An 81,697-nucleotide genomic window follows, 5' to 3' on the forward strand; every position below is an offset into this window, starting at 1 on the left:
AACTGGCCGTCATTGCCGACGGCAAGGATGAAGTGCCCGTCCCTGACCGGCAGCACCTCGTAGGGCGCGATGTTGGGATGGGCGTTGCCCATTCGCGTCGGCGCCTTTCCCGACACCAGATAGTTGAGGTTCTGGTTGGCGAGCACCGCCATCTGCGCATCGAACAGCGCCATGTCGACATGCTGGCCCTCGCCGGTCTTTTCGGCATGGCGAAGGGCGGCCTGGATGGCGACGACCGAATAGAGGCCGGTGAAGATGTCGGTGACGGCGACGCCGACCTTCTGCGGCTCGCCGTCCGCCGGACCAGTGATCGACATCAGGCCGGACATGCCCTGGACGATGAAATCGTAGCCGGCGCGCGGCGCATAAGGACCGTCCTGCCCAAAGCCGGTGATCGAGCAATAGACGAGGCGCGGGTTGATCGCCTTCAGGCTTTCATAGTCTAGGCCGTATTTCTTGAGGCCGCCGAGCTTGAAATTCTCGATGAGGACATCGGCGCTGGCCGCCAGTTTCCGCACGGTTTGCGCACCTTCCGGCGTCGAAAAGTCGATGGCGATGGAACGCTTGCCGCGATTGCAGGCATGGTAGTAGGCGGCCGACAGGTTTTCGCCGTCATGGCCGGTTACGAAGGGCGGTCCCCATTTGCGGGTATCGTCGCCCTCGGGGCTTTCCACCTTGATCACGTCGGCGCCGAGATCGGCCAGCAACTGGCCCGCCCACGGCCCGGCGAGGATGCGGGCGAGTTCGATGACGCGAACGCCTTTCAGCGGAGCATTGGCCATGGGACACCGGGGCAACGGGTGGAAGCAAGCACCATGGCTCTAGCAACCCGGCGTGCCGATGTCACTGTCCTTGCGCTGGGCCAGTGGAGCGGCGGCAGGCCAGGTGGGTCTTGCGGCGGTGTTACCCCCCACCCCTAGCCCCTCCCCACAAGGGGGAGGGGTTAACCACGTCGTATCTGGAAGCATCGGCGGCTTTGCCAGGGCGCTGCCAATTCCCCCTCCCCTTGTGGGGAGGGGCTAGGGTGGGGGTAGGTCGGGCAACTTCGTTGTGGTCTAACGGGTCACCGCTTCGGCCCAGTCCGCGAAATCATCCATGATGATGTTTCGATTCACCTCGTTCAGGCTTTCGTGGCGGGTTTCGGCGTAAATCCTTGAAACCAGATTCGAAAAGCCCAGCCGGCGCATCCGCCGCGCCAGGTCCGCGACGGCCTTGCCGTTGTCGGTGGCGGGGTCCTTTTCGCCGCCGACCAGATGGATCGGCAGGTCGCGACGGATGCCGGAAAAATTGCGGTCGTCGGCGCCGGCGAAAATGAAGCCGAACACGTCGCGCCACAGGGACACCGAGGCGTCAAAGCCGCAAAGCGGGTCGGCGATGTATTTTTCGACCTCCGCCGCGTCTCGCGACAGCCAGTCGAACGGCGACTTGTGGTTGGGGATCGCCTTGCCCCATGTCTGGAACGTCAGCTTCGGCAGCAGGCGGGAGGGCGCGTCCGAGCCAAGGCGAAAACGCTCCCATGCCAGCAGCGCCCGTGCCGCGCGACCCGCCAGACCGGCCGAAAAGTTGGTGTTCCAGATGGCGGCGGCGTGGACGCGCGAGGAATGCTCCAGCAGGAAATCGAGCGCGATCAGCCCGCCCATCGAATGGCCGAACAGGATCACCGGCAGGCGCGGGTGCTCGCGCGCGATCAGGTCGTGTATGGCAGCGACATCGGCGAGAACCTTTTTCCCGCCGTCATACTCGGCGAACCGCCCTCTCGGCGCATCGGGCGCCGTCGTGAAGCCGTGGCCGCGATGGTCGTGCGCATAGACGTGGAATCCTCGCTCGGACAGGAAGTCGGCGAAGCGCGCGTAGCGTAGCGCGTGCTCCGCAAGGCCATGGTTGACCTGCACCACGGCCCGCCCGCCCGCCTTCGCCGGCTTGACGTAGAGGTTGAGCAGCGCGCCGGTCGGCGAGCCGAGCTTCATCTGGCGTTCGAACGGCATGCGATGTTTCCGGCTGCGCGCGCTGTCGCGCCTCTATGTGAAGCGCGAGCCTTCCCGGGAATCAAGGGGTGCGACTTCTTCGTCCTGGGTGGTGCCGACGACCCGGTCGCGTCCGCCGGCCTTGGCGAGGTAGAGGCGCTGGTCGGCCAGCGCGAACAGCGCATCGAGGTCGGGCGTTTCGTCCGACGAGGTGGCAACGCCGGCGCTGATGGTGATCTCGAAGGTCTCGCTGCGCAGTGACGCCTTGATGGCGGCGCGGATGTTTTCGCCGAGGAGGCGTGCGACGGCGTGCGGGTGCGGGCACAGGATGGCGAATTCCTCGCCGCCGATGCGATAGACCACGCCCTCGCGCCCGGTCGCCTGCTGGAGCAGGGCGGCGACCGACTTCAACACGCGGTCGCCCTCGGCATGGCCGAACCGGTCGTTGACCGATTTGAAGTGGTCGACGTCGAGGAGCAGCAGGCTCAGCGACTTTCCGTCATGCAGCGTGGTCTTGAGCTGCTGCTGGCCGTCCGTTTCGAACCGGCCGCGATGCAGCAGGCCGGTGAGACCGTCGCGGCCGATGTGCTCGGCCAGGGCTTCGTAGCGCTCCCGGTAGGTCAGGATCTGGAAGACGTCGGCCAGCCCGCGCGGCATGCCCGCCTCGTTGCGCTCGAACCAGCGCAGATAGGCGCAGAGCATCGCGCTGTAGGTCAGCGCCGCCCCCATTTTGGCGAGCCATCCGCCGAGAAACACTTCGCGGGGCGCGTCGGAGACGAAATGCAGTGCGGCGAAGAAGCCTGCCTGGTCGAAGGTCAGCACGCAGCACAGCGCCGTCAGGATGCGCAGGAACGGCTTGCCGCGCAGATAGCGGCCCAGCCGTTCGTAGAACAGGATCATCAGGATGGCGTCGAGGAACAGCAGCGAGGTCCCCCACACCATGAGCCAGCCCATCTGGTCGATGAAAGCGATGTCGGGCCTCTGGCCGTTGGGCAGCGGCGCGATTTCGTGCTGCGTGAGCACGAAGACGAGGCCGATCATCAGCGCGTTGCCGAGCAGCAGGCCGTAGATCGGCTGGCGTACCTTCGCGGCGTCTTCCTTGATGTAGAGCAGGAGCAGCATGGCGAGCTTGCCGGAAAACAGCACCGACGAGCCGGGCGAGACGATCCCGAACGGAAGCGTGACATAGAACACGCTGGCCAGATACGTCTCAAGGAAATGCATGGCGCCGAGCGCGCAGATGAACACGCCGAGCCCGATGCGATCCCGCAGGTGGAAGAAGACGGCCATGACGCCGAAATACAGACATGCTTCGGCAAGAAGCAGCAGGACGTTATGCAAGCCGGGCTCCAGGGGTGGCGGTGCCGCCCACACAGGGGTTTCGTGCCTCGGCAGTTCTGCCAAAGAAACGTTAATCGGCCCTTATCGGGTGGGAGGCATGGGCAGTGCCGGTGGTCGAAAGCGATTGCCGTTTGCGGTCCTATCGCCTACATAGCGGCCAACCTCCATCCAATTCGACTTCGGTCAGTTCATCCTAAGGAGCGCGCGCGTGGCACGCCAGTTCATCTATCACATGGCCGGCCTGAACAAGGCCTATGGCACCAAGAAGGTGCTCGAAAACATCCACCTTTCCTTCTACCCGGATGCCAAGATCGGCATTCTGGGCCCCAACGGCGCCGGCAAGTCGACGATCCTCAAGATCATGGCCGGCCTCGACAAGGAATATACCGGCGAAGCCTGGCTCGCCGAGGGCGCGACCGTCGGCTACCTGGCGCAGGAGCCGCAGCTCGATCCGGACAAGACCGTGTTCGAGAACGTCATGGACGGCGTCAAGAAGAAGACGGCCATCATCGAGCGCTACAACGAGCTGATGATGAACTATTCCGACGAGACGGCGGAAGAGTCGGCGCGGCTGCAAGACGAGATGGACCGCCTGAACCTGTGGGACCTCGAACAGCAGGTCGAGATGGCGATGGACGCGCTGGCGTGCCCGCCCAAGGATTCCGGCGTGACCAACCTGTCGGGCGGCGAGCGGCGCCGCGTGGCGCTGTGCCGGCTGCTCCTGGAAGAACCAGACCTGCTGCTGCTCGACGAGCCGACCAACCACCTCGACGCCGAGACGACCTCGTGGCTGGAAAAGCACCTGCGCGCCTACAAGGGCTCGGTGCTGCTCATCACCCACGACCGCTACTTCCTCGACAATGTCACCGGCTGGATTCTCGAGCTCGACCGCGGCCGCGGCATTCCCTACGAGGGCAACTACACCGCCTATCTGGAAGCCAAGGCCAAGCGCCTCAAGCAGGAAGGCCGCGAGGACGACGCGCGCCAGCGGGCGATTTCGCGCGAGCGCGAGTGGATCGCCTCCAGCCCCAAGGCCCGCCAGACCAAGTCCAAGGCGCGCATCAAGGCGTTCGAGGAACTGCTGGAGACGGCCAACAGCCGCCGCCCGTCCGATACGCAGATCGTCATCCCGCATGGCGAGCGGCTCGGCAATGTGGTCATCGAGGTCGAAGGCCTGTCGAAGGGCTTTGGCGACGAACTGCTGATCGAAAACCTTTCCTTCAAGCTGCCGCCCGGCGGCATCGTCGGCATCATCGGCCCCAACGGCGCCGGCAAGACGACGCTGTTCAAGATGATCACCGGGCAGGAGAAGCCGGACGCCGGCACCATCCGCATCGGCGAGACGGTCAAGCTCGGCTATGTCGACCAGAGCCGCGACGCGCTCGACCCCAACAAGACCGTGTGGGAGGAAATCTCCGGCGGTGCGGAAGTCGTGAAGCTCGGCAAGTTCGACGCCAATACGCGCGCCTACTGCTCGTCGTTCAACTTCCGCGGCGGCGACCAGCAGCAGAAGGTGGGCAACCTGTCCGGCGGCCAGCGCAACCGCGTGCACCTGGCCAAGATGCTGAGGACCGGCGGCAACGTGCTCCTGCTCGATGAGCCGACCAACGACCTCGACACCGAAACGCTGGCGGCGCTTGAAGACGCGCTGGAAAGCTACGCCGGCTGCGCCGTCATCATCTCCCACGACCGCATGTTCCTCGACCGGTTGGCAACGCACATCCTTGCCTTCGAGGGCGACAGCCATGTCGAATGGTTCGAGGGCAACTTCGAGGACTACGAAAAGGACAAGGTCCGCCGCCTCGGCCCCGACGCGCTCACCCCGCACCGCATGACCTACAAGCGCCTGACGCGGTAAGGGAGAGAACAAGAAAATGGCCGACTGGTCCGCTGCCCAATATCTCAAATTCGAAGAGGAGCGGACGCGGCCGGCTCGAGACTTGCTGGCGCAGGTGCCGGTGGCCGATCCGAGGCGGGTGGTCGATATCGGCTGCGGGCCGGGCAATTCGACCGAACTGCTGGCCGAGCGCTGGCCGGCGGCCGCCGTCAGCGGCTTCGACAGTTCGCCCGACATGATCTCCAAGGCGAAGGCGCGCCTGCCCGGCGTTTCCTTCGCTCTTGGCGATGCCACGACCTGGGCGCCGGCGGAGCCGGTGGACGTCATTTTCGCCAACGCCGTGTTCCAGTGGCTGCCCGACCACCCGCAGGTGCTGCGGCGGCTGATCGGCTGCCTCGCGCCGGGCGGGGCTCTCGCCGTGCAGATGCCCGACAATCTCGGCGAGCCGTCGCATCGGCTGATGAGCAAAGCGGCGGACGAGATGCCGTTTGCGGCGAAGCTGGCCGGGGCAGGGCGCGAGCCGCTGCCGCCGGTCGCCGCCTATTACGAGCTGCTGGCTCCGCATTGCGCGCGCCTCGACATCTGGCACACTTTCTACCATCACCCGCTGACCAATGCCGCGGCCATCGTCGAATGGCTGAAGTCGACCGGACTCAAGCGGTTTCTCGACCGGCTCGACGAGGCGGAGCAGGGGCCGTTCCTTGAGCGCTATCTGGAAAAGATCGCCGAGGCTTATCCGGTAACCGCGACGGCCAAGGTGCTGCTGCGCTTTCCGCGGCTGTTCATCGTCGCGCAGGCAAAACGGTGAACCAGGCGCTGCGCGCAGCGGCGTAAATGCTTTCGGGCAGGAAACGGTCGCGCTCGGCGTAAACTTGGCGTAAGGCGAGAGGGCGCATCGTTTGCGTGGAGCGGCAGGGGCTTCTCATTGAAAGTGCGGCGTACAGCGGAGCCAAACCATGCATCGCGTCATCATCAGCAGCCTCGGCGTAGAAATCCCTGAAGCGTCGATCTCCAACGACGAGTTGGTGGAATGCTTCAACGCCTGGGTCGATACGGAAAACCCGCGCCGCATCGCTGCCGGGCAGGAGCCGCTGCCGAGGTCGGACAGCGCCTTCATCGAGCATGCGTCGGGCATCCGCACCCGGCATGTGGTGGAACGCAACGGCATCCTCGATCCGGCGCGCATGGCGCCGCGCATCCCGGCACGCCCCGACGAGGCGCTGTCGATTCAGGCCGAATTCGGCATCGCCTCGGCCCGCAAGGCGCTGGCGCAGGCCGGCATCGAAGCCGCCGATGTCGACCTGGTGATCTGCTCGTCCTCGCATCTGCAGCGGCCGTATCCGGCGATCGCCATCGAGATGCAGCAGGCGCTGGGAACGCGCGGCGCCGCCTTTGATATGGGGCTCGGCTGTTCGTCGGCCGTGGCGGCCCTGCATGTGGCGGTAGGGTTGGTGCGTGCAGGCACGCATAGGCGCGTGCTGGTGACGACACCGGAGATCATCACCGGGCATCTCAATTTCCGCGACCGCCAGACGCATTTCATCTTCGGCGACGCTTCCGTGTCGATCGTGGTCGAGGGCATGGCCAAAGGTTCCGTGCGCCCGGGGCGGCTCGAGGTGCTGGACACGCGGCTGTGGACGCAGTTGTCCAACAATATCCGCACCAATCTCGGCTATTTGACGCGCACGGCGCAGGACGACCCCTATCAGATCAGCCTCGAAGGCAACATGATCCACCAGGTCGGCAACAAGGTGTTCAAGGAAGTCACCGTCGCCGGCCACAAGTTCATCGTCGAGTTCCTGGCCGAGCATGGGCTGACGCCGCAGGGCATAAGGCGCTTCTGGCTGCACCAGGCCAATGCGCGCATGAACGCGATGATCCTGCGCCTCGCCTTCGGCCACGACGTCGACCACGACCGCGCGCCGATGGTGCTCGACCGGCTGGGCAATACGGCGGGCGCCGGGTCGATCGTGGCACTGTCGGAAAACCATGCCGACATGAAGGCCGGCGACTACGGACTGTTGTGCGCCTTCGGGGCCGGCTATTCGATCGGCGGCGCGCTGCTCAAGGTTCTTTAGGACTTAAGTTTCTTCGTCGTCTTCATCCAGCAGGCGGGTGGCGCGCCAGCGGGTGAGCACGGCGTTGATGGCGCCGATCACGAAGAAGCGGGCCGAATCGCGGTCGTAGCCCTCGCCGAGCAGCTTTTCGTAGTCGGTGTGGGCGTGGCGCACATGGGCGATGGTGGCAAGCCACACCGCGATGGTCGGCGGCAGCGTCTTCATGTGGACGGCGCCGGCATCCGTCCGGATTTTCTCGATGTCGGCATAGGGCGCCATCGGCAGCAGCGCCGTCAGCGCCTTGGCGATGGCGCGCTGTCGGCCGGTCCGTGCGCTCACCGGCTGGCCCAGTCGGCGATCGTCGCGTCGGGAACGGCGTCCACCGAGGCGAAATAGGGCTTGATGTCAAGGATCGGCGTGCCGTCGACCAGGTCGATGGCTTCGAGGTCGAGGCGGCCGCTGCCGGTGTCGAGCGACAGCAGCCTGACGACATGCAGGCCGATCGGGTTGGGCCGCACCGGCGAGCGCAAGGCGAAAGTGCCTGAGGGTTCAACGGCATGGCGCGGCTTTTGCACAATCAGATTCCGCTCCGAACCGTCGAGCCACGACAGCAGGATGACGTGGCTGGCGCGTTCCAGCCCGGCAAGACCGCGGCGATAGGGTTCATCGACGATGAGCGTGGCGGCCTGGCCGGTTTCGCGGGCGGCGCGCATGTTCTTGGGGCAGATCTCGCGCGTGAGCCAGGGCGAGCGGACGCGGCCGATGAACACGACATGGCCGTCTGCCGGCAATGTCGCCGGATCGATTTCAAGGGCCTGCTCGCCCTCGCGTATCTCGCCCATCTTCCTGCCCTTGAAACGGCCGCGCCATTTTCCTGTTTGAAAGCGACCTCGGGCTTGCCTTATCTCAAAATATGACATAAACATATCTTTATATCTAATTGAGAAAAGCGATGCACGTTCCGCTCGACACCATGGTAGATACCTTGAAGGCGGCAGCCGAATCCAGCCGGCTTCGCATTCTCCTGCTTCTCGCGCGCGGCGACCTGACCGTTTCGGACCTGACCGAGATTCTGGGGCAGTCGCAGCCCCGCGTCTCGCGTCATCTGAAGCTGTTGCTGGAAGCGGGATTGATCGGCCGCTACCAGGAGGGCTCGTGGGCGTTCTTCCGGCTTTCCGATGCCGATACCGCGCGTGATTTCGTGCTCGGGCTGGTTTCGGGTATCCGTGCCGCCGACCCGCAGGTGGAGCGTGATTTCGAGCGGCTCGCGGCGGTCAAGAGCCGGCGGCAGGAGAGTGCCGCCGCGTATTTTTCGCGCAATGCCGCAAGCTGGGACCAGATCCGGCTGCTGCATGCGCCGGACGGGGCGGTGGAAGCCGCGCTGCTCGATGTCGTCGGCAAGCGGCCGTTCCAGGCCATGCTCGACCTCGGCACCGGCACCGGGCGGCTCCTGGAAATCTTTGCGCCGCTCTACCGGCGCGGCGTCGGCATCGATCTGTCGCGCGAGATGCTGAGCGTGGCGCGCGCCAATCTCGACAAGGCCGGCATCGCCAATGCGCAGGTGCGCCAGGGCGACATCTTTTCGCCGCCGGTCGAGCGCGACGCCTACGATCTCGTCACCATCCACCAGGTGCTGCACTATCTCGACGATCCCGGCCGCGCCGTGCGCGAGGCGGCGAGGCTGCTGCGGCCGGCCGGCCGGCTGGTCATCGTCGATTTCGCGCCGCATGCGCTGGAATTCCTGCGCGAGGAGTACGCGCATCTTCGCCTCGGCTTTTCCGACCGGCAGATTGCCGAGTGGTTCTCGCAAGCGGGCCTCGACTTGGAGGTGAGCCGGCAGTTCGAGCCGCGCGGCGATGCCGAAGCCGGCCTGACGGTAAAACTGTGGCTCGGCCGCGACCGGCGCCTGCTGGTGGCCGATCCCGTCGATGAAACGCAATCGGCGCTTTCGCGCCCAGTAGGGGAAGTCGCCTGATGAACCAGTTCCGTTTTTCCCGCCGCCCCGATATCGGCGACCGGATCAGGGTTTCGTTCGAGTTCTTTCCGCCCAAGACCGACGAGATGGCGGCAAGGCTGTGGGACACGGTCACGCGGCTGGAGCCGCTGAAGCCGCACTTCGTCTCCGTCACCTACGGCGCCGGCGGCTCGACGCGCGAGCGCACCGCACGCACCGTCCAGCGCATTCTGGGCGAGACCGGCATTCCGGCGGCGGCGCATCTCACCTGCGTCGGGGCGACGCGCGAGGAAATCGACGCGGTGATCCGCGAATATCAGGCGATCGGCATCCGCCGGTTCGTAGCCCTTCGCGGCGACCCCGCTTCCGGCGTCGGCGAGGCCTATCACCCGCATCCGGGCGGCTACGAGAACGGCGCCGACCTGGTCGGCGGCTTGAAGGCCATCGGCGATTTCGACATCTCGGTCGCCGCCTATCCGGAAAAGCACCCGCAAAGCCCGGACTTCGCCACCGACATCGAGATGCTGAAGCGCAAGGTGGACAACGGGGCGACACGCGCCGTCACCCAGTTCTTCTTCGATAACGATGTCTATGAGCGCTATGTCGAGCGGGTGCGCCGCGCCGGCATCTATATCCCGATCGTGCCCGGCATCCAGCCGGTGCACAGTTTCCGGCAGGTCGCCAACTTTTCGGCGCGCGCCGGCGCGCATGTGCCGGCGTGGCTGGCCGAGCGCTTCGAGGGGCTGGAAAACGACCCGCAGACGCATGCGCTGGTCGCCAGCGCGGTCGCGGCAGAGCAGGTGCTGGACCTGATCGAGCGCGGGGTCGGCGATTTCCACTTCTACACGATGAACCGCGCCGATCTCGTCGTCGCCATCTGCCACATGATCGGTATCCGCTCGCAGCCCGCCCTCGAGGGATCGGCCGCCGCCTGAACGGTGCGGCTAAAAAGAAAAGGCCGGAAAACCGGCCTTTTCAATTCGTTGGACTTCCCAGTGCGGGCCCAGCCCGCTGCTGCCGCTTAAGGGAAGACGCCCATGATGAGGGCGCCTACAACCGCGAACGCAGCACAAATCATCAATGCGTTGATTGGCCTTGTCAGTCCCATGTATAGCCTCCTCTAAAGAGCTACGGCCAGAGTCTAGGAGCATTTCGGTCACAGGCAAGGGGAAAATGTGCTGCAATGCGACAGCATTGTGGAATTTCCGACCTCCCCTGGGTCGCTATGCCTTGAAATTATTCATCAAATGCCGGCTTAACGGCTGTGAACAAATTGTGGCCAGATCCGCGCGCCGCGACAGCCCGATCCAATCCCGACATACCCTACCTCATGCGGATGAAACGAATCCGCTGCACGGTTACGTCATTTGAAACGGGGGGTCCCCCTTTCGCGGGATTTGTTCTGAAGCGCTTCGCGATCTTTCAGATTCGCTTTCCGCGCTTCAGTTCTTTGATTTCATGCATGTCTTTGTCCCAAAACCGGTTCCCACTTTTGGGAGACATGCAGTAGGCTCGCTCCACCGATCCTTCCCGAGTCGGAGCGTGGGGTTCATTCATGCAGCGATTTGAGAATGCCCGAGAGGCGGCGCTGGCGTTGCGGCCGGACGATCCGGTCTATTGCTTCCGCCCGCAGGTGCTGAAGGCCGACGCGCGCCAGTTCATGGACATGTTTCCCGGCAAGACCGCCTATGCGGTCAAGACCAATGGCGAGCCGCTGGTGCTCAAGACCCTGGTCGAGGCTGGCGTGAAAGCCTTCGACGTGGCCTCGCCGGGCGAATTTTCCGCCGTGCGCTCGGTCTCGGCGGATGCCGAAATGCTCTACATGCACCCGGTCAAGGCGCAGGCGGACATCAGGCTTGCGCTGGAAAAATACGGCATCCGCGTGATTGCCGTTGACCACGAGGACGAGATCACCAAGCTGACGCGCATCGTGCGCGCGCTCGACATCGATCCCGGTTCGCTCACCGTGTTCGTGCGCATCCAGACCAAGGGCCACGCCGCCTATGAGTTGTCGAAGAAGTTCGGCGCCGGGCCGGCCTATGCGGTGGAACTCGGCGAACGGCTTCGCCGCAGCGGCTACAAGGTCGGACTGTGCTTCCATGTCGGCAGCCAGATCGAGGACCCCGACACTTATGAGCGGGCGCTGGCCTCGGCCGACTGGGTGCGCAACCGGCTGAGCTTCGACATTGCCGCGCTCGATGTCGGCGGCGGGTTCCCTGCCGAATACGGCCACGATCCCAACCGCAAGCAGGTGGAAATGCCGTCTCTCGGCCAGATCATGTCGCGGCTTTCCGGTGACCTCAAGGAATACCAGTTCGACCAGATACCGCTGGTGGCGGAGCCCGGCCGGGTGATCGTGGCGCGCTGCCTGTCGCTGATCGTACGCGTGCTTCTGCGCAAGGGCAGGCGGCTCTACATCAACGACGGCATCTGGGCCTCGCTGTCTGATTCATGGACGGGCAAGATCACGCTGCCGGCGCGCTTCATCCCCGATCCCGCCATCCGCTCGCGCAACGGGGCGGAAAAGAGCATCGTGCCGTTCAAGGTGTGCGGGGCGACCTGCGATTCCGTCGATATCCTATCGCGGCCGTTCTGGCTGCCGGAGACGGTCGATACCGGCGACTGGATCGAGATCGGCCATATCGGCGCCTATTCGCTGTCGCTCAGGACCCGCTTCAACGGCTTTTATCCCGACACCTTCGTGGAGGTCACGACACCGTTCGACGAAGGCGACACGCCGCAAGGCTTCGCCAGCCTGGAGACGATGGCGGACTAGGCTGCGGAAATCCTCCTGCTTACAGCCTTTCCAGCAACTCGGGCGTTGGCCAGCCGTCCACCGCCAGGCCCAGCCTCGTCTGTTCCTGGCGGACCGCTTCGCGCGTGTTGGTGCCCAGAATGCCGTCGACGGTGCCGACGTCGTAGCCTTTCGCCTCGAGCTTTGCCTGCAAGTCCTTCATCTGGTCCTGGTCGAGGCCGCTTTCGGGATACCGCGGATCGTAGGCGGGCGCGCCGGCGAGGCGGGCCGCGAGATTGGCGGCGGTCAGCGCATAGGTGATCGACTGGTTCCACTCGATGTAGATGTCGAAATTGTCATAGGTCAGGAAAGCCGGTCCCTTGCGGCCCATCGGCAGCATCAGGCCGGCGCCGAGGCTGTTGTCGGCCAGCGGCGAGCCGTCGCGATTGGTGACGCCCCAGTCGGCCCACTGCGACAGCGGCAGCTTGTTCATGCGCCCGGTCTGGTCCCAGGGCAGGCTTTCGGGCACGCGGACCTCCTCGATCCAGGGCTGGTCGCGCTTCCAGCCTTTCACCTGCAACTTCTTCGCCGTGGTCATGATCGCGTCGGGCGCGCTGCCGCGCAGGTCGATGCGGCCGTCGCCGTCGCCGTCGACGCCTTCGTTGAGGTAGTCGCTGGGCAGGATCTGCGTCTGGCCGATCTCGCCGGCCCAGGCGCCGGTGACATCGGCCGGCACCACGCCCTTGTCGATCAGCTTGAGCAGCGGGATCAACTGCTGGCGGAACAGGTCCGGGCGGCGGCAGTCATGGGCGAGCGTGACCAGCGCGTCCAGCGTGTGGAAATCGCCCTGGACGGCGCCGAAATCGGTCTCCAGCGCCCAGAAGGCGGCGATGACCGGCGCCTGCACGCCGAATTCCCGGTCGGCGCGGGCAAAGACGTCGGCGTATTTCTTGAGATTGGCCGCCCCTTGCTTCAGCCGATAGTCGGAGATCATGCGCCCGGAAAACTGGATGAAGGTCTGGGCGAACACGCCCTGCCGGCGGTCGCGCGCCAGCACTTTTTCATCGATGGTGGCGGCGGCGAGCGCCTTGTGCCCGGCCTCGCCGATGCCGGCTGCCGTAGCTTCGGCCGAAACGCCTTCCTTCCATGCCTGGAAATCGCCGCCGCATGACTGGGCCAGCGCGGGCATGGCTGTCACAGCCAGAAAAAACCCCGCCAGCAATGTGGAGCGCAGCCGCATCGTCATTTCTCCGGAAGTCCGCATGCTCGCACGCAAGCCGCGTTCCGAAAAGCAGGCTATGCGTTGCGTGTCAACGGGTGTTCTGCCGCAACCACTTGCGCCAGGCGGCGTCGCTGCCGTTGAAGACGTTGATGTCGGCGTCGCCCGTCACGCCCGGAACGATGCCCGTGCCGGTGTACTGCCAGAAGGTGAAGGGATGGCTGCCGTATTTCTGGTGCGGGTGGCCGGCAACCGAGCGCAGCCAGTAAGGATAGCCGCGATAGGTCGCGAGGTTGTTGTCGTCGAAGAAATCGATCGAAGTGTAGATGATCGGCTTCTTGCCGTAATGCCGCTCGACGATGTCGAGGAAGATCGTCATTTCGCTGCGCACCGTTTCCGGCGGCGGGCGCAGCTTGCAGGTCGGCGAGGCCGGGTTCCATTCCATGTCGAGCACCGGCGGCATCGCCGACGGGTCGTTCGGCACGTTCTGGATGAACCACCGGGCCTGCTCGGCCGCCGGCCGGCAGAAATAGTAGAAATGATAGGCCGCGCGCGGGATTCCGGCGGCTTTCGTGTGCCGCCAGTGCTCGGAAAAATAATCATCGACGCGGTCGCCGCCCTCCGTCGCCTTGATGAAGGCGAAGGAGATGCCGCTGGCTTTCGCGGCCGGCCAGTCGATCGTGCGCTGGTATTTCGACACGTCGGTGCCGTGGACCGAATAATTCCAGGGGGCGCCGGACTCCCATTCGTGAGGCTTGGAATCGGCAAAGCGCGGCGCGCGTCCGGTGGCGGTCGGCTTGCCCGGCGAAAGGGGGGCGAGATCGTCTACCGTCGAGCAGGCTCCGAGGAGCGCCAGCATGATGAGGGCCGCGACACGGCGCATTCTTGTTCCCCGACCGGTTCGGCCCACCTTCTGCTCGCTCGCCGGCACGGGTGGTCGCCGCGCATGTTGCGCATGATTGCGTGCCTGCCGTCATCGCGCAACATGGTTGATTTTCGGTTGACGAGGCTGTGTTGCCAGCCGGGCGCAGCAGACAGGTATTACAGGGCGAAACGCAATGTGACGAAACGGAACCGTTGCGGCCGCATTTTCCCTTCGATCGTCCGCTACCGAACGGACGTTGTTGAAGGAGAGAGAGATGAAAAAACTTATCCTTGCTTCGGTTTCCGCGCTGGCCTTGCTCGGCGTTGCTGCCTGTAGCGACAGCGGAACCGATAACACCACCACCGAGAGCACGACGCCGCCGGCTGCCGAGCAGCCTGCAACGCCGCCCGCCACGGACAACTCGACGACGCAGAGCATCAAGCCTGCTCCGTCCGAGGGGACCGGCGGTGCCACGCAGCCGGAGCCGGCGCCGGCGCAGCCCGCTCAGTAAGCGAGTGCGTAGACATGAGTAGGAAAAGGCCGGCCTCCGCCGGCCTTTTTCTTGAGGGAGCCGGTGTTGCGCCTGCCCCTGTTCACCGCCAATTGAGCGGCTTGTCGCCTTGATCCCGTCCTGCCGTTCGATCTAAGAAGCACCATGTCGATTTGGGACCGCCTTGGCGACTTCATAGCGCGCATATCGTCGTCGGCTTCGTCAGGGGTGGTCGCTCTTGTCGAGGCCGTCCGCACGGTGTTTTCCGGTGATGCGGATCTGCGCCGCCGCGTCGCCTTTTCGGTGGCGATGATCGCGCTTTCGGCCAAGATGGCCAAGGCCGATGGCGTCGTCACGCAGGACGAGGTGCGCGCCTTCCAGCAGATATTCGAGGTGCCGCCGGAAGAAACCCGCCACGTGGCGCGGCTTTTCGACCTCGCCAAGCAGGATGTCGCCGGCTTCGAGGCCTATGCCCGGCAAATGGCCAATCTGTGCGGCAGCGGCTATTCCAACTGCATGATGCTGGAAGATATCCTCGACGGCCTGTTCCACATCGCCAAGGCCGACGGCATGATCCATGAGCGCGAGGCCGACTTCCTGCACCGCATTGCCGCGATATTCAGCATCGACGAGGAGCATTACCAGAGCATCCTTGCCCGCCATGTCGATCTCGGGACCGCCGATCCCTATGCGGTGCTCGGCGTCGAGCGTGGACGGCCGTTCGAGGAAGTGCGCAGGCGTTATCGCAAGCTGATGCAGGACAACCATCCCGACCGGCTGATCGCGCGCGGCCTGCCGCAGGAATTCATCAAGATCGCCACCAGCCGCGTCGCCGCCATCAACGCCGCCTATGAAACCATCGAGCGGGGAATGAGGCGGGCATGAGCGGCTTTTCGCCCGACCATCCGGGGGCCGATGTGCGGGTCTCGCCCAATTTCGGGCCGAGGCGGGACGGGCTGAAGCCCGACATGATCGTCCTGCATTACACCGGGATGGAAACGGGCAAGGCTGCCGAGAACTGGCTGTGCGACCCGGCGAGCGAGGTGTCCTCGCATTACCTCGTCCATGAGGACGGCTCGATCGTGCAGATGGTGCGCGAAAGCGACCGTGCCTGGCATGCGGGGAAAAGTTCATGGCGGGGGCTTGCCGACATAAACTCCTGCTCGATCGGCATCGAGATCGTCAATCCGGGGCATGGGCTCGGCTACCCAAGCTTTCCGAAGCGGCAGATCGAGGCCGTCATCGCCTTGTGCGCGGGCATCGCCTCCCGCCACGCGGTCGTGCCGGAACGGGTGCTCGCTCATTCGGATGTTGCGCCCGGCCGCAAGATCGACCCCGGCGAGAAGTTTCCATGGCGGCAGCTTGCCGAACAGGGGATAGGCCATTTCGTGGCGGCCTCGCCGCTGCGGGACGGGCCGGAACTCAGGCCCGACGATGCCGGGGCCTGCGTCGAGGAGATGCAATCGATGCTGGCGCTCTACGGCTACGGCGTCGAAATCACCGGCACTTTCGACCGGCAGACGCAGATCGTCGTCGAGGCTTTCCAACGGCACTTCCGGCCGCGCCGCATCGACGGCATCGGCGACCGCTCGACGCTGCGCACGCTGGAGCGCCTGCTGGATTCGGCGAGCGCCAGTCTCGGCTGAACGAGCATGCGAAACCGCTAAATTACATAGCTGTCATTTAAAGTGACTTGCCCTGCCTTCATTGGCGCCAAATGGGCAGGCAAAGGCGTGCCATTAACCGGTGCCGGCCGTTCTGGCTTTTTCTTCGGCATCTCGTGAGCACCGCCGCGTGGAGCCTTCCACGGGGCCAAGAACCATAGGACTCCATGCACAAGTTGAGCTTTTTGGCGGCAGCGCTGGCTGCCGGAGTGATGAACTTTGTCGTAAGCACGGCTCATAGCGAACCGATGACATTCCGCAGGGACGAGGGACGGACGGTCAAGGTGGAACGGACGGTGAAGCCGGCGGTAACCCGGGCGTCGGCGACAAAGGGCAAGTCCGCCGGAAAATCCACCGCCGGCAAGTCCGCCGGGAAGGCCACTGCCAGCAAGGCTGCCGGGAAGACCGCCGCCAGGACGAAAGAATCCGCCAGCAGGCGCAAGGCCGGCCGGACCAAAGTCATTATCGACACCACCACGACGGCTTCGATCCCGCGTGCCGCCAGCGCTGCGCCGGCGTCCGGGGCTGCACCCTATTCGGCAATCATCGCCCGCTATGCCGCAAGCTACGGCGTGCCGGTGTCGCTGGCGCATGCCGTCGTCAAGGTCGAGAGCAACTACCGGCCGAACACGACCGGTAGCGCCGGGGAAGTCGGCCTGATGCAGATCAAGCCCGCGACGGCGCGCATGCTCGGCTATAGCGGATCGGTGAAAGGGCTCTACGACCCCGAGACGAACATCAAATACGGCATGAAATATCTCGCCATGGCGCACGAACTCGGCGGCGGCACGACCTGCGGCACGATCCTGAAATACAATGCCGGCCACGGCGCCAAGCGCATGAATCCCGTTTCGTCCGCCTATTGCAGCAAGGTGAAGGTGCAGATGGCTGCGGCGGCAACGCCGGCCTGATCGGTCGGCTGCTCCGGCGCTTTTCGGTTGCGTTTTGGCCAATAAATCCCTTTATACGCGCCTGTCAGCCGGCCGGGCGGCCGCACCCGCATTCGCCGAAAGGCCGCGGGTGAGGAAAGTCCGGGCTCCACGAAAACACGGTGCCGGTTAATGGCCGGCGGGGGCGACCCCAGGGAAAGTGCCACAGAAAGCAAACCGCCCCGGTTGCCCGGCTCCGCAAGGGGCCGGCGGCGGGGTAAGGGTGAAAGGGTGGGGTAAGAGCCCACCGCGCGCCTGGCAACAGGAGCGGCATGGTAAACCCCACCGGGAGTAAGACCGAATAGGGGCGGCGCGGGGGAAACCCCGGGGGCTGTTTTCGGCCCGCCGTCCGGGTAGGTTGCGTGAGGCGCGCGGCAACGCGCGCCCAAGATGAATGGCCGCCACGTTCCTGTCCGCAAGGACAGGGGCCATACAGAACCCGGCTTACAGGCCGGCTGACACTTTTGCTTTCCCGTTACAGGCGTGATTTCAAGGGCTTGGCGAGGGCTCCTGCCGGGATGAATCATGGAGTTCAGAAAATGATTCATCGCGGTCTGGGCGCTTGCCCATGGTGCGATTAAATCCTACCTTTCTGGGCAAGGATCGAAGGAGCAGTGCCATGGGGCATGTCGACAAGCGCAGCATTACCCTTTCCCCCGAACTCGCGGCGGCCGTGGACGACGTGGTGGCCGCCGGCGAATATGCCTCGGCCAGCGAGGTCGTTCGCGACGCCTTGCGGCAGTGGAAGGAACGGCGTGACCTGTTCGGCTATACGCTCGAGGAACTGCGGGCGCTGGTACAGGAAGGCATCGATAGCGGGCCGGGGAAATTCGCTTCGATGGATGAAATCAAGGCCGAAGCGCGGAGGCGACGGAAAGCCGGTGATGCGGCATGACTTCCTTGCCGGTAAGGCGGAATTCCCGCGCGGAAGAAGACCTGATTGGAATCTGGCTTTATGTCGCGCATGAGAACGAAGCCGCAGCCGATCGCCTGCTTGATCGCCTTGAAGCGCGTTGGCGACAACTGGCGATGTTTCCCTTGTCCGGCGCGGCGGTCGAGGGCGTTGGAAGCGGCGTTCGCCATGTTGTGGTCGGGGACTATGTGACCTTCTATCGGGTGGATGCCGACGCTGTGGAAATCCTGCGCGTGCTGCATGGCCGGCGCAATATCGAGCGGGACGAGATCGGGGGCTGACCGGATCAGCCGCCGAGCCGATCCAGCGAGGCCTTGATCGCCTCCCATAGCGGTTCGGTCGGCTCGCAGCCGACCGAAAGCCGTACGAAGCCCGGCGGCACGGCATCGCCACGCCGCGTACGGCGCTCGGCCGAGGTGTGGACGCCGCCGAAGGAGGTTGCCGCCTGCATCAGCGCGCAGCCGTTGATGAAATCCTCGGCCTTGTCCTCGGTGTCCAGAACCAGGCTGATGAGGAAGCCGAAACGCTCCATCTGCGCGCTGGCGAGATTGTGCGACGGGTCGTTTTCGAGGCCCGGATAGCGCACGCTGCGCACGGCCGGATGGTGTTGCAACCGGCGCGCGACCACGCCGGCGCTGGTGCACATGCGCTCGAAGCGGACTTCCAGCGTCTCCAACCCGCGATGCACCAGCCATGCGTCGAACGGGCTCGGAATGCAGCCGGACGTCTTGCGCCAGTCCTGCACGGCCGTGATGATGTCCGGGTCGCGGCTGGCGACATGGCCGAACAGCACGTCGGAATGGCCGTTGGGCGCCTTGGTGTCGGCCGCCACGACGATGTCGGCGCCGAGGTCGAGCGGGCGCTGGCCGAACGGCGTCATCGTCGTGTTGTCGACGATGAGCAGCGCACCGGCCGCATGGGCGACCTTCGCCACCGCCGCGATGTCGCAGATGTCGAGCCCGGGGTTCGACGGCGTTTCGACGAAGGCGAGACGATAGCGCTCGAAACCGCCGTCGAGATAGGAGGCGGTCGGCCGCACGTCGTATTCGACGCCGAAGCCCTGCAGGTAGCGCTCGACCACGCCGCGCGAGGTCGGATAGCCGTCCGAGGGCAGGAGCACGCGGTCGCCGGCCTTGAGCAGGCCGAAGAACACCGACGAGATCGCCGCCATGCCGGAAGGAAACGCAACGCAGGGGGCGTTTTCCATATGCGCAAGCATCTCTTCCACCGCCGCCCATGTCGGGTTGGAAAAGCGGCCATACTGGTTGAAGCCGGTCGCGTCGCCGGGCGCGTGATAGATCGCGGCCATGGTCAGCGGCAGCGGGATCGGATCGCCCTTGGCGAAAGTGCTGTCGCGCAGGTGGGAAAGTTCGGCGGCGCGCCGTGCGGTATCGGACATGGAATGACGGACCTGTGGTCTGGGAGGGCTGTTTCGACGCTATGCCTGACGGCCATCCACGGCAAGCATTGTCGAAGGCCGCGGCATTTCTAAACGGTTCGTTAGGCTTAATAGAGGATAAAGGCGAGGATGCCGTCAAAGCCGTTGCTGGTGGGGCGGCAGCCTGATTCGTGAAGCCTGGTCCCGTTGACGCCCATAGTACCCCATGTTATCCCGGTTCGATATTCAAGCCTTCGTTTCGAGTCACGGTGAAGCGTGCGCCGCTCCGGCAGCCATTGCGGCTGCGGGGCTGTCGATTCCCGTCGATGGAACGGGAGCGGGTGCGAACGTAAGGCCGCGTTGCGACGACGCCGGCGGACCAGGAACGGGGAGGGTTGCGGCCGCGGCCGCCGGACATCATGGAGCGCTTTCTGTCGAATGCCGTGAACCGGATCGACGCCAAGGGGCGGGTTTCCGTGCCGGCGCATTTCCGCTCGGTCGTCCAGAAGCGCGGCTATTCGCAGCTTTACGCCCTGCGTTGCCTGGATGTCTCGGCCATGGATGTCGGCGGGCTCGACCTGCTCGACCGCTACGAGCAGCGGATCGCGCAGGAGGACCCGTTCCTGCAGACGGCGGACGACATGTCGTTCTTCTGCCATGGCGACGGCAGCTTCCTGAAGCTCGACCAGGACGGTCGCATAACGGTGACGGATTTCATGCGCGAACATACCGGCATTACGCAGGAAGTGGCTTTTGTCGGGCGGGGCGCCTTTTTCCAGATTTGGGAGCCGGGCCGGCTTGCCGCCTACGGGGCGCAGGCGCGCGCGCGGCTGTTGCAGCTTCGGCAGGGGACGAGGGAGCTGCCGGAATGATGGCGGATCACGGCGATGATTTTCTCGCCGCCAGCGGACAGGCCCGCCACATTCCGGTCCTTCTCGGCGAAGTTCTCGATGCGCTGGCCCTGAAACAGGGCGACCGCATCGTCGACGGCACGTTCGGCGCCGGCGGCTACAGCCGCGCCATTCTCGAAGCCGGGGCCGAGGTCATCGCTATCGACCGCGACCCCGATGCCATCGCGGCCGGCCGGGCGCTGGAAGCGGAATCGAACGGCCGGCTCCGGCTCGTGCAGGCTCCGTTCTCGACGCTGGACCAGCATGGCGAGGAGGTGGACGGCGTCGTGCTCGACATCGGCGTTTCCTCGATGCAACTCGATGAAGCCGGGCGCGGCTTTTCCTTTCGCGCCGACGGGCCGCTCGACATGCGCATGGCGCAGGCGGGCCTCAGCGCCGCCAACGTCGTCAACGGCTTCAAGGCGGGCGACCTTGCTCGCATCTTCGGTTTCCTCGGTGAGGAGCGTCACGCCGGCCGCATCGCCCGCATGATCGAGGCGCGGCGCCAGAAGCGCTCGTTCGAGCGCACGCTCGACCTTGCCGACGCCATCGAGACCCACATCGGCCGCAAGCCGGGCGACAAGATCCACCCGGCGACGCGGGTGTTCCAGGCGCTGCGCATCTATGTCAACGACGAGCTCGGCGAGCTGGCCAGGGCGCTGTTCGCCGCCGAGCGGGCGCTGAAGCCCGGCGGGCGGCTTGTCGTGGTGACGTTCCATTCGCTGGAAGACCGCATCGTCAAGCGCTTCATCGCCGACCGCGCGGACGCGGCCTCCGGCTCGCGTTACCTGCCGCAGGTGCAGGCGCGACCGGCCACGTTCCTCAAGGGCGGCAGCGCTGTCCCGGGCGCGGACGAGACCGCCCGCAATCCGCGCGCCCGTTCGGCGCGCCTGCGTGCGGCCACCCGCACCGAGGCGCCGGCGCGCGGCGATGATTTTTCCATCTTCGGCCTTCCGAAGCTTCCCGGCATCGATGCGCCGGGCGAGAGGTGAGCGTCCATGTTCCGAACCAGTGACATCGTGCTGATTGCCGTGATGGTCGCCGCCGCCGCCATGACCTACACGATCAAGCGCAATGCCGAAGTACAGGTGGCGGCGGTGCACAAGCTCAAGGCGCAGATTCGCACGGAAGAGGACACGATCAACCTGCTGAAAGCCGACTGGAGCCTGCTGACCCAGCCGGGACGCCTGCAGAAGCTGACCGAACTCTACCAGCCGCAACTGGAACTCGCGCCGGTCGGCGGCCGCCAGATCGTCGGCATGGATGCGCTGCCTCCGCGCGTGCTTTCCATCGAGAACCTGACGGCTGAAAAATTCGATCTGGAACCAGACGACGGGATTCTCGGCCAGGATCCGATTGCGACCGGAGGCATCCAATGATCGGCAAGCTGCTGCGGCGCGCATCGAAGGAACAGGACCCCGGGTCCATCATCGTCGACGGCGCACGCAAGGCGACCGGCGGCAAGGCGCGCAACCGCGTGTTGATGACCATGGCGGTGTTCTTCAGCATCTATGCCACGATCGCCGGCAGGCTGGTCTATCTCGGCTCGATCGACAACGACGCTTCCGGCGCGCCGCCCAGCCGCGTCACCACCTCGCGCCCCGACATCGTCGATCGCAACGGCGAACTGCTCGCCACCGACATCAAGACCGCCTCGCTCTATGCCGAGCCGCGCCATATCGTCGATGCCGACGAGGCGATCGAGAAGCTCGCCACCGTGCTTCCCGAGATCGACTACGAGCAGACCTATAACAAGCTCAAGAGCGGCGCCGGCTTCGTCTGGCTGCAGCGCCAGCTTACGCCCAAGCAGCAGAACGACATCATGCAGCTCGGCGTTCCCGGCCTCGGTTTCCGCACCGAGAAGCGCCGCTTCTATCCGAGCGGCAGCACCTCGGCCTACATCGTCGGCCTGACCAACATCGACAACCAGGGCATCTCCGGCATGGAGAAATACATCGACGGGCAGGGCCTCAGCGACCTGCAACTGTCGGGCCTTGCCGATCCCAAGGATTTGGCGCCAGTGAAGCTGTCGATCGACCTTCGGGTCCAGCACATCGTGCATGACGAGATCGCGGTGGGCATGGAAAAATACCATGCCATCGCCGCCGGCGCGGTGGTGCTCAACGTCAAGACCGGCGAAGTGCTGGCGATGGCCTCGGTGCCGGATTTCGACCCGAACAACCCCTATAACGCGCAGGACAAGGACCGGCTGAACCGCATGTCGGCCGGCCTCTACGAGATGGGCTCGACCTTCAAGAGCTTCACCACGGCGATGGCGCTCGATTCCGGCAAGGTGTCGCTGAGCACGAAGTTCGACGCCACGCGGCCGATCCGCATCGGCCGCCAGACTATCCACGATTTCCACGGCAAGGGGCGCTGGCTGACGGTGCCGGAGGTGTTCATCTACTCCTCCAACATCGGTTCGGCCAAGGAAGCCGAGGCGGTCGGCATCGAGGGACATCGCGAGTTCCTGCACCGGCTCGGCATCCTGGAGAAGATGCAGACCGAGTTGCCGGAAGTGGCGCGGCCGACCGAGCCGAAAGTGTGGAAGCAGGTGCACTCCATCACCATCGCCTTCGGCCACGGCGTCTCGACCACGCCGCTGCAAACGGCGGTCGGGTGCGCAGCGCTGGTGAACGGCGGCTACCTGATCGAGCCGACCTTCCTGGCGCGCACGCAGGAAGAGGCCAACGCGGTGGCCAAGAAGGTGGTCAGCGAAAAGACCAGCGACGCCATGCGCTACGTCTATGCGCTCAACGCGGAAAAGGGCTCGGGGCGCAATGCGCGCGTTCCCGGCTACCGCGTCGGCGGCAAGACCGGCACGGCGGAAAAGGTCGTCAACGGCCGCTACTCGAAGGATAAGAATTTCAACGCCTTCGTCGCGGCCTTCCCGATGGACGATCCGCAGTACATCGTGCTGACGATCGCCGACGAGCCGAAGGCCGAGAAGCCGGGCATGGGCGCGACCGCTGCCTCCAACGCCGGCATCATTGCCCGCAACATCATCGCCCGTTCCGCGGCTCTTCTTGGCGTCAAGCCGGATTTCAGCCATGAAAACGGTGCAACGCTGGTTTCCATGGAGTGATTCTCATGGCGTGCCGGCAACGGCGCGCCGTAGGTGCAAGACCGGGGGAAACCCGGATTTGGTGGGACGAACGGATTTCCATGAAGCTTGAAGACCTCGCCGGCATCCTGCCAGTCGCAGACGCAGCGCTCTCCGACCTGGCGGTAACCGGCCTCTCGTCCGATTCCCGGCAGGTGCAGCCGGGCAACCTGTTTTTCGCCCTTGCCGGCAGCAAGGCGGATGGCGGTGCCTATGCCGCCGATGCCGTCCGGCGCGGCGCGGTCGCCGTCGTTTCCGGCAGCGGGCGGGATTTTTCCGGCCTGGCGGTTCCGGTGCTGGCGGTCGAGGACCCGCGCCTGGCGCTGGCGCTTGCCGCCGCGCGCTTCTTCGGCGCACAGCCCGAGACGACGGTGGCGGTGACCGGCACCAGCGGCAAGACCTCGGTCGCCGCCTTCACCCGCCAGATCTGGCAGCAGGCCGGCTTTGCCGCGGCTTCCATCGGCACCACCGGCGTGGTGGCGCCGGGGCGCAACGAATACGGTTCGCTGACGACGCCTGATCCGGTCGCGTTGCACAGACTGCTTGCCGAACTCGCCGGGTCAGGGGTCACCCATGCCTCGATGGAAGCTTCCAGCCACGGCCTCGACCAGCGCCGGTTGGACGGCGTGCGGCTGAAGGCGGGCGCCTTCACCAATCTCGGCCGCGACCACATGGACTATCACCCGACCGTCGAGGATTATCACCGCGCCAAGCTGCGCCTGTTCGACAGCCTGCTGCCCAAGGGTGCGCCGGCCGTGATCTTCGCGGACGATCCGTGGTCGGAGCCGACTGTCCGCGCCGCGCGCGCGGCCGGCCTCGACGTGCTCACCGTCGGCCGTCACGGCTCGTTCCTCAGCCTCAAGCGCGTCGAGCACGAGCGCCACCGCCAGCGTGCCGAGATCGGGGCCGGCGGCACGCTTTACGAGATCGACCTGCCGCTGGCCGGCGATTTCCAGATTTCGAACGCGCTGGTCGCGGCCGGCCTCGCCATCGCCACCGGCACGCCGGTGGCGAAGGCGCTGGTCGCGCTGGAGCATCTGCAGGGGGCGCCGGGCAGGCTCGACCTCGTCGGCACCACGGCTGCGGGCGCGCCGGTCTATGTCGACTACGCGCACAAGCCGGACGCCCTGGAAAACGTGCTGACGGCGGTCAGGCCCTTCACCACCGGCCGGGTGGTCATCGTGTTCGGCTGCGGCGGCGACCGCGATCGCGGCAAGCGCCCGATCATGGGCGAGATCGCCACGCGGCTCGCCGATGTCGCCATCGTCACCGACGACAATCCGCGTTCCGAGGAGCCGGCATCGATCCGCGCCGCTATCATGGCGGCCGCGCCGGGAGCGATCGAGATCGGCGACCGGCGTGAGGCGATCCATGCGGCGGTGGCGATGCTCGGCGGCGGCGACACGCTGATCGTGGCCGGCAAGGGGCATGAGGAAGGCCAGACCATCGGCGCCGAGACGCTGCATTTCTCCGACCACGAGGAAGTGCGCGCGGCGCTGAAGGAGCGCGCCGCATGAGTTTGCTGTGGACCTCCGATGCGCTGGTGGCGGCCATGGACGGCCGCCCGCTCGGCACGATGCCGGAAGGCGTCACCGGCATTTCGATCGATACGCGCAGCCTGCAGCCGGGCGAGGCCTTCTTCGCCATCAAGGGCGAGGCGATGGACGGGCACGACTTCGCCACGGCGGCGGTGAAAGCCGGGGCCGGGGTGCTGGTGGTGGCCGAAGGCAAGCTGCCGGCGCTGGGGCGGCTGGTCGCGCCGATGGTCGTGGTGCCCGACGTGCTGGAAGCGCTGGAAAAGCTCGGCCGCGCCGCGCGAGCCCGCTCGAATGCCAGGATCGTCGCCATCACCGGGTCGGCCGGAAAGACCAGCACCAAGGAGGCCATGCGCCAAGGACTTTCGTCCGTCGGCAAGGTGCATGCCTCTGACAAGTCGTTCAACAACCATTGGGGCGTGCCGCTGACGCTGGCGCGCATGCCGCAGGATTGCGACTACGCCATCTTCGAGATCGGCATGAACCATCCGGGCGAAATCCGGCCGCTGGTCAAGATGGTGCGGCCGCATATCGCGCTGGTCACGCTGATCGCGGCGGCCCATCTCGGCTTCTTCCGCAACCTCGACGAAATCGCCGCCGCCAAGGCCGAGATATTCGAGGGGCTGGAGCCGGGCGGCGCTGCGCTTCTCAACCGCGACGATCCGCGCTCGAAGCTGCTGGCCAAGGTGGCCGGCGAACTCGGCGTCGAGAACATCTTCGGCTTCGGCGAAAACCAGCGCTCGACCTATCGGCTGCTCGACTGCGCGCTGCATGCCGACCATTCCGTGCTGACCGCGAGGATCGCCGGCAAGGACATCGTCGCCCGCATCGGCGCGCCGGGGCGGCACATGGTGCAGAACGCGCTTGCGGTGCTGGGCGCGGCGCATCTGGCCGGCGCCGACGTGGCGCAGGTGGCGCTGGCGCTCGGCAACATCGAGGCGGAGCCGGGGCGTGGGCGGCGGCACACGCTGTCGCACCCGGAGGGGCCGTTCACGCTCATCGACGAAAGCTACAACGCCAATCCGGCCTCGATGCAGGCGGCGCTGGCGCTGCTCAACGCGACGCCGGTTTCCGGCCATGGCCGCCGCATCGCCGTGCTCGGCGACATGCTGGAACTGGGCGCGCATTCGGCGAAGCTGCACGCCGGCCTTGCCCAGCTGATCGTCGGCAGCGGCACGCAGACGGTGCTGCTCGGCGGGCCCGAAATGCAGGCCCTGGCCGACGCCTTGCCAGGTGACATCGCTACCGCCTACCGCGAGAGCGCCGAGGAACTGAAGCCTGTTCTGCTCGGCCTGGTGGGGCCGGGCGACGTGGTCATGGTCAAGTCGTCCAAGGGGATCGGCTTTTCGAAGCTCGTCGAGGCATTGCTCAAGAAATTTCCGGCGCGAGCCGATACGGCATAAGACCTGCCGGGGGACACGAACACATGTTTACGTTTCTTGTTGATTTTGCAGACCATTTTTCGGCCTTCAACGTCTTTCGCTACATCACCTTCCGCACCGGCGGAGCGCTGATCACCTCGGCGCTGATCGTCTTCATCTTCGGCCCGGGCATCATCCATTCGCTCCGGCTGAGGCAGGGCAAGGGCCAGCCGATCCGCGCCGACGGGCCGCAGACCCACTTCAAGAAGGCGGGCACGCCGACGATGGGCGGGCTGATGATCCTGACCGGCATCATCGTCTCGGCGCTGCTGTGGGCCAATTTGCGCAGCGTCTATGTCTGGGTGGTACTGTTCGTCACGCTCGGCTTCGGCGCCATCGGCTTCTACGACGACTATCTCAAGGTGACGAAGCAGTCGCATCTGGGCTTTTCCGGCAAGGCGCGGCTGACGTTCGAGTTCCTGATCGCCGGCATCGCCGCTTGGGTCATCATGCATGCCGGGCTGGAACCGTTCTCCTCGTCGCTGGCTTTTCCCTTCGCCAAGGAATTCCTGATCAATCTCGGCTGGTTCTTCATCCCGTTCGCGGCCTTCGTCACGGTGGGTGCGGGCAACGCCGTCAACCTCACCGACGGGCTCGACGGGCTGGCGATCGTGCCGATCATGATCGCGGCGGCCTCGTTCGGGGTGATCGCGTATCTTTCGGGTAACGCCGTCTTTGCCGAATACCTGCAGATCCACTTCGTGCCCGGCACCGGCGAACTGGCGGTCGTGCTCGGTGCGGTGATCGGGGCCGGCCTCGGCTTCCTGTGGTTCAACGCGCCGCCGGCGGCCATCTTCATGGGCGATACCGGCTCGCTGGCGCTGGGCGGCCTCATCGGCACGGTGGCGGTCGCCACCAAGCACGAGATCGTGCTGGTCATCGTCGGCGGCCTGTTCGTGGTGGAAATCCTCTCCGTCATCATCCAGGTCGGCTATTTCAAGATGACCGGCAAGCGCGTGTTCCTGATGGCGCCCATCCACCACCATTTCGAAAAGCTCGGCTGGACCGAAAGCCAGGTCGTCATCCGTTTCTGGATCGTCGCGGTGATGCTGGCGCTGATCGGCCTTTCCACGCTGAAGCTGCGGTAAGGACGCACCCGATGATCCCCGCCACGACATTTTCCGGCAAGCATGTGGCCCTGTTCGGGCTGGGCGGTTCCGGCATCGCCACGGCCCGCGCGCTGGTCGACGGCGGGGCCGAGGTGCTGGCCTTCGACGACAATCCGCAAAGCGTGGCCAAGGCCGGAGCCGACGGCATTCCGACTGCCGACCTGCGGGACATCGACTGGTCGCGGGTTTCCTCCCTCGTCCTTTCCCCCGGCGTGCCGCTGACGCATCCTAAGCCGCACTGGTCGGTGGAACTGGCGCGGGGTGCGGGCGTCGAGGTCATCGGCGACGTCGAACTGTTCTGCCGCGAGCGCATCGCCCACGCGCCGCAGGCGCCGCTGATCGCCATCACCGGCACCAACGGCAAGTCGACGACGACGGCGCTGACGGCGCATATCCTGAAGTCGGCCGGCCGCGACGCGCAGATGGGCGGCAATATCGGCCGCGCCGTGATGACGCTCGACCCGCTGCAGGCCGACCGGCCCTATGTGGTGGAGTGCTCCTCCTATCAGATCGACCTCGCGCCCTCGATCAACCCGACCGCCGGCGTGTTGCTCAACCTCACGCCCGACCATCTCGACCGCCACGGCACCATGCAGCACTACGCCTCCATCAAGGAGAGGCTGGTGGCGGGGGCCGAGACCGCGATCATCGGCATCGACGACAGCTGGTGCGCGCAGATCGCCGACCGGCTGGAGCGGGTCGGCAAGGACGTCGTCCGCATTTCCAAGCGGCTGCCGCTGACCGACGGCTATTTCGCCGACGGCACCGACCTGATGGAGGCGGTGGACGGCCGCTACAGCCGCATCGCCTTCCTCGAGGGCATCGGCTCGCTGCGCGGCCAGCACAATGCGCAGAACGCGCTGGCCGCCGTGGCCGCCTGCCTGAAGGCCGGGCTGGAACTCGGGGAGATCCAGTCCGGGCTGGAGAGCTTTCCGGGGCTGGAGCACCGCATGGAGCAGGTGGGCCGCAAGGGCCATGTCCTGTTCGTCAACGATTCCAAGGCGACCAACGCCGATGCGGCGGCACCGGCGCTGTCGAGCTTCCCGCGCATCTACTGGATCGCCGGCGGGTTGCCCAAGGAGGGCGGCATCGAGCCGCTGCGCGGCTTGTTCTCGCGGGTGGCGCGTGCCTACCTGATCGGCGAGGCGGCACCGGCGTTTTCGGCCACGCTCGGCGAAAGCGTGCCCTACGAGATCTCGGGCACCTTGCAGGCGGCCGTCGAGCATGCGGCCCGCGACGCGGAAGCCGACGACAGCGGCGAGGCGGTGGTGCTGTTGTCGCCGGCCTGCGCCAGTTTCGACCAGTTCCAGAACTTCGAGAAGCGCGGCGAATTCTTCAGGCAAGCTGCGCGTGCTATCGAAGGGGTGCTCCCAATCGGAGAGAAGCGATAATGGCACAGGCAAGCCGTCTCGACACAAGCCCGGTCGCCACATGGTGGTGGACCGTCGACCGTTGGTTCCTCGCCGCGTTCCTGTCGCTGATGGGGCTCGGCATCGTGCTTTCCTTCGCCGCCAGCCCGGCGGTGGCGCTGCGCATCGGTCTCGACCCGTTCCATTTCGCCACGCGACAGATCGTCTTCACGATCCCGGCGCTGGTGGTGATGCTGGCGGTGTCCTTCCTGGAATCGCGCTATATCCGCCGGCTTGCTCTGGTGCTGCTCGGCATCATGCTGGTGCTGATGGTCGCCGTTCTCTACGTCGGCGTCGAGGTGAAGGGCGCGCGGCGCTGGGTTTCGCTCGCCGGCCTGTCGATCCAGCCGTCGGAATTCCTCAAGCCGGCCTTCGTCATCGTCTGCGCGTGGCTGTTTGCCGAGCATCGGCGCCAGCCCGACATTCCCGGCAACCTGTTCGCCATGATCCTGCTGGTGGTGGTCATTTCGCTCTTGGTAGCGCAGCCCGACTTCGGCCAGACGATGCTGGTGCTGGGAACGTGGGGCGTCATGTTCTTCATGGCCGGCCTGTCGTGGGTATGGATCATCCTGCTCGGCGCCGCCGGTATTGCCGGCGTGTTTGCCGCCTATACGGTGTTCCCGCACGTTGCCGGCCGCATCGACCGCTTCATGACGGGCGAGGGCGATACCTACCAGGTCGACATGGGGCGCGAGGCCATCGTCAATGGCGGCTGGTTCGGCGTCGGGCCGGGCGAGGGCACGTTCAAGCGCGTCATTCCCGACAGCCATGCCGACTTCGTGTTCTCGGTCGCGGGCGAGGAGTTCGGCATCGTGCTGTGCTTCCTCATCATGTCGATCTTCGCTTTCATCGTGCTGCGCGGGCTGTCCACGGCCCTCAAGGAGCAGGACGATTTCAGCCGTTATGCGGTGGGCGGCCTCGTCACCGTCTTCGGCTTGCAGTCGGCGATCAACATGTGCGTGAACCTGCAGCTGATGCCGGCCAAGGGCATGACGCTGCCCTTCATCTCCTATGGCGGCTCCTCGCAGATCGCCATTGCCGTTTCCATGGGCATGGTGCTGGCGCTGACGCGCAGGAAGCCGCAGAAGCGGCGGCGGATCGGCTATTCCTCCGCTTCGATGATGCCGGCGGAATAGGGACTTGATGGCCAAGGGCACGATCCTGCTGGCGGCGGGCGGAACGGGCGGACACCTGTTTCCGGCCGAGGCGCTGGCGCACGAACTGACCGCGCGCGGCTGGAGCGTGCACCTGGCGACCGACGACCGGGCCGGGCGCTTTGCCGGGCAGTTTCCGGCGGTCGCCGTCCATCCGATCCGTTCCGCCACCTTCGGCTCGAAGAACCCACTGGCGCTGGCCAGGGCGTTCTGGAAGATATGGTCGGGCGTTCGACAGGCGTCGGCGCTGATCGGCAAGTTGAGGCCTGCCGTGGTGGTCGGTTTCGGCGGCTATCCGACGCTGCCGCCGCTTTATGCCGCCACGCGGCGCGGCGTGCCGACGATGGTGCACGAGCAGAACGCGGTGATGGGGCGCGCCAACCGGGCGCTGGCGCGGCGGGTCAGCGCCATCGCCGGTGGCTTCTTGCCGCAGGATCAGAGCGTCGCGGGGCAGAAGACCGTCACCACCGGAAATCCGGTGCGGCCGGCGGTATTGGATGCCTCGAAGGTTCCCTACGAAGCCTCGGCCGAAGGCGACCCGTTCCGGCTGCTGGTGTTCGGCGGCAGCCAGGGCGCACAGTTCTTTTCGGATGCCGTGCCTGCGGCGGTAGCGCTTTTGCCGGACGCCCTGCGCAAGCGGCTCGTCGTCACCCAGCAGGCGCGGGCCGAGGATGCGGCGAAGGTCGAGGCCGCCTATGCCGGCCTCGGCATGACGGCCGAGGTGTCGCCCTTCTTCACCGACATGGCGGCGCGCATCGCTGCGGCGCATCTGGTGGTTTCGCGCTCCGGCGCCTCGACCGTCTCCGAAATCGCCGTCATCGGCCGGCCGGGCTTGCTGGTGCCTTATCCTTATGCTCTCGATCACGACCAGGCGGCCAACGCAGCCGCGCTCGCGGCGGCGGGCGGTGCCGAGGTGCACCCGCAATCGAGCCTGTCGGCCGAACGGTTGGCGCAACTCATCCGCGGTTCGATGGACGACCCGCACAAGCTTGCCGCGATGGCCGCGGCGGCGAAATCGGCCGGCAAGCCCGACGCGACGCGGTTGCTCGCCGACCTGACAGAGGCTATTGCCTCGGGCAGAACCGTCGCCGAATTCAGGAAAGAGGTACACGCATGAAAATGCCGCAAACGATCGGCCTGGTGCATTTCATCGGCATCGGCGGCATCGGCATGAGCGGCATCGCCGAAGTGCTGCACAATCTCGGCTACAAGGTGCAGGGCTCGGACCAGTCCGACGGCGCCAATGTGCAGCGGCTGCGCGAGAAGGGCATCGAGTGCTTCGTCGGCCATGCCGCCGAGAACCTCGGCGATGCGGAAGTCGTGGTGGTGTCCACCGCGATCAGGAAATCCAACCCGGAACTGGTGGCAGCGCGGGAAAAGCTGCTGCCGATCGTGCGCCGCGCGGAAATGCTGGCCGAACTGATGCGCTTTCGCCAGGCGGTCGCCATCGGCGGCACGCATGGCAAGACCACGACCACGTCGATGGTGGCGACGCTGCTCGATGCCGGCGGGCTCGATCCGACCGTCATCAACGGCGGCATCATCAATGCCTATGGCACCAATGCGCGCATGGGCGACGGCGAGTGGATGGTCGTCGAGGCCGACGAGAGCGACGGCACCTTCCTGAAGCTGCCGGCCGACATCGCCGTCATCACCAATATCGACCCGGAACATCTCGACCATTATGGCTCTTTCGATGCGGTGCGCGATGCGTTCCGCCAGTTCGTGGAGAACGTGCCGTTCTACGGCTTCGGCGTCATGTGCACGGACCATCCGGAGGTCCAGGCGCTGGTCGGCCGCATCGACGACCGCCGCGTCATCACCTATGGCGCCAACGCGCAGGCCGACGTGCGCTTCGTCAACCACCGCATGAACGGCGCGTCGTCCGAGTTCGATGTGGTGATCCGCGACCGCAAGGGCGGCCAGACCGAGATCGCCGGGCTTCGCCTGCCGATGCCGGGACGCCATAACGTGTCCAACGCCACGGCGGCGATCGCGGTGGCGCATGAGCTTGGGCTGTCGCCCGAGGCGATCCGCAAGGGGTTGTCGTCCTTCGGCGGCGTCAAGCGGCGCTTCACCCACACCGGTTCGTGGAATGGCGTCGAGGTGTTCGACGACTACGGCCATCACCCGGTCGAGATCAAGGCCGTGCTGAAGGCGGCGCGCGATGCCACCAAGGGGCGCATCATCGCGGTTGCGCAGCCGCATCGCTTCACCCGCCTGCACGATCTGTTCGACGAATTCGCCACCTGCTTCAACGAAGCCGACACGGTGATGGTGGCGCCCGTCTACCCGGCCGGCGAAGACCCGATCGAAGGCGTGTCCTCCGATGCGCTGGTGGCACGCATGCGCGCCGGCGGCCATCGGGACGCCCGCTACATCGAAGGTCCGGCAGCGATTGCGCCTGCCGTGAGAGATCTCGCCAAGCCGGGCGACTTCGTCGTTTTCCTCGGCGCCGGCAACATCACCCAATGGGCCTACGCCCTGCCGAAGGAACTGGCGGCGCCGGGAGGAGCGACTTGAGCAGTGTCGCACCCGTTATTACCCCCACCCCTAGCCCCTCCCCACAAGGGGGAGGGGAACTTGGCGGGCACCTTTGCGAATACCCCTCCCCCTTGTGGGAAGAGGTGAAGGGTGGGGGTATGGCCTCGCGCGGAGCCTTGTCATGACGACGCGCGGTGAAAAGCTTCTTGCCTCGCTGGGCGACAGGCTCTCGGGCCTGCGCGGGCGCATCACGGTCGATGCCGAGATGGACAAGATCACCTGGTTCCGCGCCGGTGGCCTGGCCGACGCGCTGTTCCAGCCGGCCGACGAGGACGACCTTGCCGCCTTCCTGAAGGCGGTTCCGCATGAGCTGCCGCTGACCGTCGTCGGCATCGGCTCCAACCTTTTGGTGCGCGACGGCGGTATCGAGGGTTTCGTGGTGCGGCTTTCGGCCAAGGGCTTTGGCGACGCCGCGGTGGTTGCGCCAAACAGGATCCGGGCCGGGGCGGCGCTGCCCGACAAGCGGCTCGCGGCGGTCGCCTATGAAGCCGGTATCGGCGGCTTCCATTTCTACCACGGCATTCCGGGCGCCATCGGCGGCGCGCTGCGCATGAATGCCGGCGCCAACGGCGTCGAAACGCGCGAGCGCGTGGTCGAGGTGCATGCGCTCGACCGCCAGGGCAAGCGCCATGTGCTGAGCAACGCCGACATGGGCTATGCCTACCGCCACTCGGCGGCGCCGGACAACTTCATTTTCACCTCGGCGGTGTTCGAGGGATTCGCGGAAGACAAGGAAGCGATCAAGGCGGCGATGGATGCGGTCCAGCATCACCGCGAGACCGTGCAGCCGATCCGCGAAAAGACCGGCGGCTCCACCTTCAAGAACCCGGAAGGCACGTCGGCCTGGAAAGTGATCGATGAGGCCGGCTGCCGCGGCCTGATGGTGGGCGCGGCACAAATGTCGCCGATGCATTGCAACTTCATGATCAACACCGGCGCGGCCACCGGATACGAACTCGAATATCTGGGCGAGACGGTGCGGGCCCGGGTGCTGGAGAATTCCGGTATCCGCCTGCACTGGGAGATCAGGCGCATCGGGACTTTCCGGCCCGGCCATGCCGTGCAGGAATTTCTCGGCCAGCTACTTTAGCCACAGCGACCGGCAATCGGCCGGAACGAGCGAGCCGGTCACTTTTTTCGACGAAAAGTCGCTAAAGTGAATCATCTGGAATCATAGGCACTTGTCACGGAATCAACTCTCTGATTCTCTGGCCTAAAGCGTTTCCTGATTTGAGTCGCAACGGGCCGCAAAGCGCGTTTTCCGTCTGGGGGGTAACCTGCCGGGAGACTCGGACTCACTTCTCGGAAATGGAGCGATGGCCCGCCGCAAGAGGGGATGACGGGAGATGAAAGACAAGCACGTTGCCGTCCTCATGGGTGGTTTTTCTTCCGAAAGGCCCGTGTCGCTCTCTTCGGGAAATGCTTGCGCTGCTGCCCTGGAGGAAGTCGGCTACAAGGTGACCCGGGTCGATGTCGGCCGCCACGTCGGTTCCGTGCTTCTCGCGCTCAAGCCTGATGTTTGCTTCAACGCCTTGCATGGCCCCTTCGGCGAGGATGGGACCATCCAGGGCATCCTCGAATACCTGGCCATTCCCTATACGCACTCGGGTGTGCTGGCTTCGGCGCTGGCCATGAACAAGGAGCAGGCCAAGAAGGTGGCCAAGGATGCCGGCATTCCGGTTGCGGAATCCAAGATCATCGACCGCTTCGCCGTCGGCGCCAAGCATCCGATGAAGCCGCCCTATGTCGTCAAGCCGGTGAACGAGGGGTCGAGCTTCGGCGTGGTGATCGTGCAGGAAGGGCAGACGCATCCGCCGCAGATCGTTTCCTCGCCCGAGTGGAAATATGGCGAGCGGGTCATGGTGGAGCGCTACGTGCACGGGCGCGAGCTGACCTGCGCGGTGATGGGCGATGTGGCGCTTGGCGTCACCGAGATCATTCCGACCGGCCATTCCTTCTACGATTACGATTCAAAATACGTCGCGGGCGGATCAAAGCACGAATGTCCGGCAAAAATTTCACCGAATATTTACCAAAAAATACAAACACTGGCGCTCAAGGCTCACCAAGCGATCGGCTGTCGGGGCGTCTCCCGGTCTGACTTCCGCTACGATGACCGCCATTCCGAAAATGGCGAGCTCATCTGGCTCGAAATCAATACCCAGCCCGGCATGACGCCGACTTCGCTGGTGCCCGAGATTGCTGCCGAGGCAGGACATTCGTTCGGTGATTTGTTGAGTTGGATGGTGGAGGACGCGTCTTGTCTGCGGTGAGATGGGGTCGACATGGCGGGAGGGGTGCGAGGGTGGCCAACCCGTATCCGTCGTTCGGCCATTTCGTCCTGCCGCGCTGGCTGCGCCGGCCGGCGCGCATGGTCGCGCATTTCGGCCGTGGCGACTTCGTGCCGCCGCGCTTCGCCGCGACCCTCGTCAGTGCCGCCCTGCTGGGCTCGAGCGGCGCCTATGGCGCCTATCTCGGCGGGCACATGGACAGCATCGTCCAGGGCTTTACCGCGCGCACCGGTTTCGCCGTCGACCAGATCAAGGTTGTCGGCAATCGCGAGACTTCCGAAATCGATATTCTCGGCAGCCTCGAGCTCGACGGCTGGACTTCTTTGATCGGCTTCGATGTCGACGCCGCTCGTGACCGGGTTGCTTCGCTTCCCTGGGTCGAGAGCGCCACGGTGCGCAAGATCTACCCGCATACGCTGGAAGTGCGCGTCGAGGAGCGCCAGGCCTTCGCCTTGTGGCAGAGCGGCGACAAGCTTTCCGTCATCGAGCGCTCCGGGCGTGTGATCGCTCCGTATTCGGGCGGCAAGCAGGCGCTGTTGCCGCTGTTCGTCAGTGCCGATGTTCCGCTCGGTGCGCCCGACCTTTTGGCCAAGATGGACAAGTTCCCTGACCTCGCTTCGCGGGTGAAGGGCTATGTCAGCATCGGCGGCCGGCGCTGGGACGTGAAGATGCTCAACGGCGTGACCGTCAAGCTGCCGGAAGCGGGTGTGGACAAGGCCATCGCCTCGCTCGCCGGTTTCGAGGACAAGGACGGGATCCTGGAGCGGGATATCCTTTCCATCGACATGCGTTTTCCCGACCGGCTCGTCGTCCAGTTGTCGCCGGAGGCGAACAGCGCGCGCCAGGCGGCGCTGCTCGATGCCTCGAAAGCTGCCCAGCGCAAGAAAGAGACGAAGATATGAGCTGGCTCGGCGTCCAGGATTCCGCGCATCGCTCCGGCATCGTCACGGTGCTGGATGTCGGCTCGAGCAAGGTCTGCTGCGTGGTGGCGAAGTTGAAGCCGTGTGAGGACGGCAAGCTGCTGCGCGGCCGTTCGCACCGCATTCATGTAATCGGCATCGGCCATCAGAAATCCGAAGGCGTGAAGTCGGGCGTGGTGATCGACCTCGACCGCGCCGAGCATGCCATTCGCCTTGCCGTCGACGCGGCCGAGCGCATGGCCGGACTGACAGTGGATTCGCTGATCGTCAACATGACCGCCGGGCGGCTGAAGAGCGAAAGCTTTGCCGCAACGATCAATCTCGGCGGCCACGAGGCTGGCGAGGGCGACGTCAGGCGCGTGCTCGCCGCCGGTGCCAAGCAGGCGCTGAAGGCCGAGCGCGAGGTCGTTCATTCTCTGCCCGTCGGCTTTTCGCTGGACGGCGAGCGGGGCGTGCGCGACCCGCGCGGCATGGTCGGCGACGCGCTGGGCGTCGACATGCATGTGGTGACCGGCGATTCGGCGCCGATGCGCAACCTCGAACTCGCCATCAACCGCTCGCACCTGTCGGTCGAGCGCATGGTGGCGACGCCCTATGCCAGTGGCCTGGCGGCGCTGGTCGACGACGAACTGGAAATGGGGGCCGCCTGCATCGACATGGGCGGCGGCACCACCACGATTTCGGTATTCAACGAAGGCAAGTTCATCCATGCCGATGCGATCGCGATCGGCGGCAACCATGTCACGCTCGACCTTGCCAAGGGGCTGTCGACCTCGATCTCGGCGGCCGAACGCCTCAAGGTCATGCACGGGTCGGCCCTGCCGGGCAGCGCCGACGACCGCGACCTCGTCTCCATCCAGCCGATCGGCGACGAAAGCGACGTCGCCCAGCAGGTACCGCGTGCGATGATGACGCGCATCATCCGCGCCCGCGTCGAAGAGACGCTGGAGTTGCTGCGCGAGCGAATCAACAAGTCGGGCTATGGCGGCCTGGTCGGAAAGAGGGTGGTCCTGACGGGTGGCGCCAGCCAGCTTGCGGGCCTTCCGGAAGCCGCGCGCCGGATACTCGGGCGCAATGTGCGCATCGGCCGTCCGCTCGGTGTCGCGGGCCTGCCCGAAGCTGCCAAGGGGCCGGCCTTCTCGGTGCCGGTCGGGCTTCTGATCTATCCGCAGGTGGCGGCCTTCGAAAGCCGCCCGGCGCAGGGAATGGCCCGTTTCGCGATGACGGGCACGGGTGGGCGACTGCACCGTATGAGTGAGTGGTTGAGAGACAGTTTTTAGTTTTCAGGGGACAGCCCCATAGGCGGCCGCGACGGCGAAGCGGCGGGAAAGGCAAAGGACGAGGACAAATGGCAATCAATCTGCAAAAGCCGGACATCACCGAGCTGAAGCCCCGCATCACCGTGTTCGGTGTCGGCGGCGGCGGCGGCAACGCTGTCAACAACATGATCACCGCCGGCTTGCGCGGGGTCGAGTTCGTCGTGGCCAACACGGACGCGCAGGCGCTCACCATGTCGAAGGCCGAGCGGCTGATCCAGCTCGGCGCGCATGTGACGGAAGGGCTCGGCGCCGGCTCGCAGCCGGAAGTAGGCCGTGCGGCGGCTGAGGAATGCCTCGACGAGATCGTCGACCACCTGTCCAACACCCATATGTGCTTCGTCACCGCCGGCATGGGCGGCGGCACCGGCACCGGTGCTGCCCCGGTGGTCGCCCGCGCCGCGCGCGAAAAGGGCATCCTCACCGTCGGCGTGGTCACCAAGCCGTTCCACTTCGAAGGCCAGCGCCGCATGAAGACGGCGGACCTCGGCATCGAGGAACTGCAGAAGTGCGTCGATACCCTCATCGTCATCCCGAACCAGAACCTGTTCCGGCTGGCCAACGACAAGACCACCTTCGCCGACGCCTTCGCGATGGCCGACCAGGTGCTCTATTCGGGCGTCGCCTGCATCACCGACCTGATGGTCAAGGAAGGCCTCATCAACCTCGATTTCGCCGACGTGCGCTCGGTCATGCGCGAGATGGGCAAGGCGATGATGGGTACCGGCGAGGCTTCCGGCGAGGGCAGGGCGATGGCCGCGGCCGAAGCCGCGATCGCCAACCCGCTGCTCGACGAAACCTCGATGAAGGGCGCCAAGGGCCTGCTGATCTCCATCACCGGCGGTCGCGACCTCACCCTGTTCGAGGTTGACGAGGCCGCGACCCGCATCCGCGAGGAGGTCGACCAGGACGCCAACATCATCCTCGGCGCCACCTTCGACGAGGAACTGGAAGGCGTCATCCGGGTTTCGGTCGTCGCCACCGGCATCGACAAGTCGGCCGAGCAGATCGCGGCCGCCCCCATCGCCATCCGCGCGCCGCAGCCGCAGGCCAAGCCGGCGCAACAGCAGCCGCAGCAGCGTCCGGCGGTGGCCGCCGAGGCCCGCCCGGCAGCACCCGTGCACCAGCCGATCCACGAGCAGCGCGCGCACGATCCGGTCGCCGAGGCGATCCGCCTTGCGGAAGCCAACGCCGCCGAAATGGCGCAGGCTCGTCCCGCGCCGGTCGCCCATCACGAGGAGGACGACTTCCGCCCCGTGAACAAGCTGTTCCAGGCACCGCCGGCCCAGCCGCAGCCCTTCGCCGCCGCGCAGCAGGTGGTGCAGCAGCACGCCGCGCCGCGTGAAATGCCGCAGCAGCAGCCGGTAGCGGCCGCCCCGCGCATGCCCCGCGTCGAGGATTTCCCGCCGCAGGTGAAGGCCGAGGTGGAGGCCAAGGCGCATCCGGTCGACCACGAGGATCGCGGCCCGATGGGCCTGCTCAAGCGCCTGACCAACGGGCTTACCCGCCGCGAGGAGGAGCCCGCCCGCCTGGAGCCGGCGCATCCGCGCGAGCCGCGCCTGCGCCAGGTCGCGCCGGAAGCCCGCCGCCTTGCCGCGCACGACGCCCAGCTCTACGCGCCGCGCCGTGGCCAACTGGACGACCACGGTCGACTTGCCGCGCAGCCGCGCCCGAGCCAGGAAGAGGATCAGCTGGAGATTCCGGCGTTCCTTCGCCGGCAAGCTAACTGAGCTGTTAACAACCTGTAATATTCCTTAACGGGCAGGCGGGAAACCGCCTGCCCGTTAACCGTTTTATCCCTGTTAAAACAAAGGGTTGGATATTTCGTCGACACCGATCTTCCGTAACATCAGGAAAGAAAGCGTGATTTGGAGACTCGCCCCGGCGTTATTATCTTCGCTGCCGTCAATGCCGGCTGTCGGGCTTCGCGGGGGAAGGGCTCAGTTGCTGGAAATAAGGCCATGGCGGCGGGTCCGGAGAAACGGGCCGTGGACCGTGGCATGTGGGGTTTTATCTTGCTCGATCATCAGACGACACTGAAATCGCGTGTGACGCTGACTGGCGTCGGCGTGCATAGCGGCAGAGAGGTCACGGCGCATTTCCTTCCCGCCGACGCCGATACCGGTATCGTCTTTCATGTACCGGACCGGAACGGGACGGTGCGCGAACTGCCGGCGCTGGTGTCCGAGGTGGGCGCCACCGACTTGTGCACCATGCTCGGCGATCCCGCGGGCCAGCATATCGCGACGGTCGAGCACCTGATGGCCTCGCTTTTCGGGCTCGGCATCGACAATCTGGTCGTCGAGATCGACGGCAACGAAGTGCCGATCCTCGACGGCAGCGCGGAAATGTTCGTGGAAGCCTTCGACCGGGTCGGCCTGGAAACGCTTGCGGTCAAGCGCCGCTACATCCGCGTGCTGAAGACGGTGCGGATCGAGAACGGCGCGTCGTGGGCGGAGTTCAGGCCCTATCTCGGCACGCGCTTCGAGGTCGAGATCGATTTCGAAAGCCCGGCCATCGGACGCCAGGCCTTTTCCTCCGACATGACCGCCGAGGTTTTCCGCCGCGATATTTCGCGGTCGCGCACGTTCGGCTTCATGAAGGACGTGGAGCGGCTGTGGGCGGCCGGCTACGCGCTCGGCTCCTCGCTGGAGAATTCGCTGGTGATCGGCCACGACAACCGCATCATCAATATCGGCGGCCTGCGCTATCCGAACGAGTTCGCGCGCCACAAGACGCTGGACGCCATGGGCGACTTGGCGCTGGCCGGGGCGCGCTTCATCGGCTGTTTCCGCTCCTATCGCGGCGGGCACCGCCTGAACGCGGCGGCGTTGCGCCGCCTGTTGTCGGATCGCTCGGCCTTCGAGGTCGTGGAGACGACACGGCGGGGTGGTGGCCGTCCGCTTGAGATCAGCGCGGTCGGCACGCCGGTTTACGCCCCCTGGGTGATCTAAGCCTGTTTCTGCGGTTCGTCGCCGGCGCCAGGACCTGTCGCCGGCTTCGGGCGGTTGTGGCAATAATGCATCACTGAACGCCGAAATGGCTGCGCTGGGGCGGCATTCGCCCGGTGTCACAAAAATGCGCGATTGCCCCCCGATAGCGTTGCCGCGTGGGGCGGTTATGGGCTATGGCTGCGTGCCGACGACGAAAATGGCGCCGAGAGGGCAAAACCGGATCATGTTTTTTTCACGAACGGGTCGATTGAAACTATCGGCCAAGCCGGCATTTGTGGCGCTGTCCGTCCTTGCCGCCCCTCTTGTCCTGTCGGCCTGCATGTCTTCCGAAAAGGACATCGACCTGTCGACCTATGTCGACAAGACCGAACCGGCCGACGTGCTCTACAACCAGGGCCTCGCCAACCTGAACGCCGGGCGCCTGCAGGAGGCGAGCCGCAAGTTCGAGGCGGTGGACAAGCAGCACCCCTATTCGGAATTCGCCCGCAAATCGATGGTGATGGGCGCCTTCGCCAATTACCGCCAGGGCAACTACGAGGAAGCGATCGGCTCGGCCAAGCGCTACCTGACGCTCTATCCCACGACCGATGACGCGGCCTATGCGCAGTATATCATCGGCCTCAGCTATTACCGCCAGATTCGCGACGTCACGCAGGACCAGAAGGAAGCGCGCCAGACCTTGCAGACCATGCAGGAACTGGTGACGCGCTGGCCCGATTCGGAATATGTCGAGGATGCCAAGGCCAAGATGCGCTTTGCCACCGACCAGTTGGCCGGCAAGGAAATGCAGATCGGCCGCTACTATCTTGAGCGGCGCGAATATATCGCCGCCATCAAGCGTTTCCGCAACGTCGTGGAGAACTACTCCAACACCCGGCACGTCGAGGAAGCCTTGTCGAGGCTGGTCGAAGCCTATTACGCGCTGGGCCTGACCGACGAGGCGCAGACGGCCGCCGCCGTGCTCGGCCACAACTATCCCGACAGTCCGTGGTACAAGGATTCCTACAAGCTGCTGCAAAGCGGCGGACTGGCGCCCCGCGAAAACGCCGGCTCGTGGATTTCCAAGGCCGGGAAGCTGATCACCGGCGCCTGACGGCCAATGCTCGCCAGGCTGTCGATCCGCGATATCGTCCTGATCGAGAGGCTGGACATCGATTTTTCGTCCGGCCTTTCCGTGCTGACCGGCGAGACGGGCGCGGGCAAGTCCATTCTTCTCGACGCCTTGTCGCTGGCGCTGGGCGCGCGCGGCGATGCCTCGCTGGTGCGCCATGGCGCGACGCAGGGGCAGGTGACGGCAGTGTTCGACGTGCCGCAGAACCACCCGGCACGCGCCCTGCTTGCCGAAAATGCCATTGACGACGACGGCGACATCATCCTGCGCCGGTTGCAGACGGCGGACGGGCGCACCCGCGTCTTCGTCAACGACCAGCCGGCAAGTGTCTCGCTGATGCGCGACATCGGCCACGCGCTGGTGGAAATCCATGGCCAGCACGACGAGCGGGCGCTGGTCGATCCGGCGGCGCACCGCGATCTGCTCGACGCCTTCGGCAGCCACGTGGGGGCGGCGCGCTCGACGGCGGAAGCCTGGCGCTTCTGGCGCGCGGCCGAGCAGGAGTTGGCTCGCCACCGCGCCAAGGTGGAGGCCGCGGCGCGCGAGGCCGATTATTTGCGCGCCTCGGTTGCCGAACTGATCAAGCTCGACCCGCAGCCGGGCGAGGAGACGGATCTTGCCGAATTGCGCGCGGCGATGATGCGCGCCGAGAAGATCGCCGCGGAGATACAGGACGCGCAGGACGTGCTTTCCGGCCCGGCCTCGCCGCTGCCGCAACTGGCGAGCCTGCTGCGGCGCCTGCAACGCAAGGTGACGGATGCGCCCGGTCTGCTCGACGAGGTGGTCAAGTCGCTGGACGAGGCCATGCTCTCGCTCGACGCCGCCCAGTCGGGCGTGGAAGCGGCCCTGCGTGCGGCGGAATATGATCCGCAGCGGCTGGAAAAGGCCGAGGAGCGGCTGTTTTCGCTGCGCGCGGCCTCGCGTAAATATTCCGTCGCCGTCGACGACCTCGCGCAGTTGCGCGATGCGATGTCGGCCGACCTTGCCGACCTCGATGCCGGCGAGGGCAAGCTGCATGAGCTGGAGAAGCAGGCTGCGGCGGCGCGCGACGGCTACGACGCCTCGGCCGCGCATCTGTCGGACTTGCGCCACGCCGCGGCACTCGGGCTTGCCAAGGCGGTGATGGCGGAACTGCCGGCCCTCAAGCTGGAACGCGCCGAGTTCATCGTCAATTTTGCCAGCGAGCCCGACAACCGGATGGAAGAGGGCATCGACAGCGTCGAGTTCTGGGTGCGCACCAACCCCGGCACGCGGCCCGGCCCGATGATGAAGGTCGCTTCCGGCGGCGAGCTTTCCCGGTTCCTCCTGGCGCTCAAGGTGGCGCTGGCCGATCGCGGCTCTGCGCCGACCCTCGTGTTCGACGAGATCGACACCGGCGTCGGCGGCGCCGTGGCCGACGCCATCGGCCAGCGGCTGTCGCGCCTGTCGCAGCGCGTGCAGGTGCTTTCGGTCACCCACGCGCCGCAGGTGGCGGCGCGGGCGGCGACACATTTCCTGATTTCCAAGACGGGCGGCGCCGACCGGGTTGCGACCGGCATCGCCGAGATGGACATGGCCGCGCGGCAAGAGGAGATCGCCCGCATGCTGGCCGGTGCCACCATCACCGTCGAGGCGCGGGCCGCGGCCGAGCGGCTGCTTCGGGAAAATACCGCCGCCGCCTCCTGAGCGGGACGGCCTTTCCATCATAAAATGATTCAGGAGATGGCAGCAGCGCGCTGTTCTCCTGCGGTTTTTTCCTGCCGCCTATCGCGCGGAGACGGGTTCTGGCTATAGGCTGCAGCTTGCCTTGCGCATGTCTTGCCCCGAAACCGCTGCGCATTTTGCGGGAGACATGCGGCAAGTGCCCCGCCGCCAAATCTGGTTTATGGTGCGGCCGAATCCGTGGGACCGAAACATGCCTGAGCAAAGCGTCGACAGCCTGACCATCGAGCAAGCCGCCGCCGAACTGGAGCGGCTGGCGAAAGAGATCGCCGGGCACGATCGGCGCTACTATGCCGAGGATGCGCCGACGGTTTCCGACGCCGAGTACGACGCGTTGCGCATTCGCAATGCCGAGATAGAGGCGCGTTTTCCTGAACTGGTGCGGGCGGATTCGCCTTCGCACAAGGTCGGGACGGCGCCTTCCGGCACCTTCGGCAAGGTCGTTCATGCCGTGCCGATGCTGTCGCTGGACAACGTCTTTTCCGACGAAGACGTGCGCGATTTCGTGGCCAGCGTGCGCCGCTTCCTCGCCTTCCCGGCGGAGCGGGAGATCGTCTTCACGGCCGAGCCGAAGATCGACGGGCTTTCCATGTCGTTGCGCTACGAGAACCGCCGCCTGGTGAGTGCCGCGACGCGGGGCGACGGCACCACCGGCGAGAACGTTACCGCCAACATCCGCACCATCGGCGAAATCCCCGAGACGTTGCCGGAGGATGCCCCGGACGTGGTGGAGGTGCGCGGCGAGGTCTATATGCGCCGCGACGACTTTTTCGCGCTCCAGGCGCGGCTGGCCGAGAGCGGCCAGTCGATCGCCAATCCGCGCAATGGGGCCGCCGGCAGCCTGCGCCAGAAGGACCCGGAGGTGACGCGCACGCGGCCGCTGCGCTTCTTCGCCTATGCCTGGGGCGAGGTCAGCGCGCCGCTTGGCGAGACGCAGTTCGAGATCGTCAAGCGCTTCGGCCGCTGGGGTTTTCCGGTCAACGACCGCATGGTGCGCTGCCGCACCATTGAGGAGATTCTTGCGCACTACCATGGCATCGAAGCCGAGCGCGCCGAGATTGCCTATGACATCGATGGCGTCGTCTACAAGGTCGACCGGCTCGACCTGCAGGAGCGGCTGGGCTTCCGCTCGCGCAGCCCGCGCTGGGCGACCGCGCACAAATTCGCCGCCGAGAAGGCGATGACGATCCTGAACGGCATCGATATCCAGGTCGGCCGCACCGGCGCGCTGACGCCGGTGGCGCGGCTGGAGCCGGTCACCGTCGGCGGTGTCGTGGTCACCAACGCCACCTTGCACAATGAGGATTACATCAAGGGCATCGGCAACAGCGGCCAGCCGATCCGCGACGGCCGCGACATCCGGGTCGGCGATACCGTCATCATCCAGCGTGCCGGCGACGTCATTCCGCAAATCCTCGACATCATTCCGGAAAAACGTCCGGCCGACAGCGTTGCCTATGAATTCCCGCATCTTTGCCCGGCCTGTGGCAGCCATGCGGTGCGCGAGGAAGGCGAGGCGGTGCGGCGCTGCACCGGCGGCCTGATCTGCCCGGCGCAGGCGGTGGAGCGGCTGCGCCACTTCGTTTCGCGCAACGCCTTCGACATCGAGGGATTGGGCGAAAAGCAGATCGAGTTCTTCTTCAATGCCGAGGACGAGGCGCTGCGTATCCAGTCGCCGGCCGACATTTTCACGCTGAAGGCGCGGCAGGCGTCGTCGCTGACCAAGCTGGAAAACATCGACGGTTTCGGCGCGACCTCGGTGCGCAAGCTGTTTGCGGCCATCGACGAGCGGCGCCGGATCGCCTTTTCGCGCTTCCTGTTCGGGCTTGGCATCCGCCACATCGGCGAAACCAACGCCAAGCGCATCGCCCGCCATTTCATCGCCTTCGATGCCTTCCGAAAGGCGGGCGAGGGCGCCGTCATGCCCGAAGGCAAGGGCGATCCCGGCAATGCCGCCTGGCAGGAACTGAACGGCATCAATGGCATCGGCGGGGTGGTCGCCGAGGCGGTGGTGGAATTCTTCGGCGAGGCGCATAACCAGGAGGTCCTCGACGCGCTGCTGGCGGAAGTGACGCCGCTCGACGAGGAGCGCGTCGGGTTGGTGGAAACTCCGGTTTCCGGCAAGACCGTGGTGTTCACCGGGGCGCTCGAGAAGATGTCGCGCGACGAGGCCAAGGCGATGGCCGAGAAGCTGGGCGCCAAGGTGGCCGGTTCGGTGTCGAAGAAGACCGACCTGGTGGTGGCGGGACCGGGGGCCGGCTCCAAGCTCAAGCAGGCCACGGAGCTCGGTATCGAGGTGATCGACGAGGACGGCTGGTTCGCGCTGGTCGGCAGGCAGGCCTGACATGGCCGGTTTCGCGGGCTTCGGCGAAAAGGCCATACCGTTCCTCAAGGCGCTCGACTTCCACCAGAGCCGCGACTGGTTCCACGAGAACAAGGCGCTGTTCGAGAGCGAGTTGCGCGAGCCGCTGGGCGATCTCATCGAGGTCTTGACCGAGCGCTTCGGTGAGACCGGCCTGGACCTCAAGGGCGACCGCAAGAAGTCGCAGTTCCGCATCAACCGCGACGTGCGCTTTTCCAAGGACAAGCGGCCCTATACCGATCATGTCTCGGCGATCCTGTCGCCGGACGGCAGCAAGATGGAGCAGGGCGTCTTCTTCGTCTATGTCGGCCTCGACCGCTGCTTTGCTGCCGTCGCCTGGTGGAGCCCGGGGCCGGAACTGCTGCTGGCAATGCGCAAGGCGATCGTGGAAAAGCCGGAGGCTTTCCGGGCGATGGTTGCGGCGCTGGCCGGGAACAGACTGGAAATCGGCACGGAAGGGCAATTGAAGCGGGTGCCGCGCGGGTTCGAGGCGGTGGCGGAACCGGACCTTGCCGCAGCCGTCCGCAACCGGCACTTCGTCGTTCGCCGGGAGATCGACCCGGCTGCCATCCAGCGGCCTGATCTGGTCGAAACGCTGGTCGACTTCGCCGTCCGGGCAAAGCCTCTGCTCGATTGGGGCAGGACGATCGAAGGCCGGCTGCCGCGCCGATAGATGGCGTGCGAACAATCATTTTTCTTGATCGCTTGGGCCAATCGAATTCGTGTGACAGGGTGCGGCGCGCTGCCTACATAGCGCCCTTGGTGAAAAGCATCGCGCCCGGTACGGCAGTCGGCGGATGCAAGGAGCGCATATGGCGTTGGATGCGGTATCGGAAGGCTCGCCGGCAAGCGAGTTCTGGAACGGCGCACGGCTGAGCATACCGGTCGTGGTGGCCGCCGGCCCATTCGCCATGCTGTTCGGTGCGCTTGCCATGGACAACGGCTTTTCGGTCTTCGAAGCGGTGCTGATGAGCGCCGCCATCTTCGGCGGCGCCAGCCAGATGGTCGGCATCGAACTGTTCGGGCACCATGTCGCGCCGTGGTTGATCGTGCTTTCGATCTTCGCGGTGAATTTCCGCCATGTGCTCTATTCCGCCGCCATTGGCCGGCATCTGGCGCACTGGCCGCGCATGCAGCAGGTCGCCGGCTATTTCCTGCTGACGGATCCGCAATATGCGATTGCCGAGAGCCGGGCGCTAAGCGGCCGCAAGGTCGGCTTCGTCTGGTATATGGGCGGGGCGCTGTCGGTCTATGTTTCCTGGGTGTTCCTGACGCTGCTGGGGGCGCTGTTCGGCAGGCTGATCCCAGATACCACCGCCATCGGCATGGATTTCCTGCTGCCGATCTATTTCCTCGGCCTCGTCATGGAATTCCGCAAACGGCCTTTGTGGCTGCCCGTGGTCGCCGTCAGCGCGGTCGCCTCGATCGTCGCCTACAAGATCGTCGGCTCGCCCTGGCACGTTACCCTCGGCGCGCTGGCCGGCATCCTTCTGGCGGTCATCCTGCCGCCGCACCACAGCGGCGTCGGAGAACGGCCATGAGCACCACCTTCTGGATCATCATTGCCGGCGCGGTCGCGACCTATTTCACCCGCATCGGCGGCCACCTGATCCTGTCGCGGTTCAATACCATCCATCCGCGCGTCGAGGCGGGCCTCAACGCCGTGCCGGCGGCGGTGCTGACGACGCTGGTCGCGCCGGCCGTGCTGACCGCCGGCCCGGCCGAATGGGCGGCTCTTGCCGTGACGGCGCTGGCTTCGCTGCGCGGCGGGCTGATGACGATGTTCCTGGCCGGCGTGGCGGCGCTGATCCTGTGCCGCCAGTTCGTATCCTGACAGCTTAGCCGGCGGCGGGCAGCGGCGCGCAGGCCTTTTCCAGCCAGGCCAGCGTTTCGCCGTCCAGCATCGGGCCGATCTCGCCCAGCACGCGGGCGTGGTAGGCGTCGAGCCACTGGGCCTCGTCGGCGGTCAGCAGGTCGGGGCGGATCATCCGCCTGTCGATGGGCGCCAGCGTCAGCGTCTCGAAGCCGTGCATGGCGATGTCGCCGCCCCTGATCGCCTCGGCCGGCGTCACCAGGATCAGGTTCTCGATGCGGATGCCGTAGGCGCCTTCCTTGTAGTAGCCGGGCTCGTTGGAAAGCATCATGCCCTGCAGCAGCTTCTCGGTGCCGGTGCGGGCGATGCGCTGTGGCCCCTCATGCACGGCGAGGTAGGAGCCGACGCCGTGGCCGGTGCCGTGGGCGAAGTCGCAGCCATGCTTCCACAGCGCCATGCGCGCCACCGCGTCGATCTCCGAGCCGCGCGTGCCGGCCGGGAAGCGCAGCGTGGAAATGCCGATCATGCCTTTCAGCACCAGCGTGAAGCGCTCGCGCATTTCCTCGGTCGGGCGGCCGACCGGAACGGTGCGGGTGATGTCGGTCGTCCCGTCCTGGTACTGCGCGCCGGAATCCAGCAGGAACAGTTCGCCGTCGCCGAGCGTGCGGCTGGTGGCGCGCGAAACGCGATAATGCATGATCGCGCCGTTGGGGCCGGCGCCGGAAATGGTGTCGAAGGAAACGTCGCGCAGCGGCATCTGCGTCTCCTCGCCGGTGGCGCGGCGGCATTCCTCCAGTTTGGTGACCACCGCGATCTCGTCCAGCGAACCGGGCTTCTGCCGCTCCAGCCAGCACAAAAGCTTGGCGACGGCGGCCCCGTCGCGGCGATGGGCGGCGCGTGAGCCGGCGATCTCAGCCGCGTTCTTGGTGGCACGCGGGATGCGCGCCGGATCGGCGGCCTCGACGACGGTGCCGCCGTTTTCTTCGACCAGCATCCGCAGCTTCTCGGCGGCAAGTACCGGATCGAGCGCGATCTTCGCGCCGGCCTTGGCCAGATCGGCGATGGCCGTCTCGAATTCGCCGGGCGCACGCAGCCCGGTCAACTGGGTGAGGTAGGCCTTCACTTCGCGGGAGAACTTGCGCTCGTCCATGAACAGAAGGTGGTTGCCGTCGGCGGCGAGTACCGCGAAACCGAGCGCCAGCGGCGTATGCGGCACGTCGCGGCCGCGAATGTTGAGGGTCCAGGCGATGGAGGAGGGGTCGGTCAGCACGGCGTGGGTCGCGCCCTCCTTGCCGATCACCGCCGCCAGCCTCGCGAGCTTGTCCCTGGCCAGTTCGCCGGCAAAGGCGATGGGATGGATTTCGACCGGCTCCAGAGGCGGTTCCGGCTGGTCGTCCCAGATGGCGTCGACGGCATTGCGATCCAGCGCCACCAGCGCAGCGCCAGCCTTGTCGGCGGCGGCTTTCAGGGCCCTGGCTTCGCTCAGCGTATGCAGCCAGGGATCGAAACCGAGCCGCGTTCCCCTGACCAGATTTTCCCTGATCCACGACGACGGCGGGTTGTCGACAAGGCTTTCGATGGCGAACACGTCGAGGTCGACTTCCTTGCGCACCTGCAAGGCATAGCGGCCGTCGACGAAGACGAAGGCCCGGTCCTTGAGCACGATGGCGACGCCGGCCGATCCGGAAAAACCGGTCAGCCATTTCAGGCGCGCGGCGCGGGCCGGGACATATTCGCCCTGGTGCTCGTCGGCGCGCGGCACGATGAAGCCGTCCAGCCCTTGCCCCGCCAGCCACTCGCGCAGTTTCGCCACGCGCGGCTTGCCGACGGAGGGGTCGCCGGCGGAATCGAATGTCTGGAACATGAAAAATGCCTTTGCCGATAGGATCGGCGCGAAATTAGCCGCCCGGCCGGCGGCTGACAATCGGCGGCATGTGGGCCAGCGGCGCTTACCGCTTCAGGTGGATCGTCACCCAGCCGTCGAGGTGGGTGGTGCGGACGTGCCGGAAGCCTGCCGCGAGATAGGCGGCGACGACCGCCGGTTCCTGCCGGTCGAGGATGCCGGACAGGATCAGCGACCCGCCTTCCTTCACATGTGCCGCCATGTCGGGTGCGATCTCGATCAACGGCCCGGCAAGGATATTGGCGACGATGAGGTCGAACGGGCGACGCCTGGCGAAGACCGGATGGTCGAAGCCGGTGGCCGTCACCGTCTCGACGCGCTTCGATACGCCGTTCAGCGCCACGTTCGCTGCCGCCACCTCGACGGCCACCGGGTCGATGTCGGTCGCCAGCACCGGAATGTCCGCGATCCTGGCCAGCGCGATGGCGAGCACGGCGCTGCCGGTGCCGAGGTCGAGCGCGTTCTTCGGCTGTTCGGCGGTGACCACGTTTTCCAGCATTTCCAGGCAGCCGGCGGTGGTGCCATGGTGACCGGTGCCGAAAGCGAGGCCGGCCTCGATCTCGATGGCGATGTCGCCGTCCTGCCGCTGGTCGCGGTCATGGGCGCCATGGACGAAAAAGCGGCCGGCGCGCACCGGCTTCAGCCCTTCGAGCGATCGCGTCACCCAGTCGACGTCGGGCAGCACTTCCCGCTCGATCGGAACGGAAAGCGAGAGGTCGGCCAGGATGGTCTTGATCCGACCCTCGACCGAGTTGACCTCGCCGGCATCGGCGTAAAGCGAGACCTCGTGGATGTCGCGCTCCTCGTCGATCTCGACGATCGCCAGCGGCAGGCCGTCGTCCTCGAACGCCGGTTCCAGTGCGGCGTAGGCGCGCTCCGCCTCCGCCTTGCGCGTCGTGAAGTGGAGCCTTGTCTGCGTCATGGCCGGTGGCGCTTTCGTCAACCCTGGGAAGCCAGCCGTTTCAGCTTGGCGATGGCGGTGTCGGGGTTCTCGCCATAGGCGATCGTGCCAGCAAAGTCACCGTTGGCTTTCAGCAAAAGAACCGATGCAGTGTGGTCCATGGTGTAGTCGCCGTCGCCGGTATCGACCTTCTTCCAGTAGATGCCGAACGATTTCGCCATGGCGTGGACTTTTTCCGGGTCGCCGGAGATGCCGACGATGCGGTCGGAGAAATTGGAAATGTAGGTTTTCATCACCTCGGGCGTGTCGCGCTCCGGGTCGACGGAGACGAAGTAGGCGCGCAGGTTCTTGCCGTCGTCGCCGAGATTCTTCAGCCAGCCGGACAGTTCGAGCAGCGTGGTCGGGCACACTTCCGGGCAATGGGTGAAGCCGAAGAAAATGACGCTCGGCTGGCCGCGGAAGGCCGCCTCGGTGATCGGCTGGTCGTTCTGGTCGGTCAGGGTGAACGGCGCGCCGAACGGTTCGCCGCCATAGTGGCCCCGATACCAGTCGAAGGACAGCCAGCCGATGCCGGCGGCCATCAGGACGAGAATGCCGATCAGGATGGAACGCATCATGGATTAGGTCCGTGGTAGGCGGTCCGGCGACGTCAATGGACGACGGCCGGAAGACGTGTGGTGGAGGCGAGGGCCGACAGGCCTGGGCCGCTTTTCATGGCCGCGATCTTATCGCCTCCGCCGGGCGCGCGCAAAGGCGGTCCATTGCCGCAAGGCGCCAACGTCACGCATGGCTGTTCCAATGCATGGACAGGGGTTATGCGCTTGCATACTGTGCAACACAGTGGGCCACGAAGGTGGAGGGGACAGTCATGCAGCGCGTCGTTCGGCGGCTTGTTCCGAAGCCGAAATCGTCCGTATTCATCTGCGGCTGCGGCCATACCGGATCGAGCCTGTTGGCCCGGATACTGGCTGCCCATCCGTCCGTGTTCAGTTTTCCCTACGAGACGGGCGCCTTTGACTGGAACGGGCGCTCGAAATGGTACAGGGCGGCCTCAGCCCTGGCCCAGGTGGCCCTGTCAGGGCGCGATATCTGGGTCGAGAAGAGTCCAAGCCACATCCATCACACGGACAAGATCCGGACTTGGCTGCCGAATGCGCAGTTCATCGTCACGACGCGTGACGGCCGCGACGTCGTCGCTTCGCTGGGAAAGCGCTACGGGGATTTCGAGGTTTCGTTCAAGCGGTGGCTGAGAGACAGCAAGGCGTCGAGGCTTTGCCTGGAAGAGCAGCCCAGCGTGCTGTGGCGCTACGAGGATTTCATCGACGATCCGAGCGATTCATTGGCCGCGCTGTGCGGCTTCATCGGCGTGCCGTTCGAGCCCGACATGCTCGATTACCACAACAAGCCGGTCACCTGGGGGCGCTCCCGTCGAACCCAGGACGCCCATGCGCTGAAGCGCCGGGCGCAGGTGAACGAACCGATCCGGGATTTCAGGGGCGCCTGGAAGGAGACGCTACCGGCGGAAGTCGAGCGGCAGTTCCATGCCGGCGAGGCGAAGGAACTGATGGCCTATTTCGGCTATGCCTGACCGCCGGCGCCCCGTGCTTGTCGCCGCAAGCGGGCTGGCGTAAAGCCACCTGATGGACCGAACCGAAGCGCCTTTGCCGAAGGATCCGCAGCCGCGCATCCACCCGACTGCCGAGTTGAAGGGGTGCCGGCTGGGCCGCTACGCCGTGATCGGCGAGCGCGTCATCCTGCGCGAGGTGAGTGTCGGCGATTTCTCCTATTTCGAGCGCCATGCCGAGGCGATCTACGCCAGTATCGGCAGGTTCTGCTCCATCGCCGCCAACAGCCGCGTCAACGCGCTTGAGCATCCGATGGAGCGGCTGACCACGCACAAGGTGAGCTACCGGCCGAACGAGTATTTCCGCTTCCTTGGCGTCGACGCCGCCTTTCGCGAGCGGCGGCAGGCGAAAAAGGTCGTCATCGGCCACGATGTCTGGATCGGCCACGGTGCGGTGGTGATGCCGGGCGTCAGCATCGGCAACGGCGCGGCGATCGGCGCCAACGCGGTGGTGACGCGGGACGTGGCCGCCTACACGATCGTGGCGGGGGCACCGGCGCGGCCGGTGCGGCGGCGGTTTTCCGAAGAAGTCGCCGCCAGGATCGAGGCGCTGGCTTGGTGGGACTGGACGCCGGAAAAGCTGGCGCAGGCCATCCCCGACATGCAGGCCCTGCCGATCGAGGCGTTTCTCGATCGCTGGGAAAACGCCGCTTGAAGAACAGGCGCCGCCAGTAACCATCTCCCTTAACGCTAACTGTTATCGTTAAGAATTGGAAAACTGGTTGTATTAACAAAATATATCTATTCTCGGTTGCATTCCATGTCTTGGGATGCGCTAATGACGATGGAGGTACGCCAAAGAAAGCAGAAGGAAACACTGTCGACATTACAGGAGAGAAGTCATGAACAAGTTCGCATTCGTACTCGCTGTTGCAGCCGTTTCTTTCTATACTGTGGGCGCCGAGGCCGGCGGTTTTGGTGGAACGACCAAGATCATCGGCGGAAACAGCGGCGTTTCGAGCGGGTTGATCAATGTCTCGCCGTCGATCGGCCTGGGGAATGTCACGGCGCTGAACAACATCCTCAGCGGCAACAATGTCTCGGGCATCCTGAGCGGCAACAAGACCAGTGTCGGCAACGGCATCCTCGGGGCGGTCGGCCTCTCGGGGCTCGGCGATACGCTGATCGGAAACAATAGCGGCTACAACAACACCAGCTACAAGCTGGGCGGCAGCAAGCACCACCGCTGACGGGAAACGCCCATGGACGGGCGAGCCCATGGGATGCGGGCAGGAGGGTGAAAATACCCTCCTGCCTATAGTTTTGCGCGCAGCCCGACGAAGGTATCGACGGTTTGCTGGCGCTCGTCGATCACCGTCTTGAACGTCCGCGAAAAATCGAGCCGCAGCACGATGGCGGTGGAGGTGGTCGCCTGGCAGGTCAGTTCGGCATAGAGGCCGCGCTTGCGCTCCACGTTCTTGAACAGGAGATTCTCCTTGGCCTCGGCGAACACGCCGCCGGCAAGCACCAGGTTCGCGCGAAGGGTTGCGGCGAATTCGAGTTCTCCGCGCTGAAGCCACGAGGCGAGAGGATCGTCGCTGTCGGCGGTCTCGAAACGGCCGACATAGGTGCCGCGCAATTCGAGGCCGTGCGGCAACTTCCTGGCGAAACTTATCTGCCATGACGGTCGCAGGCTGGCGTAGATGGCGTCGTCACCGCGCAGCATTTCGGCACCCAGCGCGGCTCCCAGCGTCGAACCGTCCGCGCCGGTGTAGGTAAACTCGCCCCGCAGCGAATATTGGGTGAGCGACAGCGCTACCAGCGGGCTTCCCAGGCGTTGGACGGAGATACGGAGCGCGGAGCCCGACGCTCCGAAAGTGAAGGGACCCACAGTTCGCGTAAGCCGCGCGCCGATCTCGGCGCGATTGCGATCGGGGTCGAGTTGCGCCGGCATCAGCAGGTCGCTCTGAAAGCGGGTGGCGCCGACCTTTTCGAAGCTGTCGGAAGCCTCGAGGATCAGCGATGTCGCGTCGCCGAGGTCGATGCCGACCTGGCCGCTGGCGGCGAAAACCTGCTTCGGCGTACGCATGCCCAGCACCAGCGGCCCGATGACGAGGTCGTCGCCTTCGCTGGAGGCGCGGTAGCTCAACGTGCCCTTGAGCTCGACGCCGGAATCCAACCGGCGAAAAGCCTGTGCGGTGAGGGCGAGGGCGCGGTCGTCCTCGATCGAGACGGTGTCGTAGCGCGTCGCCTGGAATTCCGCTGCGAGCGCCATGGAGGAATCGTCGTCCCCGGATCGCCATTCGAGCGCGCCGCGCAGCAGCGTGTACCAGTCGGCCACGGCACGGTCGCTGTCGAGCGCATTGCTGGTCCAGTGCCGTTCGAGGCTAGAGGTGGCGTGGACGCCGTTTTCGGCCATCGCCGGGGCACAAAGCTGTCCGCCGAGGAGGAAGAGCCCGACCATGGCAAGCTGCCGCCGGACTGGTCGATGGAGGGTCGTTTTTCGTTTCCACATGGGCGGGCCTCCGCGCCCAAGCCCCTCCCGCCTCGGGGGTGGCGAGACGGAAGGGGCCGGGGTACACCGCCGTGAAGCGGAAGGAGCAGGTTGTTGCCTGCACGCATACCTTCCCATATCTCTTATAAGTTTATAATTTCTGGTTGCGCAATTTCCAGTTGTGTCTGGTTGAATTCTCGACCCGAGGCATCTTCCAAGCGCATGAGCAGGGGAACCCTTATCTTCGCCGGCGGTTTAGCGTTCTTTCAGGAGCACCCGTCGATGCTAGAAAAGTCGTTTACCGCCATCGCCAACATGGTCGCTCGCGCGGCGGGCCTGCCGCTGACCTTCGCCGTCTGCGTGGCGATCGTGGTCATATGGGCGGCGAGCGGCCCGATCTTCCATTTCTCCGACACCTGGCAGCTGATCATCAACACCGGCACGACCATCGTCACCTTCCTCATGGTGTTCCTGATCCAGAACACCCAGAACCGGGACGGCGCGGCGATCCAGGCGAAGCTCGACGAATTGATCCGCGTCAGCAAGGGCCACAACCATTTCATCGGCATCGAGCACCTGACCGAGAGCGAGGTCGAGGAAATCCGCGTCCGCTGCGAGCAGGCGGCCAAGCGGCATGACGAGCAGATCGCCGAGATGGCCGCCGCCAAGGCCGTCGGGCAAAAGCGCGGCTCGAAGAAGAATGCCGCCTGAGCCGTGCGGCTGCGGCAAGGGGCGACCAGGGGTTGACGATGCTTGCCCGGCTTGCGCATGGTGCCGGCCATGGAGCGTTTTTTGTGACTGACTGGCTGGATATCCTGAAAGAGCAGACCGCTGCCGGCGACAAGATGACGACGACGGTCACCGACATGCTGGCCGATCCCGCCATCCTCGAGGAGCAGGTAAAGACCCTTTTCGATGCGCTGGAGGAGCAGGCCGATTTCGTCGAGAAGCTCAGGGTGGCGCTGGAAAAGTTCGGCTACGATTTCCCGGTCATCCAGGCGGCGGAGCGGCTGGAGGAGCGCTATGGCGATCTGGCCGCCAGCGTTGCGGAGAAATTGAAGGCGCTCCGCGTTTCGCGCGAAGATTAAGCTCCGCCGCGCTTATCCGATCTGGCGTTCGAAGCGCCGGTCGGGAATGAACCAGATGGCCGCGACCAGCACGTAAACGGCAGCGCCCAGCCACTGGTTCACGAACGAAAGCGCGATGCCGACGAGATAGAAGACGATCGAGATCTTGCCCTTGACATCCTTGCCCAGCGCCCGGGCAAAGGTGGTGCTGGCGTCATGCAGCCGGCGAAGCTGGGTAACGAGGATGGCATAGGCGATGGCACACAGAAGCAGGACGCAGCCGTAGACGGCGACGGGGGCCGACGCGAAGTGGTTCTCGCCCATGAAATCGGTCGAGATCGGCATCAGCGAAAGCCAGAACAGGAGATGCAGGTTCGCCCACAGGACACGGCCGTCGACCTGCTTCACCGTATGGAACATGTTGTGCAGGTTGTTCCAGTAGATGCCGACATAGATGAACGACAGCACGTAGCTGAGGAAAACCGGCCACATCGGCAACAGGGCGGAGAAGGTTTCGCCATGCGGCACCTTCAGTTCCAGCACCATGATGGTGATGATGATGGCGACGACGCCATCGGTGAAGGCCTCGATCCGCCCCTTGCCCATAGTCGTCCCCTCCGAGCGGTCGCGTCAGGCGCCGCTGCCGTTCTTGGCGATACGCGTGGACGAACGCGAGGAACGTCCCGGCACCACCACCATATGCTTGACCTTGCCCTGCTTGAAGGCCTTCAGGAAACGATCGTAATCGGCGAAGGCGACGCAGCCATGCGACTGGCCGGCGCGGCCGCGCAGCAGGTAGCTGTGGGCGAGGATGCCGTCGCGCCCGTACTTGTTCTTGCCGTCGACCGGCAGCATGCGGATGGCTTCCACGCCGTGGAAGCGCGATTCCCGCATCACCAGCTTGTAGGTGTTGGGAGGCGTCGGGCCGTTCATCTTCTGGTTGGCGTAGCGGGGGTCGTCGGCCATGCGGCCGATGCCGGAATGGGCTTCCAGCACCTGTCCGTCGGGCATCGTCACGGTCTGGGCGGAAATGTCGTAGACGGCGACGCCGTTGCCGGCGTTGGGGGAAGAGGAAAACAGGTTCTTGAACGCCTGGCCAATGCTCGGCGCGCCGTCGCCCGGGGCGGCGTAGGCCAGCGCCTGCTGTTCGGCTGCCTGCTGGCGCCCCGGCTTGCTCCTCGTCTGGCGGGACGGCGCGGCCTCGGCGATCGCGGCCGGCTGGCTGGTTTCCGGCTTTGGCCGGCGGGCCGGCAGCGGCGCGCTTTCCGGCACGGCTTCGAAGTCGGGGGCAGAGGCGACGTCGACCGGCCCATCGCTCATTTCGGGCGCCAGCAACGGCATTGCCGGTTCGAGCGAGGCGGTCTGTACGGGATAGTTCACATGCAGCGTACCGGAACCGGCGAGCGCCAGCGCCAGGCGCGAGGAGCGCTCGATTTCCGGGACCCTGGCGCCGAAGCGGGAAGCGGATGGGCCGTCCTGACCGGAGGCCGAGGCAAGTTGGGCCGGGTGGAAGCGATCCTTCGACGGGGCAGCCAGCGCGAACTGCGCCGCGCGAGCCTGGGCGAAGGCGGAAGCCAGTTCGACATGGGCGAGGGGAGCGCGGGCGCGCTCGAAGCGCTGCCTTGTCGCTTCCCGCGCCAGCCAGGCGGCGTCGAGATGCGCGTCAGCGACGTTCGCCGTGCGCGGCATCTTTGCCTGCTGGACGATATATTGCGAGTGCTGTTCGCAGTCGGACCGGCAGGCTCGCGGCGAGGCGGGCGCGTAGAATGCGGCTGCGAGCGCCAGCGCATCCGGCGTCGCGGCCTTGTGCGCATGCGGGGCGAAATCCGGCGGGGAGGTAAGCGAGGTGGCCAGGAAAACGAGGCCGGCAAGGGCCGTCAGCGACAGGCCGGCCATGGCCGTTCCCACCCCGGAAACGACGGCCAGACGGAGAACCCGGCCTGATACAGGCGTGGCCTGGCTCATGGCAGCGGAGTCCCCGCTGCGAGGTTCATTACGCACAAACGCCATACCAACCACTCTTTTTTTCAGCCGGCATCCGCTGACATCGCAGGCACAGGGGAGGCCCCTGCGGGCGGGCGATCATTCGTTTCCGGTTGATTCAAAGGATGGACAAAGATGGTTAACCAATCCCTGTACCGATCGCAGATTTCGGGTCCGAAGCCCGATTTTTGAAGCTCCCTCTTCCCATTCGGCAAGGCATCAAGGCCCGTCCAGGGAAGTTCCCCTGCCGGTTTTGAGCGAAAAAGTCAAGAAAAGGGGGCTGAAATAGGGGAGTAAGGCAGTAGAGCATCAGGGTTTGGAAGGGGGTATAAGTGGAAATGCCCGGCTTCGGGCCCCGTGGGGTAGGGGTTGTTCTCACGCAGGCCGTCATTCCGGGGCCGCGCAGCGGAACCCGGAATCCAGAGTGGAGACGCTGCCGATCCGAGGCTAAACAAATAAGGCCGGCGCACTGGATTCCGGGTTCCGCTGCGCGGCCCCGGAATGACGTGAGCGAGCAAGGCCCGTCGCTCCTGTCAGGGACTGACTGTCTAGATCGACTAGTCTTGGCGAAATCTGCCCCTACTCCCCTACTCCCCTGCTCCCCTCCACGAAGCTGTCCAGCACCTTCTTCTGGCCGGCCTTGTCGAAGTCGATGGTGAGCTTGTTGCCCTCGATCGCGGCGATGTTGCCGTTGCCGAATTTCTGATGGAAGACGCGCTCGCCGACGCTGAAGGGGGAGGGCGTTTCGGCCACCGACTTGGCCACCAGTTCGCCGTCGATGGTGCGGCCCTTCACCGAGCCGCGCCCGGCGCCGTAGCCGGAGTCCGTTTCGCCGTAGCCGATCCGCTCGACCTGATGGCCGGAGCGCGTGCCCCAGTTGCGGCTCGTCGCCTCGGTGCGGTTCTGCTGCGCGCGCTGCCAGCCGGGCGTGGCATAGCTGTTGGAGAAGGCGCCGCCTTTGTCCGAACTCCCTTGCCCAAGGCTGTCGAAGCGGGATGCCCCGTAGGGATTCTGGCGACCGCCGCGCCCGGATGCAAAGGACGAGCCGCCGTAGGGGTTGCCGTAGCCGCCGTAGGAATTGCCGCTCTCCTGCACCTCGACATGGGCTTCCGGCAGTTCTTCGAGAAAGCGCGACGGAATGGTCGATTGCCACAGGCCGTGGATGCGGCGGTTGGAAACGAACCAGATATGCAGGTTCTTCTTGGCGCGCGTCAGCCCGACATAGGCGAGGCGGCGCTCTTCCTCCAGGCCGGAGCGGCCGCCTTCGTCCAGCGCGCGCTGGTGCGGGAACAGGCCTTCCTCCCACCCTGGCAGGAACACGGTCTCGAACTCCAGGCCCTTGGCCGAGTGCAGGGTCATGATGGAAACCGCGTCCATGCCCTCGTTCTGCTCGGCGTCCATCACCAGCGCCACGTGCTCGAGGAAGGAGCGCAGCGATTCATATTCCTCCATGGAACGGATGAGTTCCTTGAGGTTTTCGAGCCGGCCCGGCGCGTCGGCCGAGCGGTCGTTCTTCCACATGTCGGTGTAGCCGCTCTCTTCGAGGATGGTCTCGGCGAGCTCGGTGTGGGGCGTGTTGTCGAGCGCCTTTTGCCAGCGCTCGAAATTGGCGGTGATTTCGCGCAGGGCCGCGCGCGGCTTTGGCTTCAACTCGTCGCTTTCGGCCAGGTTCGCCGCCGCCGCCAGCATCGGCGTTCCAAGGGCGCGGGCGGTGTCGTGGATCTGGCGGATCGCGGCTTCGCCCAGCCCGCGTTTCGGCACGTTGACGATGCGCTCGAAGGCAAGGTCGTCGCCGGAATTGGCCACGACGCGCAGATAGGCGAGGGCGTCGCGGATTTCCTGCCGCTCGTAGAAGCGCGGGCCGCCGATGACGCGGTAGTTGAGGCCGATCTCGATGAAGCGGTCTTCGAAAGAGCGCATCTGGAAGGAAGCGCGCACCAGGATCGCCATGTCGTTCAGCGCATGCCCGCCGCGCTGGTAGGCCTCGATGGCCTCACCGACGGCGCGCGCTTCCTCGTCGGAATCCCAAGCGGCGTGGACGTTGACCTTTGCGTCCTCGGGGTCGGGCCGGTCTGTGAACAGCGTCTTGCCGAGCCGCCCCTCGTTATGGGCGATCAGGTGCGAGGCCGCGCCGAGGATATGCGCGGTGGAGCGGTAGTTGCGCTCCAGCCGGATTACGGTTGCGCCGGGAAAATCCTTTTCGAAGCGCAGGATGTTGTCCACCTCCGCGCCGCGCCAGCCATAGATCGACTGGTCGTCGTCGCCGACGCAGCAAATATTTACGCTCACGGGCCGTACCGCCGCCTCCTGCGGCTGGCCCTGCGCGGGCGCGCCCGAAACGTCGGGCGGGCGTCGGTCGCCGCCTCGGCCTTCGGCCGGAACACTGGCAGATTGCCTCGGCCTCTGGGCGAGCAGGCGCAACCACATATACTGCGCGGTATTGGTGTCCTGGTACTCGTCGACGAGAATGTATTTGAAGCGGCGATGGTATTCTTCCAGCACATCGTGATGGGCGCGGAAGATGCGGATGGGGTGACAAAGGAGGTCGCCGAAGTCGCAGGCGTTCAGCGTCAGTAGGCGGTTCTGGTAGGCCTGGTAAAGTTCGCGGCCCTTGCCATTGGCAAAGGCGCGGGCGTCGCCTTCGGGAATTTCGGCCGGTCCCAGCCCCTTGTTCTTCCAGCCGTCGATCATCTGCGCGAAGACGCGCGGTGCCCAGCGCTTGTCGTCCAGCCCTTCGGCCTGGATCAATTGCTTGATCAGGCGGACCTGGTCGTCGGTGTCGAGGATGGTGAAGTCGGAGCGCAGGCCGGCAAGCTCGGCGTGGCGGCGAAGCAGCTTCACACCGATCGAGTGGAAGGTACCGAGCCACGGCATGCCTTCGACATTGCCTTCGCCGATGAGCATGCCGATGCGGCTCTTCATCTCGCGCGCCGCCTTGTTGGTGAAGGTGACGGCAAGGATTTGCGAAGGAAAGGCGCGGCCGGTGGCCAGAATATGGGCGATGCGGGTGGTGAGAACGCGCGTCTTGCCGGTGCCCGCCCCGGCCAGCACCAGCACCGGCCCTTCGGTGGTCTCGACCGCGAGCCGTTGTTCGGGGTTGAGCCCGTTCAGATAATCGGGTGTTGCGCTCCGGCCTTGTCGCGCGGCCATGGCGCGCGCGGCGATGCCCCCCGGCGCAGGCCGCGAGGCGCGCGCGGGCTCGTCGAAAAAGGGCATGTCGTCTTCAAAGCCGGGCATTTTGCTGGAATGTAGTGATTCGCGGCCGAAAGGCCAGAAGCGTCTACGGTTTGTTCCTGTGCGGCGGCATGAGACAGGGGCCGCGAGCCGGTCCCGGCCGCGGCTGCCTGTGCCTTCGTGGCGCCTTGCCGGTCCGCCTACAGCCCGAGGTGGCTTTTCAGGCTTGGCACGTCGGCCAGCGCCTGGTCGACCGCTTTCGGGCCGGCGGCGGCCTTGGCCTGTTCGATCAGCGCCGATCCGGCCTCCTGGATCTCGGTGAGGGTGAGGCCGGACGCCTGAAGCTGCGAGATGCCGCGAACCAGCGCGCCGGCCTTTTCGCCGAGCGCCCCGCCCAGTGCGGAGGTCAGCGAGCCGAGCAGGCCGCCGCTGCCTTCAGCCGCCGCGTCGGCTGCCATGACATCGTATTTCTGGGCGAGTTCCAGCGAACCCGGCAGTTTGTCGAACAGGGCCTCGGCGCTGGTTCCCTCGGTTTCGTGCTGCAACACGGAAAGGATCGTCCCCACGACTTTCTCGGTCGTCAGCGGATCGACATTGATCTGGTTGGCGATGGTGTTGATGATGTCCTGAATGTTCATGACGCTCCTCTCGCTCCCCGCTTTACGCTATCCGGCAAGGCATGCGGCACGCAAGTCCGCCTTAACGGCCGCCGGTCTGCGGGAAGGGAAGGCCGGGCCGACGATCTTGCCGGCCGCCATTCTTTGGTCTTGTTCCCCGGGACCGATCAGTTAAACCTGTGCGGCGAACGTGCATACCGGTGCACTCCGCCTGCCGCGCGGCGCAAAGGAAAAGCGATGGAAGACAATTTCGAGAAATACGCCGTTGCCGTTATCATTACATTCGGGGCGCTGATCGTCGGCGGCCTGATGGCGGCCTCCATCGGCTTTCACGACCGCAACGCCTTTCTTTTCGCCCTGGGCGCCTCCACGCTCGCCTGGGTTGCCGGCCATGCGATGATTTTCGACATGCCGCGCCTTTATGCCGTGCTTATCGGCCTCGCCACGGTGATGGCCATCGCCTCGACGGTAGCGCTCGTCATTTAAGCGGCACGCCGGGTCAGGCCATGCCGCGCTGCATGCGCGCCTTCTTGAGGATGGCGCGCCATCGAATCATGGCGAAAGGGATGGGCTCGCTGCTGTTGGCCATGTGAAAAATCTCGTTGTTGAGATTCTTCAGCGAGCGCCAGAAATCATAGTCGGAGATGCTGGGATCGGCGGCGAGCTTCGCCGCCTCTTCCTCGATGTCGGTTTTCATGCGCGGACCATCGAACCGTCGCCCGATTCGGGCAATGCGCAAAAACCGTCCGTTCAGGTTTAAGAGTTGGTAAGGTTAACGGCGCCTTCAGGCGCTCTTGCGACGGATGCCGATGGCGCGGCCGGCACGCTCCGGCATCGGCAGGGCGGCATGGGCGGTGCGCATCGCCTCGATGTTGGCGAGCACGTCGGCGGGGAAGGGCGCGACCTTCGGTCCGCTCATGTCGACATGCAGCGACAGCGTTTCGCTGGTGGCGGCAAGCCAGCCGTCGACATGGCGGATTTCCTGGTAGGCGCGCAGGCGCTTTTCGTCGTAGTCGAGCAGATGGAAGGACACCGTCACCTTGTGGTCGAGATGCAGTTCCTGCACGTAGCAGACATGGACCTCGGCCGTGTAGATGGTCATGCGCCGTTCGCGCGCATAGCTCGCGCCGATTCCCAGGATGTCGAGCGCCCTGTCGGCGCCGCGATCGAACAGCACGTTGTAATAGGCCATGTTGAGATGGCCGTTGTAGTCGATCCAGTCCTTCTCGATGTCCAGCGGTTCGGAAACGAAGGGGGCGGAATGCGGCATCGGGGGTTTTCCTCTTCCAAGATGCTGGACAGCGCGTGGCGCGAGAGACTACGCATCCATAGGGCAGTGGCAAGGGTTGCGCTGCTTCATTTACGGAGAAAAACATGGCCCTGAGCGACGTCTCGAAGATTGAACGCAACGAGGAAGGCATCGCGACGGTGCTCGGCATTCTCGGGCAGCGTTTCGGCGAGCGCTTCCAGACGGGGCAGGCGATGCGCGCCCAGCACGCCCACACTACCACCTATATTCCCACGCAGGCGCCGGACGGCGTCGTCTTTGCCGAAACCACCGAGGAGGTGCAGGAGGTCGTGCGCGCCTGCGCCGCCCATCGCGTGCCCGTGATCGCCTTCGGCGTGGGCTCTTCGCTGGAAGGGCATGTCAACGCGCCGGGCGGCGGCATCTCGCTCGACACCTCGCGCATGAACCGCATCCTTGCCGTCAACGCCGAGGATCTGGACTGCGTGGTCGAGCCGGGCGTGACGCGCGAGGACCTCAACCGGCACCTTCGCGACACCGGCCTGTTCTTCCCGATTGATCCGGGCGCCAACGCCTCGCTGGGCGGCATGGCGGCGACGCGGGCCTCGGGCACCAACGCGGTGCGCTACGGCACCATGCGCGAGAACGTGCTGTCGCTGACGGCGGTGATGGCCGACGGCGAGGTGGTGAAGACGGCAAGCCGTGCCAAGAAGAGTTCGGCCGGCTATGACCTGACGCGGCTCCTGGTCGGGTCGGAAGGGACGCTCGGCATCATCACGTCGCTGACGCTCAAGCTGAACGGCATCCCGCAGGCGATTTCCGGCGGCGTGTGCCCGTTCCCGACGCTGGAGGCGGCCTGCAACACCGTGATCGCGACCATCCAGATGGGCATCCCGGTGGCGCGCATCGAACTGGTGAACGCCTTGCAGATGCGGGCGATGAAGGCCTATTCGCATCTCGATTACCCGGAGAGCCCGTGCCTGTTCGTGGAGTTCCACGGCACCGATGCCGGGGTCGCCGAGGAGGCGGAACTGTTCGGCGAGATCGCGCAGGACAATGGCGGCGGCCCGTTCCTGTGGACCGGCGTCGCCGAGGAACGCACCCATCTGTGGAAGGCACGGCATGACGCCTACTGGGCGTCGCTGACGCTGCGGCCGGGCGCCAAGGGGCTTTCGACCGATGTGTGCGTGCCGATTTCGCGGCTGGCCGAATGCGTGGCCGAAACCGAGGCCGACATCGCCGAAATGGGGCTGATCGCGCCGATCGTTGGCCATGCCGGCGACGGCAATTTCCACACGCTGGTGCTGATGGATGCTGACGACCCGGCCGAAATCGCCAAGGTCGAGGCGTTCGTGGCGCGCCTCAATCTGCGCGCGCTCGCCATGGACGGGACCTGTACCGGCGAGCATGGCATCGGTCAGGGCAAAGCCGGCTTCATGCGCCGCGAACACGGCCACGGCGTCGAGGTGATGCGGGCGATCAAGCAGGCGCTGGACCCGCAGAACATCCTCAATCCGGGCAAGATCCTGCCGGCGTAAGCGCGCGCTTGGATCATGCGATCGGGGCGAGCGAGGCAAGCACGAGCCCGCCCCAGACGATCATCGCCGCGCCTGCCGCCTTGCCGATCCAGTGGCCGGCGGGAGCGAGCTTTTCGACCATGACGAAAAGCGCGATGCCGATGATCCAGGCGAAATTCATGATGCCGCCGACGAACAGCAGCAGCATCAGCATCCAGCAGCAGCCGAGGCAGAAGACGCCGTGGCGCAGCCCCATCGACAGCGCTCCGCCATTGCCGTTGCGCCACCCGGTCATGACGAAGTCGAGCGGCGAGCGGCACTGGCGCAGGCAGGCCTGTTTCAGCGAGGTCCACTGATAGAGACCGGCGGCGATGAGGACGGCGCCCGAAAGCGCGGTGCTGGTCGTGCGCAGCAGCGGCGACAACAGGCCGGCCCTGTCCAGCCCATATTGTAGAGCGACGGCGCCGATGCTGAAGCCAAGCCAGACGAGCAGGTAACCGAGCGCAAACAGGAGGGTGCGGCCGATGGCGGGGCTGCGGCGCTTCTGCGCGATGGACTCGTAGAACAGCAGCATCGGCACCGCGCCCGGCAGCATCATGACGGCCATCATCGCCAGCCACATGGCGAACGTCAGCAGGAAGCGGGTAGCGGTCCAGTCCGGGGCGGCCATCGGCATCGCCATGCCGTCCATGGCCATGCCGTCCATCGCCGGCATCGGGATGTCCATGCCGGCGAGGAGATAGAGCCACGAAACCAGCATCACGCCGAGCAGCAGCGCAACGACGATCAGCCGGTCGTGCCGGTGCAGGCCGGCCAGAAGGCCCATGGACGTGGACCTTCAGGCCGCCACGCCTTGCGGCGTCTGCACGACATGGGCAAGCGAACTGTGCGTTGCCGATGTCTGGAATTTGATCGCGCCGAGGCTGTTTATCCTGGCCGAGGCCACTTCCGCGCCCCTGTGCTCGAAGCCCTCGGGCATCACCACCTGGATGCGGTGCGGGGCGCCGGTCACCGGGTTTGTGATCGGCTCCACGTCGGATTCCAGTATGCCGGGAATGACGAGGCGCGCGGTGCGGCCTTCCTGGTCGAAGCTGAACTGGAAGGGGGCAATGATCGGATCGTGCATCGTGGTGACGATGAGGCTGAAGATGTGGAACAGCGTTCCCTCGTCCGAGTGTTCGCCCGACAGGATGGCGGCAAGGGCGTCGCGCTGCTGCGGGCTGGCGCTCTCGTCGAGGATGGGTTGCGCCTGCCCGTTGCCCTCGTGAAGGGCGCCGGGGAAATGGACCGTGACGGCGAAGCACAGGCCGTCCAGACTGGTTTCGTTGTAGTGGCCCTTGGTGATGCGCATCGCCACCAGGCCCTGGCAATAGCCGTGGGTCGGCCTGGCATTGAAGTCGCAGGGGCAGCCGAACGCGCAATTACAATTCTTGATCCACTCGCCTTCGAGTCTCCAGTTCGCGGATGTCATTTCACCCTCCCTGGGTTTTGGCCGGGATACAACCGGACCCGTCATGATATCACGGTTGCGCGGGGGCGAAAAAGATTGCCAAACGGCGTAGCCCGGCCGTTGCAACCGGCGTGCGCGGGCAATTTGCCTCTTTATCGTCCCGCCGATGCGGTTAGAGTGCGCACGACCTTGAATGATTGAACGAGGCTGATGCTCGCTCGCCTTTTCGTAATTGTCGGAGGCCTGTTCGTACTGGTGCTGTGCGCGGCCCTGGTGGGGCCGTATTTTGTCGACTGGACAAGCTACCGCGCCGATTTCGAGCGCGAGGCAAGCGCCATCCTCGGGCGCAAGGTCACGGTCGAGGGGGACGCCACGGCGCGGCTTTTGCCGTTTCCCTCGGTGACCTTCTCCGACGTTTCGGTCGCCGGCGGCCCGGACGGCCAGCCCGCCATGACCGTCGAGACGTTTTCCATGGACGCCGAACTGGCGCCCTTCCTGCGCGGCGAGGTGCTGATCTTCGACATGCGGCTGGTGCGGCCGAAAGCGACCATCGACGTTGCCGAGAACGGCACCGTCGACTGGGCGATCCGCCCGTCCTCGCCCTTCGACTTCAACCAGGTGGCCATCGAAAACCTCGCCGTGACCGACGGTGAGATCGAACTGCGCCACCGGGCAGGGGGGCGCAACTACCTGCTGTCGGACATCAACTCGACGATTTCGGCGAAGTCGCTTACCGGGCCGTGGCGCATGGACGGCACACTGAAACTGGACGGCCTCGGCGTGCGGCTTGCCGCTTCCACCGGCAGGGTCGAGGCGGACGGGCAGATGCGGCTCAGGCTCAAGCTCGATCCCGACGCCTATCCGCTGGCGATCGAGAGCGACGGCAACGCCGGCATGAAGGATGGCGCGGTCGTCTATTCCGGCCAGTTCCGGATTGCCGGGAATGGCAGCGACAAGGCCGAATTGCGCGGCACGGACGGGCGCATGGTGACGGTGAAGGCCGAGCCCGGCTATCGCGTGACCGGCAAGTTTTCGCTCGACCACCAGAAACTCGGCATCGGCGAGTTCCGCTTCGAGACCGGGCCGCTCGACAATCCCTATGCCGCCGACGGCAAGGCCTCGGTCGATCTCGGCACGGCGCCGCGCTTCGTCATCGAGGCGAGCGGCGCGCAGGTGAAGTTCGACGAGGCGGTGGCGGGCGAGGCGGGGGGTGGGCTCACGCTCGACCAGCGCATCGCCGCACTGGAGCGGACGCTGCTTTCGCTGCCGAAGCCGGCGATTCCCGGCACCGTCGAAGTCAAGCTGCCGGCGGTGCTCGCCGGCGACACCACGATCCGCGACGTCTATCTTTCCGCCGAACCGGCGGTCGGCGGCTGGTCGGTGAAGTCGCTGTCGGCGACGCTGCCGGGCCGGACCACGCTCGAGGCCAAAGGGTTGCTCGGCCTCGACGGCAAGCTCGGTTTCAAGGGTTCGCTGTTGCTGGCGGTGGCGCAACCTTCCGGCTTTGCCGCATGGCTGTCCAAGGATGTCGACGAGGCGATAAGGCGGCTGCCGGCCGCCGGCTTCAAGGCCGATGTCGATCTGGCCGACACGCGCCAGACCTTCAACTCCATCGAACTCATCCTGGGCAAGGCGAAGTTTTCCGGCAGCATCGATTCGCTGCAGCCGCCCGATGCCCGGCCTTCCGTGCAGATGAAGCTGTCGGGCAACGAACTCGATGTCGAGGGGCTTGCCGCCTTCGCCTCGCTGTTCTTCAGCGATCGCGGCGCGAACCGCTTTGCCGACCGCGACATCGATTTCGCGATCAAGGCGGGGCCGGTGACGGCCGGGGGGCTGACGGCCGAGACGCTCGACACGGCGCTGCGCCTGCATGACGGGGTGCTGGAGGTTGACCGGCTGTCGATCGGCGGCCTTGCCGGTTCGTCGATCAGCGCCACCGGCCGCCTCAAGGATTTTCCCAAAAACCCGAGCGGCACGCTCGATGCTTCGCTGGTCGCGGTGGACGTAAGGCCGCTGGTCGAGGCGGCGGCTGGCCAGTACCCCGGCAACGAACTGCTGAAAGGTCTGGCCGAACGGGCGGCGGCCTATCCGGAGCTTTTGCAGGACGCGCGCATCGATCTGGTGGCCGGCGTTGCCGCCAATGGCGATGGCAGTACGGGGCTCGCTCTCAGCGCCCGTGGCGAGGCCGGCGGCACCGCGTTTTCGGCCTCGCTGTCGGGGCAGAGCACGGCGGACCAGTTTGCCACCGCGCCGCTGTCGCTCACCTTCGATGCCCGAAACGGCGACGCCACGGCACTTCTGGCGCTCTACGGCCTGCCGGTGCTGCCGCTCGGCCTCGTCGGCGAAGGCCGCACGGAACTTTCCGCCAAGGGAACGATCGCCGGTGGGCTTGCCACCAGTTTTCATCTGGCCGGGCAGGATTTCAACGTCGGTTTCGAGGGCGAAGTCGGCGACACGCCGCAAGGGCCGACGATCAAGGGCAAGGCCAGCCTGGAGGCCGCCGATATCGAACCGTGGATGATGACGGTCGGCCTCGGCCTGCCGGGCATGGGCGTCGGCATGGCGGCGAACTTCACCGCCGACGCCGACTTCGCGAACGGGCTTCTGGTGCTGGACGGCCTTTCGGGCGCGCTCAACGAGGCCTCCGTGTCTGGCGACGTGAACGTGGACGTGAAGGACGGCCTGCCGCATCTCGCCGGCGCGCTGGTGCTGGACGAACTCGACCTCGATCCGCTGGCGGTGACGCTGTTCGGCACCGATGCTTTCGTTAGCAAAGGTGGGGGCAAGGGCGGAGGATGGCCGAGCGCGCCCTTCAGCGAGAAATCCGCCGCCCCGTTCACCGCCGATCTCGACGTGACCACCGCCTCGCTTTCGGCCGGCGCCTTCGCCACGGCCTACGACGCGAAGCTGGCGCTGAAGCTCGACCGGGAAGGGATACGGGTTTCGGACCTGAAGGCGAAGCTCTTCGGGGGCGCGCTTTCCGGTTCGTTCGAACTGAAGAACGACGGTGGCACCGGGCTGTTTTCCGGCCAGATGGCGCTTGCCGGCACCGATCTGGCGCAGGCGCTGCCGGAAAACGGCCTCACCGGCCGGGCCGACGTGTCGGCAGAACTTACGGCCGGCGGCAAGTCGGTCGACGGCATGGTCGCGGCGCTGTCCGGCTCCGGCACGGTCTCGCTGAAAGGCCTGACGGTCGCGGGCGTCAACCCGAACGCCTTCCCGGCGCTGATCGCAAAGGCCGACGCGGTGGGCCGCGACATCGATGCGGCCAAGGTCGCATCTTTCGCGCCGCAGGTGGTGGCCGACGGCACTTTTTCCGCGCAGGATACGGAACTCGCCTTCACCGTCGCCAATGGCGTGGTGCGGGCGCCGCCGATCGCCCTTACCGACAAGACCGCGACGCTTTCGGCCGATCTTGCGGCCGATCTCGGCGCCGCCACCGTCGCGGCCCGAGGCAGCGTGGCCTACAAGCCGGGCGACGAGGCGCTGGTCGGTTCCGAACCCGTGGTGAATTTCAGCCTCGAAGGGCCGCTCGGGGCGACGAAGCGCGCCTTCGACAGCCAGCCGCTGGGCCAGTTCCTGACCCAGCGGGCGCTGGAAAAGGAGCAGCGGCGGGTCGAGGCGATGCAGGCCGAGCTACTGGAAAAGCAGCGGTTGCGGCGCGAGGTCCGCTATTATTCCGACCTGCAGGCGGCGCGCGTCGAACGCAAGCGGCTTGACGACCTGCGGGTCAAGGCCGAGACCGAGGCCCGCGCCCGGGCCGTCGCCGACTACAAGGCGAAGCAGCAAGCCGAGGCTGCCGCCAGGGCAAAGGCGGAGGAAGAAGCTCGCCTGGCCGCCGAGCAGGCGGCGAAAGCCGAGGCCGAAAAGGAAGCCGCGCGCATGAGGCAGGAAGCGGCCGCCGCCGAGCAGGCCAAGGCGGACGCGGAACGCCGCAAGGCCGAACAGACGGCGAAGGCAGCACAGGAAAAGGCGGCGAAGGCAGCACAGGAAAAGGCGAGGGCCGAGGCCGAGCGTCGCGCGAGCGGGCAGGTGCCCGAGATCGAGCGCGCGCCGCTGCCGCCCGCTACCGCCAACCCCGCTCCGGCCCAACCTGCTCCGACCCAGGCTGCACCGGTTAGGCCTGCGCCGAAGCCGGACGTGTTTTCCATCGACAATCTTCTGAAATCGCTGGGCGGCGGGTAAAGCCCGCGCCGCTGCCGTTTATTTGCCGGACGCGGTGCGTTTCGCCCAGTCGAGCACGTAGAGCCGCAGCGCCGAGGAAAGGTTTGCCCCGGCCGGCCGGGCCTCGTCGATGCTGGCGACCAGCGCTGCAAGCGGCATGTTGCGCGACGCCGCAATGGCGACGAGGTCGTCGTAGAACGGCTTTTCCAGGGAATAGCTGGTGCGGTGGCCGCGAAGGGTCACCGAGCGCTTTTCGACCAGGCCCATCGCCTAGTTTTCGCCGGCCGGATCGGCGTCGGAAAGGCGATGCCCGTCCAGGAATTTCTTCGAGGCTTCGGCAGTCCGCTTGCCCTGTTCGCGCTCGGCCTTCGAGCGGCCGTGAAGGGCGCGGTTCTGCTCGGCGGCGCGCTCCTTTTCGGCGCGGGCCTTGTGCTTGCGGGCCATGCGAAGGTTGACGATGTCGGCCATGGTAGGCGGCCCTGTGTCCGGTGGGCTATTTCTTGCGGAAGGCGTCGAGCGAAACGACTTCTGCGCCCTTGGCAGGCTCTGCTTCCGCTGCCTTTTCGGCGGGCTCGGCCTTGCTTTTCTTGCCGGCGTCCTTCGCCTCGGGCTTGCGCTCCGGAACCATGGCGATGGAAGCCGTCTCGTCCGCCGATTCCTCGGGGGCCGCCGCTTCTTCCGTCTTGACGTCGAATTCGAGCTCGAAGTTCACCGACGGGTCGTAGAAGCCGCGAACGGCGGAGAAGGGGATTTCCAGCTTTTCCGGAACGTCGGAGAAGGAAAGGCCGATCTCGAAGCCGGTGTCGGAAACCTTCAGGTCCCAATACTGGAACTGGATGACGATGGTCATCTGTTCCGGATAGCGCTCGCGCAGGCGGCTGGAGATGCGCACACCCGGCGCGCCGGTCAGGAAGGTGATGAAGAAGTGGTGGTTGCCGGGAAGGCCGGTGCGCGCCACTTCGGCCAGGACCTTGCGCATGACGCCGCGCAGCGCTTCCTGGGCCAGAATATCGTAGCGGATGTGGTCGTCGGCCATGTGGGTCCCTAGAATCGTCGCATTAGCTGTAGTCAAGCTTGGGGGCGACGTAAACCGGATATAGAACGCCTTGATACGCCGTGCAGAGCCGCGGTCGAGATTATTTTGGGCGTCGTGGCGTTTTTGTGGTCATTAAACGGCGGCCTCGAGCCTGCCGAGGACGAACCGGACCCGCTCGGACACGGGGGCAAGCGGCAGTTCCACCAGCGTGTAGCCGAAGCGGGTGTAGGTGCGCACCATGGTTTCATGGGTGCGCAGCGCGACCTGCCAGCTTTGCCGCCGTTCCTCGTCCTGCCCGAATATCGCCGGCCACGGCGGCGCGACGAACACCTGGGTATTGTAGCGCAGCCGCCAGGCCTCTTCCTCCATTCGGGCCGGAACCGCCAGTCCCTCGAGGTCGAGATAGCCGAGCGTGTCGGGAAGGCCGCGATCGAAGAAGACGCAGCCTTCTTCCCGCTCCGCCTGACGGTAGGAGGCCCGTTCCCAATCGAACATCCTTTCGGCGAAGCGTTCGCGATCGGCCCAGGGCAGGGCAGCGCCGCCTTCCTGCATTTCTTCCCGGATCACGCCGCGCCCGGCTTCCTCGGTGGTGGCGAAACCCTCGGCGCGCAGGGCCTCGACCAGCGTCGTCTTGCCGGCACCCGGCCCGCCGGTGAGCACGAAAAAGCGATCGGCCATGCGGCCTCCTGACATCGATAGGATGGATCATGGCGCGAGACGAGCCGCGCCGGAAAAGTGAAAGATGGAGGGGAGAGAAGTGGAGGTTTCTGTTGCCAGGTACCTCCGAACCCCGCCTAGAGGTGCGAACCCCTAGGAGTTTGATTGAAGCTATCGCACCGCATTAAGCAGCGAGACGTGCTTCCGCATAGTTGTCGTTGGCAACTATCAAGTTTAGCCCGATAACGGTGGTACAATGCCGAGCAAAAGTACGATCTTTACGCCTTCGTCGATCCTATTTCGCCCCCATCAGAAACCGCTTTTCGCACTAGCGGCTTTTGGTGGAGGCGCCGGGTACCGCCCCCGGGTCCGAACGGTTTATTCCATCGCCTGTTTATCGCCATAGTCGGTCAAGCCGACGCCATGAATATAGGGGCGGTTTGTGGAAAATGAAAGACCGTCAGGCCACTTGTCCATAGGGCCAAAATGGGCGGCAAAGGCTTGACTCGCGCTTTGGTGCAAATCAAGCTTTGCGCGATGAGGCGAATCTTCCAACGCATGGTTGAGACTGCGCGCCGCTGACCTCATCGCATGGCGGTGGCGCCGACGAGGGAAACGTTCATGGCCGATTATCTCGCAGACGTGAAGAAGTACGATGCCGGTGCCGACGCCGCCGTGGTCGACAAGATCGTGAAGCACCTTGGCATTGCCCTTCGCAATAAGGATTCCTCGCTGGTCGCGGCCAGCGACAAGGCGGAACTCGATCGCGTGCGCGATAGCTGGGGCGTCAAGAAACTCGGCGTGGACGCCGCAGCCGCGGAAGCCGCCGTCGCCAAGGTCGCCAAGGCCATGGCCGCCGACCACAGCAAGGGCCGCGTGACCTTCTACTACCTGGTTGCCAAGGAACTGAACAAGCTCGCTACGCTCTGACGGGCCTGAGGCGCCGTCTGCCAGACGGCGCCTTGCCGCCGCGCATCCGTCCGGAAGTTGCCGGACAGGGCGGTTGGAGCGCGGGCTCGCGAATAGCCGGAAACGGCCGGCGGTTGCCCTTTATGGGCAGCCGTCGCAGTCGGCGCTATATATGGGCCATTCCGAATCGAAGCGAAGCCGATGCGCCAGTATCTCGATCTCCTGCAGCATGTCCTCGACAACGGCGCCGACCGTGGCGACCGCACCGGCACCGGTACGCGCTCGGTGTTCGGCTACCAGATGCGCTTCGACCTCGGCCAGGGCTTTCCGGTCACGACGACGAAAAAGCTGCATCTGCGCTCGATCATCCACGAGCTCCTGTGGTTCCTCGCCGGCGACACCAACATAAAATACCTGCACGATCACGGCGTCACCATCTGGGACGAGTGGGCCGACGAGAACGGCGACCTCGGCCCGGTTTATGGCAAGCAATGGCGCTCATGGCCCGACGACAAGGGCGGCACCATCGACCAGATCGCGAATCTTTTGCGGGAGATACGCGAGAATCCCAACTCGCGGCGGCTGATCGTGTCGGCCTGGAATCCGGCCGAGGTGGACCAGATGGCGTTGCCGCCCTGCCACTGCCTGTTCCAGTTCTATGTGTCGCGCGGCAGGCTGTCGTGCCAGCTCTACCAGCGTTCGGCCGACATTTTCCTCGGCGTGCCCTTCAACATCGCCTCCTACGCGCTGCTGACCATGATGGTGGCGCAGGTGAGCGGGCTCGAGCCGGGCGATTTCATCCACACCCTGGGCGATGCGCATCTTTACGCCAATCATGTCGAGCAGGCGCGCGAACAGCTTTCGCGCACGCCCAAGCCCTTGCCGACGATGTGGATCAATCCGGACGTGTCGGACCTGTTTGCCTTCCGCTTCGAGGATTTCCGGCTGGAAGGCTATGTCGCCGACGCTTCGATCAAGGCGCCGATCGCCGTCTGAAGGCGGCGCCTGTCATGAGGCCGGCTTTCGGGCGGGCATCAGTCGATCCCCACCATCATGTCCGACGCCTTGATGACGGCGTAGGCCTGTTTTTGCGGTTTCGAGCTTAAGTTCAGCAGCCGCCCTCGTTGGTGATCGACGAGGTCACGACCCTGCCGTCGATGTCGTTGCCCAAATGCGACGCGGCGCGCCAGGATCTTGGCCTTCAGTGTGTTTGCGCGCGCTGATTTTCATGCCGAAACTCCCCGGTTTTGCCCGCATCGTAGTATTCAATCATAACTACCGCCATGGTGGAAACCTATCTCAGGGCACGATTTCAGTGGTGGGCAGCTTCCATTGTTATGTTCATTTGGATATATCGATTCCGAGACGCAGGGTGGGCGGTCGGTATCGAGGGAGGCGACTTTCGTGGCGGCGTTGAGTAATTTCGGATTGAGGGCTTTGATCGTGGCCGGCGGGGTTGCCGCGGTGGCCGTGACGGCGATGCCGGCGGCGAAGGCCGGCGAAGGCAAGGTCACGGTATTTGCCGCCGCCAGCATGAAGAACGCGCTGGACGCCGTGAACAAGGCGTGCGCCACCGAAGTGGGCGAGGAAGCGGCCATCTCCTATGCCTCCAGTTCGGCGCTGGCCAAGCAGATCGAGAACGGCGCGCCGGCCGATGTCTTCGTCTCGGCGGATCTCGACTGGATGAAATATCTGCACGACAAGAACCTCGTGAAGGCCGATACCGAGAAGAAGCTTCTGGGCAACGCCATCGTGCTGGTGGCGCCGGCAGACACCGCTAGGGACGTGACGCTGGAGAAGGGTTTCGACCTTGCCGGGCTGATCGGCGACGGCAGGCTCGCCATCGGCGAGGTGAAGTCCGTTCCCGCCGGAAAATACGGCAAGGAAGCGCTGGAATCGCTTGGCATCTGGTCGTCGGTCGAAGGCAGGCTCGCGCAGGCCGAGAATGTGCGCGCGGCGCTCAAGCTGGTCGCGACGGGAGAGGCGGCAGCCGGCATCGTCTACGCCACCGACGCGGTGGCCGAGCCGGGCGTCAAGGTGATCGGCACTTTTCCCGCGGATTCGCACAAGCCGATCGTCTACCCGATCGCGCAGACGACTGATTCCAGGGATTCGCAGACGGCCGCCTGGCTGAAATGCGCCGAATCCGAAAAGGCCCGGCCGCTCTACGAGGCGCAGGGCTTTACCGTGCTGGGCGAGACACAGTAAGCCTGTCTGCACGGCTACAACGAACGGTTACGCATGAACTGGCTGACGGGTCTCACGCCTGACGAATGGAATGCGGTCCGGCTGTCGATCAAGGTGGCGACGGTGGCGATGCTGGCGAGCCTGCCGCCGGGGATCGCCATCGCGCTTTTGCTGGCGCGCGGGCGGTTCTGGGGCAAGACGGTGCTCAACGGCCTCGTGCACCTGCCGCTGGTGCTGCCGCCGGTCGTGACCGGCTACCTGCTGTTGATCAGCTTCGGCCGGCGCGCGCCGATCGGGTCCTTCCTGGAAAACTGGTTCGGCATCGTCTTTTCCTTCCGCTGGACGGGCGCGGCGCTGGCCTGCGCCATCATGGGCTTTCCGCTGATGGTGCGGGCGATCCGGCTTTCCATCGAGGCGGTGGACCGCAAGCTGGAGGCGGCCGCCGGCACGCTCGGCGCGCATCCGCTATGGGTTTTCCTGACGGTGACCTTGCCGCTGATCGTCCCCGGCGTGATCGCCGGCTCCATCCTTTCCTTCGCCAAGGCGATGGGCGAGTTCGGCGCGACGATTACCTTCGTTTCCAACATTCCGGGCGAGACGCAGACACTGCCTTCCGCCATCTACACCTTCACGCAGGTGCCGGGCGGCGACGAGGGCGCGCTCAGGCTTACCCTGATCAGCATCGTCATCTCCATGGGCGCGCTGGTGGTGTCCGAAGCGCTGGCGCGGCGCGTTGGGCGCAGGCTGGACGTCGAATGACGGTCGCGGTCGACATCGAGCAGCAGCTGGGCGCCTTCGGCCTTCGCGCGCGCTTTGCCAGCTCGGGCCGGCTGACGGCGCTGTTCGGGCCGTCGGGCTCGGGCAAGTCCTCGCTCATCAGCGTGATTGCCGGGCTGACGCGGCCGGACAAGGGTCGTGTCGAGGTGGAGGGCCGGGTGCTGGTCGATACCGAGGCCGGCATCTTCGTGCCGAAGCACAAGCGGCGCATCGGCATGGTGTTCCAGGAGGCGCTGTTGTTCCCGCATATGAGCGTGGCGCACAATCTGCGCTTCGGGCGCTGGTTCACGCCGCCCGCCGAGCGCTATGTCGACATGGACGCGGTCGTCGACCTGCTCGGCATCGGCCCGCTCATGGACCGGCGGCCCGGAAGGCTCTCGGGCGGCGAAAAGCAGCGCGTGGCGATCGGCCGGGCGCTGCTGACCAGCCCCCGCCTTCTGTTGATGGACGAGCCGCTGGCCTCGCTGGACGAGGCGCGCAAGGCCGAGATCCTGCCCTATATCGAGCGGCTGCGCGACGAGACGAAAATCCCCATCGTCTATGTCAGCCATTCGGTCGCCGAGGTGGCGCGGCTGGCGAGCGACGTGGTGATGCTTTCCGAGGGCAGGGTGACCGCATCCGGCCCGACCGCCGACATCATGCAGCGGCTCGACCTTTTGCCGGCGGAAGAGCGCGGCGAAGGCGGCGCGGTGCTGGAAACGACCGTGATGCGTCACGACGCGGCGTTCGGCATGACGGTGCTGGGCTCCAAAGCCGGCGAAGTCCGGGTGCCACGGCTGGCGGTCGAGGCTGGCGCGCCGGTCAGGCTGCGCATCCGCGCCCGCGACGTGATGGTGGCGACGGTGGAGCCCAAGGGACTTAGCGCGCTCAATGTCCTGCCGGGAACGATCATCGCGATCGAGCCGGGCGAGGGGGCCTCCGTCGAGGTCCACATCGATTGCAGCGGCGTTGCCGTCGTGGCGCGCATCACACGGCAATCGCGGCAGGCGCTCGAACTGGAGGTCGGCCGGCCGGTGTTCGCCGTGATCAAGACGGTGAGCTTCGACAAGGCCAATGCCACCGCCGGCCTCAGCGGCGAGATCCATGGCTGACAAACGGTCGCATTGGCGTTATTCCATTGCAGAATAGCGCGAGCGAAACAGGTGGGGCATGACCGCGGAGGATGTGAGGCGATGCCGTCGTTGAGCCTGCGAATCAATCTCGATCCGGACGGCCGCGTCGGGCCGGGCAAGATCGAACTGCTGGAACAGATCGCAACGTTCGGCTCGATCTCGGCCGCCGCGCGCAGCATGGAAATGTCCTACAAGCATGCTTGGGACCTGGTCGAGGACATGAACCGGGTGTTCGGCAAGTCGCTGGTGGCGGCGCAGACCGGCGGCCGCAAGGGCGGCGGCGCACAGCTTACGCCGCTCGGGCTTGCCGTCGTCAGCCGCTTTCGCGCCATCGAGCGGGCGGCCGCTTCGGCGGCGGCGGTGCACATGGCCGCCCTTCAGGCGGAGATCGATGCGGGATAGACACAGGCCTGTGAGGGGTAGAGCGATGCTGCGACGCGTTCTTCTGGCGGGGCTGGCGCTGACGGCACCGCCCGCCTTCGCCAACGATTCGATGGCCGAGCTCGGAACCGGCGGCCTCATCCTGTCGCGCAGCGATTCGATCGCGATGGAGAGCGAGGACCTGTTCATCTCGCGCGACAGGATCACCGTCGATTACGTGTTCCGCAACGGATCGGAAACGGACATCGACACGATCGTCGCTTTTCCCATGCCGGATATCGAGGGCAACCCCGACCGCATGGTGGCCATCCCCGACGACCCGTCCGACAATTTCCTCGGCTTCGAGGTGACGAGCGACGGCAGGGAGATCAAGCCGCAACTGGAGCAGCGGGCGTTTGCCGCCGAACTGGAGGTCGGCGCGGATCTGAAGGCGCAGGGTGTGCCGCTTTATCCGGCCGGGGAGGCGACGAGTGCCGCGCTGGAAAAGCTGCCCCAGGATGTCGCCGACGACTGGGTCCGGCGCGGCATCATCGTCATCGAGGAATATGACGACGGCTCGGGCTGGAAGAAAGTGCGCACGCCGTACTGGAAATTGCAGTCGACCTATTGGTGGCGCGCGACCTTTCCCGCCGGCAAGCCGGTGCATGTCTCCCATCGCTACAAGCCGAGCGTCGGCGGCACGGCCGGGCTGACCTTCTTCTATGACGGCAGGTTCCAGGGCGAGTACGAGGCCTACAGGCAGCGCTATTGCCTGGACGAGAGTTTCCAGAACGCGGTGCGCAAGGCGGCCGGCAGGAATGCCGGCAGCGATCCGCAGATGATGGAAAGCCGCATCGCCTACGTGCTGACCACCGGCGGCAACTGGGCGGCCGGATCGATCGGCAAGTTCAAGCTGACGATCGACAAGGGCGACCCGAAAAGCCTTGTTTCGTTTTGCGGAAACGGCGTGCGCAAGACCGGGCCGACCACGTTCGAGATGACGGCCGATGATTTTTACCCCGAGCGCAATATCGACATCCTGCTGCTCGACCGATGGAGCCATGGCGACTGATGGATATCGGCATCTTCGTGGCCATTGCCGAGAACGGCGTGATCGGCCGGGACGGCGGGCTGCCTTGGCGGCTTTCGACCGACCTCAAGCGCTTCAAGGCCGATACGATGGGCAAGCCCATCGTCATGGGCCGCAAGACTTGGGAAAGCTTTCCCAAAAAGCCGCTGCCCGGCCGCCAGAACATCGTCATCACCCGCGACCCCGGCTATGCGGCCGAGGGCGCCGACATCGTGCATTCGCTGGAGGAGGCGCTGTCGCTGGCCGAGCGCCGCGAAGGCGACATGGCGGCTGCCGGGGAGGCCTGTATCATCGGCGGTGCGGCGATCTTCGAACAGTCCTTGCCGCTGGCCGACCGGTTGCACATCACCCATGTGCTGGCCGAGGTCGAAGGCGACGTGTCTTTCCCGCCGGTCGATTGGGCAGCGTGGAGGCTTGTGCGCTCGCAGGACGTGCCGGCCGGCGAGAAGGATAGCTTTCCCACGCGCTACGCCGTCTACGAGCGCCTGCGCGGCTGACATTTTGCGCCCGGAGGCAAGGGGTCGCGGCCCGTCTTGCCGATATTGCGCATCAAAAGCGGTTTGCTGGCCGCCGATGCGTTGAAAGCCTGCGATGGCGTGCCTATAGAGGGAAGACGGCCCTGCGCGTCCCGGCGGCGCATGAGGCACTCCCAGCGAGAGGATATCCATGCCCTGGAATGACAAGAGCGGTGGTGGCGGCCCATGGGGCGGCGGCAATAATGGCGGCCCCTGGGGGCAGGGGCCGAAGGGTCCCTCCGGCCCGCAAGGAACCCCGCCCGACCTCGAGGATATCATCCGCAAGGGGCAGGATCGGCTGAAGCATATGATCCCGGGCGGTGGCGGCCCGAGCCCGGCGCTGTTCGGGCTGATCGCGCTTGCCCTGGTCGTGCTGTGGGGCTTCAAGGCCATCTACACCGTGCAGCCGGACGAGGTGGCGGTGGAGCTGCGCTTCGGCGTGCCGAAGGCCGAGCTTTCCGAGCCCGGACTGCATTTCCACTGGTGGCCGATGGACCGGGTCGAAACCGCCAAGATTTCGGAACAGCTCGTCAATATCGGCGGCGGCAGCGGCAACGCTTCCGGGCTGATGCTGTCGGGCGACCAGAACATCGTCAACGTGCAGTTCTCGGTGGCCTACCAGGTTTCCGATCCCAAGCAGTACCTGTTCGACGTCTCCGACCCCGACGGCATGTTGCGCCAGGTCTCGGAAAGCGCGATGCGCGAGGTCGTCGGCCGGCGTCCGGCGCAGGACATCTTCCGTGACGACCGCGAAGGCATCGCCGCCGGCGTGCGCGAGATCATCCAGGCGACGCTCGACGAGTACAAGGCCGGGCTCAACATCAACGCCGTCTCCATCGAGGACGCCGCGCCCCCGCGCGAGGTGGCCGACGCCTTCGACGAAGTGCAGCGCGCCGAGCAGGACGAGGACAAGTTCGTCGAGCAGGCCAACCAGTATTCTAACCAGAAGCTGGGTGCCGCCCGAGGCCAGGCCGCGCAGGTGCGGGAGGAGGCCGCCGCCTACAAGAACCGCGTCATGCAGGAAGCCGAGGGTGAGGCGCAGCGCTTCATCTCGGTCTATGACGAATATGCCAAGGCGCCGGAGGTTACCCGCCAGCGGCTCTACTTCGAGACCATGGAGAAGGTGCTGAAGGATTCCAACAAGGTCCTGCTGGAGCAGAGCGGCGGTCAGGGGGTCGTGCCCTACCTGCCGCTGCCGGCGCTGCAGCCCAACAAAGCCAAGACACCCGATTCGACGGGAGGAGCCCAGTAATGGCCAATCGTCTTCCCGTCTTCGTCGTGATCGCGGCGATCCTGGTATTCCTGCTCTATTCCTCCATCTTCGTGGTCAATGCGCGCCAGCAGGCGATCGTCCTGCGCTTCGGCGAGATCGTGAAGGTGGAGACGCAGCCGGGCATCTACTTCAAGGCGCCGTTCTCGTTCTTCGATGCCGACAATGTGCAGCTGATCGAAAACCGCGTGCTGCGCTTCGACCTCGACAACATCCGCGTGCAGGTGTCCGGCGGCAAGTTCTACGAGGTGGACGCCTTCATCGCCTATCGCATCTCGGACCCCCGCAAGTTCCGCGCCGCCGTTTCCGGCAGTGTCGAACTGGCCGAGCAGCGGTTGCGCACCCGTCTCGACGCGGCGCTGCGCCGGGTCTACGGCTTGCGCGACTTCGAGGCGGCGCTGTCGGAAGAGCGCGCCAACATGATGCGCGAAGTGGCCGACCAGTTGCGGCCCGACGCGGCCTCGCTCGGGCTCGAGATCGTCGACGTGCGCATCCGCCGCACCGACCTTACCCAGGAGGTATCGCAGCAGACCTACGACCGCATGAAGGCCGAACGCCTGGCCGAAGCCGAGCGCCTGCGGGCACGCGGCAACGAGGCGGCGCAGCGTATCCGCGCCCGCGCCGACCGCGAGGTGGTGGAAATCGTCGCCGAAGCCGAGAAGGAATCGCAGATCCTGCGCGGTGAAGGCGATGCCCAGCGAAGCGCCACCTTCGCCAACGCCTATCTGCGCGACCCGGAGTTCTTCGACTTCTACCGCTCGATGAACGCCTACCAGGAGGCGCTGGATTCGAACGGCACCAACATGGTGCTGTCACCGAATTCGGAATTCTTCCGCTACTTCCGCGATCCCAACGGCAAGGCGGGTCCGCTTGGTTCGGCTCCGGCCGCTTCGGCGGCGCCTGCGCCCGCCGCCCCGGCTTCGCCGCCGGCTGCCACGGGCCAGTAACGGCCCGTGCAGGATTTTCTAGCCGCCATGGGGCTGGTCCTCGTCGTCGAAGGCCTGGTCTATGGCGGCTTCCCGCATCTGGCCAAGAAACTCGCCGGCGAGGTTCTTTCCACGCCGGAAGGCGCCCTGCGCGCGGTCGGGCTTGCCGCCATCGCCATCGGTGTCGGCATCGTCTGGCTGGTGCGCGGGTAGGGCGATCCTTCACGCCCCGAATCAAGGCGCGGCGCTATCGCCCGGAAAAGGAATCGCTTTACGGTTCAGCGCGTGCTGCGCGTAAGGAAGGCGTGGGCCGCATAGAGGCTGACGGCGGCGGCGTTGGAAACGTTGAGCGAGCGGATCGGCCCCGGCATGTCCAGCCGCGCCAGCGTCGTCACCGTTTCGCGCGTCTTCTGGCGCAGGCCCTTGCCTTCGGCGCCGAGCACCAGCGCGATCTTTTCGCCGGCAAGGCTCTTTTCCAGTTCGGCCGGTCCTTCCGAATCGAGCCCCACGGTATGGAAGCCCGCCTGGTGAAGTTCGCCGAGCGCTTCGGCGAGGTTTCTCACCTCGATATGGTCGATATGTTCGAGCGCGCCCGAGGCGGACTTGGCCAGCACGCCCGATTCGTGCGGGCTGTGGCGCGCCGTGGTGATCAGCGCGCCGGCGCCGAAGGCCACGGCCGAGCGCAAAATGGCGCCGACATTGTGCGGGTCGGTCACCTGGTCGAGCACCAGCACCAGCCGCGTGTCGCCCAGCGCATCCAGATGCTTGGGCCGGAGCGGCTCAGCTTCGATCAGGACGCCCTGGTGCACCGCGTCGGAGCCGGTTAGCCTGTCGATGTCGCGGGGTTCCACCTGCTCGGCCTTGAAGGGCAGGGCGGCGAGGTCGGCGATCCCAAGCCGTTCCTGCGCGTTGCGCGTCACCAGCATGGTGCGGATCGCGCGGCGCGGATTGTCGAGGGCGGCGCGCACCGTGTGCAGGCCGTAGAGCCGCACCAGCCCGTCCGCGGCGGCTTCGCCCGGCGGTATCGGCTGGCGTGGACGCAGGGCCGGCTTGCCGCCCGACTTCTGGTCGCGGTGGGCGCGCCGCAGCCTGGCGTAGTGGCTGTCCTTCGGGCTTCCGGATTTTGAATCGTCGCTCATGGCGCCTCTATAGCGCCGCGACCGGGCCGTGGATACGGCTACTATATCGGCCGCATGTGAAATTCGTTTCAATAGGCTTGCGGATGCGGTTGACAGGCTTCGAGCCTGCCGCCATAAGGCGCTGCGCGTGAGGGCTGTTGAGTTCCTTGCGCCGATGCCTGGACAGGCTCCGTATGGCAGTACGGAGGAGTGCCCGAGTGGTTAAAGGGGACGGACTGTAAATCCGTTGGCTATGCCTACGTTGGTTCAAATCCAACCTCCTCCACCACTGCCGCGCAGGGGCCTGCATCCGGCACGAAAGGCGGTGGCCTTTTCAGCACTGGGCCATGCGCCGACCGGTCAGGGTGCGGGTATAGCTCAATGGTAGAGCAGCAGCCTTCCAAGCTGAATATGCGGGTTCGATTCCCGCTACCCGCTCCAGTCGCCGCGCTATTTTAATCTTGCGGCGGGCTCCCATATAAGGGCATTCCCCCATGGCGGATCACGGGTTGAGCCGGGTGATGTGGCGTCTGGCCGAAAGGGCTTGTGTTTTTTGGCCTTTCTCGCTAATCGCCCCCGATCAAATCGTATCCTGCTGACTGCGTCCAAGGAATGAGAAATGGCAAAGAGCAAATTCGAGCGTAACAAGCCGCATGTGAACATCGGCACGATTGGTCACGTT

Annotated in this window: 79 protein-coding genes, 2 tRNA genes, 2 other RNA genes and 1 pseudogene (1 of these 84 only partly in view); 58 read left to right on the forward strand and 26 right to left on the reverse strand. The window is 65.6% G+C overall.

Annotated elements, in window-relative coordinates; all coding sequences use genetic code 11:
* The 3 genes from ACFOHJ_RS19430 to ACFOHJ_RS19440 all read right to left on the reverse strand — a co-directional run.
* On the reverse strand, positions 1-782 hold the 5' portion of the coding sequence (locus ACFOHJ_RS19430; protein WP_378223632.1) for a CaiB/BaiF CoA transferase family protein. The gene continues 391 nt to the left of window position 1, outside the view; only the first 782 of its 1,173 coding nucleotides appear in the window; it begins with the start codon at positions 780-782; its stop codon lies beyond the left edge, outside the window.
* Between the two features lie 273 nt (positions 783-1,055).
* Positions 1,056-1,985 carry an alpha/beta fold hydrolase gene (locus ACFOHJ_RS19435; RefSeq protein WP_378223634.1) on the reverse strand — a complete coding sequence of 310 codons (930 nt, stop codon included), beginning with the start codon at positions 1,983-1,985 and terminating at the stop codon, positions 1,056-1,058.
* Positions 1,986-2,018: 33 nt separating this feature from the next.
* Positions 2,019-3,305, reverse strand: coding sequence for a GGDEF domain-containing protein (locus ACFOHJ_RS19440; RefSeq protein WP_378223636.1), 1,287 nt, complete (start codon positions 3,303-3,305; stop codon positions 2,019-2,021).
* A gap of 208 nt (positions 3,306-3,513) precedes the next feature.
* Between ACFOHJ_RS19440 and ettA the strand changes: the two genes are divergently transcribed.
* From ettA to ACFOHJ_RS19455, 3 genes are all read left to right on the forward strand, one after another.
* The gene (gene ettA, locus ACFOHJ_RS19445) at positions 3,514-5,163 is read left to right on the forward strand and encodes an energy-dependent translational throttle protein EttA (protein ID WP_378223639.1); all 1,650 of its coding nucleotides are present in this window, start codon (positions 3,514-3,516) and stop codon (positions 5,161-5,163) included.
* A gap of 16 nt (positions 5,164-5,179) precedes the next feature.
* Positions 5,180-5,950, forward strand: a complete 771-nt coding sequence (tam, locus tag ACFOHJ_RS19450; protein ID WP_378223641.1) for a trans-aconitate 2-methyltransferase — start codon at positions 5,180-5,182, stop codon at positions 5,948-5,950.
* Positions 5,951-6,098: 148 nt separating this feature from the next.
* A complete protein-coding gene (locus ACFOHJ_RS19455) occupies positions 6,099-7,220 on the forward strand; it encodes a beta-ketoacyl-ACP synthase III (RefSeq protein ID WP_378223644.1) in 1,122 nt (373 codons plus the stop codon).
* A 3-nt stretch (positions 7,221-7,223) separates the two neighbouring features.
* On the opposite strand, the gene ACFOHJ_RS19460 is transcribed toward ACFOHJ_RS19455, so the two are convergent.
* Positions 7,224-7,538, reverse strand: a complete 315-nt coding sequence (locus ACFOHJ_RS19460) for a DUF2293 domain-containing protein (RefSeq protein ID WP_378223647.1) — start codon at positions 7,536-7,538, stop codon at positions 7,224-7,226.
* Entirely contained in the window at positions 7,535-8,041 is a 507-nt protein-coding gene (gene tsaA / locus ACFOHJ_RS19465; protein WP_378223649.1) for a tRNA (N6-threonylcarbamoyladenosine(37)-N6)-methyltransferase TrmO, read from the reverse strand. The genes ACFOHJ_RS19460 and tsaA overlap by 4 nt, the downstream gene beginning before the upstream one ends.
* 110 nt (positions 8,042-8,151) lie before the next feature.
* On the opposite strand from tsaA, the gene ACFOHJ_RS19470 reads away from it, so the two are divergent.
* The 3 genes from ACFOHJ_RS19470 to ACFOHJ_RS19480 all read left to right on the forward strand — a co-directional run bounded on the left by ACFOHJ_RS19470 (position 8,152) and on the right by ACFOHJ_RS19480 (position 11,929).
* Positions 8,152-9,174 (forward strand): ArsR/SmtB family transcription factor, encoded by a 1,023-nt coding sequence (locus ACFOHJ_RS19470; RefSeq protein WP_378223651.1) that lies wholly within the window; start codon positions 8,152-8,154, stop codon positions 9,172-9,174.
* On the forward strand, positions 9,174-10,088 hold the full coding sequence (gene metF, locus ACFOHJ_RS19475; RefSeq protein ID WP_378223652.1) for a methylenetetrahydrofolate reductase [NAD(P)H]: 915 nt from the start codon (positions 9,174-9,176) through the stop codon (positions 10,086-10,088). Before ACFOHJ_RS19470 ends, metF begins: the two co-directional genes overlap by 1 nt.
* Before the next feature lie 620 nt (positions 10,089-10,708).
* Entirely contained in the window at positions 10,709-11,929 is a 1,221-nt protein-coding gene (locus tag ACFOHJ_RS19480; protein ID WP_378223653.1) for an alanine racemase, read from the forward strand.
* A 19-nt stretch (positions 11,930-11,948) separates the two neighbouring features.
* Here ACFOHJ_RS19480 and ACFOHJ_RS19485 read toward each other — a convergent pair whose 3' ends face one another.
* Together ACFOHJ_RS19485 and ACFOHJ_RS19490 are read right to left on the reverse strand one after the other, a co-directional pair.
* On the reverse strand, positions 11,949-13,127 hold the full coding sequence (locus tag ACFOHJ_RS19485) for a lytic murein transglycosylase (RefSeq protein ID WP_378223656.1): 1,179 nt from the start codon (positions 13,125-13,127) through the stop codon (positions 11,949-11,951).
* Between the two features lie 70 nt (positions 13,128-13,197).
* On the reverse strand, positions 13,198-13,989 hold the full coding sequence (locus ACFOHJ_RS19490) for a glycoside hydrolase family 25 protein (RefSeq protein ID WP_378223658.1): 792 nt from the start codon (positions 13,987-13,989) through the stop codon (positions 13,198-13,200).
* Between the two features lie 256 nt (positions 13,990-14,245).
* Here ACFOHJ_RS19490 and ACFOHJ_RS19495 point away from each other — a divergent pair, with 256 nt between their 5' ends.
* The 7 genes from ACFOHJ_RS19495 (at position 14,246) to ACFOHJ_RS19525 (ending at position 18,248) form a co-directional block, all read left to right on the forward strand.
* A complete protein-coding gene (locus tag ACFOHJ_RS19495) occupies positions 14,246-14,482 on the forward strand; it encodes a hypothetical protein (protein WP_378223659.1) in 237 nt (78 codons plus the stop codon).
* 144 nt (positions 14,483-14,626) lie between these two features.
* Positions 14,627-15,346, forward strand: a complete 720-nt coding sequence (locus ACFOHJ_RS19500) for a TerB family tellurite resistance protein (RefSeq protein WP_378223662.1) — start codon at positions 14,627-14,629, stop codon at positions 15,344-15,346.
* The gene (locus ACFOHJ_RS19505; protein ID WP_378223665.1) at positions 15,343-16,107 is read left to right on the forward strand and encodes an N-acetylmuramoyl-L-alanine amidase; all 765 of its coding nucleotides are present in this window, start codon (positions 15,343-15,345) and stop codon (positions 16,105-16,107) included. The genes ACFOHJ_RS19500 and ACFOHJ_RS19505 overlap by 4 nt, the downstream gene beginning before the upstream one ends.
* A gap of 185 nt (positions 16,108-16,292) precedes the next feature.
* Entirely contained in the window at positions 16,293-17,036 is a 744-nt protein-coding gene (locus ACFOHJ_RS19510; protein WP_378223667.1) for a lytic transglycosylase domain-containing protein, read from the forward strand.
* Positions 17,037-17,100: 64 nt separating this feature from the next.
* An RNA gene (gene rnpB, locus ACFOHJ_RS19515) (RNase P RNA component class A) lies at positions 17,101-17,517 on the forward strand.
* A gap of 156 nt (positions 17,518-17,673) precedes the next feature.
* Positions 17,674-17,949, forward strand: a complete 276-nt coding sequence (locus ACFOHJ_RS19520; protein WP_378223669.1) for a type II toxin-antitoxin system ParD family antitoxin — start codon at positions 17,674-17,676, stop codon at positions 17,947-17,949.
* Positions 17,946-18,248 (forward strand): type II toxin-antitoxin system RelE/ParE family toxin, encoded by a 303-nt coding sequence (locus tag ACFOHJ_RS19525; RefSeq protein ID WP_378223671.1) that lies wholly within the window; start codon positions 17,946-17,948, stop codon positions 18,246-18,248. Before ACFOHJ_RS19520 ends, ACFOHJ_RS19525 begins: the two co-directional genes overlap by 4 nt.
* Positions 18,249-18,253: 5 nt before the next feature.
* On the opposite strand, the gene ACFOHJ_RS19530 is transcribed toward ACFOHJ_RS19525, so the two are convergent.
* On the reverse strand, positions 18,254-19,366 hold the full coding sequence (locus ACFOHJ_RS19530; protein WP_378223673.1) for a cystathionine gamma-lyase: 1,113 nt from the start codon (positions 19,364-19,366) through the stop codon (positions 18,254-18,256).
* Between the two features lie 398 nt (positions 19,367-19,764).
* Between ACFOHJ_RS19530 and mraZ the strand changes: the two genes are divergently transcribed.
* The 23 genes from mraZ (at position 19,765) to ACFOHJ_RS19645 (ending at position 46,999) form a co-directional block, all read left to right on the forward strand.
* Positions 19,765-20,217, forward strand: coding sequence for a division/cell wall cluster transcriptional repressor MraZ (gene mraZ / locus ACFOHJ_RS19535; RefSeq protein ID WP_378223676.1), 453 nt, complete (start codon positions 19,765-19,767; stop codon positions 20,215-20,217).
* Positions 20,214-21,227, forward strand: coding sequence for a 16S rRNA (cytosine(1402)-N(4))-methyltransferase RsmH (gene rsmH, locus ACFOHJ_RS19540; protein WP_378223679.1), 1,014 nt, complete (start codon positions 20,214-20,216; stop codon positions 21,225-21,227). The genes mraZ and rsmH overlap by 4 nt, the downstream gene beginning before the upstream one ends.
* A 6-nt stretch (positions 21,228-21,233) precedes the next feature.
* Positions 21,234-21,614, forward strand: coding sequence for a cell division protein FtsL (ftsL, locus tag ACFOHJ_RS19545; protein ID WP_378223682.1), 381 nt, complete (start codon positions 21,234-21,236; stop codon positions 21,612-21,614).
* Positions 21,611-23,320, forward strand: coding sequence for a peptidoglycan D,D-transpeptidase FtsI family protein (locus ACFOHJ_RS19550; protein ID WP_378223685.1), 1,710 nt, complete (start codon positions 21,611-21,613; stop codon positions 23,318-23,320). Before ftsL ends, ACFOHJ_RS19550 begins: the two co-directional genes overlap by 4 nt.
* A gap of 80 nt (positions 23,321-23,400) precedes the next feature.
* A complete protein-coding gene (locus ACFOHJ_RS19555; protein ID WP_378223688.1) occupies positions 23,401-24,855 on the forward strand; it encodes a UDP-N-acetylmuramoyl-L-alanyl-D-glutamate--2,6-diaminopimelate ligase in 1,455 nt (484 codons plus the stop codon).
* Positions 24,852-26,276, forward strand: coding sequence for a UDP-N-acetylmuramoylalanyl-D-glutamyl-2,6-diaminopimelate--D-alanyl-D-alanine ligase (locus ACFOHJ_RS19560; RefSeq protein WP_378223691.1), 1,425 nt, complete (start codon positions 24,852-24,854; stop codon positions 26,274-26,276). The genes ACFOHJ_RS19555 and ACFOHJ_RS19560 overlap by 4 nt, the downstream gene beginning before the upstream one ends.
* 23 nt (positions 26,277-26,299) lie before the next feature.
* Positions 26,300-27,382: a phospho-N-acetylmuramoyl-pentapeptide-transferase gene (gene mraY / locus ACFOHJ_RS19565; RefSeq protein ID WP_378223694.1), complete on the forward strand. Its 1,083-nt coding sequence runs from the start codon at positions 26,300-26,302 to the stop codon at positions 27,380-27,382.
* 11 nt (positions 27,383-27,393) lie between these two features.
* Positions 27,394-28,794, forward strand: a complete 1,401-nt coding sequence (murD, locus tag ACFOHJ_RS19570) for a UDP-N-acetylmuramoyl-L-alanine--D-glutamate ligase (RefSeq protein ID WP_378223697.1) — start codon at positions 27,394-27,396, stop codon at positions 28,792-28,794.
* Positions 28,794-29,948: a putative lipid II flippase FtsW gene (gene ftsW, locus ACFOHJ_RS19575; RefSeq protein ID WP_378223700.1), complete on the forward strand. Its 1,155-nt coding sequence runs from the start codon at positions 28,794-28,796 to the stop codon at positions 29,946-29,948. Before murD ends, ftsW begins: the two co-directional genes overlap by 1 nt.
* A 7-nt stretch (positions 29,949-29,955) precedes the next feature.
* On the forward strand, positions 29,956-31,083 hold the full coding sequence (gene murG / locus ACFOHJ_RS19580; RefSeq protein ID WP_378223702.1) for an undecaprenyldiphospho-muramoylpentapeptide beta-N-acetylglucosaminyltransferase: 1,128 nt from the start codon (positions 29,956-29,958) through the stop codon (positions 31,081-31,083).
* Positions 31,080-32,489, forward strand: a complete 1,410-nt coding sequence (gene murC, locus ACFOHJ_RS19585) for a UDP-N-acetylmuramate--L-alanine ligase (protein WP_378223704.1) — start codon at positions 31,080-31,082, stop codon at positions 32,487-32,489. The genes murG and murC overlap by 4 nt, the downstream gene beginning before the upstream one ends.
* A 142-nt stretch (positions 32,490-32,631) precedes the next feature.
* Positions 32,632-33,600, forward strand: a complete 969-nt coding sequence (murB, locus tag ACFOHJ_RS19590) for a UDP-N-acetylmuramate dehydrogenase (RefSeq protein ID WP_378223706.1) — start codon at positions 32,632-32,634, stop codon at positions 33,598-33,600.
* Positions 33,601-33,856: 256 nt separating this feature from the next.
* On the forward strand, positions 33,857-34,783 hold the full coding sequence (locus ACFOHJ_RS19595; RefSeq protein ID WP_378223708.1) for a D-alanine--D-alanine ligase: 927 nt from the start codon (positions 33,857-33,859) through the stop codon (positions 34,781-34,783).
* The gene (locus tag ACFOHJ_RS19600; protein ID WP_378223711.1) at positions 34,771-35,703 is read left to right on the forward strand and encodes a cell division protein FtsQ/DivIB; all 933 of its coding nucleotides are present in this window, start codon (positions 34,771-34,773) and stop codon (positions 35,701-35,703) included. Before ACFOHJ_RS19595 ends, ACFOHJ_RS19600 begins: the two co-directional genes overlap by 13 nt.
* Positions 35,700-37,001, forward strand: coding sequence for a cell division protein FtsA (gene ftsA, locus ACFOHJ_RS19605; RefSeq protein WP_378223712.1), 1,302 nt, complete (start codon positions 35,700-35,702; stop codon positions 36,999-37,001). Before ACFOHJ_RS19600 ends, ftsA begins: the two co-directional genes overlap by 4 nt.
* 68 nt (positions 37,002-37,069) lie before the next feature.
* A complete protein-coding gene (gene ftsZ / locus ACFOHJ_RS19610; RefSeq protein ID WP_378223715.1) occupies positions 37,070-38,767 on the forward strand; it encodes a cell division protein FtsZ in 1,698 nt (565 codons plus the stop codon).
* A gap of 270 nt (positions 38,768-39,037) precedes the next feature.
* Complete coding sequence (gene lpxC, locus ACFOHJ_RS19615) at positions 39,038-39,991, forward strand: UDP-3-O-acyl-N-acetylglucosamine deacetylase (protein WP_378223717.1); 954 nt, start codon at positions 39,038-39,040, stop codon at positions 39,989-39,991.
* Positions 39,992-40,214: 223 nt separating this feature from the next.
* Positions 40,215-41,084 carry an outer membrane protein assembly factor BamD gene (locus ACFOHJ_RS19620; RefSeq protein ID WP_378223720.1) on the forward strand — a complete coding sequence of 290 codons (870 nt, stop codon included), beginning with the start codon at positions 40,215-40,217 and terminating at the stop codon, positions 41,082-41,084.
* Positions 41,085-41,090: 6 nt separating this feature from the next.
* On the forward strand, positions 41,091-42,767 hold the full coding sequence (recN, locus tag ACFOHJ_RS19625) for a DNA repair protein RecN (RefSeq protein ID WP_378223723.1): 1,677 nt from the start codon (positions 41,091-41,093) through the stop codon (positions 42,765-42,767).
* Between the two features lie 229 nt (positions 42,768-42,996).
* A complete protein-coding gene (gene ligA / locus ACFOHJ_RS19630) occupies positions 42,997-45,147 on the forward strand; it encodes an NAD-dependent DNA ligase LigA (protein ID WP_378223725.1) in 2,151 nt (716 codons plus the stop codon).
* A 1-nt stretch (position 45,148) separates the two neighbouring features.
* Entirely contained in the window at positions 45,149-45,838 is a 690-nt protein-coding gene (locus ACFOHJ_RS19635; RefSeq protein ID WP_378223727.1) for a DUF2461 domain-containing protein, read from the forward strand.
* 139 nt (positions 45,839-45,977) lie between these two features.
* Entirely contained in the window at positions 45,978-46,706 is a 729-nt protein-coding gene (locus ACFOHJ_RS19640) for an AzlC family ABC transporter permease (RefSeq protein ID WP_378223730.1), read from the forward strand.
* A complete protein-coding gene (locus ACFOHJ_RS19645) occupies positions 46,703-46,999 on the forward strand; it encodes an AzlD family protein (RefSeq protein ID WP_378223733.1) in 297 nt (98 codons plus the stop codon). Before ACFOHJ_RS19640 ends, ACFOHJ_RS19645 begins: the two co-directional genes overlap by 4 nt.
* 4 nt (positions 47,000-47,003) lie before the next feature.
* On the opposite strand, the gene ACFOHJ_RS19650 is transcribed toward ACFOHJ_RS19645, so the two are convergent.
* The 3 genes from ACFOHJ_RS19650 to ACFOHJ_RS19660 form a co-directional block, all read right to left on the reverse strand.
* Positions 47,004-48,842: an aminopeptidase P family protein gene (locus ACFOHJ_RS19650; protein ID WP_378223736.1), complete on the reverse strand. Its 1,839-nt coding sequence runs from the start codon at positions 48,840-48,842 to the stop codon at positions 47,004-47,006.
* Positions 48,843-48,927: 85 nt separating this feature from the next.
* Positions 48,928-49,803: a 50S ribosomal protein L11 methyltransferase gene (locus tag ACFOHJ_RS19655; RefSeq protein WP_378223739.1), complete on the reverse strand. Its 876-nt coding sequence runs from the start codon at positions 49,801-49,803 to the stop codon at positions 48,928-48,930.
* 17 nt (positions 49,804-49,820) lie between these two features.
* Positions 49,821-50,399 carry an SCO family protein gene (locus ACFOHJ_RS19660; RefSeq protein ID WP_378223741.1) on the reverse strand — a complete coding sequence of 193 codons (579 nt, stop codon included), beginning with the start codon at positions 50,397-50,399 and terminating at the stop codon, positions 49,821-49,823.
* Positions 50,400-50,650: 251 nt separating this feature from the next.
* On the opposite strand from ACFOHJ_RS19660, the gene ACFOHJ_RS19665 reads away from it, so the two are divergent.
* The 3 genes from ACFOHJ_RS19665 (at position 50,651) to ACFOHJ_RS19675 (ending at position 52,596) form a co-directional block, all read left to right on the forward strand.
* Entirely contained in the window at positions 50,651-51,370 is a 720-nt protein-coding gene (locus ACFOHJ_RS19665) for a sulfotransferase family protein (protein WP_378223744.1), read from the forward strand.
* A gap of 52 nt (positions 51,371-51,422) precedes the next feature.
* The gene (locus ACFOHJ_RS19670; RefSeq protein ID WP_378223746.1) at positions 51,423-52,061 is read left to right on the forward strand and encodes a DapH/DapD/GlmU-related protein; all 639 of its coding nucleotides are present in this window, start codon (positions 51,423-51,425) and stop codon (positions 52,059-52,061) included.
* Positions 52,062-52,248: 187 nt separating this feature from the next.
* Positions 52,249-52,596, forward strand: coding sequence for a hypothetical protein (locus ACFOHJ_RS19675; protein WP_378223749.1), 348 nt, complete (start codon positions 52,249-52,251; stop codon positions 52,594-52,596).
* A 65-nt stretch (positions 52,597-52,661) separates the two neighbouring features.
* Here ACFOHJ_RS19675 and ACFOHJ_RS19680 read toward each other — a convergent pair whose 3' ends face one another.
* A complete protein-coding gene (locus tag ACFOHJ_RS19680) occupies positions 52,662-53,810 on the reverse strand; it encodes a hypothetical protein (RefSeq protein WP_378223752.1) in 1,149 nt (382 codons plus the stop codon).
* 312 nt (positions 53,811-54,122) lie between these two features.
* Here ACFOHJ_RS19680 and ACFOHJ_RS19685 point away from each other — a divergent pair, with 312 nt between their 5' ends.
* On the forward strand, positions 54,123-54,551 hold the full coding sequence (locus ACFOHJ_RS19685) for a low affinity iron permease family protein (RefSeq protein ID WP_378223755.1): 429 nt from the start codon (positions 54,123-54,125) through the stop codon (positions 54,549-54,551).
* Between the two features lie 83 nt (positions 54,552-54,634).
* Positions 54,635-54,928, forward strand: a complete 294-nt coding sequence (locus ACFOHJ_RS19690; RefSeq protein ID WP_378223758.1) for a hypothetical protein — start codon at positions 54,635-54,637, stop codon at positions 54,926-54,928.
* A gap of 12 nt (positions 54,929-54,940) precedes the next feature.
* On the opposite strand, the gene ACFOHJ_RS19695 is transcribed toward ACFOHJ_RS19690, so the two are convergent.
* The 4 genes from ACFOHJ_RS19695 to ACFOHJ_RS19710 form a co-directional block, all read right to left on the reverse strand.
* Entirely contained in the window at positions 54,941-55,513 is a 573-nt protein-coding gene (locus ACFOHJ_RS19695; protein WP_378223761.1) for a TMEM175 family protein, read from the reverse strand.
* A gap of 24 nt (positions 55,514-55,537) precedes the next feature.
* Positions 55,538-56,872, reverse strand: coding sequence for a DUF2778 domain-containing protein (locus tag ACFOHJ_RS19700; RefSeq protein WP_378223763.1), 1,335 nt, complete (start codon positions 56,870-56,872; stop codon positions 55,538-55,540).
* 597 nt (positions 56,873-57,469) lie between these two features.
* Positions 57,470-60,127: an ATP-dependent helicase gene (locus ACFOHJ_RS19705; protein WP_378223766.1), complete on the reverse strand. Its 2,658-nt coding sequence runs from the start codon at positions 60,125-60,127 to the stop codon at positions 57,470-57,472.
* A gap of 137 nt (positions 60,128-60,264) precedes the next feature.
* Positions 60,265-60,702 carry a hypothetical protein gene (locus ACFOHJ_RS19710; protein WP_378223768.1) on the reverse strand — a complete coding sequence of 146 codons (438 nt, stop codon included), beginning with the start codon at positions 60,700-60,702 and terminating at the stop codon, positions 60,265-60,267.
* Positions 60,703-60,918: 216 nt separating this feature from the next.
* On the opposite strand from ACFOHJ_RS19710, the gene ACFOHJ_RS19715 reads away from it, so the two are divergent.
* A complete protein-coding gene (locus ACFOHJ_RS19715; RefSeq protein WP_378223770.1) occupies positions 60,919-61,167 on the forward strand; it encodes a hypothetical protein in 249 nt (82 codons plus the stop codon).
* A gap of 13 nt (positions 61,168-61,180) precedes the next feature.
* Here the strand turns inward: ACFOHJ_RS19715 and ACFOHJ_RS19720 are convergent, their stop codons facing one another.
* Together ACFOHJ_RS19720 and ACFOHJ_RS19725 are read right to left on the reverse strand one after the other, a co-directional pair.
* The gene (locus ACFOHJ_RS19720) at positions 61,181-61,378 is read right to left on the reverse strand and encodes a hypothetical protein (RefSeq protein WP_378223773.1); all 198 of its coding nucleotides are present in this window, start codon (positions 61,376-61,378) and stop codon (positions 61,181-61,183) included.
* A gap of 87 nt (positions 61,379-61,465) precedes the next feature.
* Positions 61,466-61,951 carry a thioesterase family protein gene (locus ACFOHJ_RS19725; protein WP_378223775.1) on the reverse strand — a complete coding sequence of 162 codons (486 nt, stop codon included), beginning with the start codon at positions 61,949-61,951 and terminating at the stop codon, positions 61,466-61,468.
* Between the two features lie 104 nt (positions 61,952-62,055).
* Here ACFOHJ_RS19725 and ACFOHJ_RS19730 point away from each other — a divergent pair, with 104 nt between their 5' ends.
* Entirely contained in the window at positions 62,056-63,465 is a 1,410-nt protein-coding gene (locus ACFOHJ_RS19730) for an FAD-binding oxidoreductase (protein WP_378223778.1), read from the forward strand.
* 13 nt (positions 63,466-63,478) lie between these two features.
* On the opposite strand, the gene ACFOHJ_RS19735 is transcribed toward ACFOHJ_RS19730, so the two are convergent.
* Both ACFOHJ_RS19735 and ACFOHJ_RS19740 read right to left on the reverse strand, forming a co-directional pair.
* A complete protein-coding gene (locus ACFOHJ_RS19735) occupies positions 63,479-64,270 on the reverse strand; it encodes a DUF2182 domain-containing protein (protein ID WP_378223781.1) in 792 nt (263 codons plus the stop codon).
* A 12-nt stretch (positions 64,271-64,282) separates the two neighbouring features.
* Positions 64,283-64,915 carry a DUF1326 domain-containing protein gene (locus tag ACFOHJ_RS19740; protein WP_378223783.1) on the reverse strand — a complete coding sequence of 211 codons (633 nt, stop codon included), beginning with the start codon at positions 64,913-64,915 and terminating at the stop codon, positions 64,283-64,285.
* Positions 64,916-65,104: 189 nt separating this feature from the next.
* On the opposite strand from ACFOHJ_RS19740, the gene ACFOHJ_RS19745 reads away from it, so the two are divergent.
* Positions 65,105-69,079 (forward strand): AsmA family protein, encoded by a 3,975-nt coding sequence (locus ACFOHJ_RS19745; RefSeq protein WP_378223785.1) that lies wholly within the window; start codon positions 65,105-65,107, stop codon positions 69,077-69,079.
* An 18-nt stretch (positions 69,080-69,097) separates the two neighbouring features.
* Here the strand turns inward: ACFOHJ_RS19745 and ACFOHJ_RS19750 are convergent, their stop codons facing one another.
* The 5 genes from ACFOHJ_RS19750 to ssrA all read right to left on the reverse strand — a co-directional run bounded on the left by ACFOHJ_RS19750 (position 69,098) and on the right by ssrA (position 71,210).
* On the reverse strand, positions 69,098-69,325 hold the full coding sequence (locus ACFOHJ_RS19750) for a ribbon-helix-helix domain-containing protein (RefSeq protein WP_378223787.1): 228 nt from the start codon (positions 69,323-69,325) through the stop codon (positions 69,098-69,100).
* A 3-nt stretch (positions 69,326-69,328) separates the two neighbouring features.
* Positions 69,329-69,526, reverse strand: a complete 198-nt coding sequence (locus tag ACFOHJ_RS19755) for a DUF4169 family protein (RefSeq protein WP_378223789.1) — start codon at positions 69,524-69,526, stop codon at positions 69,329-69,331.
* A 25-nt stretch (positions 69,527-69,551) separates the two neighbouring features.
* On the reverse strand, positions 69,552-70,094 hold the full coding sequence (locus ACFOHJ_RS19760) for an SspB family protein (protein WP_378223791.1): 543 nt from the start codon (positions 70,092-70,094) through the stop codon (positions 69,552-69,554).
* Positions 70,095-70,226: 132 nt separating this feature from the next.
* The gene (locus ACFOHJ_RS19765) at positions 70,227-70,772 is read right to left on the reverse strand and encodes an AAA family ATPase (protein ID WP_378223794.1); all 546 of its coding nucleotides are present in this window, start codon (positions 70,770-70,772) and stop codon (positions 70,227-70,229) included.
* 78 nt (positions 70,773-70,850) lie between these two features.
* Positions 70,851-71,210: a transfer-messenger RNA gene (gene ssrA, locus ACFOHJ_RS19770) on the reverse strand.
* Positions 71,211-71,372: 162 nt separating this feature from the next.
* Between ssrA and ACFOHJ_RS19775 the strand changes: the two genes are divergently transcribed.
* The 11 genes from ACFOHJ_RS19775 to ACFOHJ_RS19825 all read left to right on the forward strand — a co-directional run bounded on the left by ACFOHJ_RS19775 (position 71,373) and on the right by ACFOHJ_RS19825 (position 80,110).
* Positions 71,373-71,681 carry a DUF2853 family protein gene (locus ACFOHJ_RS19775; RefSeq protein ID WP_378223796.1) on the forward strand — a complete coding sequence of 103 codons (309 nt, stop codon included), beginning with the start codon at positions 71,373-71,375 and terminating at the stop codon, positions 71,679-71,681.
* Between the two features lie 180 nt (positions 71,682-71,861).
* On the forward strand, positions 71,862-72,656 hold the full coding sequence (locus ACFOHJ_RS19780; protein WP_378223799.1) for a thymidylate synthase: 795 nt from the start codon (positions 71,862-71,864) through the stop codon (positions 72,654-72,656).
* Between the two features lie 483 nt (positions 72,657-73,139).
* Complete coding sequence (gene modA, locus ACFOHJ_RS19785; protein ID WP_378223829.1) at positions 73,140-73,868, forward strand: molybdate ABC transporter substrate-binding protein; 729 nt, start codon at positions 73,140-73,142, stop codon at positions 73,866-73,868.
* Between the two features lie 33 nt (positions 73,869-73,901).
* Positions 73,902-74,606, forward strand: coding sequence for a molybdate ABC transporter permease subunit (gene modB / locus ACFOHJ_RS19790; RefSeq protein WP_378223801.1), 705 nt, complete (start codon positions 73,902-73,904; stop codon positions 74,604-74,606).
* Positions 74,603-75,715 (forward strand): molybdenum ABC transporter ATP-binding protein, encoded by a 1,113-nt coding sequence (gene modC / locus ACFOHJ_RS19795; protein WP_378223803.1) that lies wholly within the window; start codon positions 74,603-74,605, stop codon positions 75,713-75,715. The genes modB and modC overlap by 4 nt, the downstream gene beginning before the upstream one ends.
* 81 nt (positions 75,716-75,796) lie before the next feature.
* Positions 75,797-76,138 carry a winged helix-turn-helix domain-containing protein gene (locus ACFOHJ_RS19800; RefSeq protein ID WP_378223805.1) on the forward strand — a complete coding sequence of 114 codons (342 nt, stop codon included), beginning with the start codon at positions 75,797-75,799 and terminating at the stop codon, positions 76,136-76,138.
* 25 nt (positions 76,139-76,163) lie between these two features.
* The gene (locus ACFOHJ_RS19805) at positions 76,164-77,168 is read left to right on the forward strand and encodes a DUF4424 domain-containing protein (protein ID WP_378223807.1); all 1,005 of its coding nucleotides are present in this window, start codon (positions 76,164-76,166) and stop codon (positions 77,166-77,168) included.
* Entirely contained in the window at positions 77,168-77,683 is a 516-nt protein-coding gene (locus ACFOHJ_RS19810) for a dihydrofolate reductase (RefSeq protein ID WP_378223809.1), read from the forward strand. Before ACFOHJ_RS19805 ends, ACFOHJ_RS19810 begins: the two co-directional genes overlap by 1 nt.
* Before the next feature lie 169 nt (positions 77,684-77,852).
* Positions 77,853-78,953 carry an FtsH protease activity modulator HflK gene (hflK, locus tag ACFOHJ_RS19815; protein ID WP_378223812.1) on the forward strand — a complete coding sequence of 367 codons (1,101 nt, stop codon included), beginning with the start codon at positions 77,853-77,855 and terminating at the stop codon, positions 78,951-78,953.
* Positions 78,953-79,918 carry a protease modulator HflC gene (gene hflC / locus ACFOHJ_RS19820; protein WP_378223815.1) on the forward strand — a complete coding sequence of 322 codons (966 nt, stop codon included), beginning with the start codon at positions 78,953-78,955 and terminating at the stop codon, positions 79,916-79,918. Before hflK ends, hflC begins: the two co-directional genes overlap by 1 nt.
* A gap of 6 nt (positions 79,919-79,924) precedes the next feature.
* On the forward strand, positions 79,925-80,110 hold the full coding sequence (locus ACFOHJ_RS19825; protein WP_378223818.1) for a DUF2065 domain-containing protein: 186 nt from the start codon (positions 79,925-79,927) through the stop codon (positions 80,108-80,110).
* Between the two features lie 65 nt (positions 80,111-80,175).
* On the opposite strand, the gene ACFOHJ_RS19830 is transcribed toward ACFOHJ_RS19825, so the two are convergent.
* Positions 80,176-81,036: a TrmH family RNA methyltransferase gene (locus tag ACFOHJ_RS19830; protein ID WP_378223820.1), complete on the reverse strand. Its 861-nt coding sequence runs from the start codon at positions 81,034-81,036 to the stop codon at positions 80,176-80,178.
* Positions 81,037-81,219: 183 nt separating this feature from the next.
* Between ACFOHJ_RS19830 and ACFOHJ_RS19835 the strand changes: the two genes are divergently transcribed.
* The 3 genes and pseudogenes from ACFOHJ_RS19835 to ACFOHJ_RS19845 all read left to right on the forward strand — a co-directional run.
* Positions 81,220-81,304, forward strand: a tRNA-Tyr gene (locus tag ACFOHJ_RS19835).
* A gap of 78 nt (positions 81,305-81,382) precedes the next feature.
* Positions 81,383-81,456 (forward strand) — tRNA-Gly (locus ACFOHJ_RS19840).
* 178 nt (positions 81,457-81,634) lie between these two features.
* Positions 81,635-81,697, forward strand: a pseudogene (locus ACFOHJ_RS19845) (GTP-binding protein); the annotation flags it as partial.

Source organism: Aquamicrobium soli (assembly GCF_042646345.1).
GTDB classification, from domain to species: Bacteria; Pseudomonadota; Alphaproteobacteria; order Rhizobiales; family Rhizobiaceae; genus Mesorhizobium; species Mesorhizobium soli_A.

Coding starts and splice junctions, on each gene's coding strand:
- ACFOHJ_RS19435 (WP_378223634.1), bottom strand. CDS start 1,985: ATGCCGTTCGAACGCCAGATGAAGCTCGGCTCGCCGACCGGCGCGCTG.
- tam (WP_378223641.1), top strand. CDS start 5,180: ATGGCCGACTGGTCCGCTGCCCAATATCTCAAATTCGAAGAGGAGCGG.
- ACFOHJ_RS19455 (WP_378223644.1), top strand. CDS start 6,099: ATGCATCGCGTCATCATCAGCAGCCTCGGCGTAGAAATCCCTGAAGCG.
- tsaA (WP_378223649.1), bottom strand. CDS start 8,041: ATGGGCGAGATACGCGAGGGCGAGCAGGCCCTTGAAATCGATCCGGCG.
- ACFOHJ_RS19470 (WP_378223651.1), top strand. CDS start 8,152: ATGCACGTTCCGCTCGACACCATGGTAGATACCTTGAAGGCGGCAGCC.
- metF (WP_378223652.1), top strand. CDS start 9,174: ATGAACCAGTTCCGTTTTTCCCGCCGCCCCGATATCGGCGACCGGATC.
- ACFOHJ_RS19480 (WP_378223653.1), top strand. CDS start 10,709: ATGCAGCGATTTGAGAATGCCCGAGAGGCGGCGCTGGCGTTGCGGCCG.
- ACFOHJ_RS19485 (WP_378223656.1), bottom strand. CDS start 13,127: ATGCGGCTGCGCTCCACATTGCTGGCGGGGTTTTTTCTGGCTGTGACA.
- ACFOHJ_RS19490 (WP_378223658.1), bottom strand. CDS start 13,989: ATGCGCCGTGTCGCGGCCCTCATCATGCTGGCGCTCCTCGGAGCCTGC.
- ACFOHJ_RS19495 (WP_378223659.1), top strand. CDS start 14,246: ATGAAAAAACTTATCCTTGCTTCGGTTTCCGCGCTGGCCTTGCTCGGC.
- ACFOHJ_RS19500 (WP_378223662.1), top strand. CDS start 14,627: ATGTCGATTTGGGACCGCCTTGGCGACTTCATAGCGCGCATATCGTCG.
- ACFOHJ_RS19505 (WP_378223665.1), top strand. CDS start 15,343: ATGAGCGGCTTTTCGCCCGACCATCCGGGGGCCGATGTGCGGGTCTCG.
- ACFOHJ_RS19510 (WP_378223667.1), top strand. CDS start 16,293: ATGCACAAGTTGAGCTTTTTGGCGGCAGCGCTGGCTGCCGGAGTGATG.
- ACFOHJ_RS19520 (WP_378223669.1), top strand. CDS start 17,674: ATGGGGCATGTCGACAAGCGCAGCATTACCCTTTCCCCCGAACTCGCG.
- ACFOHJ_RS19525 (WP_378223671.1), top strand. CDS start 17,946: ATGACTTCCTTGCCGGTAAGGCGGAATTCCCGCGCGGAAGAAGACCTG.
- ACFOHJ_RS19530 (WP_378223673.1), bottom strand. CDS start 19,366: ATGTCCGATACCGCACGGCGCGCCGCCGAACTTTCCCACCTGCGCGAC.
- mraZ (WP_378223676.1), top strand. CDS start 19,765: ATGGAGCGCTTTCTGTCGAATGCCGTGAACCGGATCGACGCCAAGGGG.
- rsmH (WP_378223679.1), top strand. CDS start 20,214: ATGATGGCGGATCACGGCGATGATTTTCTCGCCGCCAGCGGACAGGCC.
- ftsL (WP_378223682.1), top strand. CDS start 21,234: ATGTTCCGAACCAGTGACATCGTGCTGATTGCCGTGATGGTCGCCGCC.
- ACFOHJ_RS19550 (WP_378223685.1), top strand. CDS start 21,611: ATGATCGGCAAGCTGCTGCGGCGCGCATCGAAGGAACAGGACCCCGGG.
- ACFOHJ_RS19555 (WP_378223688.1), top strand. CDS start 23,401: ATGAAGCTTGAAGACCTCGCCGGCATCCTGCCAGTCGCAGACGCAGCG.
- ACFOHJ_RS19560 (WP_378223691.1), top strand. CDS start 24,852: ATGAGTTTGCTGTGGACCTCCGATGCGCTGGTGGCGGCCATGGACGGC.
- mraY (WP_378223694.1), top strand. CDS start 26,300: ATGTTTACGTTTCTTGTTGATTTTGCAGACCATTTTTCGGCCTTCAAC.
- murD (WP_378223697.1), top strand. CDS start 27,394: ATGATCCCCGCCACGACATTTTCCGGCAAGCATGTGGCCCTGTTCGGG.
- ftsW (WP_378223700.1), top strand. CDS start 28,794: ATGGCACAGGCAAGCCGTCTCGACACAAGCCCGGTCGCCACATGGTGG.
- murG (WP_378223702.1), top strand. CDS start 29,956: ATGGCCAAGGGCACGATCCTGCTGGCGGCGGGCGGAACGGGCGGACAC.
- murC (WP_378223704.1), top strand. CDS start 31,080: ATGAAAATGCCGCAAACGATCGGCCTGGTGCATTTCATCGGCATCGGC.
- murB (WP_378223706.1), top strand. CDS start 32,632: ATGACGACGCGCGGTGAAAAGCTTCTTGCCTCGCTGGGCGACAGGCTC.
- ACFOHJ_RS19595 (WP_378223708.1), top strand. CDS start 33,857: ATGAAAGACAAGCACGTTGCCGTCCTCATGGGTGGTTTTTCTTCCGAA.
- ftsA (WP_378223712.1), top strand. CDS start 35,700: ATGAGCTGGCTCGGCGTCCAGGATTCCGCGCATCGCTCCGGCATCGTC.
- ftsZ (WP_378223715.1), top strand. CDS start 37,070: ATGGCAATCAATCTGCAAAAGCCGGACATCACCGAGCTGAAGCCCCGC.
- lpxC (WP_378223717.1), top strand. CDS start 39,038: ATGTGGGGTTTTATCTTGCTCGATCATCAGACGACACTGAAATCGCGT.
- ACFOHJ_RS19620 (WP_378223720.1), top strand. CDS start 40,215: ATGTTTTTTTCACGAACGGGTCGATTGAAACTATCGGCCAAGCCGGCA.
- recN (WP_378223723.1), top strand. CDS start 41,091: ATGCTCGCCAGGCTGTCGATCCGCGATATCGTCCTGATCGAGAGGCTG.
- ligA (WP_378223725.1), top strand. CDS start 42,997: ATGCCTGAGCAAAGCGTCGACAGCCTGACCATCGAGCAAGCCGCCGCC.
- ACFOHJ_RS19635 (WP_378223727.1), top strand. CDS start 45,149: ATGGCCGGTTTCGCGGGCTTCGGCGAAAAGGCCATACCGTTCCTCAAG.
- ACFOHJ_RS19640 (WP_378223730.1), top strand. CDS start 45,978: ATGGCGTTGGATGCGGTATCGGAAGGCTCGCCGGCAAGCGAGTTCTGG.
- ACFOHJ_RS19645 (WP_378223733.1), top strand. CDS start 46,703: ATGAGCACCACCTTCTGGATCATCATTGCCGGCGCGGTCGCGACCTAT.
- ACFOHJ_RS19650 (WP_378223736.1), bottom strand. CDS start 48,842: ATGTTCCAGACATTCGATTCCGCCGGCGACCCCTCCGTCGGCAAGCCG.
- ACFOHJ_RS19655 (WP_378223739.1), bottom strand. CDS start 49,803: ATGACGCAGACAAGGCTCCACTTCACGACGCGCAAGGCGGAGGCGGAG.
- ACFOHJ_RS19660 (WP_378223741.1), bottom strand. CDS start 50,399: ATGATGCGTTCCATCCTGATCGGCATTCTCGTCCTGATGGCCGCCGGC.
- ACFOHJ_RS19665 (WP_378223744.1), top strand. CDS start 50,651: ATGCAGCGCGTCGTTCGGCGGCTTGTTCCGAAGCCGAAATCGTCCGTA.
- ACFOHJ_RS19670 (WP_378223746.1), top strand. CDS start 51,423: ATGGACCGAACCGAAGCGCCTTTGCCGAAGGATCCGCAGCCGCGCATC.
- ACFOHJ_RS19675 (WP_378223749.1), top strand. CDS start 52,249: ATGAACAAGTTCGCATTCGTACTCGCTGTTGCAGCCGTTTCTTTCTAT.
- ACFOHJ_RS19680 (WP_378223752.1), bottom strand. CDS start 53,810: ATGGTCGGGCTCTTCCTCCTCGGCGGACAGCTTTGTGCCCCGGCGATG.
- ACFOHJ_RS19685 (WP_378223755.1), top strand. CDS start 54,123: ATGCTAGAAAAGTCGTTTACCGCCATCGCCAACATGGTCGCTCGCGCG.
- ACFOHJ_RS19695 (WP_378223761.1), bottom strand. CDS start 55,513: ATGGGCAAGGGGCGGATCGAGGCCTTCACCGATGGCGTCGTCGCCATC.
- ACFOHJ_RS19700 (WP_378223763.1), bottom strand. CDS start 56,872: ATGAGCCAGGCCACGCCTGTATCAGGCCGGGTTCTCCGTCTGGCCGTC.
- ACFOHJ_RS19705 (WP_378223766.1), bottom strand. CDS start 60,127: ATGCCCGGCTTTGAAGACGACATGCCCTTTTTCGACGAGCCCGCGCGC.
- ACFOHJ_RS19710 (WP_378223768.1), bottom strand. CDS start 60,702: ATGAACATTCAGGACATCATCAACACCATCGCCAACCAGATCAATGTC.
- ACFOHJ_RS19715 (WP_378223770.1), top strand. CDS start 60,919: ATGGAAGACAATTTCGAGAAATACGCCGTTGCCGTTATCATTACATTC.
- ACFOHJ_RS19720 (WP_378223773.1), bottom strand. CDS start 61,378: ATGAAAACCGACATCGAGGAAGAGGCGGCGAAGCTCGCCGCCGATCCC.
- ACFOHJ_RS19725 (WP_378223775.1), bottom strand. CDS start 61,951: ATGCCGCATTCCGCCCCCTTCGTTTCCGAACCGCTGGACATCGAGAAG.
- ACFOHJ_RS19730 (WP_378223778.1), top strand. CDS start 62,056: ATGGCCCTGAGCGACGTCTCGAAGATTGAACGCAACGAGGAAGGCATC.
- ACFOHJ_RS19735 (WP_378223781.1), bottom strand. CDS start 64,270: ATGGGCCTTCTGGCCGGCCTGCACCGGCACGACCGGCTGATCGTCGTT.
- ACFOHJ_RS19740 (WP_378223783.1), bottom strand. CDS start 64,915: ATGACATCCGCGAACTGGAGACTCGAAGGCGAGTGGATCAAGAATTGT.
- ACFOHJ_RS19745 (WP_378223785.1), top strand. CDS start 65,105: ATGCTCGCTCGCCTTTTCGTAATTGTCGGAGGCCTGTTCGTACTGGTG.
- ACFOHJ_RS19750 (WP_378223787.1), bottom strand. CDS start 69,325: ATGGGCCTGGTCGAAAAGCGCTCGGTGACCCTTCGCGGCCACCGCACC.
- ACFOHJ_RS19755 (WP_378223789.1), bottom strand. CDS start 69,526: ATGGCCGACATCGTCAACCTTCGCATGGCCCGCAAGCACAAGGCCCGC.
- ACFOHJ_RS19760 (WP_378223791.1), bottom strand. CDS start 70,094: ATGGCCGACGACCACATCCGCTACGATATTCTGGCCCAGGAAGCGCTG.
- ACFOHJ_RS19765 (WP_378223794.1), bottom strand. CDS start 70,772: ATGGCCGATCGCTTTTTCGTGCTCACCGGCGGGCCGGGTGCCGGCAAG.
- ACFOHJ_RS19775 (WP_378223796.1), top strand. CDS start 71,373: ATGGCCGATTATCTCGCAGACGTGAAGAAGTACGATGCCGGTGCCGAC.
- ACFOHJ_RS19780 (WP_378223799.1), top strand. CDS start 71,862: ATGCGCCAGTATCTCGATCTCCTGCAGCATGTCCTCGACAACGGCGCC.
- modA (WP_378223829.1), top strand. CDS start 73,140: ATGCCGGCGGCGAAGGCCGGCGAAGGCAAGGTCACGGTATTTGCCGCC.
- modB (WP_378223801.1), top strand. CDS start 73,902: ATGAACTGGCTGACGGGTCTCACGCCTGACGAATGGAATGCGGTCCGG.
- modC (WP_378223803.1), top strand. CDS start 74,603: ATGACGGTCGCGGTCGACATCGAGCAGCAGCTGGGCGCCTTCGGCCTT.
- ACFOHJ_RS19800 (WP_378223805.1), top strand. CDS start 75,797: ATGCCGTCGTTGAGCCTGCGAATCAATCTCGATCCGGACGGCCGCGTC.
- ACFOHJ_RS19805 (WP_378223807.1), top strand. CDS start 76,164: ATGCTGCGACGCGTTCTTCTGGCGGGGCTGGCGCTGACGGCACCGCCC.
- ACFOHJ_RS19810 (WP_378223809.1), top strand. CDS start 77,168: ATGGATATCGGCATCTTCGTGGCCATTGCCGAGAACGGCGTGATCGGC.
- hflK (WP_378223812.1), top strand. CDS start 77,853: ATGCCCTGGAATGACAAGAGCGGTGGTGGCGGCCCATGGGGCGGCGGC.
- hflC (WP_378223815.1), top strand. CDS start 78,953: ATGGCCAATCGTCTTCCCGTCTTCGTCGTGATCGCGGCGATCCTGGTA.
- ACFOHJ_RS19830 (WP_378223820.1), bottom strand. CDS start 81,036: ATGAGCGACGATTCAAAATCCGGAAGCCCGAAGGACAGCCACTACGCC.